General features: G+C 70.6%; 87 protein-coding genes, 7 pseudogenes and 1 riboswitch (2 of these 95 only partly in view). Of the genes and pseudogenes, 41 read left to right on the top strand and 53 right to left on the bottom strand.

The features are described 5' to 3' along the window. On the top strand, positions 1-737 hold the 3' portion of the coding sequence (locus ACIBKX_RS14350; RefSeq protein WP_363272090.1) for a cobalt-precorrin-6A reductase. 37 nt of this gene lie to the left of the window's left edge; the window shows 737 of its 774 coding nt (coding positions 38-774); its start codon lies beyond the left edge, outside the window; it ends in the stop codon at positions 735-737. A gap of 183 nt (positions 738-920) precedes the next feature. On the opposite strand, the gene ACIBKX_RS14345 is transcribed toward ACIBKX_RS14350, so the two are convergent. From ACIBKX_RS14345 to ACIBKX_RS14335, 3 genes are read right to left on the bottom strand one after another with little or no spacing between them, the layout of a single operon-like run. Continuing rightward, complete coding sequence (locus ACIBKX_RS14345; RefSeq protein WP_363272089.1) at positions 921-2411, bottom strand: precorrin-2 C(20)-methyltransferase; 1491 nt, start codon at positions 2409-2411, stop codon at positions 921-923. Then, complete coding sequence (locus ACIBKX_RS14340) at positions 2408-3049, bottom strand: precorrin-8X methylmutase (RefSeq protein ID WP_363272087.1); 642 nt, start codon at positions 3047-3049, stop codon at positions 2408-2410. Before ACIBKX_RS14340 ends, ACIBKX_RS14345 begins: the two co-directional genes overlap by 4 nt. Then, on the bottom strand, positions 3046-4335 hold the full coding sequence (locus ACIBKX_RS14335; protein WP_363272086.1) for a hypothetical protein: 1290 nt from the start codon (positions 4333-4335) through the stop codon (positions 3046-3048). The genes ACIBKX_RS14340 and ACIBKX_RS14335 overlap by 4 nt, the downstream gene beginning before the upstream one ends. Positions 4336-4448: 113 nt before the next feature. Then, positions 4449-4539: riboswitch (cobalamin riboswitch) on the top strand. Between the two features lie 90 nt (positions 4540-4629). On the opposite strand from ACIBKX_RS14335, the gene cobN reads away from it, so the two are divergent. Continuing rightward, a complete protein-coding gene (gene cobN, locus ACIBKX_RS14330; protein ID WP_363272085.1) occupies positions 4630-8220 on the top strand; it encodes a cobaltochelatase subunit CobN in 3591 nt (1196 codons plus the stop codon). Positions 8221-8245: 25 nt separating this feature from the next. Here cobN and ACIBKX_RS14325 read toward each other — a convergent pair whose 3' ends face one another. Then, positions 8246-8698: a TIGR03618 family F420-dependent PPOX class oxidoreductase gene (locus ACIBKX_RS14325; protein ID WP_363272084.1), complete on the bottom strand. Its 453-nt coding sequence runs from the start codon at positions 8696-8698 to the stop codon at positions 8246-8248. 116 nt (positions 8699-8814) lie between these two features. Between ACIBKX_RS14325 and ACIBKX_RS14320 the strand changes: the two genes are divergently transcribed. From ACIBKX_RS14320 to ACIBKX_RS14305, 4 genes are all read left to right on the top strand, one after another. Continuing rightward, positions 8815-9873, top strand: a complete 1059-nt coding sequence (locus tag ACIBKX_RS14320) for a vWA domain-containing protein (protein WP_363272083.1) — start codon at positions 8815-8817, stop codon at positions 9871-9873. 159 nt (positions 9874-10032) lie between these two features. Continuing rightward, the gene (locus ACIBKX_RS14315) at positions 10033-10284 is read left to right on the top strand and encodes a hypothetical protein (RefSeq protein ID WP_363272082.1); all 252 of its coding nucleotides are present in this window, start codon (positions 10033-10035) and stop codon (positions 10282-10284) included. Beyond that, on the top strand, positions 10281-12413 hold the full coding sequence (locus ACIBKX_RS14310) for a bifunctional polysaccharide deacetylase/glycosyltransferase family 2 protein (protein WP_363272081.1): 2133 nt from the start codon (positions 10281-10283) through the stop codon (positions 12411-12413). Before ACIBKX_RS14315 ends, ACIBKX_RS14310 begins: the two co-directional genes overlap by 4 nt. Further along, a complete protein-coding gene (locus tag ACIBKX_RS14305; RefSeq protein WP_363272080.1) occupies positions 12410-13540 on the top strand; it encodes an LCP family protein in 1131 nt (376 codons plus the stop codon). The genes ACIBKX_RS14310 and ACIBKX_RS14305 overlap by 4 nt, the downstream gene beginning before the upstream one ends. A gap of 1 nt (position 13541) precedes the next feature. Here the strand turns inward: ACIBKX_RS14305 and ACIBKX_RS14300 are convergent, their stop codons facing one another. The 3 genes from ACIBKX_RS14300 to ACIBKX_RS14290 all read right to left on the bottom strand — a co-directional run bounded on the left by ACIBKX_RS14300 (position 13542) and on the right by ACIBKX_RS14290 (position 17551). Beyond that, on the bottom strand, positions 13542-14900 hold the full coding sequence (locus ACIBKX_RS14300) for a phosphatase PAP2 family protein (protein WP_363272079.1): 1359 nt from the start codon (positions 14898-14900) through the stop codon (positions 13542-13544). 103 nt (positions 14901-15003) lie between these two features. Next, a complete protein-coding gene (locus ACIBKX_RS14295) occupies positions 15004-16674 on the bottom strand; it encodes an amidohydrolase (protein ID WP_363272078.1) in 1671 nt (556 codons plus the stop codon). 34 nt (positions 16675-16708) lie between these two features. Next, complete coding sequence (locus ACIBKX_RS14290; RefSeq protein WP_363272077.1) at positions 16709-17551, bottom strand: mycofactocin-coupled SDR family oxidoreductase; 843 nt, start codon at positions 17549-17551, stop codon at positions 16709-16711. Between the two features lie 268 nt (positions 17552-17819). Here ACIBKX_RS14290 and ACIBKX_RS14285 point away from each other — a divergent pair, with 268 nt between their 5' ends. Then, positions 17820-18071: a hypothetical protein gene (locus ACIBKX_RS14285; protein WP_363272076.1), complete on the top strand. Its 252-nt coding sequence runs from the start codon at positions 17820-17822 to the stop codon at positions 18069-18071. Positions 18072-18176: 105 nt separating this feature from the next. Continuing rightward, entirely contained in the window at positions 18177-18635 is a 459-nt protein-coding gene (locus ACIBKX_RS14280) for a GreA/GreB family elongation factor (RefSeq protein WP_363272075.1), read from the top strand. A 1-nt stretch (position 18636) separates the two neighbouring features. On the opposite strand, the gene ACIBKX_RS14275 is transcribed toward ACIBKX_RS14280, so the two are convergent. The 6 genes and pseudogenes from ACIBKX_RS14275 to ACIBKX_RS14250 all read right to left on the bottom strand — a co-directional run bounded on the left by ACIBKX_RS14275 (position 18637) and on the right by ACIBKX_RS14250 (position 27003). Continuing rightward, positions 18637-19560, bottom strand: coding sequence for a LysR family transcriptional regulator (locus ACIBKX_RS14275; RefSeq protein WP_363272074.1), 924 nt, complete (start codon positions 19558-19560; stop codon positions 18637-18639). Between the two features lie 55 nt (positions 19561-19615). Then, positions 19616-20455 carry a formate dehydrogenase accessory sulfurtransferase FdhD gene (gene fdhD / locus ACIBKX_RS14270; protein WP_363272073.1) on the bottom strand — a complete coding sequence of 280 codons (840 nt, stop codon included), beginning with the start codon at positions 20453-20455 and terminating at the stop codon, positions 19616-19618. Further along, positions 20443-21762, bottom strand: a complete 1320-nt coding sequence (locus tag ACIBKX_RS14265; protein ID WP_363272072.1) for an MFS transporter — start codon at positions 21760-21762, stop codon at positions 20443-20445. The genes fdhD and ACIBKX_RS14265 overlap by 13 nt, the downstream gene beginning before the upstream one ends. Positions 21763-21808: 46 nt before the next feature. Further along, complete coding sequence (locus ACIBKX_RS14260) at positions 21809-24103, bottom strand: FdhF/YdeP family oxidoreductase (protein ID WP_363272071.1); 2295 nt, start codon at positions 24101-24103, stop codon at positions 21809-21811. A 319-nt stretch (positions 24104-24422) separates the two neighbouring features. Beyond that, positions 24423-25998, bottom strand: a pseudogene (locus tag ACIBKX_RS14255) (molybdopterin dinucleotide binding domain-containing protein). A gap of 257 nt (positions 25999-26255) precedes the next feature. After that, positions 26256-27003 (bottom strand): annotated as a pseudogene (locus ACIBKX_RS14250) (SAM-dependent methyltransferase). 277 nt (positions 27004-27280) lie between these two features. On the opposite strand from ACIBKX_RS14250, the gene ACIBKX_RS14245 reads away from it, so the two are divergent. Next, positions 27281-27844: a dihydrofolate reductase family protein gene (locus ACIBKX_RS14245; protein WP_363272070.1), complete on the top strand. Its 564-nt coding sequence runs from the start codon at positions 27281-27283 to the stop codon at positions 27842-27844. Between the two features lie 46 nt (positions 27845-27890). Here ACIBKX_RS14245 and ACIBKX_RS14240 read toward each other — a convergent pair whose 3' ends face one another. Next, positions 27891-28547, bottom strand: coding sequence for a TetR/AcrR family transcriptional regulator (locus tag ACIBKX_RS14240; protein ID WP_363272069.1), 657 nt, complete (start codon positions 28545-28547; stop codon positions 27891-27893). A gap of 127 nt (positions 28548-28674) precedes the next feature. On the opposite strand from ACIBKX_RS14240, the gene ACIBKX_RS14235 reads away from it, so the two are divergent. Continuing rightward, complete coding sequence (locus ACIBKX_RS14235) at positions 28675-30249, top strand: serine hydrolase domain-containing protein (RefSeq protein WP_363272068.1); 1575 nt, start codon at positions 28675-28677, stop codon at positions 30247-30249. Positions 30250-30305: 56 nt separating this feature from the next. Here ACIBKX_RS14235 and ACIBKX_RS14230 read toward each other — a convergent pair whose 3' ends face one another. The 8 genes from ACIBKX_RS14230 to ACIBKX_RS14195 all read right to left on the bottom strand — a co-directional run bounded on the left by ACIBKX_RS14230 (position 30306) and on the right by ACIBKX_RS14195 (position 42972). Next, entirely contained in the window at positions 30306-32861 is a 2556-nt protein-coding gene (locus ACIBKX_RS14230; RefSeq protein WP_363272067.1) for a sensor histidine kinase KdpD, read from the bottom strand. 2 nt (positions 32862-32863) lie between these two features. Beyond that, a complete protein-coding gene (locus tag ACIBKX_RS14225; RefSeq protein ID WP_363272066.1) occupies positions 32864-33556 on the bottom strand; it encodes a response regulator transcription factor in 693 nt (230 codons plus the stop codon). A gap of 114 nt (positions 33557-33670) precedes the next feature. Then, positions 33671-34321, bottom strand: coding sequence for a potassium-transporting ATPase subunit C (locus ACIBKX_RS14220; protein ID WP_399375763.1), 651 nt, complete (start codon positions 34319-34321; stop codon positions 33671-33673). Between the two features lie 5 nt (positions 34322-34326). After that, the gene (gene kdpB / locus ACIBKX_RS14215; protein WP_399375762.1) at positions 34327-36486 is read right to left on the bottom strand and encodes a potassium-transporting ATPase subunit KdpB; all 2160 of its coding nucleotides are present in this window, start codon (positions 36484-36486) and stop codon (positions 34327-34329) included. Beyond that, positions 36487-38148, bottom strand: coding sequence for a potassium-transporting ATPase subunit KdpA (gene kdpA / locus ACIBKX_RS14210; RefSeq protein WP_363275737.1), 1662 nt, complete (start codon positions 38146-38148; stop codon positions 36487-36489). A gap of 8 nt (positions 38149-38156) precedes the next feature. Then, on the bottom strand, positions 38157-38246 hold the full coding sequence (gene kdpF, locus ACIBKX_RS14205; protein ID WP_175264873.1) for a K(+)-transporting ATPase subunit F: 90 nt from the start codon (positions 38244-38246) through the stop codon (positions 38157-38159). 270 nt (positions 38247-38516) lie between these two features. Beyond that, complete coding sequence (locus ACIBKX_RS14200) at positions 38517-40406, bottom strand: NAD-binding protein (RefSeq protein WP_363275738.1); 1890 nt, start codon at positions 40404-40406, stop codon at positions 38517-38519. 52 nt (positions 40407-40458) lie between these two features. Continuing rightward, a complete protein-coding gene (locus tag ACIBKX_RS14195; RefSeq protein WP_363275739.1) occupies positions 40459-42972 on the bottom strand; it encodes an ATP-binding protein in 2514 nt (837 codons plus the stop codon). A 268-nt stretch (positions 42973-43240) separates the two neighbouring features. Between ACIBKX_RS14195 and ACIBKX_RS14190 the strand changes: the two genes are divergently transcribed. After that, positions 43241-44815 (top strand): Na+/H+ antiporter, encoded by a 1575-nt coding sequence (locus ACIBKX_RS14190; protein ID WP_363275740.1) that lies wholly within the window; start codon positions 43241-43243, stop codon positions 44813-44815. 44 nt (positions 44816-44859) lie between these two features. Here ACIBKX_RS14190 and ACIBKX_RS14185 read toward each other — a convergent pair whose 3' ends face one another. After that, complete coding sequence (locus ACIBKX_RS14185; protein ID WP_363275741.1) at positions 44860-45966, bottom strand: hypothetical protein; 1107 nt, start codon at positions 45964-45966, stop codon at positions 44860-44862. Positions 45967-47312: 1346 nt separating this feature from the next. On the opposite strand from ACIBKX_RS14185, the gene ACIBKX_RS14180 reads away from it, so the two are divergent. From ACIBKX_RS14180 to ACIBKX_RS14150, 7 genes are all read left to right on the top strand, one after another. Continuing rightward, positions 47313-48125, top strand: a complete 813-nt coding sequence (locus tag ACIBKX_RS14180; RefSeq protein ID WP_363275742.1) for an SDR family NAD(P)-dependent oxidoreductase — start codon at positions 47313-47315, stop codon at positions 48123-48125. Between the two features lie 241 nt (positions 48126-48366). Further along, on the top strand, positions 48367-49143 hold the full coding sequence (locus ACIBKX_RS14175; protein ID WP_363275743.1) for a GNAT family N-acetyltransferase: 777 nt from the start codon (positions 48367-48369) through the stop codon (positions 49141-49143). A 57-nt stretch (positions 49144-49200) separates the two neighbouring features. Then, a complete protein-coding gene (locus tag ACIBKX_RS14170; RefSeq protein WP_363275744.1) occupies positions 49201-49536 on the top strand; it encodes a metalloregulator ArsR/SmtB family transcription factor in 336 nt (111 codons plus the stop codon). After that, complete coding sequence (locus ACIBKX_RS14165) at positions 49537-50238, top strand: cation transporter (protein WP_363275745.1); 702 nt, start codon at positions 49537-49539, stop codon at positions 50236-50238. A 681-nt stretch (positions 50239-50919) separates the two neighbouring features. Next, entirely contained in the window at positions 50920-51888 is a 969-nt protein-coding gene (locus ACIBKX_RS14160) for a hypothetical protein (protein WP_363275746.1), read from the top strand. Between the two features lie 112 nt (positions 51889-52000). After that, complete coding sequence (locus tag ACIBKX_RS14155) at positions 52001-53530, top strand: amino acid permease (RefSeq protein WP_363275747.1); 1530 nt, start codon at positions 52001-52003, stop codon at positions 53528-53530. Positions 53531-53573: 43 nt separating this feature from the next. After that, on the top strand, positions 53574-54374 hold the full coding sequence (locus tag ACIBKX_RS14150) for a GNAT family N-acetyltransferase (protein ID WP_363275748.1): 801 nt from the start codon (positions 53574-53576) through the stop codon (positions 54372-54374). A 111-nt stretch (positions 54375-54485) separates the two neighbouring features. Here ACIBKX_RS14150 and ACIBKX_RS14145 read toward each other — a convergent pair whose 3' ends face one another. After that, a complete protein-coding gene (locus ACIBKX_RS14145; protein ID WP_363275749.1) occupies positions 54486-55388 on the bottom strand; it encodes a LysR family transcriptional regulator in 903 nt (300 codons plus the stop codon). A 197-nt stretch (positions 55389-55585) separates the two neighbouring features. On the opposite strand from ACIBKX_RS14145, the gene ACIBKX_RS14140 reads away from it, so the two are divergent. The 4 genes from ACIBKX_RS14140 to ACIBKX_RS14125 all read left to right on the top strand — a co-directional run bounded on the left by ACIBKX_RS14140 (position 55586) and on the right by ACIBKX_RS14125 (position 59166). After that, positions 55586-55894 (top strand): EthD family reductase, encoded by a 309-nt coding sequence (locus ACIBKX_RS14140; protein WP_363275750.1) that lies wholly within the window; start codon positions 55586-55588, stop codon positions 55892-55894. Positions 55895-56003: 109 nt separating this feature from the next. Next, positions 56004-57437, top strand: a complete 1434-nt coding sequence (locus tag ACIBKX_RS14135; protein WP_363275751.1) for an amidase — start codon at positions 56004-56006, stop codon at positions 57435-57437. Then, entirely contained in the window at positions 57434-57658 is a 225-nt protein-coding gene (locus tag ACIBKX_RS14130) for a hypothetical protein (RefSeq protein WP_363275752.1), read from the top strand. The genes ACIBKX_RS14135 and ACIBKX_RS14130 overlap by 4 nt, the downstream gene beginning before the upstream one ends. 14 nt (positions 57659-57672) lie before the next feature. After that, entirely contained in the window at positions 57673-59166 is a 1494-nt protein-coding gene (locus tag ACIBKX_RS14125) for a DHA2 family efflux MFS transporter permease subunit (RefSeq protein WP_363275753.1), read from the top strand. Here ACIBKX_RS14125 and ACIBKX_RS14120 read toward each other — a convergent pair. Then, a complete protein-coding gene (locus ACIBKX_RS14120) occupies positions 59081-59503 on the bottom strand; it encodes a MerR family transcriptional regulator (protein WP_363275754.1) in 423 nt (140 codons plus the stop codon). The genes ACIBKX_RS14125 and ACIBKX_RS14120 overlap by 86 nt on opposite strands. Positions 59504-59527: 24 nt before the next feature. Then, a pseudogene (locus ACIBKX_RS14115) lies at positions 59528-59713 on the bottom strand (CorA family divalent cation transporter); the annotation flags it as partial. Between the two features lie 346 nt (positions 59714-60059). On the opposite strand from ACIBKX_RS14115, the gene ACIBKX_RS14110 reads away from it, so the two are divergent. The 3 genes from ACIBKX_RS14110 (at position 60060) to ACIBKX_RS14100 (ending at position 66265) form a co-directional block, all read left to right on the top strand. Next, positions 60060-63467 (top strand): CHAT domain-containing protein, encoded by a 3408-nt coding sequence (locus ACIBKX_RS14110; protein ID WP_363275755.1) that lies wholly within the window; start codon positions 60060-60062, stop codon positions 63465-63467. After that, positions 63464-64132, top strand: coding sequence for a hypothetical protein (locus ACIBKX_RS14105; RefSeq protein ID WP_363275756.1), 669 nt, complete (start codon positions 63464-63466; stop codon positions 64130-64132). Before ACIBKX_RS14110 ends, ACIBKX_RS14105 begins: the two co-directional genes overlap by 4 nt. 705 nt (positions 64133-64837) lie before the next feature. Next, the gene (locus ACIBKX_RS14100; RefSeq protein ID WP_363275757.1) at positions 64838-66265 is read left to right on the top strand and encodes a HEPN domain-containing protein; all 1428 of its coding nucleotides are present in this window, start codon (positions 64838-64840) and stop codon (positions 66263-66265) included. A 1224-nt stretch (positions 66266-67489) separates the two neighbouring features. On the opposite strand, the gene ACIBKX_RS14095 is transcribed toward ACIBKX_RS14100, so the two are convergent. Then, the gene (locus ACIBKX_RS14095; protein WP_363275758.1) at positions 67490-68356 is read right to left on the bottom strand and encodes a hypothetical protein; all 867 of its coding nucleotides are present in this window, start codon (positions 68354-68356) and stop codon (positions 67490-67492) included. A gap of 26 nt (positions 68357-68382) precedes the next feature. Continuing rightward, entirely contained in the window at positions 68383-72945 is a 4563-nt protein-coding gene (locus ACIBKX_RS14090) for an AAA domain-containing protein (protein ID WP_363275759.1), read from the bottom strand. A gap of 1413 nt (positions 72946-74358) precedes the next feature. Between ACIBKX_RS14090 and ACIBKX_RS14085 the strand changes: the two are divergent. Next, positions 74359-74648, top strand: a pseudogene (locus ACIBKX_RS14085) (cation transporter); the annotation flags it as partial. A 51-nt stretch (positions 74649-74699) separates the two neighbouring features. On the opposite strand, the pseudogene ACIBKX_RS14080 reads toward ACIBKX_RS14085, so the two are convergent. Further along, a pseudogene (locus ACIBKX_RS14080) lies at positions 74700-74925 on the bottom strand (serine hydrolase); the annotation flags it as partial. Here ACIBKX_RS14080 and ACIBKX_RS14075 point away from each other — a divergent pair. Beyond that, positions 74874-75647 (top strand): annotated as a pseudogene (locus ACIBKX_RS14075) (transcriptional regulator); the annotation flags it as partial. The pseudogenes ACIBKX_RS14080 and ACIBKX_RS14075 overlap by 52 nt on opposite strands. 115 nt (positions 75648-75762) lie before the next feature. Here the strand turns inward: ACIBKX_RS14075 and ACIBKX_RS14070 are convergent. After that, entirely contained in the window at positions 75763-77391 is a 1629-nt protein-coding gene (locus ACIBKX_RS14070; RefSeq protein ID WP_363275760.1) for an ISL3 family transposase, read from the bottom strand. 154 nt (positions 77392-77545) lie between these two features. Here ACIBKX_RS14070 and ACIBKX_RS14065 point away from each other — a divergent pair, with 154 nt between their 5' ends. Beyond that, positions 77546-77728: a hypothetical protein gene (locus tag ACIBKX_RS14065; RefSeq protein WP_399375760.1), complete on the top strand. Its 183-nt coding sequence runs from the start codon at positions 77546-77548 to the stop codon at positions 77726-77728. Between the two features lie 251 nt (positions 77729-77979). Here ACIBKX_RS14065 and ACIBKX_RS14060 read toward each other — a convergent pair whose 3' ends face one another. From ACIBKX_RS14060 to ACIBKX_RS14050, 3 genes are all read right to left on the bottom strand, one after another. Continuing rightward, entirely contained in the window at positions 77980-78612 is a 633-nt protein-coding gene (locus tag ACIBKX_RS14060) for a DUF2461 family protein (RefSeq protein WP_363275762.1), read from the bottom strand. A 367-nt stretch (positions 78613-78979) separates the two neighbouring features. Then, positions 78980-81394 carry an RNA polymerase sigma factor gene (locus ACIBKX_RS14055; RefSeq protein WP_363275763.1) on the bottom strand — a complete coding sequence of 805 codons (2415 nt, stop codon included), beginning with the start codon at positions 81392-81394 and terminating at the stop codon, positions 78980-78982. Next, positions 81369-81626 carry a hypothetical protein gene (locus ACIBKX_RS14050; protein ID WP_363275764.1) on the bottom strand — a complete coding sequence of 86 codons (258 nt, stop codon included), beginning with the start codon at positions 81624-81626 and terminating at the stop codon, positions 81369-81371. The genes ACIBKX_RS14055 and ACIBKX_RS14050 overlap by 26 nt, the downstream gene beginning before the upstream one ends. 973 nt (positions 81627-82599) lie before the next feature. Here ACIBKX_RS14050 and ACIBKX_RS14045 point away from each other — a divergent pair. Next, positions 82600-82974 carry a DUF317 domain-containing protein gene (locus tag ACIBKX_RS14045; RefSeq protein WP_363275765.1) on the top strand — a complete coding sequence of 125 codons (375 nt, stop codon included), beginning with the start codon at positions 82600-82602 and terminating at the stop codon, positions 82972-82974. Positions 82975-83382: 408 nt separating this feature from the next. Here the strand turns inward: ACIBKX_RS14045 and ACIBKX_RS14040 are convergent, their stop codons facing one another. Beyond that, entirely contained in the window at positions 83383-83802 is a 420-nt protein-coding gene (locus ACIBKX_RS14040; protein WP_363275766.1) for a hypothetical protein, read from the bottom strand. Positions 83803-84116: 314 nt separating this feature from the next. After that, positions 84117-85283 carry a magnesium and cobalt transport protein CorA gene (locus ACIBKX_RS14035; protein WP_363275767.1) on the bottom strand — a complete coding sequence of 389 codons (1167 nt, stop codon included), beginning with the start codon at positions 85281-85283 and terminating at the stop codon, positions 84117-84119. Positions 85284-85429: 146 nt separating this feature from the next. Here ACIBKX_RS14035 and ACIBKX_RS14030 point away from each other — a divergent pair, with 146 nt between their 5' ends. Then, positions 85430-86611, top strand: coding sequence for a winged helix DNA-binding domain-containing protein (locus ACIBKX_RS14030; protein WP_363275768.1), 1182 nt, complete (start codon positions 85430-85432; stop codon positions 86609-86611). Positions 86612-86810: 199 nt separating this feature from the next. On the opposite strand, the gene ACIBKX_RS14025 is transcribed toward ACIBKX_RS14030, so the two are convergent. Then, positions 86811-87662, bottom strand: a complete 852-nt coding sequence (locus tag ACIBKX_RS14025) for a LuxR C-terminal-related transcriptional regulator (RefSeq protein ID WP_363275769.1) — start codon at positions 87660-87662, stop codon at positions 86811-86813. Positions 87663-87859: 197 nt separating this feature from the next. Here ACIBKX_RS14025 and ACIBKX_RS14020 point away from each other — a divergent pair, with 197 nt between their 5' ends. After that, on the top strand, positions 87860-89548 hold the full coding sequence (locus ACIBKX_RS14020) for an AMP-binding protein (protein WP_363275770.1): 1689 nt from the start codon (positions 87860-87862) through the stop codon (positions 89546-89548). A 202-nt stretch (positions 89549-89750) separates the two neighbouring features. Continuing rightward, positions 89751-90746, top strand: coding sequence for an agmatine/peptidylarginine deiminase (locus tag ACIBKX_RS14015; RefSeq protein ID WP_399375759.1), 996 nt, complete (start codon positions 89751-89753; stop codon positions 90744-90746). Between the two features lie 120 nt (positions 90747-90866). On the opposite strand, the gene ACIBKX_RS14010 is transcribed toward ACIBKX_RS14015, so the two are convergent. Next, on the bottom strand, positions 90867-92015 hold the full coding sequence (locus ACIBKX_RS14010) for an agmatine deiminase family protein (RefSeq protein WP_363275771.1): 1149 nt from the start codon (positions 92013-92015) through the stop codon (positions 90867-90869). Positions 92016-92179: 164 nt separating this feature from the next. Then, positions 92180-92338, bottom strand: a pseudogene (locus ACIBKX_RS14005) (type I phosphomannose isomerase catalytic subunit); the annotation flags it as partial. 172 nt (positions 92339-92510) lie between these two features. Between ACIBKX_RS14005 and ACIBKX_RS14000 the strand changes: the two are divergent. Next, positions 92511-93449 carry an ROK family protein gene (locus ACIBKX_RS14000; RefSeq protein WP_363275772.1) on the top strand — a complete coding sequence of 313 codons (939 nt, stop codon included), beginning with the start codon at positions 92511-92513 and terminating at the stop codon, positions 93447-93449. 63 nt (positions 93450-93512) lie between these two features. On the opposite strand, the gene ACIBKX_RS13995 is transcribed toward ACIBKX_RS14000, so the two are convergent. The 3 genes from ACIBKX_RS13995 to sigK (ACIBKX_RS13985) all read right to left on the bottom strand — a co-directional run bounded on the left by ACIBKX_RS13995 (position 93513) and on the right by sigK (ACIBKX_RS13985) (position 95217). Next, complete coding sequence (locus ACIBKX_RS13995) at positions 93513-93725, bottom strand: deoxyribodipyrimidine photo-lyase (protein ID WP_399375758.1); 213 nt, start codon at positions 93723-93725, stop codon at positions 93513-93515. A 146-nt stretch (positions 93726-93871) separates the two neighbouring features. Continuing rightward, positions 93872-94627 (bottom strand): anti-sigma factor, encoded by a 756-nt coding sequence (locus ACIBKX_RS13990; protein WP_363275773.1) that lies wholly within the window; start codon positions 94625-94627, stop codon positions 93872-93874. Then, positions 94624-95217: an ECF RNA polymerase sigma factor SigK gene (gene sigK, locus ACIBKX_RS13985; protein WP_363275774.1), complete on the bottom strand. Its 594-nt coding sequence runs from the start codon at positions 95215-95217 to the stop codon at positions 94624-94626. Before sigK (ACIBKX_RS13985) ends, ACIBKX_RS13990 begins: the two co-directional genes overlap by 4 nt. Positions 95218-95405: 188 nt before the next feature. Here sigK (ACIBKX_RS13985) and ACIBKX_RS13980 point away from each other — a divergent pair, with 188 nt between their 5' ends. Beyond that, complete coding sequence (locus ACIBKX_RS13980; RefSeq protein ID WP_363275775.1) at positions 95406-95987, top strand: fasciclin domain-containing protein; 582 nt, start codon at positions 95406-95408, stop codon at positions 95985-95987. Between the two features lie 83 nt (positions 95988-96070). Here the strand turns inward: ACIBKX_RS13980 and ACIBKX_RS13975 are convergent, their stop codons facing one another. The 5 genes from ACIBKX_RS13975 to sigJ all read right to left on the bottom strand — a co-directional run bounded on the left by ACIBKX_RS13975 (position 96071) and on the right by sigJ (position 100376). Beyond that, complete coding sequence (locus tag ACIBKX_RS13975; RefSeq protein ID WP_363275776.1) at positions 96071-96823, bottom strand: anti-sigma factor; 753 nt, start codon at positions 96821-96823, stop codon at positions 96071-96073. Continuing rightward, positions 96820-97407 carry an ECF RNA polymerase sigma factor SigK gene (gene sigK / locus ACIBKX_RS13970; RefSeq protein WP_363275777.1) on the bottom strand — a complete coding sequence of 196 codons (588 nt, stop codon included), beginning with the start codon at positions 97405-97407 and terminating at the stop codon, positions 96820-96822. The genes ACIBKX_RS13975 and sigK (ACIBKX_RS13970) overlap by 4 nt, the downstream gene beginning before the upstream one ends. A gap of 10 nt (positions 97408-97417) precedes the next feature. After that, the gene (locus tag ACIBKX_RS13965) at positions 97418-98983 is read right to left on the bottom strand and encodes a sulfite oxidase (RefSeq protein WP_363275778.1); all 1566 of its coding nucleotides are present in this window, start codon (positions 98981-98983) and stop codon (positions 97418-97420) included. Between the two features lie 129 nt (positions 98984-99112). Beyond that, positions 99113-99442 carry a hypothetical protein gene (locus ACIBKX_RS13960; RefSeq protein ID WP_363275779.1) on the bottom strand — a complete coding sequence of 110 codons (330 nt, stop codon included), beginning with the start codon at positions 99440-99442 and terminating at the stop codon, positions 99113-99115. 13 nt (positions 99443-99455) lie between these two features. Next, a complete protein-coding gene (gene sigJ / locus ACIBKX_RS13955) occupies positions 99456-100376 on the bottom strand; it encodes an RNA polymerase sigma factor SigJ (RefSeq protein WP_363275780.1) in 921 nt (306 codons plus the stop codon). A 98-nt stretch (positions 100377-100474) separates the two neighbouring features. Here sigJ and ACIBKX_RS13950 point away from each other — a divergent pair, with 98 nt between their 5' ends. Next, positions 100475-100909 carry a hypothetical protein gene (locus tag ACIBKX_RS13950; protein ID WP_363275781.1) on the top strand — a complete coding sequence of 145 codons (435 nt, stop codon included), beginning with the start codon at positions 100475-100477 and terminating at the stop codon, positions 100907-100909. A 166-nt stretch (positions 100910-101075) separates the two neighbouring features. Continuing rightward, positions 101076-102224 carry a PQQ-dependent sugar dehydrogenase gene (locus ACIBKX_RS13945; RefSeq protein WP_363275782.1) on the top strand — a complete coding sequence of 383 codons (1149 nt, stop codon included), beginning with the start codon at positions 101076-101078 and terminating at the stop codon, positions 102222-102224. Positions 102225-102340: 116 nt separating this feature from the next. Here ACIBKX_RS13945 and ACIBKX_RS13940 read toward each other — a convergent pair whose 3' ends face one another. From ACIBKX_RS13940 to ACIBKX_RS13930, 3 genes are all read right to left on the bottom strand, one after another. Continuing rightward, positions 102341-102748 carry a RidA family protein gene (locus tag ACIBKX_RS13940; RefSeq protein WP_363275783.1) on the bottom strand — a complete coding sequence of 136 codons (408 nt, stop codon included), beginning with the start codon at positions 102746-102748 and terminating at the stop codon, positions 102341-102343. A gap of 29 nt (positions 102749-102777) precedes the next feature. Continuing rightward, positions 102778-103959: an alanine--tRNA ligase-related protein gene (locus tag ACIBKX_RS13935; RefSeq protein ID WP_363275784.1), complete on the bottom strand. Its 1182-nt coding sequence runs from the start codon at positions 103957-103959 to the stop codon at positions 102778-102780. Between the two features lie 377 nt (positions 103960-104336). Then, positions 104337-105095: a DeoR/GlpR family DNA-binding transcription regulator gene (locus ACIBKX_RS13930; RefSeq protein ID WP_363275785.1), complete on the bottom strand. Its 759-nt coding sequence runs from the start codon at positions 105093-105095 to the stop codon at positions 104337-104339. Positions 105096-105144: 49 nt separating this feature from the next. Here ACIBKX_RS13930 and ACIBKX_RS13925 point away from each other — a divergent pair, with 49 nt between their 5' ends. The 3 genes from ACIBKX_RS13925 to ACIBKX_RS13915 are packed head-to-tail and all read left to right on the top strand — an operon-like array spanning position 105145 to position 107815. Then, positions 105145-105402, top strand: a complete 258-nt coding sequence (locus ACIBKX_RS13925) for a hypothetical protein (RefSeq protein WP_363275786.1) — start codon at positions 105145-105147, stop codon at positions 105400-105402. Then, positions 105399-106148: an NUDIX domain-containing protein gene (locus tag ACIBKX_RS13920; protein ID WP_363275787.1), complete on the top strand. Its 750-nt coding sequence runs from the start codon at positions 105399-105401 to the stop codon at positions 106146-106148. Before ACIBKX_RS13925 ends, ACIBKX_RS13920 begins: the two co-directional genes overlap by 4 nt. Before the next feature lie 59 nt (positions 106149-106207). Continuing rightward, positions 106208-107815: an AMP-binding protein gene (locus ACIBKX_RS13915; RefSeq protein ID WP_363275788.1), complete on the top strand. Its 1608-nt coding sequence runs from the start codon at positions 106208-106210 to the stop codon at positions 107813-107815. A gap of 4 nt (positions 107816-107819) precedes the next feature. On the opposite strand, the gene ACIBKX_RS13910 is transcribed toward ACIBKX_RS13915, so the two are convergent. The 4 genes from ACIBKX_RS13910 to ACIBKX_RS13895 all read right to left on the bottom strand — a co-directional run bounded on the left by ACIBKX_RS13910 (position 107820) and on the right by ACIBKX_RS13895 (position 113197). After that, on the bottom strand, positions 107820-108530 hold the full coding sequence (locus ACIBKX_RS13910; protein ID WP_363275789.1) for a hypothetical protein: 711 nt from the start codon (positions 108528-108530) through the stop codon (positions 107820-107822). Between the two features lie 85 nt (positions 108531-108615). After that, on the bottom strand, positions 108616-109992 hold the full coding sequence (locus ACIBKX_RS13905) for a PQQ-binding-like beta-propeller repeat protein (protein WP_399375754.1): 1377 nt from the start codon (positions 109990-109992) through the stop codon (positions 108616-108618). Continuing rightward, the gene (locus tag ACIBKX_RS13900) at positions 109926-110969 is read right to left on the bottom strand and encodes a serine/threonine-protein kinase (RefSeq protein WP_363275791.1); all 1044 of its coding nucleotides are present in this window, start codon (positions 110967-110969) and stop codon (positions 109926-109928) included. Before ACIBKX_RS13900 ends, ACIBKX_RS13905 begins: the two co-directional genes overlap by 67 nt. Next, on the bottom strand, positions 110966-113197 hold the full coding sequence (locus tag ACIBKX_RS13895) for a protein kinase (protein WP_363275792.1): 2232 nt from the start codon (positions 113195-113197) through the stop codon (positions 110966-110968). The genes ACIBKX_RS13900 and ACIBKX_RS13895 overlap by 4 nt, the downstream gene beginning before the upstream one ends. Before the next feature lie 242 nt (positions 113198-113439). Here ACIBKX_RS13895 and gcl point away from each other — a divergent pair, with 242 nt between their 5' ends. Together gcl and ACIBKX_RS13885 are read left to right on the top strand one after the other, a co-directional pair. Then, a complete protein-coding gene (gcl, locus tag ACIBKX_RS13890; protein ID WP_363275793.1) occupies positions 113440-115227 on the top strand; it encodes a glyoxylate carboligase in 1788 nt (595 codons plus the stop codon). A gap of 81 nt (positions 115228-115308) precedes the next feature. Continuing rightward, positions 115309-115343, top strand: partial view of a YdeI/OmpD-associated family protein gene (locus ACIBKX_RS13885; RefSeq protein WP_363275794.1) — the beginning only. The gene runs 544 nt beyond the window's last position; the window shows 35 of its 579 coding nt (coding positions 1-35); its start codon is at positions 115309-115311; its stop codon lies beyond the right edge, outside the window.

Raw genomic sequence — 115343 nt, 5'->3', positions numbered from 1 at the left:
GCCGCCTGGCGGAGCTGCTGCACGGCACGCCAGGACTGCGCCTGACGAGCTCCCTCGCCGGACGGGTCGCGAGCCCCCGGCTGCCTCCGGGAGAGGTGCGCGTCGGCGGCTTCGGCGGGACCGAGGGGATGGCCCGGTGGCTGCGCGAGCACGAGGTGGACGCGCTCATCGATGCCACCCACCCCTTCGCCGGGACGATCAGTTTCCACGCGGCGCGGGCCGCCGCCGCCACCCATGTTCCCCTGCTCGCGCTGCGCCGCCCCGGCTGGGTCCCCGGCGCGGGCGACCGGTGGCACGAGGCCGGCTCCCTGGAGGAGGCCGCCGCGCTGCTGCCCGCGCTGGGACGGCGGGTGTTCCTCACCACCGGACGGATGGGCCTCGCCGCGTTCGCCGGTCCCGCCACGGACGACCTGTGGTTCCTCGTACGGTCCGTCGACGCACCCGAGGCCCCGCACCCGGCCCGGATGGAGGTACTGCTCGACCGCGGTCCCTTCACCCTCGACGCGGAGCGCGAACTGCTGCGCGGGCACCGCATCGACGTCGTGGTGACGAAGGACAGCGGGGGAGCGGCCACCGCACCGAAGCTGACGGCGGCCCGCGAGGCCGGTCTCCCGGTGGTCGTGGTCCGCAGACCGCCCGCCCCCGAGGGCGTCCCGGTCGTGGCCGGGCCCGAGGAGGCGGCGCGGTGGATCACGGAGCGCCGCACGGCGCCGCCCGAGGAAGGCGCCGCGAGCTGACGCGGATGCGCGGGGACATGCGGCGCGCAGACGACCGTGGACCGCCGCGTCCGCCGACGGCCGAGGCAGCCGGCGTCCGCTCGCCCCTCTGCGGCAGTCGCGCGGGGCCGACCGCGTCCGCTGTCCCCTCCGCGCACCCGCACGCCGCCGACCGCCCCGATCACCCCTCCGCGGCAGCGCCCCTCACGCCTCCGGATACCGCCGGGGCGTCCAGACGATCTCCTCGCCGTCCCCGCGCCGCACGACCTGCGTCTGCGACGAGCCGACGAGCAGCAGCGTCCGCATGTCGACCTCGGCCGGGTCCAGGTCCGCGAGGCGCACGATGCGGACCCGCTCGCCGGAACCGCCCACGTCCCGCGCGACCACGACCGGCGTGTCCGGCGCCCGGTGCTCCAGGAGCAGCTCCCGCGCCTTGCCCACCTGCCAGGTCCGGCTCTTCGAACCGGGGTTGTACAGGGCGAGCACCAGGTCCGCCGACGCCGCGGCACGCAGCCGCTCGGCGATGACCTCCCACGGCTTGAGCCGGTCGGAGAGGGAGAGGGTGGCGTAGTCGTGCCCGAGCGGCGCGCCCGCGCGCGCGGCGGCCGCGTTGGCGGCGGTCACGCCCGGCAGCACCCGCACCGGCACGTCCTGGTACTCCGGCTGTGCGGCGACCTCCAGGACGGCGGTGGCCATCGCGAAGACGCCCGGATCCCCTCCGGAGACGACGGCGACGCGGCGCCCGCGCCGGGCCAGGTCGAGGGCGAACTCGGCGCGCTCCGACTCCACCCGGTTGTCCGAGCCGTGCCGGACCTGGCCGGGCCGCTGCGGCACCCGGTCCACATAGGTGGTGTAGCCGACGAGGTCGTCGGCGGCGGCGAGCGCGCCCCGCGTCTCGGGCGTCAGCCACAGCGGTCCGGCCGGACCGGTGCCGACCACCACGACCTCGCCGCGCTCCCGCGCGGCCGGCCGCTCCACGTCGACCCGGCTCGGCAGCACGCCCACCGAGAAGTACGGCACCGTCTCCGGGTCCACGTCCGCGAGCGCGTCGACCCGCTCGCCCTCCATGGTGGCCCGCTCGACATAGCGGGCCTCGTCGAGGCGCCCCGAACCGTCCAGCGCACGGCGCACCTTGGTGAACGTACGCCCCAGCTTCATCACCACGGCCGTGTCCGTGGCGGCGAGGCGCGCGGTCAGCTCCTCCTCGGGCAGGGTGCCCGGCAGGATCGTCAGGACCTCCTCGCCCTCGACCAGCGGCGTGCCGAGGCGGGCCGCCGCCGCGGAGACGGAGGTCACGCCGGGGATCACCTCGGTGTCGTACCGGTCGGCGAGCCGCTTGTGCATGTGCATGTACGAGCCGTAGAAGAGCGGATCGCCCTCCGCGAGCACCGCGACCGTCCGGCCCGCGTCGAGATGCGCGGCGAGCCGGGCCGCCGACTCCTCGTAGAACTCCTCCATGGCGCCCTTGTAGCCGCCGGGGTGGTCCGTGGTCTCCACCGTCAACGGGTAGACCAGCTTCTCCTCGATCTGCTCGGCGCGCAGATGCTTCGCCGCGATCGAGCGGGCGATGGACCGGCCGTGGCGGGCGCTGTGATAAGCGATCACATCCGCCTGAGAGATGACCTCGACCGCTCGCACGGTCATCAGCGAGGGGTCGCCGGGTCCGAGCCCGACGCCGTACAGCTTGCCGTTCACTCTGCCTCACTCGCGATCGCGTTGAGCGCGGCGGCGGCGATGGCGCTGCCGCCGCGACGGCCGCGCACGACCAGGTGTTCGAGGCCGGACGGGTGCGCGGCCAGGGCGTCCTTGGACTCGGCGGCGCCGATGAAACCGACCGGGACGCCGATGACGGCGGCTGGACGGGGCGCCCCCTCCTCGATCATCTCCAGGAGCCGGAAGAGCGAGGTGGGCGCATTGCCGACGGCGACCACGGACCCTTCGAGGCGGTCGCGCCACAGTTCCATCGCGGCGGCGCTGCGCGTCGTCCCCATCTTCTCGGCGAGCGCCGGGACGGACGGGTCGGAGAGGGTGCACAGCACTTCGTTGTCGGCGGGCAGCCGCTTGCGTGTGACGCCGCTCGCCACCATGGAGACATCGCACAGGATGGGCGCGCCGGCGCGCAGGGCCTCGCGCGCCGAGGCCACCACACCCGGCGTGTACGCCAGGTCCCGGACGAGGTCGACCATCCCGCAGGCGTGGATCATCCGGACCGCGACCTGGCTGACGTCGGCGGGCAGCGCCGCGAGGTCCGCCTCCGCGCGGATGGTGGCAAAGGACTGGCGGTAGATGGCCGCGCCGTCCTTCTCATAGTCGAACACTGTGCTCTCGCTCATCCGTTGACATTCGTGGTGCGTGCCGCCGCCACGGCGGCGGCGAGCTCTGAGGGGTGGTGCCCTGGGGCGGGCGTGGCCGGCCGTCCGTCGCGTACGACGGTGACCTGATAGCCGTCGGGACACGCGACCACGTCCACGTGGTCGCCGCGCGGCCGGCCGCAGCGGCGCTCGCAGCCCGACCAGTAGACGGGCAGCAGGCCGGGGCCGGTGCTCTCGCCGCGATCGGTGCCTTCGCCGGCCAGGCAGTCCGCCGCGTCCGCGCGGACGTCCGCCAGGGACTTGGCGCAGCCGGGCCGGCCCACGCAGGCGCCCACGCCGAGCCAGCGGGACGCCGGTCCCGTGACCAGGCCCAGGGCCTGAAGCGCGGGCAGTTCGCGGGCGGGGACGCGGGGCAGGACGACGCCTCGCCAAGGAGTCAGCCGCAGTTCGTCGCCGAGTCCGGCGAGGGTCCGCCACTGCTCGGCGGTGAGGGTGCCCAGCGGGGCCAGGACGGAGAGGGACTCGCCGCCGGGGCCGGTGACGATGCCGGGTGCGGGACCCGGAGCGCGCGGAGCGGGAGGTGCCTGCGCGGCGCGTGTGGCCGACGGCAGCCGGCGTACGACCTCCCGCGCCAACCTCTCGGTACCGCCGGGCAGTTCCGACATCCGCCAGGCGCTGCCCGCACTGGCCGCGACGAACGCCTCGGCGGCCAGCAGCGCGGCCCGGGGAGCGTCCCCGGTGGCGACGGCGAGTGTCTGAGGGCCGATCGAGACCCAGGCGCGATCACCCTGTGCGGCGCGCAACGTGATGTCGGCGCCCAGGGCCGCCACATCCCCGCGCCCGTCGTCGAGAGCGAACAGGAACCGGCCGGACAAGGCGGTCGATTCTTCGCTTCCGCACAGCATTTCGTCCAGCTCGCGCAGCCAGCCCCGCACGTCGTGGAGCCCGCGCCCGTCGAGTCCGGAGAGCGGCGAGGCGACGATGTTGCGGACCCGCTCGTGCGCGGCGGACGGCAGTAGCCCCGCCGAGCCAAGCAGCCGCGCCAGTTCCGTACCGCTGCCGCTGTCGAGGCCGCGCAGCTGTACGTTGCCGCGCGAGGTGAGGTGTATGTCACCGTCCCCCAGGCGCCCGGAGGCCTCCCCGAGGGCGATCGCCTGCGCGGCCGTGAGGACACCGCCGGGTATCCGGATCCGGGCGAGCGCCCCGTCGTCCGCGCTGTGCAGCCGCAACGCACCGGGGCAGGCGTCGCCCCGCTGCCGTGAACGCGATGCGTCAGGGCGCGGCGAACCTGCGGGGGCGGTGGGCATGGCGGCGAGCATACCGACCATCACACCAATCGCATGACCTGCGCCGACTCCGGGACGCTTACTATGCTCATCGGCGGATCAACTGATCCGCCAACGCCACCACGGCGACAGGGGAGGAAGCCCGGTGTGAATCCGGCGCGGTCCCGCCACTGTGAGCCCGGCCTCGGTGCCCCCACGGGCCTGGTCCGGGTGAGCCAGGAACTCCCTTCCCCGCCGCTCGACCCGTTCGAGCAGGGGAGACCCCTTTCCGACACAACCCCGGGGCGCGGACACCCCGAGGAAGGCCGACGCCGCATGCTCCTGCTCCTGTCGACGTCCGACACCGACCTGCTCAGCGCCCGTGCCGCGAACGGCCCGGTGGCCTACCGGTTCGCCAACCCCGCCCGGCTCCCCCTCGAGGAACTCCCGGCCCTGCTCGACGGCGTCGACCTGGTCGTCGTACGCCTCCTGGGAGGTGTCCGCGCCTGGCAGGAAGGCCTCGACCAGCTCACCGCGAGCGGCCTGCCCGTCGTCGTCCTGACCGGTGAACAGGCCCCCGACGCCCAGCTGATGGCCGCGTCGACGGTGCCCATCGGCATCGCGGCCGAGTCGCACGCCTACCTCGCGCACGGCGGCCCCGGCAACCTCGACCAGCTCGCCCGGTTCCTCTCCGACACCGTGCTCCTCACCGGCCACGGCTTCGAGCCGCCGGCGCCCGCACCCACCTGGGGTCCGCTGCCGCGCGAGGCGAAGGACACCGACGGCCCGACCGTCGCCGTGCTCTACTACCGCGCCCACCACATGAGCGGCAACACCGCGTTCGTCGGCTCGCTCTGCGACGCGATCGAGGAGGCGGGCGGCCGGGCGCTTCCGCTGTACGTCGCGTCGCTGCGCGCCCCCGAGCCGGAGCTGATCGACGAACTGCGGGCCGCCGACGCCATCGTGACCACCGTCCTCGCGGCGGGCGGCACCAAGCCCGCCGAGGCATCGGCCGGCGGCGACGACGAGTCCTGGGACGCGGGCGCCCTCACCGGCCTCGACGTGCCGATCCTGCAGGCCCTGTGCCTGACCGGTTCGCGGTCCGCCTGGGAGGAGAGCGACGAGGGCGTCTCGCCGCTGGACGCCGCGAGCCAGATCGCCGTCCCCGAATTCGACGGCCGCCTCATCACCGTTCCCTTCTCCTTCAAGGAGATCGACGAGGACGGACTTCCGGTGTACGTCGCCGACGCCGAGCGCGCGGCCCGCGTCGCCGGAATCGCCGTACGCCACGCGCGTCTCAAGCACATCCCGGCCGCCGACAAGCGCCTGGCCCTCGTGCTCTCCGCGTACCCGACCAAGCACTCCCGGATCGGCAACGCGGTCGGCCTCGACACCCCCGCGAGCGCGGTGGCACTCCTGCGCCGACTCCTCGACGAGGGCTACGACTTCGGGCCCGCCGCGGACATTCCGGGCCTGGAGTCCGGCGACGGCGACGAGCTGATCCGGGCGCTCATCGAGGCCGGCGGCCACGACCAGGACTGGCTCACCGAGGAACAGCTCGCCGCCAACCCGGTCCGCATCCCGGCGGCCGACTACCGCCGCTGGTACGCCACGCTGCCGCAGGAGCTGCGCACCGCCGTCGAGGAGCACTGGGGTCCGGCGCCCGGCGAGATGTTCCTGGACCGCAGCCGCAACCCGGAGGGCGACATCGTCCTCGCGGCGCTGCGCCGCGGCAACCTCCTCATCCTCATCCAGCCGCCGCGCGGCTTCGGCGAGAACCCCATCGCCATCTACCACGACCCCGATCTGCCGCCCTCGCACCACTACTTGGCGGCCTACCGATGGATCGCCGCCGCGAGCGACGACGGCGGCTTCGGCGCCGATGCGATGATCCACCTCGGCAAGCACGGCAACCTGGAGTGGCTGCCCGGCAAGAACTCCGGCCTGTCCGCCGCCTGCGGCCCCGACGCCGCCCTCGGCGACCTGCCGCTGGTCTACCCCTTCCTGGTCAACGACCCCGGAGAGGGCACCCAGGCCAAGCGCCGCGTGCACGCGACCCTCGTCGACCACCTCGTGCCGCCGATGGCCCGCGCCGACTCCTACGGAGACATCGCGCGCCTGGAGCAACTCCTCGACGAATACGCCCAGATCAGCTCGATGGACCCGGCGAAGCTCCCGGCCATCCGCGCACAGATCTGGACCCTGATCCAGGCCGCCAAGCTCGACCACGACCTGGGGATGGCGGACCGCCCCGACGACGACGGCTTCGACGACTTCCTGCTGCACGTCGACGGCTGGCTGTGCGAGGTCAAGGACGCCCAGATCCGCGACGGACTGCACGTCCTCGGCAACGCGCCGACCGGCGCCGACCGGGTCAACCTGGTCCTCGCGATCCTCCGCGCCCGCCAGATCTGGGGCGGCACCTCGGCCCTGCCCGGTCTGCGCGAGGCCCTCGGCCTCGACGAGTCGGCGCCCGGCCGGACCGCGGCCGACGCCGCCGAAGAACAGGCCCGCGCCCTGGTCCAGGCGATGGACGACGCGGACTGGGACCTCGCGGCCCTCCCCACGGACGTGAACGAACAGGTCACCGCCATCCTGGAGTTCGCCGCCCGCGAGGTCGTCCCGCGCCTTGCGGCGACCACCGCCGAACTCGACCACACCGTGCACGCACTGAACGGCGGCTTCGTCCCCGCGGGCCCCTCAGGATCCCCGCTGCGAGGCCTGGTCAACGTCCTGCCGACCGGCCGCAACTTCTACTCCGTCGACCCGAAGGCCGTCCCGAGCCGCCTCGCCTGGGAGACCGGGCAGGCCCTCGCGGACTCCCTCCTGGAGCGCTACCGCACGGACAACGGCGAGTGGCCCACCTCGGTCGGCCTCTCCCTGTGGGGCACGAGCGCGATGCGCACGGCGGGCGACGACGTGGCCGAGGCGCTGGCCCTGCTCGGCGTCCGCCCCGTATGGGACGACGCCTCGCGCCGCGTCACGGGCCTGGAGCCCGTTCCGTACGAGGAACTGGGCCGCCCCCGCGTCGACGTGACCCTGCGCATCTCGGGCTTCTTCCGCGACGCCTTCCCGCACACCATCGGCCTCCTCGACGACGCGGTGCGCCTCGCGGCCTCGCTCGACGAGCCGGCCGACGTCAACTTCGTCCGCGCCCACACCCAGGCCGACCTCGCGGAGCACGGCGACGAACGCCGGGCGACCACCCGCATCTTCGGCTCCCGGCCCGGCACGTACGGCGCCGGCCTGCTCCAGCTCATCGACTCCCGCGACTGGCGCACGGACGCGGACCTCGCCGAGGTCTACACGGTGTGGGGCGGCTACGCCTACGGCCGCGAACTGGACGGCCGCCCGGCGCGCGACGAGATGGAGACGGCGTACAAGCGGATCGCGGTGGCCGCGAAGAACACGGACACCCGCGAGCACGACATCGCCGACTCCGACGACTACTTCCAGTACCACGGCGGCATGGTGGCCACCGTCCGCGCACTGCGCGGCACGGCACCCGAGGCGTACATCGGCGACTCGACCCGCCCGGAGACGGTCCGCACCCGCACCCTGGTCGAGGAGACCTCCCGCGTCTTTCGCGCGCGCGTGGTGAACCCCAAGTGGATCGAGGCGATGCGCCGCCACGGCTACAAGGGCGCCTTCGAACTCGCTGCCACGGTGGACTACTTGTTCGGGTACGACGCCACGACGGGCGTGGTCGCCGACTGGATGTACGACAAGCTCACCGAGGCGTACGTACTCGACCAGGAGAACCGCGAGTTCCTCCAGCAGGCCAACCCCTGGGCGCTGCACGGCATCGCTGAGCGCCTCCTGGAGGCCGAGTCGCGCGGCATGTGGGCCAAGCCCGACCCGGCCGTCCTGGAAGAGCTGCGCCGGATCTACCTGGAGACCGAGGGGAACCTCGAAGGCGAGGACTGACAGGACGTCCAGGCGAAGCCCCCCGTCACCAGCCGGGGGGCTTCGCCGTACCCATGGCACGCGTGACGGTGATCTCGATGACGACGCGCTCGGGGTTCACCCGCGGCGGCTTGTACCGCTCGGCGTAGCGCTGTTCGGCGTCGGCGACGGACTCCGCGTCGTCCTTCACGACCGCCGTGCCCTCCAGGGTGCACCAGCGGCGCCCCTCCACCTGGCTGACCGCCACCGGGGCGTCAGGACCGGCGGCGCGGACGTTGCGCACCTTCTTGCTGCCGCCGCTGCTGATCACGCGGGCGATGCGGGTCCGGGGGTCGTAGGTGACGCCGACGGGCACCAGGTGCGGTGTGCCGTCGGGGCGTCGCGTGGTGAGGAAACAGACCCTCCGCTCCTGCCAGAAGGAGTCGTCCGGAGAGGCGGTGGGGGAGGCGGCAGGGGAAGTGGCGGGGGAGGGTGCCGATGCGGCTGGTTCGCTGGTCACGGGCCGAGTCTAGTTCGCCCTCGGTTGCTCCTCGACGGCGTCCGAACGCCGTTGTCAGTGCCTCCTCCTAGAGTGAGATCACTTGGTTCGGCAGGCCTCGCAGAGGGAGTAAAACCATGTCCAGCAACAGGATCCAGCACAAGGTGAATCACGTCGCGCTGGTGGTGGACTGTTCCGGTTCCATGCGACCCCATCAGGGCCAGCTCATTCGTGTCGTGGACGAATTCGTGGCGGGCCTCAAGGCCGAATCGGACAGCCTCGGCCATGAGACGCGGATCAGCCTCTACTCCTTCGACCACAGGGTCGAGAATCTGGTCTGGGACATGGACGTGAAGCATTTGCCGTCCATGCAGGGCCTTTACCGGGTGAACAACGGAGCGACGGCCCTCATCGAGGCCTCCCTGAAATCCCTCGACGACCTGGGACACATATGGGAGGGGTACGGCGAGCACAGCTTCCTCCAGATCGTGGTGACGGACGGCGAGGAGAACGCCTCGGGCGGCGACCGGCGGCACGACGGCGACATGGCCATCCTCGGCCCCTGGCTCGACAAGATCACGGCGAAGATGGGCGGGCTTCCCGGCCACTGGACGTCCGCGATCCTCGTGCCGAACTCGCTGGCCAAGCGCACCGCGCAGAACTACGGCTTCCCGGCGGGCAACATCGCCATCTGGGACGCGGACTCCCATGAGGGCGTCGAGGAGGCGATCGGCACCGTGCGCGCCGCCGCCACCAGCTTCCTGCGGGCGCGCGAGCAGGGCGTGCGCGGAACGAAGAATCTGTTCGCCGTCGGACAGGACGTCTCCCTCGACGAGGTGCGGGCGAATCTCGAACCGATTCCGGCGAACAAGTACCGGCTTCTGAAGGTCGACAAGGAAGCCGAGATCCGGCCCTTCGTCGAATCGTATCCGGGCGTGACGTACGAACGCGGTGCCTGCTACTACCAATTGGGCGCCCGAGTCCAGGTCCAGCCCGACAAGGAAGTCATCGTCGTCGAGAAGGACACCGACCGCGCCTATACGGGCGACGCGGCGCGCAGTCTTCTCTTCGGTTCCGGAATCCACGGGACCGTATCCGTGAAGGCGGGAAACAATCCCCAGTTGGAGGTCTATGTGCAGAGCCGTTCGGTGAACAGGAAGCTCAAGCCGAAGACCCGCCTCCTCATCATGCTCTGAGTGTTCGAGTAGGGTCGGGGGCTGCGTTACGGCGGACCCACGGGTCCGTACCCCCCACACAAAGAGCCGCGCGTGCGCGGCCGCATCTCAGGAGCACCAGTGCAGGGCATCCCCCACATAGCCGGCACACCGCACGACGGGCGATCGTCGCCCGCAGGCATGCCGTACCCCCGGGCCGCCGACCCCGGACTCCCCGTGTTCATCGACGAGCCGGGCTGGCGCCGACGCGCGCTGAAGGGCATGGCGCTGGTCGTCAGTTGTGCCTGCCTCGGCTATCTGCTGTTCGTCGGCATGGTGGTCAGCGGCCTCTGGCAGCCGGTCGGCGACCAGCCGCCGAGCACGGCGAGCACGGACGGACAGGTGCCCGCCGGCAGATCCGTCCCGCCCCCGGCCGGAGGCCAGAGGCAGTGAGGCGGCGTACCGCAGGCGGCCGACCGCCGCGCGGACACTGGCTCGTGCTCTTCCTGGTGCTCCTGGTGGTCGGCGTCGCCCTCCTCTTCGAGGGATGGACGACCCACCAGGTCGACGCGGCACGCACCAAACCACCCTGCACCCGGCCGATCCCGCGCGAAGCCGACGACGGGAAGCCGCTGCTGCGGTTCGGCCCGCAGGGCGTGAGCACGGCGGGTATGCCGCGCGGGACCGTCGCCCTCACCTTCGACGGCGGCTTCGACCCCAAGTGGACGCCCCGCCTGCTCGACCTGCTGCGCCGACACCACGCGCAGGCGACCTTCTTCGTGTACGGGAAGGACGTCGCCCGGCATCCGAAGCTGATCCGGCGCATCCTGTACGAGGGCCACGAGATCGGCTCGTACACCTACAGCGGCGGCGACCTCGGCGTCGCCTCACCGCTGCGGGCCCGGCTCGAACTGGCCCTCACCCAGACCGCTCTCGCAGGCGCGGCCGGCGTCAACACCACCCTGCTGCGGCTGCCGCACACCACGGCGTCGGACACGCTCTGCGGCCCCCAGTGGCCGGCCGCCGAGCGCGCGGCGGAGCAGGGATATCTGGTGGTGGCGTCGGACCACAAGGACCGCAAGCCGTGGCGCGGCCTGGTCACCCAGCACAGCCAGACCGACCTCGGCTACCACGAGGCGCAGGATCTGCTGCGGGACCGCGGCGTGCAGCGGTTCACCACCGTCAGCGGCGGTCTCGGCAGGACCTCCTTCGTCGCATCGGTCCCGGTCGCCCAGGAGATCAAGGGCGAGGGACTGATCTGGTCGCAGCGGCTCGGGAAGGCCCTGCTGAGCGTGATGGTGTGGACGCTGACCCTGACGGGCGCCCTCGGCGTCCTGCGGATGCTCCTCTTCGCGCTGTTCGCCCGGCTCCACGTGCGCAGACTGCACCGGTACCGGCCCGGCGCGCCGAGGCTGCGGGAGGTGCGGGACCCGGTGACGGTGCTCGTGCCGGCGTACAACGAGGAGGCCGGTATCGCCTCCACCGTGTACTCGCTGCTCGCCTCCACCCATCCGCACTTCCAGATCATCGTCATCGACGACGGTTCGACCGACGCCACGGCGGACATCGCCGAGGACATCGACGATCCGCGCGTGACGGTGATCCGGCAGCCCAACGGCGGCAAGCCGAGCGCCCTCAACACCGGTCTGGCGCACGCCCGGCACGACATCGTCGTGATGGTCGACGCCGACACCATCTTCGAACCGGAGGCGCTCGCCCGGCTCGTCCAGCCGCTCGCCCATCCGGCGGTCGGCGCGGTCAGCGGCAACACGAAGGTCGGCAACCGGCGCCATCTGCTCGGCAAGTGGCAGCACCTGGAGTACGTACTCGGATTCAACCTGGACCGGCGGATGTTCGAGGTCCTGGAGTGCATGCCGACGGTGCCGGGGGCGATCGGCGCGTTCCGCAGGGACGCGCTGATGGGCGTCGGCGGTGTCAGCGACGAGACCCTCGCCGAGGACACCGACCTCACGATGGCGCTCTGGCGGGCCGGCTGGCGCGTCGTCTACGAACAGTCGGCGGTCGCCTGGACCGAGGTCCCGTGCACCGTGCGGCAGTTGTGGCGCCAGCGCTACCGCTGGTGCTACGGCACGCTGCAGGCGATGTGGAAGCACCGGCACGCGGCGGTGGAGGTCGGCCCCGCGGGGCGCTTCGGCCGGCGCGTCATGCTCTACGTCACGCTGTTCCAGATCGTCCTTCCGCTGTGCGCGCCCGTCGTGGACATGTTCGCCCTGTTCGGGGCGGTGTTCCGGGACCCGGTGGAGGCGGCCCTCGTCTGGTTCGGGTTCCTCTCCGTCCAGCTGGTCACCGCCGCGTACGCGCTGCGGCTCGACCGGGAGCGGCTGCGGGTGCTGTGGGCGCTGCCGCTCCAGCAGTTCATCTACCGGCAGTTGATGTACCTGGTGGTCATCCACTCCGTGACGACGGCGCTGCTCGGCACCCGACTGAAGTGGCACAGCATGAAGCGCACCGGAACCGCCGACCCGTTCCTGCTGGAAGCGCCGCAGGGGGAACCGGAAGGCGGCCGTGCGAGTCGGAACTGGGAGTTGACCAAGGGGATCGACCAGGGGAGTCGGCCATGAGAGACCCGCTTGACCAGCGGGCCGGAGCACACACCATGCCCACGGGGGAGACCTTGTCCGTGGCGGAGTACGACGACTCCGCCGCGCGGGAGCGGTTCGCGGAGCGGCCCAGCTCCCGCTACGGGCCCCGGCGCGCCCACGCCCGGCAGCCGAAGAAGAAGCGCAGGAGGCTGCGCCGGGCGGTGCTCGTCCTGCTGGCCGTGGTGACCGTCGCGGCGGGCGGCACGTACGGCTGGGCCGAGACCCGGCTTCAGCGTGACGTCGACCTCGGCGCGTACGGGGACCGGCCACCGCCCGGCGAGGGCACCAACTACCTGATCGTGGGCTCGGACAGCCGCGAGGGGCTCTCCGACGACGACGTGAAGGACCTGCACGCGGGCGGCGGCGGGGGCAGGCGCACCGACTCGATGATGCTGCTGCACACCGGCGCCCACGGCACCAGCATGGTCAGCCTGCCGCGCGACTCCTGGGTCACGCTGCCGGGCCGCCTCGACACCACGACGGGCAAGACCAAGCGGCCCGAGGGCGACAAGCTGAACGCCGCCTTCTCGTACGGCGGTCCCGAGCTGCTCGTGCACACCGTCGAGCAGAACACCGGACTGCGCATCGACCACTACGCGGAGATCGGCTTCGCCGGGTTCGTGAACATCGTCGATGCCATCGGCGGCGTACGGATCTGCCTGGACCGGGACATCAAGGACGAGAAGTCGGGCGCCGATCTGCGCAAGGGCTGCCACAGCCTGAGCGGCAAGGAGTCGCTCGCCTTCGTCCGGCAGCGGCACCAGGAGAAGGAGGGCGACCTGGGCCGGTCGAAGAACCAGCAGAAGTTCCTGTCGGCGCTCGCCGCCCAGGCAGCCCGGCCCGGCACCCTCTTCGACCCCACCGAGATCGGCCCGGCCATGCAGGCCGGTCTTGACACGCTCATCGTCGACGAGGACATGAGCCTGCGCGATCTCAGCAGGATGTTCCGCGCCGCGCAGAACGTCACCAGCGGAGGCGGCAAGCAGATCAACGTCCCCGTGTCCGGGATCGGGGTCCCCACCCCCAAGGGCAACGTACTGAAGTGGGACCCCGAGAAATCGGCCCGGCTCTTCGACGATCTGCGGCACGACCGCCCGCTGGGCTGAGTCAGACCGGTTCGGGCTGCGGCTGCGGCGACCGGAGCGTGGGCGCGGGCTTCCGCTCCCACGCCCCGGTGGTCCGCACATAGCCGTAGATCACGGAGACCATCGACAGCAGGACCAGCGGGCCGAACACCCACGGGTGTCCGGCCATCTCCATCGGCAGGAAGCGGTACGACACCAGGAGCGCCGCGAAGACCACGGTGCCGTAGCCGACCAGCACGAGCCCCGAGCGGTCCCAGCCGCGGTCGAACGTGCGCAGGCCCGCCTCGACGGTGAGCGCGAAGACGATGCCGGCGACGAGGTCCACGCCGTAGTGGTAGCCGAAGCCCAGCGTCGCGCTGAGCGTGGCGACCAGCCAGAACGTGCCCGCGTAGCGCAGCAGCCGCGGCCCCTTGCGGGTATGCACGAAGATCGCCGTGGCCCAGGCCGTGTGCAGGCTCGGCATGCAGTTGCGCGGGGTGATGCCGTCGTACGGCACCGGGTGCGGGGCGGTGATCGACGGCAGCGTGTGCGGCCACAGGTCGGCCACCGCCCACTCCACGCCGCCGGTGCCGGAGGTGCCCGGACCGTAGGCGAAGATCGGGCCGACCACCGGGAAGATCATGTAGAACGCGGGGCCGATGAGCCCGATGAGCAGGAAGGTGCGTACGAGGTGGTGGCGCGGGAAGCGGCGCTCGGCCGCCACGTTCCGCAGCTGGTACAGCGCGGCGACGATCGCGGCCACCGCGAGCTGCGCGTACACCAGGTCGAGCACATGGGAGCCGACCGGACCGATCGCCTCAAGGGCCCGGCCCGCGAGCCACGACGGGTTGCCCAGGGCGTGATCGGCGGCCGCGACATACGGGTCGAGCACGGTCGGGCGGGTCTTCGACGTGATGAGCAGCCAGGTGTCACCGGTCTTGCGGCCCGCCACCAGGAGCAGCCCGAGCCCGACGCCCTTCAGGAGCAGGACCCGTTCGGCCCCGGTTCGGCGCGTGATCGCGACGACCGCGACGCCCAGCATCGCCCACAGCGCGCCGTTCCCGAAGAACTGCCCTTCGGGTACGTCGGCGTCGACCGCCCACCGCACAAGAACGAAGACGACGTCGATGCCGACCGCGGCACCGGCGGCGATCAGCCGCTCCCGCCGGCTGAGCACGACCATCGTCAGCGCCAGACCGCCGTACAGCGGCCCCGGCTTGGGCGGGAAGATCACCTCGCGCGCCTGGTTGGTGATCGGCCCCGGCACTCCGCCGTAGCGCCGCGCGGCGATCTCCAGGGCGATCAGGAACCCGAGGGCCACGAGGCCTGCCGCGGCCCAGATGAGCACACGCGGCTGACGCCAGACGGCGGGGTTGGCTCTGCTGTTGTCCCGCGGAAGCATCCGCGAACCTATGGGTATCAATTGTCGGCCGATTTGTTGGGTGGGCACGCGTCGAGAGGCCGATCATCCCATCGGGCCGGTCCGGGCGGTGCCGCGGGCTCCGTCAAGCCCGTGACGGGGCCTGTGCCCCGGCGTCGTAGACCTGCTCGCCCTCGACGAAGGTCCGCCTGACCCTGGTGCCGTGCACCTCGGTGATCGGCACCTCGAAGGGGTTCCGGTCGACGACCACGACATCGGCGAGCATGCCGGGCTCGATGCGCCCGACGCGGTGCGCCATGCCCTCCTGGCGCGCGGAGTTGACCGTGAACAGATCGAAGGCCTGCGCCAGCGTGATCGCCTCGGACCCGCCGAAGCGGTCGGTGCCGCCGCCGGGCTCCTGCCGGGTGACGAGCGTCTCGATGGCCGACCACGGGTTCACCGACGGTACGACGCACCAGTCCGACCCCGGCACCACCAGCGCGCCGGACTCGAGCATCTCGCGCACCGGCCACGCGCGTTCGACCGCGTCCCGGCCGACGGCGGCCGCGATGTCGGAGCAGATCGGGGAGGGCCGCCACAGATAGGGGGAGACCTCGAAGGTCGCGCCGATCCGCGCCGCGCGCGCGAGGTCGGCCTTCGCCACGAACGTGCAGTGACCCACGTTGTGCATGCAGGGGCCGGGCCCGTTGGCCGCGCGGGCGGCCTCGATCGCGTCAAGGGCCGCCCTGACCGCCGCGTCGCCGGCAGCGTGGAACTTGACCGTGATGCCCATCCGGTCGAAGCGCGTCACCGCGTGGTCGAGCACCGCCGGTTCGATCGCGAGCATCCCGTGCCGGCCGGCCTCGTCGCCCCGTCCGCCCGCCGTGTCCTGGTACGGCTCGATCATGGCCGCCGTGTGGCTGTCGGTCGGCACCCCGTCGAGGAAGATCTTCACGCAGTCGGGCGTGATGTGAGGGCTCGCGCACAGGTTCCGGTTCGCGATCACCTCCTCGCACAGCGGGTCGTGCGGAGACCACACCAGGCTCAGGCGCACCCGCTGCCTGACGGCTCCGCGCGCGGCGAGACGGGTATAGGCGCGTAACTCGGAGTGCGGCCCCGCGGTGAACCCGACCGCGGCTTCCGTGAACGACGTGATCCCGTGGGAGAGCATCTCGCCGAGGGACCACTCCAGGGCCGCCTCGACCTCGTCGTCGCCGGGCCTGGGCGCCGACGCGGCGAGCAGATCGGCGGCCGTCTCGCGCTGGATGCCGCTCGGCCTGCCCGCGGCGTCCCGCTCGAAGAAGCCGCCCAGCGGGTCCGGTGTGCCGGGGCCGATGCCGCCGGCCGCGAGGGCGGCACTGTTCGCCCACGAGCTGTGGCCGCTGGTGTCCTCCAGGATCACCGGATGGTCGGGGGCGACCGTGTCGAGCATGGTCCGGTTCGGGGTGCCGCCGAGCGCGGAGGCGTCCCACTGCCCGCCGAGGACCCACGATCCGGGCGCGGCCCGCGCCACGTGCTCGGCCACGACGCGCAGGGTGTCGGCCAGGCTCGAACCCTGCGGGATCTTGCAGCGGCGCTCACGGACCCCGGCGTAGATCGGATGCACGTGCAGGTCGTGCAGGCCGGGCAGGACGGTGTCACCGGCCAGGTCCACCACCCGGGTGCCGGGGCCGCGCCGCCGCAGCACTTCCGCGCCCCCGCCGACCGCGTCGATGACACCGGCGCGTACGGAGAGGGCCTCGGCCCAGCCGGATTCCGTCCGGACGTACCCGCCCAGCAGAATCGTGTCCGCGGTGTCGGCGTATCGGTCGTTCATGACGCTCCACCTCCGGCAGGGGCCGGTTCAGCGCTCAGCGGCGGTTGATGAATCCGGCGTCCACGGGCAGCGTGACGCCGGTGACGTAGCGGGCCTCGTCAGAGGCCAGCCACAGGACGGCATGGGACACGTCGACCGGCTCGACCGTCTCCACCGGCAGGGCGTTGGGTGCCGTCTCGGAGAGGATCGGGTCCTGGGCGACGAAGTCGACCACGGCGGGGTCGGTGACCATGCGGGTGGCCACTCCCGTGGGGTGCACGGAGTTCACCCTGATGCTGTGCGGGGCGAGGTTGTTGGCGTACGTACGCATCAGACCGACCATGCCGTGCTTGGAGGCGGCGTAGCCGAGGCCGCCGTTGCTGGCCCCGCCGATGCCGACCAGGCCCGCGGTGGAGCTGACGAGCACGATCGAGCCGCCCCGCTCGGCGGCGATCATCGACGGTATGGCCACCTCGACGGTGTGGAAGGTGCCGGTGAGGTTCACGTCGATGGCGTCGTGCCACGCCTCCAGCCGGTCCTCCACGAGGAGCGGCGCGATCCCGGCGTTGGCGACGACGACGTCGATCCGCCCGAACTCGTCGAGCCCCGCGTCGTACGCCTCCTGGAGGGCGGCCCGGTCGCGTACGTCGGTCTGCCGGGCCACGACGCGGCGGCCCAGGTCCCGCACCTCATCGACCGCTTCCGACAGCTCCTCCGGGGTCGACAGCGGGTAGGGCACGGTGTCCACCGACCGGCACAGGTCCACGATCACGAGGTCGGCACCCTCCTCGGCGAGGCGCCGGACATGGCTGCGGCCGAGTCCGCCCGCGGCACCCGTCACGAACGCCACTTTGCCGTCAAGGCGCCCCTGCCCGCTCCGAGTTCCCTCGTCCCGCATCTCGGGGCTCCTCGCTGTGTGGACCGCCGGTTCTGCCCTTTCTGCCCTGGATAGCAGCGGTGGAGCCAGGGCGGCAATGCCCGCCGACGGGTTGTCCCGGAACCGCCGCTCGCACCGGCCACCGGCCATTCCGGCTCCGCTTGCAGAGGCGGGCACATCGCGATTCAGTGGGACAGATCCCCTCAATACCTCTCAATGCCCCTCAATACCGCCCATCAGTGAGCACGCCTGGGCGCACCGGCGCCGGGTGTTCCACCAAGGAGGACACATGGCGGGTCACCACAAGTCCAACCGGAAAGTCGAAGGCAACCCGGACACGGACCACAGCCGGGGAATGCCCCGGCGGCCCGACGAGGAGGAACTGGAGCGTCGTACACGCGAGGACGAGCGCGAAGCCGGCATTCCGGTGACGAAGCGGCAGAGCGGCGAGGAGCAGTACGAGGCGGCGCAGGCCGAGGTGGACCGCGAGGCCGGCCTGGGCGAGATCCGGACGGGCAAGAGGAAGCCCGACGCGACGTGATCCGTGGGCGGCGGCCGGCCCGCACACCTCTCGCGGACCGGACCGGACCGGACCGCCGCCCAGCCACAGCACAGCACACAGGACAGGACCGCCCCAGGAGCAGTGATGACCGCAGAGCCCCAGCCGATCAGTGCCACCGCACGGCGCGCACTCGAGAAGGAGCTCGCCGATCTGCGTACCGAACGGAACGCGGACGCCGCGACGCTCCAGGACAACCCCGAGACGGGGGACCGCGCCGACCAGGCCGACGAACTGCGGCGGCTGGCGGTGATCGGGCGGCTCGACGACCGCATCACCGAGATCACCCTGCGGCTGCGCCAGGCCGACGACGCGGGACCGCCCTCGACCGACGAGGTCGGTATGGGCAGCACGGTCACCCTGCGCTTCCCGGACGGATCGCTGCAGACCGTGGAGATCGGCGAGGTCGCGGAGCCGCTCGACCCGACGATGGTCACCTACGACAGTCCCATCGGCCGCGCGCTGATGGGCCACCGCGCGGGCGACAGCGTCAGCTATGTAGCGCCCGGCGGGGCGGCGGCCGTGACGATCGTGTCGCTCGGCTGACTCAGGGCGGATCCCCCGGCAGGCGTTCCAGGGCGGCCGCGACGTCGGTCTGCCGTGCGGTCGCCGTGAGCGCGCGGGCCATGACCGACTCCGGCTCCCGCGCGGCGACCACGAGGCCCACCGGCACCGTCCGCTCGGGCTCGACCATCGGCACCGCCCGCATGCCGTGCGGGACGCCGAAGACATGCAGCCACGTGTGCGGCACGATGCTCGCCCAGTGGCCCGTGCGGACATGGGCGAACAGCGCGGCCACCGAATCGGTCTCGACCCGCGGCGCGGGCCGCAGGCCCGCCTCGGCGAACAGCTCGTCGAGCACCTGACGCCCCTGCATCGCCCCGATCAGCAGACACAGCGGCAGCTGGGACGCCTCCGCCCAGGTCGCCGACTGCCGCTGTGCGAGGCCGTCGGCGACGTCGGTCAGCAGGACGTACCGCTCCTGGTACAGCGGCACCGACCGGAAACCGTCGCCGAGGTCCTTGCGCAGATAGGTGATTCCGGCGTCGATCTCGAAATCCCGCAGCTGGCGGAGGATGTCCTCGGACCTCAGGTCCGCTATCACTTCCACGGTGACCAGCGGATGCGCCGCGCAGAACGGCGCGGTCAACAGCGACACGGCACCGGACGCGGTCGGCACCGAGCCGATCCGCAGCCTGCCGCTCAGACCGGTGCGCAACGCGCCGACCTCGTCCTTCAGCGCGTCCCGGTCGGCCAGGATCCGCTGCGCCCGCATCACGATCCGCTCGCCCTCGGGCGTGAGCCCCTCGTACTTCCGGCCGCGCCGGACCAGCGGCACGTCCAGCTCCTCCTCCAGTTTCCGGATCGCCTCTGACAGGGCGGGCTGGGAGACGTAACAGGCCTGCGCGGCACGGGCGAAATGACGCTCCCTGGAGAGGGCCACGAGGTATTCGAGTTGGCGAAAGAGCACGTCAAGGGTCTACCGGAACGCGCGGGGCAATGCCAGTTTCCCGGGAACGCCCGTTTCACGCCGTGCCGGGCAGCGGCCCTACGCGCTCGAACCCGGCGTACACGTTCATCGACGTACCGCGAAGGAAACCGACCAGCGTCAGCCCGTTGTCCGCGGCCAGGTCCACGGCGAGCGAGGACGGCGCGGAGACGGCCGCCAGCATCGGGATTCCGGCCATCAGCGCCTTCTGCACCAGCTCGAAGGAGGCCCGGCCGCTCACCATCAGGACCGTCCCGCGCAGCGGAAGGAGTCCCGACCGCAGGGCGTGGCCGATCACCTTGTCCACGGCGTTGTGCCGGCCGACGTCCTCGCGCAGGCACAGCAGCTCGCCGTCCGCGGTGAACAGCCCCGCGGCATGCAGCCCTCCAGTGCTGTCGAACACCCGCTGGGCGGCCCGCAGTTGATCCGGGATGTCCGTCAGCGTCGCCGGGCGGACGCGCAGCGGGTCATCGGCCACGGACCACGCCGCCGAGGTGCGTACGGCGTCCAGGCTCGCCTTGCCGCACAGCCCGCACGATGACGTGGTGTAGAAGTTCCGCTCCAGCGACGCGTCGGGAGCGGCCACGCCGGGGGCCAGGGCGACGTCCACCACGTTGTAGGTGTTGCCGCCGTCGGCCGTGGCGCCCGCGCAGTAGCGGATGCCCGCGATCTCGTCGGCGGCGTGCAACACCCCCTCGCTCACCAGGAATCCGGCCGCCAGGTCGAAGTCGTCGCCCGGCGTGCGCATGGTCACCGTGAGCGCACGCCCGCCGACCCTGATCTCCATCGGCTCCTCGGCGGCCAGGGTGTCCGGCCGCGGCGAGGCGACTCCGTCGCGGATGCGCAGCACCCGGCGCCGGGCGGTCACGCGTCCCATGACGCTTCTCCTCTCCTCGTAGCTCTCCTCGTAGCTCTTCTCGTAGCTCTTCTCGTAGCTCTTCGCGTGGTTCTCCTCATAGTTCTTCTCGGGGCCGTGCTCCGGCGGCTGTGGCGTGCGGTGACGACCAGGCAGAGCAGGCCGACGGCCGCCATGCCTGCCAGCAGGTGGTGGTAGGGAGCGGCCCCGGCTCCGGCGGCGAGGGCCAGCAGGAGCGGCGCGAGAAAGCCGCTGTGGGTGGCGCCCTGATAGACGAACGCCGTGGAGGGGCAGGCCTTGGGCCGCGCGAGCCGCTCCATCTCCATCAGCCCCGAGGCCAGCGCGAGCCCGTACCCGGCGCCGAGCAGCACGGCCGCGGCGAGCACGAGCCCCGCGGAGTCCCGCTGGACGGCGAACGCGCCGAGCGCGAGTCCGCCGATGACGGTGGCCATCGCCGCCAGGGTGGCCCGCGCGCTGTGCGCATGGTCGAGCCAGGCGGCCAGGGGCTGCACCGCGATGCCCGTCGCGAGGGTCAGCGCGGCCACCAGACCGCTGAAGACCGGTGCGAATCCGGGCACTTGGTCCGCCACCAGCGGCGGCAGCACGACGTACGCGACGGTCGCGGCACCGAAGACCGCGGGGGTGGCGGGCAGCACCACCCAGCGGAAGCGGGGGCTTCGGAAGGGGGCGTGGTGCGGGGCGGGCCGGGGTGGGGTCGTTGGGGCGGCGGGTGAGGTCTCCGGCGCCGGAGTTTCCGGTGTCGTCTCCGTCGCCAGGGTGGTCGCGCCGAGCGCCAGCAGGGCCAGTGCGCAGTGGATGAGGCAGGGCAGCACCATCGGCCGCGGCAGCCACTCGGCGGCGGCGCCCGCCACCAGCGCGCCGGTGGCGAATCCGCCGCCGGTCGCGTACGTCGCACGCCGCTCGCCCACGTCCGGGCGCCCGGCCCCGGCGGACAGCTCCCGAAGCCACCGGGTCCCCGCGGTCAGGATGACGCCCGCCGCGACTCCGGTGGCGAGGCGGCTGACGTACACGAGGCTCTGGGAGACGGGAGCCGCGGCGAGCAGGGCGCTGGCGGCGGCGGACAGGGCGAGCGCGGGCCGGACCACGCGCCGCCTGCCGAAGCGGTCCGCGGCCATGCCGCCGAGCAGCAGACCGGGCAGCAGTCCGATGACGTACATCGTGAACATGGCGGCGACGGGAAGCGCGGCCCAGTGCTCCTGGGTGCGGTACACCACCGAGAGCGGGGTGAACTGGTTCGCGCCCCAGGCGGCGGCGAACACCGCGGCAGCAGCCGGGAGCCGGCCGCGAGGGGCGCGAGACGCGGGCATGCGGGACAGCACCTTTCTGGAGGTGGAGTTTCTTGGGGGAGGGGGCTCAGCGCGGCGGGGTCTGGGCGGGGTCCAGACGCACCACGACCGCCTTGGAGGTGGGGCAGTTGCTGATGTCGGCGACGCTGTCCAGCGGGACCAGGACGTTGGTCTCGGGGTAATAGGCCGCTGCGGAACCGCGACTGGCGGGATAGGCGACGGCCCGGAACCCCTCCGCGCGGCGTTCCCTCCCGTCGTGCCAGACGCTGACGAGATCCACCAAGTCCCCGTCCTCGATGCCCAGTTCGGCCAGGTCGGCCGGGTTGACGAGCACGACGCGGCGGGCGTTGTGGATGCCGCGGTAGCGGTCGTCGGGGGCGTACCAGACGGTGTTCCACTGGTCGTGCGAGCGCAGCGTCTGCAGCAGCAGATGCCCCTTGGGCACGTCCGGCATCGTGAAGTCGTTGCAGGTGAAGACGGCCTTGCCGCTGGGGGTCCGGTAGACGCCCGCGTTCACCGGATTGGCCAGATGAAAGCCGCCCGGCTCGGCCACGCGCGCGTTGAAGTCCTCGAAGCCAGGTATGACACGGGAGATCCGGTCCCGGATGGTCCCGTAGTCCGCCTCGAACTCCTCCCAGGGGATGGCGGGTTCGTCGCCCAGCGTCGCGCGCGCCATCCGCGCGATGATCGCGACCTCGCTCAGCAGATGGGGCGACGCGGGCGGCAACTTCCCCCGGGACGCGTGCACATCGCTCATCGAGTCCTCGACGGTGATGAACTGCTCGACGCCGTTCTGTACGTCCCTGTCGCTGCGGCCCAGCGTCGGCAGGATCAGGGCGGTGTCGCCGCACACCGTATGGGACCGGTTGAGCTTGGTGGAGATGTGCGCGGTGAGCCGGCAGCCGCGCATGGCCTCCTCGGTGACCGCGCTGTCGGGGCTCGCGCGGACGAAGTTGCCCGCGACGCCGAGGAAGAACCTGGCGCGCCCCTCGTACATGGCCCGGATGCCGTTCACGGCGTCGAGCCCGTGACGGGCGGGCGGAGTGAACCCGAACTCGCTCCCCAGGGCGTCCAGGAACGGCTGGGGCATCCGCTCCCAGACGCCCATGGTGCGGTCGCCCTGCACATTGCTGTGGCCGCGCACCGGGCACACGCCCGCGCCGGGTCTGCCGATATTGCCGCGCAGCATCAGGAAGTTGATGACTTCGCGGATGGAGGGAACGCCGTGCTTCTGCTGGGTGAGGCCCATCGCCCAGCACACGATGATCTTCTTGGCGCCGAGCACCCGGTCGAAGAGCTGGTCGATCTCCTCGCGGGACAGTCCGGTCGCCTCGTGGACGTGGTCCCAGGAGACCTTGCGGGTGTGCTCGGCGAACTCCTCGAAGCCGGTGGAGTACGTGTCGATGTACCGGTGGTCGAGGACCGTGCCCGGCGCCGCGTCCTCGGCCTCCAGGAGCATCAGGTTCAGGGCCTGGAACAGGGCCAGGTCGCCACCGGCCCGGATGTGCAGGAACTGGTCGGCGATGGCCGTGCCCTTGCCGATGACGCCGCGCGGCACCTGCGGGTTCTTGAAGCGCATGAGCCCGGCCTCGGGCAGCGTGTTGACCGCGACGACCTGCCCGCCGTTGCGCTTGGTCTGTTCGAGCGCCGACAGCATGCGGGGGTGATTGGTGCCGGGGTTCTGTCCCACGACGAAGATCAGGTCGGAGTCGTGGATGTCGTCCAGCGTGACACTGCCCTTGCCGGTGCCGAGCGTCTCGTTCATCGCGCAGCCGCTGGACTCGTGGCACATGTTGGAGCAGTCGGGCAGATTGTTGGTGCCGTAGGCGCGGGCGAAGAGCTGGAGCAGGAAGGCGGCCTCGTTGTTCAGCCGCCCGGAGACGTAGAAGAGGGCCTCGTCGGGGGAGGCCAGCGCCTTGAGCTCCCGCGCGAGCAGCCCGAACGCCTCGTCCCAGCCGATCGGTTCGTAGTGTGTCGCACCGGGCCGCTTGACCATCGGCTCGGTCAGCCGGCCCTGCTGGTTGAGCCAGTAGTCGGACTTGCCGTCGAGCTCGGCTATGGAGTGCTCGCGGAAGAAGTCGCGGGTGACGCGGCGTGAGGTGGCCTCGTCGTTGATGTGCTTGGCGCCGTTCTCGCAGTACTCGTTCCTGTGCCGCTTGCCCGGCGCGGGCTCGGGCCAGGCACAGCCGGGGCAGTCGATGCCCTCGGCCTGGTTGATGTTGAGCAGGGTCAGCGCGGTGCGCCGTACCGATGTCTGCTCCAGGGAGTACCGCAGCGCGTGCGTGACGGCGGGGACGCCGGCGGCCCAGGTCTTGGGCGGGGTGACGGACAGCTCGTCGCTGGGGTCCTCGATGGTGGTCATGGTGTGCGCTGCCTCTTTCTTCTTTTCCGCTGTCCCGTGAAATGTCCGGTGCCCGCTGCTTGAGCAGCTTCCGCCGGGTGCGCGGTCCACGTCAAAGCGGCGTTTTCGATGACGTGATAGGCACGGCTTATTGCCGCAACGTCCCTGCTCACGGGAGTGATGATGACCGGATAGCCCCCGCCGATCACGAGATCGGAAACCCCTCTTTGATTTCCCCGGGGAATCCCCGAAAACTGATGCGAGGGAAATGGAACCGATCTGCATGAAACGGATGGACGAGAAATGTCCGTGTGACGCCGTACGAAGAGGCGTGTGCCGCTCAGCCAGTGGGGCTCGGGCTGATGGTGACCTTGACGTGCTTCATGATCGGCTGGTCGCTCTGGGTGCTGTGGTCGATCAGCGCGCACAGGACGTTCATCTCGGGCATGTACCCGGCCGCGCAGCCGCGCGGGATGTCGTACGGGATGGCGAGATAGCCGTCGAGCCTGCGCCGGCTGCCGTCCTTGGCGGTGCTGGTGATGTCGACCGGGTCGAACTCGTCGATGCCGCGCTCGCGCATGTCGTCCTGGTTCATGAAGACGAGGGTGCGCAGGTTCTTGATGCCGCGGTAGCGGTCGTTGTCGGAGTAGATGGTGGTGTTCCACTGGTCGTGGGAGCGCATCGTGCCGAGCGCGAGGGTGCCGGGGTCGGGCACGACGTCCGGCAGCGGGGCCGAGGAGAACTCGGCGGCGCCGGACGGGGTGAGGAAGACCAGCTCGCGGGCCGGCTGCTTGATGCGGAAGCCGAGCGGAAGGCGTACCCGGCGGTTGAAGTCCTCGAAGCCGTCGAGGGCCTGGGCCATGGTGTCGCGGATGCGGTCGTAGTCCTCGACGTACCACTGCCAGGGGGTCTCGCTGTCGGGCAGCGCGGCGCGGGCCATGCCGGCGACGATCGCGGGCTCCGAGAGCAGCTGCGGGGAGGCGGGGCGCTTCATGCCGACCGACAGATGCACCATGCTCATGGAGTCCTCGACGGACGTGGACTGCAGGCCGCCGCGCTGATGGTCCTTCTCCGTACGGCCGAGGCAGGGCAGGATGAGCGCCTGCCGCCCGTGGACGAGGTGACTGCGGTTCAGCTTGGTGCTCACCTGCACCGTCAACTCGCAGTTGCGCAGGGCCTCATAGGTGTACGGGGTGTCGGGCGCCGCGAGGGCGAAGTTGCCGCCCATGCCAACGAACACCTTCACGTCGCCGCGCTTCATCGCCCGGATGGTGGCGACGGTGTCCAGGCCGTGCGCGCGGGGCGGGTCGATCTTGCAGACCTCGGCGAGCCGGTCCAGGAACTCGGGGGAGGGGCGGTGGTCGATGCCGCAGGTCCGGTTGCCCTGCACATTGCTGTGCCCGCGCACCGGGGAGGGCCCGGCACCCTCGCGCCCCAGATTGCCGCGGAGCAGCAGCAGATTGACGATCTCGCGTACGGTGTCGACGCCGTGCTCGTGCTGGGTGACCCCGAGGCACCAGCTGACGATGCTGCGGTCGGCCTCGCCGTAGACGCGGGCCATCTTGAGGATGACGTCGCGGCCGACGCCGGACTGCCGCTCGATCTCCTCCCAGGAGGTGGCGGCACACGTACCGCATCGGCTCGGTCAGCCGCCCCTGGTCCTCCAGCGCGAAGTCGCTCCACTGGGACAACTCACTCACGGAGTGCTCGGCGAAGAACTCCCGCCCGACCCGCTTCCCGGTCATCTCCCACGTGACGTGTTTGATCCCGTTCTCGCAGATGTCGAGCTTCAGCCCCTTGGTGTCATCGGGCCAAGCACATCCGGGACAGTCGAAGCCACCGTTCTCGTGGTTCATCTTCATGATGGCCCGGGGCCCGTCGACCAGCTCCCGCTCCCGCACCAGAAAGCGGGTCACACTCTTGGCGGCGCCCCATCCGGCGGCAGGATGGTGATAGGGCCGAAACTCCGGCTCGCCCGCAGGCACGGGCCCGACCCTGCCCTCCGGCTGTCCCTGATCCTCGCTGGAGGGGCACACGACTGACACCTTTCGCCACGGGGGCGCGCGCTGAGTACGACGTACGACGCCTTTGATCAGGCTAGAGCGGGGGGTGGGGGGCTGCCAGCCGAGCCGGGCAGCCCCGGCGGGTGGCGCCGGGGCTACCTGGAGTGGTGTCAGCGGTCCATCAGTACGAACACACCCCACCCGAGGTACTCGCGCTGGTACCTGGCGTGCCGGACTGGTGCCGTGGTGAGTTCCGCGCGCAGTTCGGCGGCGAGCTCGTCGTCGGGGTTGGCGTCGAGCCAGCGGCGGATGTTGAGCCACTGTGCCGCGGCGTAACGGTCCCAGCTGTCCTGGTCGGCGAGGACCATCTCGACGACGTCACAGCCCAGGGTCCCGAACTGTTCGAGCAGTTCCGGCAGCGGGAGCAGGTCGTCCTTGCGGGCCATGTGGCAGCCCTCGACGGTGGCCTGGTCCGCGGGCTCGCGGCGCCAGTACGGTTCGCCGATCAGCATCATGCCGCCGGGGAACGAGACTGCGCCGCAGGAGTTCGACGGTGCCCGCCACGCCTGAGCCGATCCAGGTGGCGCCGACGCAGGCGGCGATGTCGACGGGATCCTCGGCGATGTGGCCCGAGGCGTCCGCGTGCACGAAGCCGACCCGGTCGGCGACGCCCAGCTCCGCTGCCCGCGTACGGGCGGCGTCGAGGAAGACGGTGCTGATGTCGACCCCGGTGCCAAAGACACCGTGGTCCCGGGCCCAGGTGCACAGCAACTCGCCCTTGCCACAGGCGAGGTCGAGCACGCGGGTGCCCGGCGACGGGCTGATGGCCTGCCCCAGGATGGCCAGCTTCTCGCTGGTGAACGGGTTGCAGAGGCGATGACTGCTGTCGCGGATGGTGAAGCTACGTGGCAGATCCACTACAGGGGTTCCTTCGGTCCGTGGAAGTGAGAACGGCTGGGCCATGCGGCCGACGGGAGTTGGCCGCGAGAACCTGGACCGTCATCAAATGCACCTCTTCGGACGTGTGAAGGCTGGGACCGGCCGAGGGTACGGCCGCCGAGATCGCCGTGTCCATCGCATTTCAGCGGCGGTGGACCTCATGACCAGGCTCGATGTCATTTCCTCGACGGAACGATGACTTTCCCGCGCCGCGTCGGTCTGTACGCGTGAGACCGACTCGCGGGAGGCTGGCGCCATGCGGAAACTCATCTACGCCATGAACCTGTCCCTGGACGGCTATATCGCCGCGCCCGGCGACGACATCGGCTGGAGCGTGCCGAGCGACGAGCTGTTCCAGTTCTGGTCCGACCAGCTGGAGGCGACCGGCATCTCGCTGTACGGGCGCAAGCTGTGGCTGACGATGAGCTCCTACTGGCCGACCGGCGACCAGCAGCCGGGCGCCACCCCGGCCGAGATCGAGTTCGCGCACCGTTGGCGGGACATGTCGAAGGTGGTGTTCTCCTCGACGATCGACAAGGTCGACTGGAACACCCGCCTGGTCACCGGCGACGCGGTCGCTGAGATCACCCGGCTCAAGGCCGAGGACGGCGGCCCGATGGTCATCGGCGGCGCGACGCTCGCCGGGGCGGCCATGCGGGCCGGGCTGGTCGACGAGTACGTGCTGGCCACCGCGCCGGTCCTGGTGGGCGGCGGCACCCCGTTCTTCGCCGGGCTGGACAGCTGGGTGAACCTGAACCTGGTGGAAACGCGGACGTTTCCCTGCGGCGTGCTCCTGACCAGGTACGAGACGAGGCGCTGAGCGTCTGAGCAGCTGAGCGTCTGAGCGCCGCTGGACATGGGTCGGGCTAGCGGCGGCCCTTTCCGGCGTCGTACTGCCCGCACTGCCCCGTGAACACCGCTCCGAGTTCGGCGTCGAGGATCGATGCCGCGAGCTCCTTCGCGGGGGTTCCCTGCACGCCGTCCGGGTCGCGGTACACCTGGAGGGCCAGTCCGTCGGTGACCGCGGCGAGGCGCACCGCCGCGGGCCACGGGTCCAGGCCGGGCTCGACCTCGCCGCACTCCTTGCCGTTGCGCACGGCCTGGGCGACATCGGCGCGCAGCGCCCTCGCGGTCTCGATGTCGACCTCGGCGAGCGCGGGCGCGTCCAGGGCGCGCCCCGCGAACGCGCGCGTCACGCGGAACTCGGTGCGCCGGGTCGCGTCGAGCGGCAGGAGTTCGGTCATCCCCTCCGCCAACACCTCGGCGATGGGGCGACGGTGCTCGATGCCGGCCTGGATGCGTTCGTCGATCCGGCGCCGGACCTGGGCGCTCACATGCCGGAAGGCGTGCAGCAGCATCTCGTCCTTGGTGCGGAAGTAGTGCTGCACCAGGCCCACTGAGATGCCCGCGGCAGCGGCCGTGCGGGCGACGGTCACCGAGTCGAAGCCGTCCCCGGAGATGAGTTCGCACACCGCCACGGCGATCTGACGTCGCCGTTCTTCATGATCCGCTGTCCTCGCCACTTGATAACCGTATCAGGGTACGGTAAAAACCATATGGCTATACGGTATAGCCGTACGGTTATTGCGAGGAGCTGCCGTGTTTCCGTCCAGGTCCGGTCCTGAGTCCATACGTCTGCGCGGAGGGGCGGTGGGCGTCGTTCTGCTCCTGCTGGCACTGGTGGTCGGCGACCCGGCGTCGGCGTCGGCTCAGCCCGCCCGTCCCGGCGCGCCTGTCCCGCACGCCACGTACGACAGGCTCGACGACTTCGTGCGCGATCGCATGGCGGCCACCGGCACACCGGGACTCTCCTACGCCGTCGTGGGGCCCGACGGGCCGCTTCACCAGCGGTCTTGGGGCACCGACGGAAACGGTGGACGCGTCACGGAGAAGACTCCGTTCCTGTGGGGGTCGGTCGCCAAGCCCGTCACGGCCAGCGCCGTCATGACCCTCGTCCAGTCGGGCCGGCTCGGTCTCGACGACCGGGTCGTCGACCACGTTCCGAGCTTCCGCTTCGGCGGAACGGCGCACGCGTCGCGGGTCACCGTGCGGCACCTGCTGAGCCAGACCGCGGGACTCCCGGAGACGGAGACCTCCAAGGTCGCCGACTGCCTGGACGCCGACTGCCCCGACCCGGCGCGACGCCTGTCCGAACTGGAGGGCATCGAGCCGCTCGGCCCGCCCGGCTCGCGCTACCAGTACGCGAGCGCCAACTACCTCGCCCTGACCGCGGTCGTCGAAGCGGTCACGAAGCGCCCGTACGCCGAATACCTGCGCAGCGCCGTGCTCGACCCGGCCGGCATGAAGGGCGCGATCGCCGACGCGGCCTCGGCCCGTGAGCGCGCGCTGGCTCCCGGACACCAACTCCTGTGGGGCGTACCGTCCGCGATCGCGGACGGGGTCGACGACGACGGCGCCGGCTACGGCTATCTCGGCGGCGACCTGCGCGACTTGGCGGCCTTCGCGTCCTTCCAGCTCCGCGCGGGCAAGACCGCTGACGGCAGGACTGTCCTCACCCCCGAGTCCGTACGCCTCATGCGCGAGGAGGGCAGGCTGCGGCCGAGCGGCGACGGCACGGGATACGGCCTCGGCTGGCGCGTCGGGGGTCTGGACGCTCCCCTCGACAAGGCCGTCTGGCACACGGGCGCGACGCCCGGCTATGCGGCGATGCTCTTCCTCCTGCCCGAGCAGGGCACCGCCGTCGTCGTCCAGCAGAACCTGCACGGGCTCCTGCACGACGGGGCGGTCATGGAGGTCGGCTTCGGAGCCGCACGCATCCTCGCGGGCGGCGAACCTGCCGAAGCCGCCTCGGAGTTCACCTATCACGCCGCAGTCTGGACCACCACGGCCCTGGCCCTGCTGCTGCTCGCGGCCGCGATCCGCTCCGTCGTCCTGCTGCGGCGCAGGCGCGTGTACGCATCCGGGAAGCGTCTCGCCGTCGTGACCACGGCCTGGTGCGCGGTCGGCGCGCTGCCGGGCGTCGCGCTGCTCGCCCTGGTCCACCGGATGGAAGCGCGCCAACTCCTGAACTGGGTGCCCGATTCCTTCGTCGCCCTGTGCGTCGCGGCCGGTGCCGGTGCCGTGACGGTCGCATTGCGAGTCGTTCTCGCGCTGCGGGACATTGCTCGCGGGCGCGCGGGGGCGGAACCTTTCGAGGCGGCCGGGCGACTGGACGACCGGGCGACTGGACGACTGGACGACGGCAAGGCGACCGTCAGCGGGTGAGGTCCCGTGACGCCTGCGACGCCCCCCCGCGATTCCATCAGCTCCGCGAGGTCCCCCTATGACGTCGCGCTCGCCGGCAGATCCGCTGCCCGTTCCGGCCTGTCCGCCGCCGCTCGCAGCGTCAGGACCATCGTGAGGCCGCCGCCCGGGGTGTCCTCGGCGGTCAGCGTGGAGCCCATCGCCTCCGCGAAGCCGCGGGCGACGGCGAGGCCCAGGCCGACCCCGGCGCCGCGCGGGGCGTCGCCGTAGCGCTGGAACGGGGCGAAAATACGGTCCTTGGCCTCGTCCGGGACACCGGGGCCGCGGTCCACCACCCGCACCTCGACCCGGTCCGCCATCGCGCTGGCCGAGACGAGGACGGGGCGGTCGTCGGGGGTGTACTTGACGGCGTTCTCGACGACGTTCGCCACGGTCCGCTCCAGCAGGCCGGGGTCCACGACCACCATCGGGAGCGTCTCGGGGATGTCGAGTTCCACCAGATGCAGGCTGTCGTCCGGTACGCCTCCCAGGGCCATCGGGACGACCTCGTCGAGGTCGATCTCCCGGACGAGCGGGGTGACGGTGCCGGTCTGGAGACGCGACATGTCGAGAAGGTTCCCCACGAGGTGGTCGAGGCGGTCCGCGCCCTGCTCTATCGCCTCCAGGAGGTCGGCCTGGTCCTGCTCGGACCACTCGATGTCGTCCGAACGCAGCGACGACACCGACGCCTTGATGCCCGCCAGCGGGGTGCGCAGGTCGTGGCTGACGGCGGCGAGCAGCGCGGTGCGGGTGCGGTTTCCCTCGGCGAGGGTGCGGGCCTGGTCCGCCTCGGACCGCAGGCGCTGCCGTTCGATGACCACCACGGCCTGGGCGGCGAAGGCGGCGAGGACCCGGCGGTCCTCCGCCGGCAGGACGCGGCCCGAGAGCACCAGTGCCATGTCGTCGCCGACCGGCATGTCGACGTCCGCGTCCTCCGGGCGGTCGGTGACCGGGTGAGGTCCGACGCTGCCCACGCAGGTCCAGGGTGCGGTCTCGCTCTCCCGCTCCAGGAGGGCGACGGACTCCATCGCGAATGTCTCCCGTACGCGTTCCAGCAGGGCGTCGAGAGTCGTCTCGCCGCGCAGCACGCTGCCCGCGAGGAACGAGAGCACCTCGGACTCGGCGCGCAGCCGGGCCGCCTGGTGGGTGCGGCGGGCCGCCAGGTCGACGACGGAGGCCACGGACACCGCGACCCCTACGAAGATCGCGAGAGCGACGATGTTCTTCGGGTCGGAGATGGTGAGCTTGTGGACCGGCGGCGTGTAGAACCAGTTGAGCAGCAGGGAGCCGACCGCCGCCGAGGCGAGCGCGGGGAGGAGCCCGCCGAGCAGCGCCGTCGCCACGGTCACCGTGAGGAAGAGCAGCATGTCGTTGGCGAGGCCGAGACCGGGCGCGAGGCCGCTCAGGAACAGGGTGAGCAGGGCGGGGCCCAGGGTGCCGGTCAGCCAGCCCCACAGCTTGCGCGATCGGCCGAGGCCGGCGTGTGCGGACGGCACGAGCCCGCGCCCCGCGCCGATCTCGTCGTGGGTGACCAGGTGGACGTCGAGGTCCGGGCCGGACTCGCGGGCGACGGTCGCGCTGACGCCCGGCCCGAAGACGTACTGCCAGGACTTTCGCCGCGAGACGCCGAGGACGATCTGGGTCGCGTTCACGCCGCGCGCGAAATCGAGCAGCGAGGTGGAGATGTCCTCGCCGACGACGTGGTGGAAGGTGCCGCCCAGGTCCTCCACCAGCGTGCGCTGCACGGCGAGTTCCTTGGGCGAGGCGGCGGTGAGGCCGTCGCTGCGGGCGATGTAGACCGCGAGCACCTCGCCGCCCGCTCCCTTCTCCGCGAGCCGTGCCGCACGCCTGATGAGCGTGCGGCCCTCGGGGCCGCCGGTGAGACCGACGACGATGCGCTCGCGCGAGCCCCAGATCTTGGAGACGCGGTGTTCGCTGCGGTACTCCTGCAGATACTCGTCGACCCGGTCGGCGACCCACAGCAGGGCCAACTCCCGCAGTGCGGTGAGGTTTCCGGGCCGGAAGTAGTTCGAGAGCGCCGCGTCGACCTTGTCGGACTTGTAGATGTTGCCGTGGGCCATACGCCGGCGCAGCGCCTGCGGGGACATGTCGACCAGCTCGATCTGGTCGGCGCGGCGCACGACCTCGTCGGGGACGGTCTCCTTCTGCCGTACGCCGGTGATCGACTCGACGACGTCACCGAGAGACTCCAGGTGCTGGATGTTGACCGTCGACACCACATCGATGCCGGCCGCCAGAAGCTCCTCGATGTCCTGCCAGCGCTTGGTGTTGCGGGAGCCGGGCACGTTCGTGTGCGGCAGTTCGTCGACCATCGCGACCGCGGGGCCGCGCGCCAGCACGGCGTCGACGTCCATCTCGGTGAAAACGGTGTCCCGGTACTCCAGTTGCTTGCGCGGCACCTGTTCCAGGCCGTGCAGCATGACCTCGGTGCGTGGCCGGTCGTGGTGCTCGACGAAGGCGACGACGCAGTCGGTGCCGCGCTCGACGCGGCGATGCGCCTCGGAGAGCATCGCGTACGTCTTGCCGACGCCGGGCGCCGCGCCCAGGTAGATGCGGAGCTTGCCGCGGGCCATGGTCAGTCGCCGTCCCGGTTCTCGAAGCGGTAGCCCATGCCGGGCTCGGTGAGCAGGTAGTGGGGGTGCGACGGGTCGGGTTCGAGCTTGCGTCGCAGCTGCGCCATGTAGACGCGCAGGTAGTTGGTCTTGTTGGCGGTGGTGCCCCAGACCTCTTTCAGCAGGTCGCGCTGGCTGATCAGGTGCCCGGGACGGGAGACGAGGATCTCCAGCAGATGCCACTCCGTGGGCGTGAGCCGGACGTCCCGGCCCTGACGCGTCGCCTTCTTCGCGAAGAGGTTCAGCGTGAAGTCCGGCGTCCTGATGACCGCGGTCTCGGCGGGTGGCGGCCCGGCCTCCGTCCGGCGCGCCGCCGCGCGCACCCGGGCGAGGAGTTCGTCCATGCTGAACGGCTTGGTCACGTAGTCGTCGGCGCCCGCGTCGAGCGCGGCGACCTTCTCGTTCGAGGACGTACGTGCCGAGAGGACCAGTATCGGTGTCCTGCTCCAGGCCCGCAGTGCCTTGATCACGTCGACGCCGTCCATATCGGGCAGACCCAGGTCGAGCACGACGAGGTCGGGCTGCCGCAGGGCGGCGAGGCGGAGCGCGGTGGTGCCGTCGGGTGCGGCGTCCACGTCGTACTTCCGTGCCTGCATGTTGATCACGAGGGCTCGGGCGAGCTGGGCGTCGTCCTCCACCACCAGTACCCGCGTCATCGGTGTGCGCCTTTCATTGCGTATTCCTGTCATGGCTACGGGAGCCGGCGGTCCCGGAACGGATCCGGGGCCGCCGACTCCCGTGCGGTTCGCCTAAGCCCATGGGTTCCACGGTCAGTTCTTCGCCGCGAGGTCCTTGAGGGCGATGTTGAGTTCGAGGACGTTCACGCGGGGCTCCCCCATGAAGCCCAGGATCCGCCCGTCGACGTGGTCGGCGACCAGCTTGTCGACCTGCTGCACGTCCAGGTGGTTCTTCTCGGCGACGCGGTGTGCCTGGAGTTCGGCGTACGCGGGCGAGATGTGCGGGTCGAGGCCCGAGCCCGAGGAAGTGACGGCCTCGGCCGGCACGTCGGAGGGCTTGACCTTGAAGTCGGCCGTGGAGTTGTCCTTGACGACGGCCGCCTTGGCGTCCTTGACCTGCTTGATCAGGTCCTTGTTGTCGCCGGCCAGGTTGGTGGCGCCGGAGAGGATCAGCTGGTACTGGGTGTTGACGCTGTTCTCGCCGAGCCCGTTGGACGGGCGGGGCTGGAACCACTTCAGGTCGGGCTTGCCGTCCTTGGTGAGATAGGTCTGCCCGATGAGCGACGAACCGACCACCTTGCCGCCGGACTTGATCTCCGAGCCGTTGGCCTTGTCGTTGAAGGCGACCTGGGCGATCCCGGTGACGGCGAGCGGGTAGATGACGCCGCAGATCACGGTGAGCACGATCAGGGCGCGCAGGCCCGCCGACAGCAACCGGCCGGTGTTTCGTACGGAGTTGTTCATGGCCGTCAGCCGATCCCGGGGATGAGAGAGATGAGTACGTCGATGATCTTGATGCCGATGAACGGGGCGATGAGCCCGCCGAGCCCGTAGATCCCGAGGTTGCGGCGGAGCAGCTTGTCGGCGCTCACCGGCCGGTACTGGACGCCCTTCAGGGCGAGCGGCACCAGCGCGATGATGATGATCGCGTTGAAGATGACCGCGGACAGGATCGCGGAGTCGGGGCTGGACAGGTTCATGATGTTGAGCTTGTCCAGGCCCGGGTAGACCGCGGCGAACAGCGCCGGGATGATCGCGAAGTACTTCGCGACGTCGTTGGCGATCGAGAAGGTCGTCAACGCGCCCCGTGTGATGAGGAGTTGCTTGCCGATCTCGACGATCTCGATCAACTTGGTGGGGTTGGAGTCGAGGTCGACCATGTTGCCGGCCTCCTTGGCGGCCGACGTACCCGTGTTCATCGCCACGCCCACGTCCGCCTGGGCCAGGGCGGGCGCGTCGTTGGTGCCGTCGCCGGTCATCGCGACGAGCTTGCCGCCGGCCTGCTCGCGCTTGATCAGCGCCATCTTGTCCTCGGGCGTGGCCTCGGCGAGGAAGTCGTCCACGCCCGCCTCGTCCGCGATGGCCTTGGCGGTCAGCGGGTTGTCGCCCGTGATCATCACCGTCTTGATGCCCATCCGGCGCAGCTCGACGAAGCGCTCCCGCATGCCGTCCTTGACGACGTCCTTGAGGTGGATGACCCCCAGAACGCGGGCGCCCTTGCCGTCCTCGATCGCGACGAGCAGCGGCGTACCGCCCGCCTCGGAGATCTCGTTCGACAGCCGGTCGGCCTCCTCGGAGACCTGGCCGCCCTGCTCCTTGACCCAGGTGATGACCGAGCCCGTGGCGCCCTTGCGGATCTTGCGCCCGTCGACGTCCACCCCGGACATCCGGGTCTGCGCCGTGAACTCGATCCAGGTGGCACCGGTCAGCTCGCCCTGGTGGCGCTCGCGCAGGCCGTACTTCTCCTTCGCGAGTACGACGACGGAGCGGCCCTCGGGCGTCTCGTCGGCCAGCGACGACAGCTGGGCGGCGTCCGCCAGTTCGGCGGCGGTGGTGCCGCGCACTGGCACGAACTCGGCGGCCTGCCGGTTGCCGAGCGTGATCGTGCCGGTCTTGTCGAGCAGCAGCGTCGACACGTCACCGGCGGCCTCGACGGCCCGCCCCGACATGGCGAGGACGTTCCGCTGCACCAGCCGGTCCATGCCCGCGATGCCGATCGCCGACAGCAGCGCACCAATGGTGGTCGGGATCAGGCAGACCAGCAGGGCCACCAGGACGACCATGCTGAGGTGCTTGCCCGCGTAGTCGGCGAGCGGCGGCAGTGTGGCCACGGCGAGCAGGAAGACGATGGTGAGCGACGCGAGCAGGATGTTCAGCGCGATCTCGTTGGGCGTCTTCTGCCGGGCCGCGCCCTCGACCAGGTTGATCATGCGGTCGATGAACGTCTCGCCGGGCTTCGTCGTGATCTTGATGACGATCCGGTCGGAGAGCACCTTCGTGCCACCGGTCACCGCGGACCGGTCACCGCCCGACTCCCGGATGACCGGGGCCGATTCACCGGTGATCGCCGACTCGTCGACGGACGCGACACCCTCGACGACGTCACCGTCGCCGGGGATCACGTCGCCCGCCTCGCAGACGACCAGATCACCGATGCGCAGCTCGGTGCCCGGCACCGACTCTTCGGTGCCGCCGTTGAGGCGGCGCGCCACGGTGTCGGTCTTGGCCTTGCGCAGGGTGTCCGCCTGCGCCTTGCCGCGGCCCTCGGCCACCGCCTCCGCCAGGTTGGCGAAGATCACCGTCAGCCACAGCCAGGCGCTGATCGCCCAGCCGAACCAGTCGGACGGGTCCTTGAAGGAGAACACGGTCGTCAGGACCGAGCCGACCAGGACCACGAACATGACCGGCGACTTGACCATCACGCGCGGGTCAAGCTTGCGGCAGGCGTCCGGCAGCGACTTGACCAGCTGCTTCGGGTCGAAGAGGCCCGCGCCGACCTTGCCTTCCTCCGGCTTGTGGCCGGTCGGCACGTCCTGGTGCGGCGCCCGCGTGGGTGTGACTGTGGACATCGCGTCCTCTGGATTCTCCGAACTCGGCGAGTTCTTGGTCTTCTTGGTGTCGGTGCCCATCTACGCCAGCCCCTCGGCGAGCGGCCCGAGCGCGAGCGCCGGGAAGTAGGTGAGTCCGGTGATGATCAGGATCGTGCCGACCAGGAGGCCCGTGAACAGCGGCTTCTCGGTACGCAGGGTGCCCTCGGTCTCCGGGACCGGCTTCTGCTCGGCCAGCGAACCGGCGAGCGCGAGCACGAAGACCATCGGCAGGAAACGGCCGAGCAGCATCGCGATGCCGATCGTGGTGTTGAACCAGTTCGTGTCCGCGCTCAGCCCCGCGAAGGCCGAACCGTTGTTGTTGGCCCCGGAAGTGAAGGCGTACAGAATCTCGGAGAATCCGTGCGCGCCGCCGTTCAGCATGGAGTCCTTCGGCGTCGACAGGGCCATCGAGAGCGCCGTGAAGGTCAGGACGAGCGCCGGCGTGATGAGGATGTAGCAGGCCGCGAACTTGATCTCGCGCGTGCCGATCTTCTTGCCCAGGTACTCCGGCGTACGGCCGACCATCAGCCCCGCGATGAACACCGCGATGATCGCCATGATCAGCATGCCGTAGAGGCCCGAGCCCACGCCGCCGGGCGCGATCTCGCCGAGCTGCATTCCCAGCATGGTGATGCCGCCGCCGAGACCGGTGTAGGAGGAGTGGAAGGAGTCCACCGCGCCGGTCGAGGTGAGCGTCGTGGAGACCGCGAAGATCGACGAGCCGCCGATGCCGAAGCGGGTCTCCTTGCCCTCCATCGCGCCGCCGGCCAGGTCGAAGGCGGGGCCGTGGTGGGAGAACTCGGTCCACATCATCAGTGCGACGAAGCCGACCCAGATCGTCGCCATGGTGGCGAGGATCGCGTAACCCTGCTTGATCGAACCGACCATCTTGCCGAAGGTGCGGGTCAGCGAGAACGGGATGAGCAGGATCAGGAAGATCTCGAAGAGGTTGGAGAACGCGTTGGGGTTCTCGAAGGGGTGGGCCGAGTTGGCGTTGAAGTAACCGCCGCCGTTGGTGCCGAGCTCCTTGATGACCTCCTGGGAAGCGACGGCACCGCCGTTCCACTCCTGCGTGCCGCCCATGAACTGGCCGACCTCGTGGATGCCGGAGAAGTTCTGGATGGCGCCGCAGGCGACCAGGACGATCGCGCCGATCACCGAGATCGGTACGAGGATGCGGACGACGCCGCGCACCAGGTCGGCCCAGAAGTTGCCCAGCTCACCGGTACGCGAACGGGCGAAGCCGCGCACGAGCGCGACGGCGACCGCGATGCCCACGGCGGCCGAGACGAAGTTCTGCACCGCGAGACCGGCGGTCTGCACGACGTGGCCCATGGCCTGTTCGCCGTAGTACGACTGCCAGTTGGTGTTGGAGACGAAGGACGCGGCGGTGTTGAACGCCTGGTCCGGGTCGATCGCCTTGAAGCCGAGCGAGCCGGGCAGCGACCCCTGCAGCCGCTGCAGCAGATAGAGGAACAGGACGCTCACCGCGGAGAACGCGAGGACGCCGCGCAGGTACGCGGTCCAGCGCATCTCGGCGTTGGGGTTGGCGCCGATGCCCTTGTAGATCCACTTCTCCACCCGGAGGTGCTTCTCGGAGGAGTAGACCCGGGCCATGTAGTCGCCGAGGGGACGGTACGCCAGTGCCAGCGCCGCGATGAGCGCGAGCAGCTGGAGCACACCGGCAAGAACGGGGCTCATATCTGTGCTCAGAACCTCTCCGGGTAGACGAGGGCGAGGACGAGATAGCCCAGCAGGGCGACGGCCACGACGAGGCCGACGATGTTCTCGGCGGTCACAGCTTCGTCACCCCCTTGGCGACGAGTGCCACCAGCGCGAAGACCGCGATCGTGGTGACGACGAAGGCCACGTCGGCCATCGTGAGCTCCCGGAGATGAGGTTCGGAACGGAATGGACGTCTAGAGGAAACTCCCAGAAATGGCCGGTTCCGATCCCTATTGACGTGTCCCTTACGGCGCACTGCACACCTTTGACAGAGTCCATACGCGTCGCGTGGTGCGCCGCACGCCGGACCCGTCGATTCAGGACTGCCGGGAGGGTGATCCCGGTCAGGGCCGCCGGTCCGTCGGATGCGGCTGTACGCCCGTCATCAGCACATCGAGGCCCCGCCGCGTCGTCGCGAGGATCACCCGGTCGTCGGCCCGCAGCACGCGTCCGTGCGGTGGCCGCCAGTCGAACCCCGGCCCGCCCCGGTCGAGGCGGATCCCGGCGAGGGTGTCCGTCTCCGCGGCGGCGGACTCCACCGGCGATCCGGCCGGTCCGGCCGGTCCGACCGCGAGGACCCGCCACGCGTTGGCACGGAACGCTGCGTGCACCGACCGGCCCTCCAGCTCGGGGTGCCCGGCCACGTCGACGACGGTGAACAACAGCGAGCCGCGCTCGACCGGCATCACGCCCAGCACGTGCCGGCCCATCATCGCCGCCGCGAACGACGGCGCGGCCAGCGCGGAGACACTGCGGCTGCGGGTCGGGGCATCCGGGTAGGAGGCGCGCAGGGTGCGCTGCACGGTGGCGGCGAAATCGTCGTCGTACAGACGCATCACGACCCGGACGGCCGGGTTCGCCTCGCGTGCCGCCATCACGATCTCCAGGTTCTCCCCGTCGTCGCGGGTGAGGACGAGCAGGGACCGGCTGCGCCGGATGCCCGCCTGGTCGAGAACCTCGGCCGCGCCCGCGTCACCCAGCACGAGGGGTACGCCGAGCTCCCGGGCCAGGGCGGCACCACGGGCCTGCGGGTCACGCTCGACGACGACCACCTGGTGCTCGGTGGTGTGCAGCTGGGCCAGGACACGGGTGCCCACCTTGCCGAGGCCCACCAGGACGATGTGGTCGGTGGTGGCCCGGGCGGGCGGGTGGTTCGCCGATGCCGTACGGAACGCCTCGGTGGCGTTCATGGCCGCCGCCACGACGAGCGGCAGCACCGCCAGCCCGGTGAAACCGGCGATGAGCTGGAGCCAGCGCCGCACCGCGCCGTCCCCGGTGGCCGGGTCGCCCATGGTGAAGATGTCGAGCAGCGGGAGATAGACGTTCTTCCACCAGGGGGCCTCGTGCGCGAAGAGGGCGGTCGCGGCGGAGAGGGCGACGACGATGACCGCCAACGCCCCGAAGACCGCGATGACTTCGCGCGCGAGGAAGACCTTCCACGGCAGATGCGCGAGCCGGCCGCGCAGCCAGCCGCCCGCCCGCTGGGGCGGCGGTGCCGGATGGGGGCGGTGCTGGGTGACGGTGACCTCCTCCAGCATCAGACGGCCGTGCGTGAACTGTCTGCGGTCCGCGGTGCGGGTGTCCGGCAGCAGCTGCGTGCCCTCCTCGCCCGGGGTCTCCGGGCTGTCCTCGCTGGCCGGGTCGTGTTCGTCGGTGCCGGACAGGACCGCCAGCGTCGCGAGGTCGGAGGAGCGCGGTGAGGCACCGGCGGGCCGCACGACGCCGCGGAACACCTTGCCTTCGACGAGCAGGGTGTGACCATGACCGAGCGCGGCTGCCGCGACGAGTTCGGGCACGGCGGTGTCGGCGTCGGACAGGACGGTGGTGGACATGTCGAGCAGCGGGTCCTCCGCACCGCCCGACACGGCGGCCGTCCGGTCGAGCAGCCGCTCCAGATGGCGGCCGCGGCCCCGGTTGAACATACGGACCACCAGGCGGATGGACGGATTGAGGCCACGGGCGAGGAGCGCGGCCGTCAGGTTCACCTGGTCGTCCCGGTAGGTCAGGGCCAGCGCGGCGGCCCGGTCCACCCCGGCGGCGCGCAGGGTCTGCTCGTCGGGGCGGGCGGCCACGAGGAGCTCGACCGGTGAGTGCGGATCGCGGTGCAGGGCGGCGATCTCCGCGCCGTGCTCGTCGCGCCGGGTCGGCAGCACCACCGTGACGGCCTCACCGCACACGGCGTCCAGCTCGACGGCGAGCCGGTGCGCCAGGCCGTCGTCACCACAGATGACCATGTGCTGGGACCGTTGACCGGATGCCGTACGTATATGGAGTGTTGACGTCACGTCAGTCGACCAGGGCCGTCCGGGCGCCGACCCCGGCCCCTGCTCCGTCCGCGAAGGGCATCGACAGGACCATCGTGAGGCCGCCACCCGGGGTGTCCTCCGGTGTGAGGGTCCCGTCCATGGCCTCGGTCAGACCGCGGGACAGCGCGAGGCCGAGACCGAGCCCCGTCGTGTTGTCGGTGTCACCGAGCCGCTGGAACGGCTCGAAGAGCCGGTCGCGCCCGTCCGGTGGCAGGCCGGGTCCCTGGTCGACGACCCGCAGTTCCACCCGCCCCGCGTGCGCGCTCGCGGAGAGCAGGACGGTGCGGCCGGGCGGTGTGTGGCGTGCGGCGTTGGAGACGAGGTTGGCGACGACGCGTTCGAGCAGCGGTGGGTCGGCGAGCACGTCGGGGATCTCCGCCAGGTCCCGTACGTCGACGGGCGGTGCGTCCGCGGGCAGTGAGTCGAGGGCGGTCGGCAGGACTTCCTCCAGTGCGGTGGCACGCAGATCGAGGGTGAGGGCACCGGCCTGGAGGCGGCTGAGGTCCAGGAGGTTCTCGACGAGGTGGCTGAGCCTGGCCATGGACTCGTCGGCGGTGGCGAGCAGTTCGGCCCGGTCCTCGACCGAGAACTCCACGTCGGAGCTGCGCAGCGAGGTGACGGCGGCCCACCCGGCGGCCAGCGGGGTGCGCAGGTCGTGGCCGACCGCCCGCAGCAGCGCCGTACGCATCCGGTCCGCGGCCTTGACGGGTTCCACCTCGGCGGCCACCTCTGCCAGCCGGCCCCGCTCCACCGCCGCGCCGACATGCGCGGCGAACGCGGCGAGCACCCGGCGCTCGGACGACGGCAGGGAACGGCCCCGCAGGACGAGATGCGTGCCAGGGCCCGCGGGCACGGCGGTCACCGCACCGTCGGTATCGGGAGGCTGCTCCACGAGGTCGGCGGACTCGACGCCGAAGGTCTCCCGGGCGCGTTCGAGCAGGGCCGGGATGGTGGCCCCGCCCCGCACGATCGTGCCCGCGAGCGACGACATGGTCTCCGCCTCCGCCGTGGCCCTGGCCGACCTGCGTGCCAGGCGCAGCGAGCGGTCCACGACACCGGCCACCGTCGCGGCGACGACCGCGAAGACGGCGACGGCGATCACCGCGTTGGCGTCGGCGAACGAGAAGTGGCCGATCGGCGGGATGAACCAGTAGTTGAGCAGCAGCGACGCGGTGACCGACGCGACAACCGCCGAGAGGACGCCCCCTATGCAGGCCACCCCGACCACGGACAGCAGGAACAGCAGTGCCTCGCTGGTCAGATCGAGGCGGTCGCGGGCCGCGTCCAGATCGAGCAGCCACGTCAGCGCCATCGGAAGCAGCAGCCCCACGACCGGTCCGGCCACCCGGCGTGGCCCCGACAACGTACGCCGACGAGAGGGCAACAGCGTTCCCCGGCCCGCGCGTTCATGGGTGACGGTGTGGACGTCGATGTCACCGGACAGGGCGACGACCGTCTCGCCCGTGCCACGGCCCCCGAGGAAGCGTTCCAGGCGGCCACGCCTGCTGGTGCCGAGGACGAGTTGCGTGGCGTTCTCCGCGCGGGCGAACTCCACCAGGGCGCCGGCCACGTCGTCGCCGACGACCGAGTGGTAGCTGCCGCCGAGGTCCTCGACGAGGCGCCGCTGCCGGGCGAGTGAGGCGTGCGAGGCGCCGGCGGCGAGGCCGTCGCTGCGGGTGACGTGGACGGCGAGCAGGTCACCGCCCGCGGCCCGGTCGGCGATCCGGGCCGCCCTGCGGATCAGGGTGTCGCCCTCGGCGCCGCCGGTCAGGGCGACGACGACGCGCTCCCGGGTCTCCCAGACGCCGCCGATGCCGTGCTCGAAGCGGTAGCTCTGCAGCGACTCGTCGACCCGGTCGGCGACCCAGAGCAGCGCCAACTGCCGCAGGGCGGTGAGGTTTCCGGTGCGGAAGTAGTTCGCGAGCGCGGCGTCGACCTTCTCCGGGCGGTAGATGTCGCCGTGTGCCATACGCCGTCGCAGACCCTCGGGCTCCATGTCGACGAGTTCGATCTGGCCGGCGCGGCGGACCACGTCGTCGGGGACCGTCTCCGCCTGCGGCACCCTGGTGATCTTCTCGACGACGTCGCTCAGGGACTCCAGATGGTGGATGTTGAGCGCCGTGATGACGTCGATCCCGGCGGTCAGGAGCCGGTCGACGTCCTGCCAGCGTTTGGGGTTGCGGCCGGCGCCGGGGACGTTGGAGTGCGCGTACTCGTCGACGACGGCCACCTCGGGGCGCCGGGCGAGCAGGGCGTCGAGGTCCAGCTCGGTGAACTCGCCGCCGTGGTAGGCGCAGTGGGTGCGGGGGAGGAGTTCCAGACCTTCCAGCATGCGTTCGGTGCCCGCCCGCCCGTGGCACTCCACCAGGCCCACGACCACATCGGCGCCGCGCGCCGCCCTGCGCCGGGCCTCGTCGAGCATGCGGTAGGTCTTGCCGACCCCCGGGGCGGCCCCGAGGTAGACCTTCAGCCGGCCGCGGCGTACGTCGCTCATCGCAGAGTGGACTCTCCGTTCACGGGCACTCAACTCCCCTGTGTCTCCAGTCGTGTACGGCCCACTGAAGCCGCTCCCACGGATGAGGGTCACGGATCTTGGCGCAACCCTGGCGTCGGCCACCAGGACCTTGACACGCCCCTGACGGGCATGCGGGCCGATAGGGTGAAGGCGGTGCGCCGGGAAGTCTGGTCGGCCGGAACCCGCGAGGGCTCCGTGGGGAGTCGCGGTCATCGGCTTCCTTTCGGCTTCGGCTCAAGGGGCGGGCATGCGCAGCGTGGGAACGGTCCTCGCACTGGTGGTACTGGCCACGATGGTGGCGACCTTCGCCCGCCGATGGCGCGTCCCCGCCCCCTCGCTCCTTGTGGTCGCGGGTCTTGCCGTGGCGCTGCTGCCCGGCGCCCCGCAGATCGAGATCAGCCCCGAGATCATCGGCCTGGTGGTCCTGCCGCCGCTCCTCTACGCGAGCGCCGAGGAACTGTCCTGGCGTGAGCTGCGCCTGGTGTGGAAGCCGGTCGGCGTGCTCGCGGTGGGCCTGGTCCTCGCCTCCGCCGCGGCGGTCGGGGCGGTCGCGGCTCTGCTGACACCGCTGTCGTGGCCGATGGCACTGGTCCTGGGCGCCGTGCTCGCCAGCACCGACCCCGTCGCCGTCACGGCACTGGGCCGACGGCTCTCGCTGCCGCCCAAGGTGCAGGTCCTGGTGCAGGCAGAGAGCCTCTTCAACGACGCCACGTCCCTCGTCCTGTTCCGGGTCGCAGTGGGCGTGACAGTGGCCTCCGCGGCCGCCAACTGGCAGGCGGCGGCAGGGGAGTTCGCGCTCCTCGCGGGCGGCGGCAGCCTGGTGGGCGCCGCCCTGGCGTGGGTGGTCACGCTGATACGGCAACGTACCGAGGACCCCGTCCTGGAGACGGTCACGGCGCTCGTCACCCCCTACGCCGCGTACGTCCTCGCGGAGACGGCCCACACCTCGGGCGTCACGTCGGTCGTGGTGGCCGGAGTCATCCTCGGCGGCCGCGGCGACCGGCTCACCACCGCGCCGATACGCCTCCAACTGCACGCCGTCTACGGCACGTTGATATTCCTCCTGGAGAGCGTCGTCTTCAGCCTGATCGGTCTCGCGCTGCCCGCGCAGGTGAAGTCCCTCACCGCCGACGACCGGGCCTGGCCGCTGTACGCGCTCGCCGTCGCCGCCACGCTCGTCGCCGTACGACTGCTGTGGCTGGCCCCGCTGTCGGCGGTCGTGCAGCGCAAGGGCGGCGTCGGCAGGCTGAACTGGCAGGTGCCGGTGGTGCTCACCTGGGCGGGCACCAGAGGCGTGGTGCCGCTGGCCGCCGCCCTGTCGATCCCGGTCGTGGCCGATGACGGCACGCCGCTCACCGAGCGCCCGCTGGTGCTCGTACTGACCACGTCGGTGGTGGTGGTCACCCTCGTCGTGCAGGGCTTCACGCTCGCGCCGGTCGTCCGCAGATCGGGCATCGCCCTGGAGCCCGAGCACACCGAGCGCGAGGAGGCCGCGGCGCGCAGCAGTCTTGCGGGCGCGGGCCTGCGGCGCCTTGAGGAGATGGCCGATCTGGAGGCGGTACCCGAGGTCGTGCTCGACCGGCTGCGCAGAGGTCTCGCGGCCCGCCTCGAAGCGGCCCAGGACCGGCTCGCCGACACGGACGGCGACGGACGCGGCCAGGAGTCGGCGGACCGCGTCTACCGACAGCTGCGGCGGGACCTGATCGCGGTCGAGGCGGGTGAGCTGCGGCGCCTCTACGAGGAGCACAGCATCAGCGACACGACACGGCGGAAGCTGCAGCGGTCGCTCGACCTGGAGGAGGCGCGGCTCGCGGGGGCGTGAGCGACATGTCTCGTCTCGGCTCGCCCGGAACCGCTCAGCGGAATTCAGCGGAACTCGGCGAGCCGGGGCCGCAGTCCGAGAGAGGTGAACACCGCCACCCCGAGCAGTGCCCCGCCCGACCAGGGCAACAGCCCCGTCAGGTCGGCCCGCCCGGCGGTCACGGACGCCGCGTAGTACCGCTTGTTGATGTCCGTGACGTGATCGAGCGCCTTCATCCACGTGCCGAAGTGGTCGTTGGACGTGCCGGGCTCCCAGCCCATGCAGAACTCGGCGGCCTCGTGCTCCCTGCCCTGGGCCACCAGGCGGCGGATCTTCACGTCGTCGTGCTGGTAGACGGCGTACGCCTCGACGGTGCGCTCGGCGGCGGCACGCTCGCCGGGGAAGGTGATGTTGTCCAGCTCGCGCCGGAACTCCCCGGTGAACCGCAGATCGTGGTGGTCGGCACGGTAGGCACGCCAGGTCGCGTCGATCCGCTCGGCGTACGAGGGCAGGCCGGCGCCCGGAATGCCGTACAGCTTCCGGGACTTGGCGTAGAAGGACGCCTCGTAGCGGTCGCGCAGAGCGGGATCGAGCAGATAGCGGCTCTCGTCGGCGTTGGCGTCGTAGGCGATGGCGCGCGCCCGCGAGAGCGCGACGACCGAGTCGAACGCGTCACGGCGGGCGACCCGCAGGTGCTCGCGCTCGCCGACGAGGGTCTGGGAGCCCAGCACGATCGCGAGCAGCGCGCACAGCGTCGCGGCGAGGACGCCGGGATTGAGGACGCGGCGGAACCGGCGTGCCAGCCACCACTGCAGGGCGGCCAGGACGGCGAGCAGCGCGGCGCCGCACGCCGCGAGCGCGATGAGCTGTCCGGTGAGGGCCGAGCGCGCCGCGCTGTACTCGGCCTCGAAGTTGCCGTTGTTGGTCTCGACCAACTCCTGGGCCCTCGGCGCGAGTTCATCGCTCAGCAGGCGGGTCGCGGTGCGGTAGTCGGCGCGGGCCGCCGCCTTGCCGCCGGGGCGTTCGTCGTTCTCCAGGGCCCGCCCGACCAGCTCTTCGTAGCGTGCGTAGGAGTCGGTGAGGGAGTCCACCGTTCGCTCGGCGGACCGGTCCCCGTCCGCGGCCACCGCGAGGGCGGTACGGCACGTCGAGCCGCCCCTTGCCCGCGTCACCGCCGGCGAGAAGCATGTTGGCGACCTGTGCGTCCATGTCGTTGAGCGCGAGGTCGAGCCCGGCGGAGCTGGTGGTGCGCGGCGCGTGCCGTTTCTCCACGGCGTCCCAGGCGCCCGAGGCGGCGAGCCCCGACAGGGCGAGGAGCAGGAGCAGCGCGGCGGACAGCAGCACGATCAGTGCGCGCACGGCCTTGAGGCGGGCGGGCAGGGTCGACGGGCTCAGGCGGCGCAAGACGTCCCGGCGGCGGCCGCGCCGCGTCCCCACCGGGCCACCGGTCCGCGGCCCCCCTCGTGGCTGCGGACCGGGAGGCCCGGCGGGCGGCGGGGCGACCGTTCCGTGAGGTGTCTGCGCGCCGGTCCTGGCCCCCGCTTCAGGACTGCGCGTCGTACCGGCGGTGACAGCCACACGCCCTCCAACGTCACGCCACGGACGGTCGCCCGTCCCCCGTGGCGGAAAGTCTGCGCCGGGAATCGGCCGGGCGTGCGATCCGTTGACGGTGCCTTGACGAGGGTCCGATGTCCCTTGACGGTGCCTTGACGAGCTTCCCGGGAACACCGCTAGAGGGGCGCAAATACCGGTCTGTGCAGGGCCTTTCGAGCCGACCTCCGGGATACATTCCTCTTCGGCCGCCGGACAGGCAGCGGACGTCAGTGGCATGACCGACCAGGACGACGCGCTTTCGGCCTTCCTCCGGCAAGTCGTCGTCCGAATGTCTCCCGGGCGGCCGAGCACGCGCCGGCGCCACGTCATCCCAGCCGCCGACGCCCGTGTGCAGCCTTGAGGTGCCGGGGCCCCGGCACCTCAAGGCCCGGCGGCCACCACACCCGCGTCCCTGCCCGGCCGATTCCCTGCCCGGCCGCGTCCCCGCCCGGCCGCGTTCCGCGCCGGGCCTCTGACACGAAGTCTCCGAAGGCTCCCATGCGCCCCGCCGCTCCACCGCAGACCCCGCCCACCCGGCCGCGCCCCGCGCCCTCCCGGCCGCGCTGCGCTGCCTTGCTCCGCCCTGCGCAAGGCTCGTACAGACACTCGGCCGGACACTCGACCGACCCGATATCAGGGCCCCGTCAGGAAACCCCCGACAGCCTTGCCCGCCCCTGACCCACCGGCTTCGATGAGTGACGTGAACAGCGAGTGGCTCCTTCTCGACCGGCCGCCTCATCAGGCGCCCCGTCGCGAGCCCCGCTGCCCGGAGAATCCCGCGTCCGCCACGCGCTGACGCGTTCACCTCCCGCACCCAGGGGCGCCGAGACTCGGTCCGGCGCCCCTTTCCGTGCCCGTCCGCGCGCCACGTCTCACGGCCCCGGACGCGCACGCCTCACTCCACCTGACAACTCCTGGATGGATCATGTCTTCCGCAACCCTCACCTCCCGTACGGTCCTGGTCACCGGAGCCACCTCCGGCATCGGCCTGGAGACGGCCCGGCAGCTCGCCGCGCGCGGAGCCGTCGTCCTCGTGCACGGCCGCACCGCCGAAGAGGCACGCGCCGCCATGGACCGCGTCATCGCCACGACCGAGGCCGATGCCGCCCAACTCTGCGCGTTCTCCGCCGACTTCAGCCGTCTCGACGAGGTGGAGGAGATGGCCCGCAAGATCGCGGCCGAACACCCGCACCTGGACGTCCTCGTCAACAACGCCGGCATGGCCGCGCCCGAGCGCCACACCATCACCGCCGACGGCAACGAGATCGCCTTCCAGGTCAACTTCCTGGCCCACTACCTGCTGACCTGCCTCCTGGAACCGGCGCTTGTCAGCTCACCCGGCGGACGTGTCGTCAACGTCTCCTCCTCACTGCACCGCACGGCCGCGATCCAGTGGAACGACCCCAACCGTGCCCGCCGTTACGCCCGTCTGGCCGCCTATGCCCAGTCGCAGCTGGCCCTGACCGTGTTCGCCGCCGACCCTCGCGTCACCGCGGTCTCCGTCCACCCGGGTGTCTGCGCCACGGATCTGCTCCCGCTGTACGCGCAGGAGGGGGTGCCCGCGGCCGAGGGCGCCGCGCACGTGGTCCGGCTCTGTGACCCGGCGACCGAGATCGTCAACGGCGCCTACTACGACCGTGCCGAGCGCGTCGACCCGGCGCCGGCGGCCACCGAGGAGCGCACCGTCAAGCGACTCAACAAGCTCGCCGACCTGCTCGTCGGCCGCAGCGCCACCTGAAAAGCCCATCCCCGAACAGGAGTTACGCCATGTCCAAACGAGCCCGCAAGAAGAAGGCCCGCCGCAAGAAGAGCGCCAACCACGGCAGCAAGGCCGGCCAGAGCTGAGCCGGTGATCCGGGGTGCGGGGCACGGTACGTCCCGCACCCCGGAAGCCCCGCACCCCGGAAGCCCCGCACCCCGGAAGCCCCGCACCCCGGAAGCCCCGCACCCCTGACCCCGAACACGAAGGGAACTCACCCGTGATCGAGCTCCAGCCCCGTGAACTCCCCGCTCTGGCATGGCAGTTCCCTGCCGACGTACCCGGTCCGGCCGCCGTCGGCGAGCATGCCCTGCGCACGGGCAAGGGCCGCTGGTGGGCCGACCGAGTGGAGCAGCCCCGCACCCTCGCCGTCTCCTGCGCCGGCCACGTCCTGCTTCGCGGTGCCACGGACGGCCTGACCCCTGAGGACCTGGCCCCCTTCGCCGACTCGCACATCGACGCCCCCGACCGCTTCCTCCCGCTCCTCGGTGCGGCCTTCACGCGCCTCACCCCAACGGAGCGCATGGTGTGGACACTGCAGTCACCGCCGACGCCCGGCACACCCCCGCGCGGCGTGCGCGTGCGCCGCATCGAGCCCGCGGACACGGACGCACTCCAGGCTCTGGGGCCGGACTCCGCCTGGATCACGACCAGTTGGGGCGGCCCGGCGGGCCTTGCGGCATCGGGGCACGGCTGGATCGCCACCGACCGCACCGGCACCGTCCTGGCCATCGCCTGCACGTACTTCCGCGGCTCCCGCCATGAGGACGTGGCTGTCCTCACTCACCCGGACCACCGCCGCCACCGCCTCGCTCTCGCCTGTGTCACCGCCCTGTGCGCCGACATCACGGCGCGCGGCCACACCCCGAGCTGGAACTGCGCCACCCTGAACCGCGCCAGTCGGCTCCTCGCCTGGACGGCGGGATTCCGCCTCGTGCGCGAGTACGTCCAGTACGCGGTGGGCAGCCCGGCGCGCCGGGAGCTGATCACCGCATAGGGGTTCTGCGATGATTCAATGATTCCTGAATTCAGGAATTCGTGTACTGTCATTGGTGTGCTGACACTCGCCGCTGACATCGACGTCCTTGCGCGGTTCGGCCGCGCCCTCGCCGACCCCATCCGCTGCCGCATCCTGCTCGCCCTGCGCCAGGCCCCGGCCTACCCGGCCGACCTCGCGGACGCGCTGGAGATCTCCCGCACCCGTCTGTCGAACCACCTGGCGTGCCTGCGCGACTGCGGCCTGGTCGTCACCGTGCCCGACGGCCGCCGTACCCGGTACGAACTCGCCGACGAACGCCTCGGCCATGCCCTGGACGACCTGCGCGCCGCCGTCGTGGCCGTCGAGGCGGACCGCACCTGCCCGGACGCCGCCGAGAAGGGCTGCTGCTGAATGACGGCGATATCCCTCGGCCCCAGCTCCGTGCGCCGCGATGTCCTGACCCGCCGCATACGCCTGCTGGTCGCCGCGACGATCACGTACAACGTCATCGAGGCCGTCGTCGCCGTCACGGCCGGGACCCTCGCGTCATCCACCGCGCTGATCGGCTTCGGACTCGACTCCGTCATCGAGGTCTCCTCGGCGGCCGCGGTCGCCTGGCAGTTCTCCGCCCGCGATCACGCGGTGCGCGAGGCCAGGGAGAAAGCCACGCTGCGAATCATCGCGGTGTCCTTCTTCGTGCTCGCCGCCTACGTCACCGCCGACGCCATCCGTGCCCTGACCGGAGCGGGGGAGGCGGAGTCGTCCTTGCCCGGCATCGTCCTGGCCGCGCTCTCCCTGGCGATCATGCCGTTCCTCTCCGCCGCCCAGCGCCGCGCGGGCCGCGAACTCGGCTCCGCCTCCGCGGTCGCAGACTCCCGGCAGACCCTGCTGTGCACCTATCTCTCCGCGGTCCTGCTCGTCGGCCTGGTTCTCAACGCCGCGTTCGGCTGGTCATGGGCCGACCCGATCGCCGCCCTGATCATCGCCGTCGTAGCCGTGAAGGAGGGGCGCGACGCGTGGCGCGGAGACGCCTGCTGCGGCCCGATGCCGACCGCGCCCTCCGGCGTAACCGTCGATGCCTGTGGGTGCCGTACCGGCTGCGACTGCTGCTGAGCCGACCGTGCCGACCGAGCCACCGAGCCACCGAGCCCAGTCGTATCAAGTTTCTCGGCCCGTCGGCGCCTGATCACAGTCAGTAACCATAGTACCGAACTGGCCGAATGCTCCCGCGGCTGGGAGACCGCCCGCCGGGCAGCGGCGGCCCCGGCGGGACGGGCGGGAGGGCGGACGCCGTCCGGCCGGGCACCGGGAGTCCGCCGGCTTCCGCTCGGGGCGGCGGCCCTGTCCCACGTGCCCGTGAGCACGTGGCCGTGAGCCTCCGTGCACCGGCGCCGCACCGTCTGAGTGCGGCGATGGACGGGTCCGGTCACGGATCGCGACGCTCGCCTTCCGCATGGCCGAAACCTACGTCTGGGCAACCGAACAATCTTGGGATTCCCTGGTCATACGCCTCTCCAGGCACTTAAGTACCAGTCGGGCGCACCACCCCGTGCCACCCCGTGCCACCTCGTGCCACCTCGTCCCGACTGCCCCGAGAGTCCTTCTGCCTATGGCCGCCAGTGCACACCGTTCGGTGTCGTGCTCACACCACTCGGCGAGCCGCAGGTCCCTGCATCGCCGTCAGAACCGGCCGGTCGCCGGGTGACAGCGCCCAGACCGTCGAACCCGGCAGGACGATCGAACCCGGCAGGACGATCGAACCCGGCCGGTCGAGACACCGACCTCTACGCGGCCGTGCAGGACATCCAGGCGGGCTACTGGATGCAGATGCGGCAGGTCCTCGCCCGCACGGGCAACTGGCCGCAGTGGACATCCCGTACGCAGGTCCTGGGCGTCGTCGCGGCCCAGGCAAACGTTGTCGAGCTGTGGCTGAAGGAGGAACCGGAGAGCCTCGCCGCCCGCGTGATGTACGCCAGAGTCGCCGCCGAACGAGTGCTGCAGGCCCACCGCAGGAACTGGGCGCGTGACTACCGGCGGGCGGACGACCTGGAGAAACTGGTGGCGCGGGCCCGGGAAGCGTGCGCCAAGGCGGGTGAGGGCAATCCCCACGACTCGGTGCCCTGGATCTGCCGACTGGCCCTGGCCGAATCGGACGTGACCGGACGATACCCGGAGCATCACGTGGCTCCGCCGCCCCATGAGTACCTGCTGCCCGGCGGACCCTGGGGCCTGCTGGGAGAGGTGCACCGGCGGGACCCGTTCAACCGCGAGGCATGGCACCGCATGTCCCAGGCGCTCCAGGCCCGCCCGGGTCCCGCGGGCCGCCAGGCCGTCGCGACGGACTTCGCCCGCTGGACGGTCTCCTTCGCGCCGTCCGAGTCGCCCCTGCTTCTGCTGCCCCTCTACGCCCGTGTGCAGGAGCTCCGGGAGCGACGGGACAACGGCGCCGAGGGCATGCTGAACCTGCTGTGGACCAGGGAGGACACCACCCGGGCCGTCACGCGGGCCTTCGAGGGCTGGTTCCGGAAGTGCGACCCGGCCACCAGTTCCCAGATGGATCTGAACTACCTCGCCTACGCCTTGGCGAGGGGCGGCTTCGCGCACTGGGCGACCGAAGTGTTCGACGCCATCGGCGACTTCGCCACGCCCGCCCCGTGGCAGTACGACCCCCGGCACCCCAAGGACCAGTGGCGGAAGGCATTCGAGGAGGACCGCGACGCCTGCCGGAGATCCCACCCGCGGCACCTGGGAGGCCCCACATGACCGCCGACCAGGCAGCCCCATGGGCGGGCGCCGCCACGTCCCGCGTCCCGCCGGTGGCCCGGCAGCCGTCCCGCCTGCACCCCCCACTTCAGCTTCCCCGTGCGGAGAACCCATGACTTCGATACGAGCACCGCGCCAGCAGCCGACGACCCCGGCCGACGACGACGGGGAGGACGCACGCATCCTCCAGTCGCTGGGCTACACCCAGCAACTGCACCGCCGGATGGGGGCCTTCGGCAACTTCTCGGCCTCCCTGTCGGTCATCTCGATCATGTCGGGGACCTTGCTCCTGTTCGGCTACGGCCTGAACTCGGGAGGCCCCGCGGTGATCACGTGGGGGTGGCTCGCCGTCGGACCGCTGGTGCTCTGCCTGGCCGCGGCCCTGGCGGAGATCACCTCCCGCTACCCCACCAGCGGCGGCCTGTACTACATGGCCCGCCAGCTCGGCGGCGAGCGGTGGAGCTGGTACACCGGCTGGCTCAACCTCCTGGGCCTGCTCGGCGGAATCGCCGCCCAGGACTACGGCATCGCGACGTTCACCGCCGCGTGGATGAACCTGCAGTTCGGCTACACGCCGACGCCGGGCTCCCTGCTCGCCCTGTACGCGGTCATCCTCGCGCTGCACGCGGTCCTGAACCTCTTCGGCACCCGGCTGATGAACATCCTGACGTCGCTGAGCGCGTGGTGGCACCTGGCGGGGGCCGTCGTCATCATCGGCTCCCTGACGCTCGTACCCTCCCACCACCAGTCGGCCGGCTTCGTCTTCTCCGAGTTCACCAACAACACCGGCTGGAGTGCCCCGGTGTACGTGATCCTGCTGGGCATGCTCCTTCCGGTGTTCGCCCTGGCCGGCTACGACACCTCGGCCCACCTGAGCGAGGAGACCAACCACGCCTCCGTCGCCGCGGCCCGCGGGATCTTCCGCTCGGTGGCGGTGTCCTGGATCGCCGGCGGCATCCTGCTGACCACTCTCCTCTTCGCCATCCAGGACTACGCCGCGACCCTGGCGGGACCGACCGGCGTACCGGTGGCGCAGATCCTGCTGGACGCGCTGGGCATGGCGGCGGCCAAGGCCCTGCTGCTCGTGATCATCGTGGCCCAGTTCCTGTGCGGCTACACCGTGACCGCCAGCGCCAGCCGGATGATCTATGCCTTCGCCCGGGACGGCGCCCTGCCCGGATCGGGGCTCTGGAAGAAGATCAGCCGCCGCAGCGCCATCCCCGCCAACGCGGTCTGGCTCGCGGTCGCCGTGGCGTTCGTGCTCGCGCTGCCGTCCCTGTACTCCCCGACGGCGTTCTCGGCGGTGACCGCCATCTCGGTCGTGGGATTCACCTCGGCGTACGCCATCCCGGTGCTGCTGCGACTCCTCCACCGCGACCGATTCACCCCGGGGCCCTGGAACTTGGGCCGCTGGAGCCGGCCGATCGGCTGGGTGGCGGTGGTGTGGGCGGCCGCGGTCACGGTGCTGTTCCTGCTGCCGCAGAGCAGCCCGATCACCGCGACGACCTTCAACTACACCCCCGTGGCCGTAGTGGTGGCCTTCCTCATCGCCGCCCTGTGGCGGCGGTTCGGACGCGATTCCTACCACGTGCCCCGCTCCAATTCGCCGACCGAGGACAAACAGTTCGAAGGCATCATCTGATGGCAGCAACACCTCAGCGACCTCAACGACCCATGGGAGTACGGTGACTGGCGTCACGGAATCCATCGAATCGGCACAGCAGCTCACCGTGGCCTGGCGGGCCCTGGTGCTCGACCGCGACGCGGACGCGGATGTGCGGGACCTCCCCGGCATCGCCGTCCGCTGGGCCGACTGCCGGTTCTCGTTCTACAACTGCCTCACGCTGACCGACCAGGAAGCAGGGGCCGATCTCGTCGCGCAACGCCTGGGCGAGGCGGCGGACATCATGCGCGCGAAGAAGCACCCGGGCTTCCTGTGGCTCTTCGAGGACCTCCTCGACGACGAGGCCCGCGCCGCGCTGGCCACGGCGGCCGAGCAGGCCGGCCTGGAGTACGCCTTCCCCGGCACAGGCATGGCCGGAGACCTGCTGCCCGTCCCCGACCCGGTCCACCCCGACCTGACCTTCGTGCGGGTGAGCACCGACGAGCACCTGCGGGCCTACGCGGACCTCCAGTCCCACGCCTACGGCTTCCCCTTGGAGGAAGGCCGCGACGGCCTGGTCGGATCCGCGCACTGGAAGAGCGGGATGTACGCCTACCTGGCCATGCGGGGCGACGTTCCGGTGGCGAGCGCCGCGACGGTGGAGGCGGAGGGCCGCCTCTTCGTCGCCTTCGTCGCCACCCACCCGCAGTGGCAGCGCAGGGGCTACGGCGAGGCGGTCACACGCAAGGCGCTGTACGAGGGCGCACTGGCCACCGGGCTCACCCGCGCCACGTTGCACGCGACCGTCGCCGGGGCCCCCGTATACCCCCGGATCGGCTTCTCGCCGAACACGCCCATCCACTTCTACGGCCTGAAGGAGTGAGCCGACGAGGCCGGCCGGCCCAGGGGGAAGTTCGCCGCGCATGACCTGCTGCCCGTCTGCCCGTCAGCCCGTCAGCCCGTCAGTCCGTCAGCCCGTCTGCCCGTCTGCCCGTCAGTCGGGCAGCCAGTGCAGCTCGTGCGCGAGGGTTTTGGCGACGGCTCGGGCGCGGCGGTGCAGTGGCGACTGTTCGCGCGGAAGGACCAGGTGGATCGTCAAGCCGGGTGCGCCGTGCAGGGGTCGCCAGGTGATGCCGGGCGATGGTGCCGTGGCGGCGGCCTCGCCGGCCGGGGCGAGGGTGAGCCCGTCGCGCAGATCGCGCTGTGACATGTCGAAAGAGACCGTGGGCGTGTGGAATCGGGGCTGTGGCCGGGTGTCTTGGAACAGTGCGGCCAGCTGGTCGTGGATCACGGGGTTGGCCGCACGGTCGGGGAGCCGCAGTGGATACGCGGCCGCGGCGGCGATCTCGATCTCCGGGTGTTCGGCCAGCGGATGGTGCTGCGCCAATTGGACGCCGATCCGCTGACGCCGCAGCAGGTACCGGCGCACGCCACGGCCCGGCTGTTCACCGCGGGTGATCCCCGCGTCGATGCGGCCGTCGGCGACCGCGGGGGAGATCTCTGGCGTCGCCATCGGGACCGCGCCGACTTGGAGTCCGCTGTTGTCGCGCATCAGCCTGTCCACCAGGGCTGGTACCGTCTCGGCCCCGGTGCTGAGGCTGTATCCGATGCGCAGCGTGCCCAGTTCACCGGCCGCCGCGCTGCGGGCGGTGTCCCATGCCCGGTCCAGCGCCGCCAGTGCGGGCGGCGCGGACTCCGCCAACGCCGCACCGGCCGTGGTCAATACGACGCTACGCGTGTTGCGGACCAGCAGGGCCGTTCCGAGTTCCGTTTCCAGTCGGCGCATCCGGGCGCTGAGTGCGGGCTGCGCGATACCGATCCGGGCGGCCGCGCGGGTGAAGTTCAACTCCTGTGCCAGCACCAGGAAATACCGCAGGCTGACCGTATCCGGTGCCATGGGCCCTCCCTGCCGATTGATAACTATCCGTTCTGAGCCTATCCCGAATTGATCTTTCCCCTGACCCCAAGTCAGGCCCTAGCCTGCGCATATGGCGATTCAGACGATCCAACTGATGACCGCGGTCCCGGACATCGCACTCACCCGGCCCGCCGACACCGATCTGCACGGAGGCCGTCATGCATAGGCTTGTTGTCTTGTATTCCAAGCCCGCCGACCCCGACCATTTCCGCGACTACTACCTGACCAACCACATTCCGCTGGTCAAGAATTGGCCCGGACCGCTTGCGTGGCGCTACAGCTTCGACGTGGGGGCGATCGAGGGAGCGTCGACCGAGGCGGAAGCGCCGTACTTCGCGGTCTTCGAAGCCGACTTCGCCGACGCCGCCGCCATGAACGCGGCGCAGGCGACGCCGCACGGCAAGCGGCTGGCCGCCGATGTCGCCAACTACGCCACCGGCGGTGTGGTCATCATCCACTATCCCGTGCAGGACGGCACCGGCTGAGCCAGCCCGATACGCCACGGGACGCGTTCCGTCGCCCCGAGGTTGCGTTCAACTCGGGTTGAGTCGGCAGGGTTGCGGACCACCGGCCGCCGGACGACGGCGGCGACGCATGCGGAGGTGGAACGTGATCGAGGCGCTCACCGTGACCGAGGCCGCGCAGGCACTTCGGGACGGGACCGTGACCAGCGTGGGGCTCGCCGAGGCGGCCGCCGCGGCCGCCGAGCGGCTGGACCGGTCGCTCGGGGTGTATGTGACGCGATTCGACGAGCAGGCGCTCGCGGCGGCGCGGCGCGCGGACGAGGAACTGGCGCGGGGGACGGACCGCGGGCCGCTGCACGGGATCCCGCTCGGGGTGAAGGACACCATCGCGGTGGCGGAGGGTCCGACCACCGCCCAGAGCCTGGTCCTCGACCGCGACTGGTGGGCCGGGCGGGACGCCCCGGTGGTGGCCCGGCTGCGGGCCGCCGGGGCGGTCGTCACCGGGAAGACGACCGCGATGGAGTTCGGCTGCGGGCTTCCACAGGAGGACAAGCCGTTCCCGTTCCCGCGCAACCCCTGGCGGACCAAGTCCTGGGCCGGGGGCTCGAGTTCGGGCTCCGCGAGCGGCGTGGCGACGGGGATGTTCCTCGCGGGCATCGGCAGTGACACCGGCGGCAGTATCCGTATGCCCGCCGCGTTCTGCGGGGTCAGCGGATTGATGCCGACGTATCGCCGCGTCCCCGCGGACGGCTGTGTACCGCTGGGCTACAGCCTCGACCGCGTCGGTCCGCTGGCCCGCACGGCCAGGGACTGCTCCGCGCTCCTGCACGTGATGGCGGGAAGCGCGGATCCCGGGTCAGACCTGCCCGAGTTCACCGAGCCCCGGTTCGGCGGCGACCTGGCCGGGGTCCGGGTCGGTGTCGTCCGTGAGCACCACTTCCCGGCGGACGGCGACGCGGCGGTGCCCGGGGCGTTCGACAAGGCCGTGTCGGTACTCACCGGGCTCGGCGCCTCGGCGGCGGAGATCCGGCTGCCGTACTGGCCGGAGCTGATCACCACGGTGTTCGTGACCGCCGCCAGTGAGGGCCTCGCCTACCACCGCGGCGACCTGTCCAGGCGCTGGGCCGACTACTGCGTGGCAGCACGCGGCCTCCTCGCGACGGGAGCCCTCGTGTCCGGCGCGGACTACGTCCAGGCGCAGCGCGTGCGGACGGTGGCGCAGCAGGCGCTGGACGAGCTGCTCGACCGGGTGGACGTGATCGTGTGCCCGACCGCGTCGATCGGGGCGCCGCCGTTCGACGCCCTGGCCGACGAGGCGGGCCATCAGGACCACGCGGGCGTGTTCGGGATGATCCACACCCCGTACTGGAATGCGCTGGCCAACCCCGTACTGGCGGTGCCGATGGGCTGCACTGCGGCGGGTCTCCCCCTGTCGATGCAGATCGCGGGTCCGGTGGCGGGCGAGACGGCGATCCTGCGGGTCGGCGACGCGTACCAGCGGCACACCGACTGGCATCTGCGCACCCCTGATCCGGTGGGCACGGCAACGGAGTTGAGCGCATGACCGGGCCGCGGGACGAGTCCAGGGTCCGGCATCTGCTGGCCGCCGCCGGCCTTCCCGCGGAACGGGCGGACGACGGGGAGGTCGCCGGATTCGTGACGGCGTACGTCGTGCAACGCCCGGCCGTGGACGCCCTCTTCGAGGTGTCGGCGGCGCGCTACGCCAGGCCCGTACTCGGCATGGAAGCCACCGTCAGAAGGGACGAGGGGGGTGAGCCCGCATGAGCCGGGAGGCCCGCATGAGCCGGGAGCGCCTGGTGATGGCGCTGGCCTGCGCCGGGTCGTTCGTGGTCATCCTGGACGCCACCATTGTGTCGGTGGCGCTTCCCGACATCCGGGCCGCGCTCGGCTTCTCGTCGGCCACGCTGCCCTGGGTGGTCAACGCGTACACGCTCGCCTTCGCGGGGTTCCTGTTGCTCGGCGGCCAGTGTGCGGACGTGTTCGGTCACCGGGTGACGCTGCTGACCGGCATGTCGCTGTTCACGGCGGCCCGGGTGATCGGCGGCCTGGCCGGCACACCGGAGACGCTCCTTGCCGCGCGGGCGGCGCAAGGGCTCGGCGGGGCGCTGCTGATGCCGGTGACGCTGTCGCTGCTGACCATGACCTTCCCCGAACCGGCAAGGCGGGCCCGGGTGTTGGGCACCTGGAGTGCGGTCGGTTCGGTCGGTGCCGCGGCGGGACCGGTGATCGGCGGCGTCCTCGCCCAGTTCGCCGGGTGGCGGTGGGTGTTCTTCGTGACGGTGCCGATCGGGGCGCTGGTCATCGCCGGTGCCGCGCGCGGGTTGCCACGGCACGACCTCACAGGACGCCCCCGCCTCGACGTGGTGGGCGCCGCGCTGGCCACCGCAGGTCTCACCGGCCTGGTGTACGCCGTGATGCGGGCGCCCGTCACGGGCTTGACGAGCCCTCAGGTCGCGGGACCCCTCATCGGCGGGGCCGCACTGATGGCGTTCTTCCCCCTCCACCAAGCCCGATGGGCCGCACAGCCGTTGCTGCCGCTCACCCTCTTCAGACTGCGAGCGGTGAGCAGCGGCAACGCGGTGATGTTCCTGCTGGGCCTCGGCTTCTTCGCCAGCCCGATCCTGCTCTCGCTGTACCTCCAGGACGTACACGGCTGGACGCCGCTGCGTGCCGGGCTCGGCTATCTGCCGGTCGGCGTCGCCATGTTCGCCGGTGCCCGGGCGGCCGGGCCGCTGACGGTACGGCTCGGGCCACGCCGCGCCTGTGTGCTGTGCTGCCTGGTGGGCGCGGCCGGGTTCGCCGGTGTCGCGGCCTGCCTGGGCAGGGACAGCTCGTACGCGCTCACCGTGGTGGTGTCCGGCGGGGTGTTCGGCTTCGGGACCGCCGCCGCGTTCACCCCGATCACGGTGGTGGCGACCAGCGGCGTCCCCGCGGAGCGCAGCGGTCTCGCCGCGGGCGTCCTGAACACCGTCCGGCAGACCAGTGGAGCGGTCGGTCTAGCCGTGGTCAGCGCGGTGTCGGCGTCCGCCGCGGCAGCTTGGGCCGCCGCCCACCGAGGGCGCCCCGGCGGCACCGGGGCGGCAGCACTGGCCCATGGCCACACCGTCGCCTTCCTCGTCTGCGCCGCGTGTGTCGCGGCTGCGGCGGGTGTGGCGTTCCTGACCATGCCGCGCGCCGATCAGCCCATCAGGCGGGGGAGCCGGGGACGGTCGCCCGCAAGGCCGGGCACTCTTCGAGGCCGTCGCCGTGAGCGCAGCCGAGGAGCCGGGTGAGATAGGAGCGGGCGGCGTCGAGGCGGGCGATGTGTGCTTCCAGCTCCGCGATACGGCGACGCACGGTCTTCTGCCAGTCGGCCCCGGACTCGTCGCCGCCGGACCTGTCGGCTCGATGGCCCCGGCGGAGCAGGGCGTCGATCTCCTCGATGGACATCTGCCCTGTCTCCCGCCACAGCTTGATGAGAGCCACGCGGTACAGCTGCTCGGAGTCGAAGTACCGCTGCCTGGACCGCCGGTGCGGCTCGACAAGCCCGCGTCGCTCCCAGTAGTGCAGCGTCGAGAGCGGCAGCCCGAACCGGTCCGCCACCTCCCGTATCGGCGTCAGTTCCTCCATGCCCCCAGTCTCCCGCACCAGTTCCTACAACCAGTCCCGCCGCTTGAAGATGAAGTACAGACTCACGCACACCACGGCCATCAGCAGAATCGCGAACGGATACCCGGCCGCCCACTTCAGCTCGGGCATCGTGTCGAAGTTCATGCCGTAGATCGTGCCGACCAGTGTGGGGGCGAAGAGAATCGCCGCCCACGACGAGATCTTCTTGAAGTCGTCGCCCTCGCTGCGTTGGCCTGCAGGAATCGCGATCTGGGGCGTGTTGACCTGCAGGGATGAGTGTTTCCGGAGCTTTCACCGTGACGTCGATTTGCAGGGTTGATTCTCCCCAGGCGCTCCCCGGGGCGGCTTCATTCTCCCCAGATTCTCCCCAGCTGCGGCTGCTGGGACGCGTGGGTCGTTGCTGGCCAGGAGGCCGATCCAGGTGTCGGGACGGCTACGCAGCCTCTGCCCGGTTCCGTTGAGATCACCATCCCTTCCCCGGGAAGCGGGTTGTTCCGGCCGTTGTCTGTGTCACCGTTGCACCTGTCGATGATCGGCGGTGCGAAGGGGGGATGGCGTGCGACTGTCCCGGGAGGTCACGGGGTGGGCGTTCATCGCCGATGTGGAGGGGGTTCGGCATGCCGGTCTGGCCGTTGGGCTGGCCAGCATCAGCCCGTTCACCACTGGAGGTGGGGCGGGAGGCAGCCTGTTTACCCGTGCGTACGCGCGGGGCCTCCAAGCTCTCCTCTCACTGGACGAATTGCCGTTCAGTCACCCTGTCGCCCCCCTGTGGTCTGTCACGCAGGACGCAGGAGATGTGCTGTCTATTCTGGGCCCCGACGGCACGACCTTCGTGCATGACCTCGACGTGGAGGTACCGCCAGGATGGCGGGAGGCGGCGGACGCCTCGGGCTCGGTCTTGCTGGTCGTGTCCCACGTGCTGCCTGCCACAGACGATCCGCTCGGCGCGTTGGCCTTCGAAACGCAGCGAGGGATGGTGTGCGCCGGCGTCGTGCGCTTCGGTGAGCTTGTTTATGAGGAGGACGGCCACCCCACAGCCAAGTTCGTCATAGACCCCGTCGGGGTGCTCATGGAGCTGGCGAACTACGTGTGCGACCGGGTCATGTCGTTGGACGAGGCGAAGCGACGGGCACGCGAAATAGAGCTGACGCAGCAGGCCCTGGCGGAGCACCACGCGATGTCCGCCGACGCGGTGGTGGGTCCTCTGTTTCGGGGCGAATTCCTCGACCACCGCGGCTTGGTGGAGTTCATGTACGTCTACTGGCGACTAGTCGTTGAGGTCGCCGATGCCTGCGCGCTGGAGGCTGCCTGGCGGGTCGCGGCCTTTCAGGCCATCGAATTGGGTGTCCAGCTGGTGGCGGACGGGTCCGACCGCGCGGTGTTCGAGGAGTCCGAAGCGCTGTCGGCGCGTTTGATCGACGGGTTGAGGGATCCCGCCGACCTGGAAGCCGCGCTGCTGGCTGCCGCTCGGTTGCGGCTGGCCATCCGAGGGCCGGAGGACTTGGCCGCCGACGACTACGCTCGAGACCTGCTGACTACCTGGTCCGCTCGGCTGATCGCGGACCTGTATCGCACGTGGTTCACCGAAGAGGAGCCCTTCCAGGCGGAGTCTCACCGGCTGGTGGTGGAAGCGGGACATCTGGTGGTACAGGCGCTGGAGTTGGACGGTGGGTCGAGGAGGCCCCGGCTGTGGGCGGTACTGGCGCAGATTCTCGCCGACGAGGAGGGACTTCACCATGGTGCTGCAGGCGCTGCTCTGTCGGCATGGCGCGACTCGTCCGCCGCCGACGAACCGGACCTAGCGCTGTTCCTCCTCAGGACGGTGGGGTTTTCCCCGGAGTTGGCCGACGGGCTGCTTACGGTGGTGTTCGGGACGGTACCGGCTGACTTCGTTGCCGCCCACGACAGCGTAGTGACCGCAAAGGTGATCAGCCAAGGCATCAACCTGGCCCGGGAACGCGACGACCGGCCATTGCTGCGCACCGTGTTGGATTGGGCGGGGCAGCTCGATATCCGGTGGGCCACCGCCCACCGCAGGCAACTGATCGAGGCGCGACTTCATGTGCTGCCCGACGACCCGAGCGAGTGTCTGGATCCCAATCAGGCGCTCTCGGTGTCGTTCCCGGAGTCCTGGACACCAGCGCAACGGTCTGCGGCTCTGCTGCATGCCGCCGCACATGCTCGCGACCGGCGGCAGCCAGCGTTGGGGCTCACCCTCCTGCGGCAGGCGGGCGCCGGTCAAGACGAGGAAGTCCGACTACTCACGGCGGATCTGTACTACCAGTCGGCGGATACAGGCGAGCCGGTCCCGAGCCCTGTCCCGTTCCCATGGGGCTTCTACATGTACGCGGCGCTCGCCTACGCCTCGCTCGACTTCGAGGAATTGGCGCAGGCGAGCCTGGTGCCATTCGTGCAGCAACTGGGCAACCTCCACGGCGACGAACTCAGGGACGCGCTGTACGCGATCATCGTGGACGCGCCGAACTTCGACACGAGCGGTGCACCCGAACTCGGCGGGATGCTGCGCGATCTCGTCCACTCCGCGGTCTGGCAGCTCGCCGCGGAAAGCGAGAGGCTGCCGATGGGGCTGATGCTCGGCCTGCATCAGGCGGGCAAGGGATCGCAGCTGGGCGCGTGGTGGCGCATCGAAGGCCCTCTCGGCCTGCCGGCCCACATCCAGCATTTCATCGGCAAGCTGCGCGACCTGGAGGAGACCTACGCCTCCGGCGGTGCCTTGCCGAACCTGCTCAATGACTTGGACGCCGACCATCGACCTGGAGGCCACGACAACGCGCAGATTGCCCGGAATCTCCGGTGGCGCATCTCGTCGTTCATCGACGACGAGCTGCGCCACCGCTCGGCACCGCTCATCGACGACCAGCACATATGGGCCAAGGTGCATGAACTGCTGGACGATCGAACGGTGTTGTTGACGTGGATCCTGCCCGCGGCGGTGAACGGCGCAGCCGTGCTGTTGGCGGTCACCAGACAGGGCCGGGAGCTCGTGGTGTACCTCGGCGAGGGCGGGGACGAGAACAACGATCGCCACCCGGACGCGGACCGGGTCGAGGAGATCCGGACGGAGATCGAACGCGACCCGCTGTTCGCCGCCGTGACGCCGGAGGGCAGTCGGCTGCTGGAGTCGGCCGGGCTGCCTCTCGGCAGCGGCGAACTGTGGGACAAGTGGCGCGCCCAGGGCAAAGACCGAATCCTGGCCTGGCCGCACGGCGCTCTGCACTACCTTCCCGTACCGCTGTGCCGTACGGGAGGCCGCCTGATCGCCGACGACTGGACTGTCACCACGATTGCCGGCCTCGAAGCCCTGGCACCCGTCGAAGTTGCCGCGCGTGAGCCCCGCACCGTCGTACTCGCCTCCGCTGCCGGGGGCATTCCCTTCGGTCTGCACGCCGAACCAGCGCTGGAAGAGCACGCGCGCAAGGTCGCCGACGCGGTAGGTGCGGATGCCCTCACCGGTCTCGCGGCCAATCGCGACAGGCTGCTCACAGAGATGTCCACAGCGGACGTCGTCCACATCGCCGTACACGGGACACTGGATGAGGCCGCACCCTGGATGCACTGCCTCTACCTCACGCCGGACGGCGATGATGACGGCCGCGTATTCGCCTACGACTTCCTGAGTGTCGACCTGCGCGGCGTTCGCCTGGTCACACTCGCCGCCTGCGAGTCAGCGCTCGGCCGATTCGACCGCGGGGACAACATCCGCGGCATCCCTTCAGCACTGATCACCGCCGGAGTGCAGGCCGTCGTCGGGTGCCTGTGGCCCGTGCGCCCGGAGCCAGCCACGTACTTCTACCATCACCTGCACCACTCAGTCGCACGCGGTGTGGAGCCGGAGCAAGCCTTCCGCGGCGCCCAACTCGCCACGCGTGCCACGTATCCCCACTACCGTGACTGGGGAGCGTTCACCTACGTGCACGGAAGGACTAAGGGAGCCGCCGCATGACCGAGATTCGGCTGCACGGCGTCGAACTCGTGCCGGAACGTACGCTCGGATGTCCGGCGGATGACAGACCGCTGCACGGCAGGCTCACTTTCGGCTGGGACCTGCTGCCAGCTGATCACGAGGGCGCGCCAGCGGGCTGGCCGTCATACCTCAGGGCCACACCCGACCGGCAGTTCCGGCAACTGCTGATGGTGTGCTCGTTTCGCCCCGAGACATCGGAGAACAAGGGCGTGTTCCGCCATGCTTCCCTGGGCGTCGCCTTGTCCACGCCGCAGCGTGACGTATCGCCGATCGCGCGCCTGATCGACCCCGGCGAACGCACCCGCCCAGTCGCCAGCCTTGGGACAGGTGTGAGCTTCACGGTCACGACCGGCGTCCTGGATGTAGGGGTGGACAAGCCGCCCGGAGCCGGACCGGCGAGGGAGGAGTGGATCGCCCGGGGCCACGGCGCTTCCCAGCCGAACCCACAGTGGGAGTTCCGCCGAGTCAAGGGTTGCCCGCTGGTCGGCGATCACCCGGTGGCCGCGCTGGTGGAGCTCGTGCCCGACCGCATGAACATGGCCGAGGTGCTGGTTGCGGCGGAGTTGGAGCACCGTAGTTGGGGCGTCCGCCGTTACCGCGCACAGCTCGCCCCGACACCGCACACCATCGTGCTGGCGGGGTGATCGCCCAACGGAGCCGAACCACCGCGAACATCGGCACCGCGTGTGGTGGGTCGTCGACCTTGGCCCACGTGCCGCGCAAGCCACCGCCCTTGCGCTGAACGAACTGGATGGCCATCCCGGCTCCCGCCTGGACTCCGGCCAGGCGGGTCAGGGCCGCGGTAGCCCTGATCGGCCCACAGGGGCCGAAGCCGCGGAGACTCCCCGGCACGTCGAACCAGCAGGACGTCAGCACCATCGCGGTCGCTGACGTTGGTGGGGTTGGTCCTGGCGCTTTGCGGAGGCTACCTCGGTACGGACACAGCGTTCGGTCATCTCCCCGACCAGGGACGTAGTCAGAAGTCGACCATTGCTTCGACCGCATTCGAGGGTGCGCTGCGCCTGGCAGCGCGGGGCATGGCGATCGGCGGCACCAGCGGCGCGTGAGCGACACCGCTAGTGCCCAGCAGGCACTACGACTCATTGACCCGCACACCGGCAGCACGCTGAATCACTCCGCCGAACCGGCAAGCATCTGGAAGCGGATCGAGCTGAGCCGGGAATGGCAACGGGAAATTGCCGAAGCCCTAAGGGCTGTCCCATGACTCCGGTCGAGATCCTCCGTGGCTGCCGCCTCAGGGACGACGGAGTCTGCCACGCCACGCTCGACGTGCCCGAGGGGGTACCTGTACGCCTACAAGATCTTCGGTAGCCTTCTACGCTTGGCAGATGGCAATGCGGGAACAGCGGACGACGTACGTGGGCGAGTGGTGGCTGCCTGAGCGGCCAGATCACGTAATGAACGGCACCCTGACGATCGGTCCGCGCTACCCGGAGCTGGAGCTGTACGACCGTTCGACGCCGCACTCGGACTTGGCCGAGCTGCAACCCGTGATCCACGGCCGCAGCATGGGCACGAGTCTGACCCTCCTTTCGAACGTGCAGGCTGATGGCTCGTCAGCTGGCTTGGGTGCTCGCCGCGTGGTCCATCGGAGCTTGGTCGTGGGTACGGTCTTGATTGGCGAGTCCCACCTGCGAGAGCAGGACACCCGTTTCAGCCGGGCCTCGCTGCGCCTGGCCCATCTGGATGAATGGGTCAACCGGTCTCCGTACAGCTGGGAGGCGGGACCGCCCGAATCGCTGCAGGCGGTCGACGATCTGCCGGTCCTGACCGCCTCGGTCCCTGGTTGCGAGATTTCCCTGGGCAGGAGTCAGAACACGTGCTTCAGCCGGCTGACGGACGCAGGGTTCAGCAGCCATGAAGTGATTGAGCTTCGGCTCAACGAACGGGTGCCGCTAAATGAGCTGGAGTACCAGTTCGTCCGTCCGCTTGAGCAACTGCTGGCCTTGGCCACCGGCTTTCACAGCAAGGCACTTGATCTTCTGGTGGGCAACGACAAGAGCAACGACCTGCCCTGGCAGGTGACTGCGCACTCCGTCCGGCGTCGGAGTTCCAATCAGGATGAGACCGAGCGGCGGGTGGTCCGCCCGCACATGCGGTTCGGAATGAATAGCAATGGCTACCCGCCGGACATCGAATTCGGGGACTTGCTGCCCCGGTGGTTTGACCTGCAGACACGCTTGTCGGATGTCTGTGATCTAGTCTTCTCTCTCCGCTCCGACGCAAGCGGATACCTGCAACAACGGCTGTTCACGATCGCCTCGGCAATCGAAGGACTGCATCGCGGACTCAACCCAGACCTGGAGAAGAAGACCGCCGACGAGCAAGCCCGGAACGCCGCAATCCTTGCGGCTGTGCAGGAGAAACACCCAGAGCACCGGAAGTGGCTGGCGGACGCCATCGGGCACGCACACCGCAAGAGCTACGCTTTCCGGATTCAGGAGCTGCTGCAGGAGACCGGCGAGGTAATGGCCGGCGTCGTTGGAAACCAGGAGAAGTGGTTCCGGAAGCTGCGCGACGTCCGCAACGAGCTCGGCCATGTGCTGGACTCGAAGACAACCGTGGACCAGATGGTCGGGATGCTCTCCTCAGCCCTTCTCCTTGCTGAGGCCGTTCTGCTGCGGCGGCTCGGGTTCAGCGATGCCGTGTGCCGCCGGTCGCTGGACTACCACTGGGAACGGAAGCAGGTGCGCGCCTTGGTGATGAAGGGATTCCCGGAGTGGTTCGCGGACTCCGGGGAGACACCGGGTGGGTAAGTGCTGGCGTGCGGCAGTTACGGAGGATCTCGACCAGAGCAGGCCCACGTCAAGAAGGTAGGACAGCCCTTAGTCGACGGCTGTGTATCCGGTGAAGTCCCTGACTGGGACCAGCCGCAGCCCAAGCAGTTTCCGATGGTGTCCTATCCGATCCAATTCGACGACTGACTTCGGACGGCAGAAGGCCCGTCAGTAGACGACGGGGCCTTCTTAGCGCACGACGGGGGCTACCTGTGGGACGGTGCTGATGCGGACGATTGCGACGGCGTTGTGCGCGTCGGTGTCTTGCTGCTGTCGCCGGGGCCGCTGGCCAGTGTCAGCAGAAGAAGGATCAGCAGGATGAGCCCGCCTCCGGCGCCCGCCACCACAGCGACGGTGCGGGGGCTGATGGCGCGGCGGTGGCCGCGTACGCGGGTGCCGTCTGCCCGGTAGTAGGTGCGGACGTAGGTCGTGGGTCCGTTGTGGACTAGACGGGGCCGCGGTACGGCAGTGCCGTACGGGGCCGTGCGGCGGGGCGCCGTTCGCGTCTTGGCGGTGCGGGGGCGCTGGCGGCGGTAGTGGCCTTTGACGGGGGTTCCGTCGCGGCGGGTGTGGGGGCGTACGTAGGTCACAGAACCTCGCTGGTGAAGGAGGGGAGCGGATGACACCCCCCAGGGCGGGGCCGGGTGTTCCTCGGCACAACAATCGACAGTAGCGGCGCCAACTGACAATCCATGACGGTCAACACCTTGACGATGTGGGGGAGTTGGAGTCGGTGGCGTCTTTCGGCCTGGTGGTCGCGATGTGAAGGCGGCGGTAGCGCCGGGTGATGTCGTGAAGCCTGGCGCGGAACCGCGAGCATGAGGGAGCAGCGTCTGGGAACGGGGAAATGGACCTGGCCGGACATGACGCCGTCGGCCTCGGCTCCTAGGCGCCCCTGAGCGTCAGGCTGAGCACCGGCCAGGCGTGAGGCGTCCTCACCAATCGACCGGTTCCCTCTACGCCGCCAACGACCGTCTGATCCGTCAGCTTTCCTGCCCCTCCGCCGCCACGGAGGGGCGCAGTCACTCGCGTTCCGCGGAGGCACGGCTTCCTGACTCCGGCCAGGCCGAGCCCACGCGCGATCATGCTCCACCTTGAACCGGGCGTTGACGCTCTCAGCGAGCGGGTAGACCACTTCGACCCGGGCCCCGCGGCGACCTGAGCGAAGACTTCGAGGAGTCCTTGGGGTTGTCTCGCCGCGAACTACGGCGCGCTTGCGGCGAGATCGTTGAGCGTGGCGTTGACCACGGGCCAGCACATGTCCACCGTGTCCTTGTTGGGACGGTGGCCAGTTCGCTTCTCCAGATGGGGATGGACTGAGTTGCGGTAGTGGCGAACAAGGTCGAAGGCCATCTTCGCGTCGGGCTCGATCCAGCCGTTGGTATGCGCAAACTGCACAAGATCCTGTAGCCCCATGTTCTTGACCGGTTTCGGCAAGGGGCTCTGAGCGGTGCGGGATGTGGCGGCGTGCAGCAGCACTCCTTCGAGTAGGCTGCCCAGCATGATCACGGCAGAGACGTAGGCGCCGTGTTCGTAGCAAACGCGTGCCTCGTTGAGCCGGGTCTGCACCGAGTCGGCCAACGCCGGATCGTCTACCACGTCCTTGATCGATACCTGCAACTCGACCTGGGGCAGTCGTCGTGCGGCGTCGCCGTCGGGCTCCAGCTCGGTGAGGACGGGCCTGTTGCTGATCAGCTCGACCTGCAGTCCTTCTAGGAGTAGCAGCTCGTTGAGGCGTTCCAGGGTGGCTTCGAACTCGCGCTTCTGCCCGTGAAACTCGAGGGGGTCAGCCAGGCGGAGGACGGCACGCTCGATGTCCTCGGGGCTGTCCTCGCGGCGGTCGAGCATGAGCTGGGAGGTCCACGGGTGACGTGGACTGCCGTCGTGATCGGGGACGTGCTGCCACCCCGCGCGGCGGAAGAACCCTGGCAGCTCCCAGCCGCGCAGGTAACGCACAGGGCCGTCGTCGCCGCAGATCAGCCGGGCGATCTCGATCAGTGTGTTCTCGTCAAGCGGACCGGCCATGTCAGGCTCCTGCTTCTTGGGCGATGCTGCTGGTTGTGTCGTCATCTGCGTCTGCGTAGGGCCCTTGTGCCCTAACGGCCGTCGTCCTGGTCCGAGTCGGGTTGATCCGCGTACTCCTCACTGTCCGGTGCATTTTCGTCGAGTTCGATGGGGGCCCAGGTTTCCGATGTTTCGCCGCCCACGATCTCCTCCGCGACCCCTGGCTGGATGCCCATGAGCTCCAGGCGCTCCCATAGCGGGGCCAGTGACCCTTCCGGGTCCAGAGCGAACGTGCTGCTGCGTACACGCCAGAAGTTCCAGCCCGCCCGGCGTAGTTCGCGCTCGCGCTCGTAATCCTCTTGGATCTGCTGGGAGGTCCAGTGGTACGGGCTGCCGTCACATTCGACGGCAAGGCGGGCGTGCTCGCCTGTGACCACCAGGTCGATGCGCTTTTCACCCACTTGCCATTGGGGTACGACGTGGTATCCGTGCTCTCTGATCTTCCGGAAGACACGTTGCTCGAACAGTGAGCCGAAGGGGGCACGCTGCTCGCTGTCGGGTACGGCCTCCAGGTCCGGCGGTGGTTGATGGGTGAGTGCGGGGGACCGCATGTGGGTGATGAGCGTGTGGCGCAGGTCGTCGCTGGGCAGTTGGTCGGTGGTGACCGAGGTGAACAGCCACATCTGGTCGCGTGCACGGCTTGCGGCGACATTGAACCGGCGGCCGTCGGGAAGGCTGCGGATCTTGCGGATGTGGTTGCCATCGATCACCGTCGACAGCAACATCACATCTCTTTCGTCGCCTTGGAAGTCTGTGGCGACGCCGACCCGAATGCGGTGCCGTTCGCGGACGTCAGGTTCGATCTCGTTGTCGATGAGGTCGTCGATGAGCCGTGCTGAGGCTCCGGAGCGCATTGGGATGACGCCGAATGTCCGCTCCGCGTAGGCGGGATCCTGCGTCAACTCCTTGAGCTTGGCGACGAGTCGCTCTGCCTCCGGCCGGTTGACAAGACGGTCTCCGAACCCTTCGCAGTGGCCTTCGGGAACGTGTACGACCTGAAGGGGACGTAGACGGTCGGCGCCGTATTGGCGCAGCGGTACCAGGTCCTTGTCGTAGAACTGGTGCGAGGACCACTGGATAATCTCAGGCATGCAGCGGAAGTGCTCCGTCAGCATGATCACTTCGGTGTACCGGGACCGCAGCAAGGCGTAGAGGTTCGAGCCGGAGGGATCCAGGGCGTCACGTTGCCAGTCGAGCAGGTCGGGCAGTAGATCGTCGAGGCGGCGTCGTAGACGTTCGTGGTTGCTCGGCAGGAACGCCGGTACACACTGCCGGTCGTCGCCGACGATGATGACGCGCGGGGCCAGCCACAGCAGCATCAGGCCGTCGAGACCGACCTGGCTGGCCTCGTCGACGATCACTACGTCGAAGGAGTCCGGCTCCGGCGGGAGGGTGGCAGCAGCCTGCTTCACAGGCATGACCCAGGCAGGTACCGCGCCCATGGCGTCCCGCATCGCCGAGCGAGCGTTGCGCAGATGGCGCCGGGCTGACGGCGAGGTGCGGGACCCGGCGCGGGCCATTGCGTCGGCGTAGGAGCTGAGGGCCTGCTTCTGGCGGATCGTCAGCCGGTCCAGGCAGTGCCACAGGGCTCGGGTGGCCGCCAGCTGCTCCACGGTTTCGCGAAGGCGGCCCTCCACGTCGGCCAATTCCCCGTCGAGATGGCCCTCCCTGTCTTGGTCGAGCATGCGCTCGGTGAAGGCGTGGGACCGCCGCCAAGACCAAGCGCCGGCGAGTGCAGGCAGACGGGCGCTCCAGTGCGGCGCGGTTGGGGTGGACGTCAGCATGCGGGCAAGTTCCGCGTGGCCTTGGGCGAGACGACCGAGCAGCTTGCGGGCCTCCCGGCGGTCGGCCTCTCGAAGGTACGCCGCGTCGAGCGCCGCTAGGGCCTCCTCGTACGCCGCCACGTCGCGGGCGGCCATCGCCAGGTGCGCTTCTGCCAGCTCGGGACCACCGCGCGGACCCGGCTGCGGAAGAGCGTCTGCCAGGCCCTGGAGCGTACGTTCCGCCGCGGCAGCGGTGAGCACCCGTTCAGCGCGGGTGACCGCGAGGCGCAGGGCCTCCCAGCCATCGGGGGTGTGCACCGTCGCGTGCACCCCGGCCAGGAGCAGCTCGTCGTGGGCCGCCCGGCCTGCCACGGAGAATGTGTCCACGGCAGCCAAGTCCCGTACGCGGTCCAGGAGCTCGGCCAGAGCGACCCGAGCGGAGCCACTTACTCTGGGGGCGCCGACGTCTTGCCAGCGGTTGTTCAGCTCCGTCACGATATGCTCGGCGCGCAGTTGCGTGAGGACCGCTGCGAGGTCCTTCGCGCTGTCCGGCCGATGCCCATCGACTCGGCACTCCTCCAGCAGCTTCCGCGCCGGACGCCGGGTCCGCCAAGCCCAGATACTGCGGAGCTTCCCGCCGTCGTGCACGAACGACCACAGCGTCTGGCCTGTCGCGATCATGGCAGCGCGTTCCTCTGTGGTGAGGGACGGTACCTCGACGTGTCGGTGGCTCAGGGCGACGAGCGAGCTCTGCACTTCCTCGGCCTCGGCGCTGGCATTCCGCACCAGATCCCACAAGCCCCGCCTCTGGTCGGCAAGTCCATGCCGCAGCGCTTTGGTACGCCATTCGTCGGGATCCCAGTGCGCGAGGTCCTGGTTGAGTCCTGCGCGCTGCAAGGCGGCGGACGCCTTGTGCAAGTGCTTGTGCAGGGCCGCGACGAGTTCGGGTCCATGAGCAGCGAGAGTGTCGGCGAGCGGGTCGAGGGCATCGTCGAGGCGGGCCCGCTCGGCCGCGGCCAGGGTGTGCACGGCACTCGCGAGCTGTGCGGTGGAGGGTAGTTGCGCGGGGTCGGGGCAGAGGGTGCCGTGTTCGTCTAGGACCACTGGACCGTGGCGTTCGATCAGCGCCACGAGTCGGCGGGCCTCATCGGCGTCGATCGGGGGGACGTCGGCGGCGTCATCGGGCAGGGCAGGAAGCCAGTCGTATTGGACCTGACCTGCCGACACGGCTTCGACGATTTGGAAGAGCTGTCCCTGGTATCCCTCCGGAAGCTGGGTGTACTCACGCCACTCGACTTCTCGTAGATCGCGGAGTTCATTTCGCAGCAGGGCTCGACGCTCACCGAGCTCCGTGCGTTGAGCGTCCAGTTCCTCGGCTCGCTCGGCAAGCCGCTCCGTTGTGGTGGTCGCGTGTAGTCGGGACAGGGCGCGGATCGATTTGTCCAGTTCCTCGGTACCTCCGCGTCGCGGGTCGCCCTGCAGTACGCACAGGCCCCGCAGCGCGGGCGGGAGCTTGTCCCTGAGTACCCGCAGGGCCTGGTCCTTCTCGCTGGTCACCAGGACGCGTTTGCCGTCTGCGAGGAGTGCGCACGTCAGGTTGGCGATGGTGTGCGTCTTGCCTGTACCTGGCGGGCCCTGAACGACGACGCCGGTGTCGCGCTGCAGGCGGGCGAGCACGTCGCGCTGCGCGGCGTTCGTCGCCAACGGGAACAGTGGATCTGGCCCGAGTGCGGGAGCCGAGGCATGGCCGTACGTGGCGCTCCAGCCGGTGCTCTCCTGTACCTCCGGCGACACGATGAGCCGTGCGAGCCCCAGCGGGGCCTTCGCCCCGGTTTTGGCGAGCCGTTCGGCGATCTTTTCGTAGAAGCCGACGAGTGCACTGCGTCCTCGCTCGCGCAGCATCACGGCAGGTGCGGGCCGCAGAGCGAAGCCGGTCCCTTCGCGAGCTTCCGGCGGCGCCCACTCGGGATCGAAGCGGACTGCGGCATGCTCGCCCAGCGCCTGTTCAGCCCAGTCGACGAGCAGTTGATCCACCTCACCGGAAAGGGGATGGGGCACCTCTTCGGACTCAAGGCGCTCCCGAAGGCCCGACAGCATTTCAGTGCTGTAGCCGTCGCTCTCTTCCAGGAATTCTGTGTCCTCAAGACGCAGTCCGGCGCCAGCTGCCAGGGAGATGGTGATCTCGTTGTTCCGGTCATCGATCGCGATGGACAGCGGAGCGGTGAACAGGTGTCGGCGCACCAATTCTTGGACCTTGCCATCTTCACGCGTCAGCAGGCCGACGCCCAGCACCAGCTCATATGCGTCCCCCTCCTCGCGCAGCTGGCGGTCTATGCGGCGGAGTCGGCGATGTAGCTTGCGATACGGCTCGGCGGCGAGCTCGGCACTGGCCCACCGGCGCCAGGCTGCCAGCCATCGGCGGTACGAGTGCCGAACGTGCGGCGCATCCTCGACGGCGATCTCGGTGATCTCCACCGGATCGCCGTTCTCGTCTTCCGCCCAACCGCTGCCGGGACCGACGGCCGCCAGTGGCGGGTCCTGCCGTGACGCCTGCGCTGAGACGTCGGGCGAGACCCACCCCACCAATTCTTCAGGGATCGTTGGGGCGGCAGTCTTGCGCAGGTGCTGCACCTTGAGCAGTGTGCTGCTGCGGGTATGCCGGGCTGGTGTGACGCCAGCCGGGAGCGAGGACAGCCACAGCCTGTCCTGGTACTGCCCGCAATCGCGGACCGGCCGGTGGGTCGCCCGCACGATCTCCCGTACGTACTCGATGAGGTTGCGGGTCTGCCGGACGGTGGCTGCATCGCCCGCGCTGGGCGCGTGCTGCGCCATGATTCCCCCATGATCCTTTGGCGGTGGTGAACGGATCAGGATGAGGGTGTGGGAGCTGTCCAGCAAGGGAGAAAGCAGCAGATTGGCGTGAATATGCTCGAAGGTGTAGATGCTTCCTGGCCCGCAATATGCCATTCACGCAGCTGATTCCTCGGCTAGCCCTCCTTGAGAAGGGCGAGTTGAAGGCATGAGTGTGGGATTGCGATTGATCTCTGGCTAGAGGGAGGTCACGTAGCCGCGCGCGACATTGCTACCCCAGACGACTGGAAATCGACGACTCTTGGGCCATGGGGTGCCATGGCGGTCTCGGCTGCTTCGCAGCGATGTGGGCTTGCAGAGCCTTGTCTTCGTCTGCCGAGCCCAGAACTCGCCACAGAGAGTCGGGGAGACTTTCCGAGGTTCCGGGAAGCCGTGGTCGGTCCCGGCCGCAGCGGTCGCGAAGTCGCTTGACGCCAACACGCGCCGGGCGTGGTGCGCGGCAACCTCACTCTCCTCCAGGCCGCCGCCGTCACCGACCGCTGGGGCGCAACCACTACGGCCGCCTCGCCGGGCCGGTCGCCGTCGCCGCGGCTCTGGCCCTGTTCGCTGGCGCGGCCCTGGCCGGGCCCTTCGGCGGCTACTCGGGTCTGTTCTCGCGCTCGCACTTGTCTCACGAGCAGCAGTCGTCGTTGCGCTGGGAGGAGCGTCCAGAGATCAGATGACCTGCAGAACGAAGGGAGACGCAGACCGGGAGGCCTCCGATCGTGGCTGCCGGGATCCACAAGGGCGACACCTCCGCGTCGGGCGGCCCTGGCCAATGCGCCGTCAGATGGCAGGTACGCCATCAGACTTGGTTCATGGACCTTGACCGTGCGGATGCCGCTCTCTTGGTTTCCGTTGGCGCTGCTGTAGGCGCACTATGCAACATGGGCATCGCGGCCCTGACCTGCGTGCGGGTGAAACCCAATGTTCGCGTCACCGTTGAGCACCACGGGATGAGCCCGGTAGCCTCCCAACCACGGCAAGAGCGTAAGTACCGTTTCCGAATCCGGCTGAAGAACCGTGGCGTCATCGCCATCGGGGTCGAGCGTATCGAGGTCATCCCTATCCACGGTCCGTGGTCGCGACGGTGGGACGGGGAGAAGAAGCGAGTGAGTGGCCGATGGCTCCCGGACCCCAGGGCGATCGAACCTCTCAGTGGCTTGAAGCATTACGAGGAGGTCCGCCCCAGTGCTCTGCGGCACAGCGGGAAGAACCCCCGACGCGTGTACATCAAGGCGTGACTCACCAGCGGCTCGAAGGTACGGAGCGCTCCAGTCAAGGATCTGTCGGGCTTGGTGGTGGACATCGGGCCAGACGTCCCCGAGCCGGAGCTTGAGCCGCCCGTCCGCGGGTGGCGCCGGTGGCTTGGACGCACTGGCCCCTAGGCCCAGGGCCCAGCGCCGCGTGGGCTGCGAACTCGGCTCCGCCTCCGCGGTCGCCGACTCCAAACAGACCCTGCTGTGCACGTACCTGTCCGCCGTCCTCCTGGCCGACCTGGTCCTCAGCGCTACCTCGGCTGCTCCTGGGCCGATCCGATCGCTGCTCTGCCCATCGCCGTCAAGGAAGGCCGCGACGCCTGGCAGGGCAAGGGCTGCTGCGCGGCCCTGGCAGCTGCGGTCCCGGCTCAACGGCAGGAGACGGACGTCTGCGGCTGCCGCACTGGCTGTGACTGCTGCAACTGACCGGCCCCTGCAGGCGAGGTCGGGAACAAGGGCGAGGCTGACCATGTCGCTCTAGACGAAGGCCAGCGCGCGGAAGGCGTTGCGGACGTCAGTCAAGGGTTGGCGGTCGCGGGTGGTGTAGAGCTTGTTGGTCATTAGTACCGCCCACCGCCCTTGCTTGGGTGAGATCCACATGCCGGTCGGTGAAGCCGTATTGGACCCAGATGTCGTCGGCGAGGGAGGTGCCTGGGGCGGGGTGCCAGAAGAGGCCGCGTGCAGGGGCCAGAGTGCCGGTCTGGTCACCAGTCCAAGGTGAGTCGCCTGGAGAACGGCAGGGGCACGGAAGACGTCCGCATCCTGCGCGAGGTCGCGCAGGTGCTGGCGATTCTGCCGCAGCACCTCGGCCTCGCCGCCGCTTCGGACCCCAGCCCCGCCGACCCCGAGACAGAGGACATGGGCCGCCGGACCGTTCTCGCCGCAGGCATTGCCGCGCTCGCGGCCCCAGCCATCCCGAGCGCCGCTCATCGGGACCTGGTGCAGGCTCTCTTGCCCGGTGCGGCCCGCGTGACTGCCGAACCGGTGCCGGACCTCCAGAAGCTGCGGGACCAAGTCGCCGGCGTACGCCGCCTCTTCTACACCTGCGACTACACGAAGCTGGAGGGCGCGCTGCCCGGCTTGATCGGGCAGCTGCGGCAGGCCATCAGCGACACCCCCGGATCGAGCGACGTATCCAGCCTCCTCGCCACGGCGTACCAGACTTCGGCGAGCCTGCTGCTCAAACAGAGCGACCAGGGCAATGCCTGGCTCGCGGTCGGTCGTGCCATGGCCGAGGCCGAACGCTCCGGTGCCCCCGCCGTCCTCGCCTCCAGCGTCCGTGTCCACGCCTACGCCCTGACCCGCGACAGCCGCTACGTCACGCTCGACGGCCCAGACGCCTGGGCCAACTTCAGCCCGACCAACGTGGCCCTACTTGGCCTCAGCGCGGCCGTAGCCTTCGGTGACGCGGGCGTCGCCTTGGAACCGCCCCCGCGGTCGAAGAGCTGCTGGCTCAGTTCATCCGTCAGGTGCGCGAACACCCCGATGAGGGGGGTGATAGGGCTCGTTGAATCTGGGTGTGACCGCGCTTCCGTGACGGCTACGGCCGGATGAGGATTCTGGCCCGTAGCAAAGGGAACGATGCCCGCCCGTACATCTGCCGCTTGATCGTCTTGATGCGGTTGACGTGGCCTTCGACGACGCCGGAGCTGTAGGCGAGGGTCATGCCGGCGGTGACGGCGTCGAGGTCCTGGCGGAGGAATCCGGCGAAGCCCCGGATGGGTTTGGGGCCGTCCTGCTCAGCCTGTCTGATCCAGTCCAGCAGGAGGTGGCCGCGCCGGTTGCGGACGAGTTCGGCGAAGACGCGGGCGAAGTCGCAGGCCGCAGCGATGTCGGGGCATGCGAGCCGGACTCGATCGAGTCGGGCGGCGTCCTTGTCCTGCAGGGTCTCGCGAGATCGCATAATCCATGAGGTGATCTTGCGGGGACTGGGGATCGGCGCGGGGGCGGGGACGGCGGTGCCGTCCTTGATGCTGGCCACATAGCGGCAGACGACATGGCGGCTGCCGCCGTAGCCGCGTTCGCGGACTTCGCGAAACAGCCGCATTGGGCTGGTGCAGCCGGCCGCGAACCGGGCCTGCAGATAAGCGGTGAACGGATCGATCAGGCCGGGGCGGCGGTCGCGGGCTGATGTGATCAGCACGTCCAGGTCCGTCTCCTTGAACCGTCGCACCGTCTTGCGGTCCAGGCGGAGACGGCGGGCGATCGCGCTGATCGTCCATCCCTGGTCGAGCAACTCGTGCACGTCCTGGTGGCGTTGGCGGGTGCGGGCCACGATCGCGGTTCGGGGCAGGGCGACCGTCTGCGGGGCGATGTTCGGCTCCGGTGCCTTGGCGCGAGGGCCGTTGTGCCGGTCGGCGTGTTTGCGCAGGCAGTCGCGGTGCTGGTGGCAGGTCTTCTCCACGGCGGCGGACAGGTTCGCGAGCAGGTGCCAGCGATCAGCCACCTCGACCGCGGCCGGAGCGGCCTGCTGGATGGCCCGGGTGAACGACGTGGCCCGGTCCCGGCAGACGATCTCCGCACCCGGATGAGCTCGCAGCCAGGCCGTGAGTGTCGCGGTCTCTCGGTCTGGCAGTACGTCGACGGGCAGCGAGCCCTCCACATCGACCAGGAGGGTTCCGTAGGTGCGGCCCTTGCGGAAGGCGAACTCGTCCACGCCGAGCACGCGTGGTGCTCTGGCCGGCACGGGTGGCGCCTCCAGCAGCCCGAGCAGCAGGCTCCGGCGCCCAGCCAACAGGAGCTTGTGGCACAGGCGTTGGCCGGGGCGGCCGCCCAGCTCGACCGCGATGGCCCGCAGCAGATCGCGCATGGGGAGTGTCGAGCGCTTGCGGCGCTCGCTCAGTCCCCAGACCTGCTCTACGAACGTCCGCCTCGGGCAAAGCGGCTGGTCACAGCGGAACCGTCGCACGAGAAGCCGGATCACCATCTGCCGACCGCCCGCCGGCCGGTCCGAGAGGTGGCGCCAGTAACGGCTGTGAACCCGCGCAGCACGAACGCCGCAGTCCGGACACCGGCCCGGTCGACCGCAGCCGACCGCGTCCACCATGAGCACCGTCCCCACGACGCACAACTGCCGAATCCGAACCGCCAACCCCGGAAACAGCACATCCTCAAAGGCGTTTACCACCATGAACTGGACGTGCCCAGGAGGAACGATCCAGAAGTCCACCGCCGACCGTAGCCGTCACGGAAGCGCGGTCACACCCAAAATCGCGGATCCTCATCAGCGTCTGGGCAAAGCTGTTTCGGACGGGGGTGAACGGCCGTTGGCGAGGTTCGTGAAACCCCCAGTCGGCCTCTGCCGTGCGCAGCAGGATGTGTGCATGCCGTCCAGGATCAAGTTCAGCGGCGCCGAGAAGGACATGACTCTAGAGCAGCTCGAGGACGCCATCCAGCATGCGCGCAACGCCGGGGCCAAAGGTGACCGCTATGTGTACGCGGTCCTCAGCACCAGCGGGAAGATCAAAGAGGTGGGCGTGGACATCGGTGACAGCGCCGACTATTAGCCGACCCTGACATCACGCTACTTGGGGGCATCGCCCCGGTCCGCGCGTACACTCCCAAAGTCCTGCCGGATGTGCTCTGCGGGGTCCTCGATCCGGGGCCAGCCTTCGACCGTGCCGTGCCCTGGCCGAGGTGCCGAACGGCTATTGGGTGATGGACGATCGGTCGACGCTGATGGTGCGCATCACCTTCTGAGCGCGAGGTCAACGGCACGGGTTTGGTTCCTCCCGTGCGGTGCGGCGTCCTCGTGGTGTCAGGTGGCGCGCTTCACGTGGCGGACCAGCCACATCAGCAGGGCGTCCAGGTCGGCGGCGGCCGAGAGGACCCGGTCGACCGCCTCGGGGGTGTGCAGCCACTGATCGCAGCCGAGGGGGCGGGCGGCGATCAGGGATCGGTGGCGCAGCAGGTCCGTACGGGAGTGGTCCGTCGGATAGCCGCGCGGGGGGCGTTTCATCACGTCCCCGGAGATCTCGTAGCCCTTCTTGCGTACGTCCTCGACGATGGCGGACAGTTCGCGGCCGCTCGCCTCGGCGGCCACGGCTTTGCGGAACATGTCCACCTGGCCGGGATCGGGGTACCACCAGGCGCCCTGGATCCGCAGGCCGTCCAGGGAGAACCGGAGACTGATCTCGATCTTGCGGCCGAGCCGAATCACGGCGCTCTGGTGCTGCCACCACCAGGAGTCGGTGCGGTAGTGCCAGACGGAGAAGTCCTCGTACCGGGGGTCGCTGTCCGCGACTTCGTTGAGCAGGGCGATCATCGGCTGGCGGACCAGGCGTTCGCGGTCCGCGCGGCAGCGCTCTCGTGTCGCGTGGGTCGGCTCGCCCTGAAGCTGCCACAAGACGTCCATGGCCTGCTCCGGCCAGCCGGTGAACTGTCCGTGCATGCACGGAGGTTAGCTCACTCATGAACCGTTGGAGCGGAGAGTGAGACGGGCAGGGAGGCGTAGCCCTCAGACAACGATATGAAGCGATCGGTGAGATTGTGCAGCCGGACGTGAGATCCCACATCAAAGAGGACACCAATGTCCTTCGACAGCGAAGTTAGTCGCGTGTAGCGCGCTGACCTGGGGCGAATGGGTTGGATGTCAACGCTGTTCGGGATGCCCACGGACAGCGGACGACGTCCGAGCGAGGAGCTGGCCGAGGTCTCGCTGCGCTGAAGGCTCATCTGGGTATCGCAAGAAGATCTCGCGATACCCAGCTCATGTGGCCGCTCACCCGGACGGCCCGCTGTCCGTCGATGTCGTCCAGCTACGACAGCTCTGGTGGGCTGATCGCAGCCTGCTTGATCAGCTGCCAGAGCTCGTACGGGGTGGCCTCCTCGGCATCAAAGGTCTCGGTGTAGCCACCCTGGGGCATATCTTGCTGGGCGACATGCGCTGGAAGGCCGAGTTCGTCGCGCAGGTGACGTAGTACGGCCTGCTCGATGCGGAATGCCATCTCGCCGCTGGTTACCTCAAGTCGTCGGAAGACCTTCCAGTCCTGCTTGATGTGGCGCTGGATCCGGTCGACCTTGGCGCTCTGACCAGTGATGCCAATCTTTACTGCACGGAATTCGCAGTGTGTAATCAGGTACACGACTGCTGGTTGGTCGTAGCTGATGCCTCGCGGGCAGCACTTGCGGCAGCCATAGCCAGAGCGGGCGTTGCTGTAGGTGGGGTGCACAATATTCCCGCAATAGGTGCAGCGGCACTTCCAGTGGGTCGAGGCGCCGGGGTACGGCTCCAATGGCTCGTAGCCTTGCTCGCGCATGAGGTCTTCGGCCTCCTCGCGGTCCACGATCCGGCCGGAGCAGTGAGCGCATCCGTAGTTCTGCCGAACGCCGCCCATCGTCGGAGTGCCCTCCTTTCCGCAGACGGTGCACCGGCACGGCCAGGGGACTTTGCTGCCCGGGTACGGCGCGAGCGGTTCAAAGCCAGCGTCCCGCATCTCGCTCGCGGCAACGTCCGCGTCAATGCGGCGGGTGGCAGCGCGGCGCTGGATTCCGCACCAGCGACAGCCGGCGTCGGAGGCGGTCACCGCGTGGTAGGACACGGCGACTATCTCGCCACAGTTCGTGCATCGGCAGGTCCACGGCACAATCGACCCTTGGTAGATACTTTGAGGCTCCAACCCGTGCTCGCGCATGACCTTCAGGGCCCGTTGCGGGTCGATGCTGCGGCGCTGGCAGTAGCGGCAGCGTGTGTTCTTGCTATTCACGGAGTGGTAGCTGGGGCTGCTCTCCAGCCCACAGACCAAGCACTCACACCGCCACGGTGTGGCGGAGGACGTAAACGGCTCCAACGGCCGGAACCGGGCTGCAACCATGACCTGGACAGCCGACTCAGGGTTGATTCGTTGTGAGTTGATCGCCGCCCACGGTGCCTTCCCGCGCTGTGACTCGGCCCTTCTGCCGTGGGCACAGATGCCGCAGCGGTTGCCGGCCATCACGTTGTCGTACGTGGGCATCGCCTCCGTCCCGCAGGTCGTGCACTGGCAGCGCCATGGTGCCCCGGAGCCCGGGTAGTCCTCCAATGGCTCATATCCGGCCTTCTGCATCACTGCGGACGCTGCACTGGGGCTGAGACGCTGCGCGGCCGCCGCGCGATGTCGGCCACACCTGATGCAGCCGCTGCCTTGGGACTTCACCGAGTGATAGGTTGTGACGCCCTCGTGACCGCAGACCGTGCAGGTGTAGGCCCACTTCTTGGTCGCGCCCGGGTAGGCACCGATGGGTTCCAGGCCGCGCTCTCGCATGAGAGCTGCGGCGGCCTGGGGGCGCACCACCTGCCCGGCACAGAACCGGCACCCGTGTCCCTTCTTTGCTGTCCCGTATCGCGGGAAGACCTCGTTGCCGCAGGATATGCACCGGCACCGCCACTTTGTGTTTGCTCCCGGATAGGGCTCCAGCGGCTCGAACCCGGCCTCCCGCATCAGGGCCGTTGCTTCTTTGGGAGAAGCACCGGGGCGACCCCTGCGCTTGGGTGCCGTTGCGCCTTCGGCGGCCGTGGGGGCGGCGATGCTGAGCCGTTCCGGCACGCCCGGGGGTGTTGCTGCCGGCTCGGGCGTTGGCTCGACTTTTCGGAGCCGCCGTGCATGACCGTCCCTGATATACGCGGTGAGTGATTCCCTCAGCTCCTTGATGGCTCTGCTGCGTTGTACGTGAACGTGATTCGTGGTGATTCCCAAAGCGGTGGCGATGGCAGTATCGGATGCCCCTGCTGCCTGCAAGCTGACGAGCTGGCGCAGCTTCTCTCGGTTCGTGTCATCGGCTGCTTCACGAACGAGGTCCCAGACTTCCGAGTCAGGTGTGGCAGCGGAGACTTGATGATGGGCAACCTGGTCAAGCAAGGCCGCGAGATTTGACTCTTCGGTGGGGGCCACGCGTCGCTGACTCCGCACTATGTCAATCGCCTTGTGGTGCGCTGCTCGGACCAAGTACCCGGTTAGGTTGTCCAGTTCTGCGACGCGTTCCCATTCGCGGTACGCGTAGAGGAACGCCTCGGCGACGGCATCTTCGGCGTCGGGCCAGCTGAGTGTAGGGAATCGTGCACGCAGGTGAGCGGCAAGCTTCGGGTGAAGCGTGCGGAAGACCTCTTCGAAGCGTGCCGGGGAGGCCGACGTGGCGTTGCCGTCGTCGGCCTCCCCGGTGGTCCTGCCCCTAGGCGGCACCAGCATCGGTGCCATCAACTGTGCCGCCCTCGTTGAGGTCGTCCGCCATCCGCATCGCCCGGCGTAACCGACGAGTGACGTTGACCAAACGGTCTACGCCATAGGCGACTACGTGCAGGGTGGCAGCGATGGTCACACCTGTCTGTGTCCAGCTCGCAGCTGTATCCCAGCGGTCGCCGCTGATCTCGACAATCCTGCTGGTTGCGAGCAGGGTTACGCCGACCGCGTACCCGACGGGCACTTTCATAGCCTCGATCTCCTCAAACTGCTATCCGCGTCTGCCTGAAAAACGTGACCGGGACTCCCCGCGCAAGGGGTACTGGCCGTCCGGAGGGTCACGCAGCACAGTGGATCGGATGCGGCGTGTCGAGGGCAAGGAGGATGCACACCTGCGAGTGACTTGTAGGCATGCCGGTGGCGCCCACCGCAGATTCACGGTAGACGCCCTCGTTTCAGTTGTTGCGGTCCGGCTGACTGCTGACCCGTTGCGCCGGGGAGGCCGACAGCCGGACCTTGTGACAGACGCGGATAGAGCCCGTCGAGTATCTAGCGTGTTGAGACCCCCGGTTCTTACAACCCTCGGTTCTTACAAACCTTGGTTCTTGCTCGGAAGCATGGTTCTTAGGGGGGCGGGGCTCTCTCGCCCCACGATGTCTGTCGATCCTCACGCGGTCAGTCACGCGTCACCTGAGACATCGCCGAGGTGCTGCGAAAGTCGGTGCGATCGCGGTAGGCGCCACTCGCTACCGCTACCGGGCATGGCGATTCCCACTCCCTGGGACACCACGGGACGAGGACAACCACCAGGAAGCCCCCGGGGCTTGTGGAGAGCCGGGCGCGGTGCCAAGTGCGTGCACGGTTCGGGAAGCGGCTCCGGGGAAACGGGCCGGTCGAAAGACCAGCACCGCGCCCCGGACCGACTTCACCAAACTAAGTTCGCCGCGGGCAGACAAGGAAGGAGCCCAGAAAGACTGGTGCCCTTCGGCAAGGCATGTCAACGTACAACGCCCTGCCGAATGATCGACCCCCGAGTCCGTGGAGGCGCCCCTGCACCCGCACTATTCCAGTGCTCCCTCCCGGCCTGCCTTGCCAGACCCGGTGTACTGGGTCACTCCACGCCACCTGCTGGTGACGAGGCAGCTCTCGCTGAGCGGATCGGCGACAGGCTGGTCGGCCTCGGCTGGCGCACGTGGCCGACCTCACGTAACACCCTTCTCTATGTGAGCCTGGACGAACTGCGCGGTGCCGAGTGGGTCCACGCAAGCTCCCCCTTCGAGTTGGGCGGACGGCCCGTCGCCTGGCAGCTGAGCTTTCGGTCCGACGCCGACTCCGCGCTGACGGAGTGGAACGTGTACTTCACCACCGGAGTCCCTCCCGAGGCGCTCATCGATCTCCTCATGGAGATCGACGCCCGCGAGGCACCTGACGTCGGATTCGAGGGGCCGAGACAGTCCTCACCGCACTCGTCGCACGGGCCCGGATCCGCGACATCGACCGGCCCCGCACCACCGCCTCTGACCCTGGGTTCGCCTCCAGCGTCTCTCTGGAGGTGCTGCCGCCGCTTGTCCAGGACGCTGCCCCGCGTCTCGATCTGATGGGCTGGCAGGCGTGGGCGGAACCCCTTCTCGGGGCCGCATCTGTGGTGTGCCCGCTTCAGCGCCAACGTCCCCACGACCTCGTCCGCATGCGCCTCTTCGCTCGCCTCGCCGGTCCCGGTACCCCGCCGCACGCTGCCCAAGAGCACGGAGGGCGACTCAGCGTCGTCCGTCGCAGCTGACCACCCGTGGCCCGAAGTGGCCCGTTGCGCTGTGTGCGTCAGTCGGCTGCCCATGCCGCCCGGAGGCCGGTGGGCAGGGGCGAGCGGCCGTCGACGCGCTGCTTGGTGCAGTTCCCGAGTACGTCCCCGACAACCTCGCCAGCGCGTGAGGGGACAGATGAACGGGTCGTACAGCACACGCTGTGCCACCCGTTTCGCTGCGCGGACTCGGGAATGGTCCGCTGTGTCAGCCTGAGAGGCTCTTGCGGCGAACGCGCAGTGAGTACGTCCTCTTTCCCCCGGGTCGGCCACTGCCGCCCCAGCCGCCGCTCGTCGCTACATTCCACCCTTGCTGGTGCTTCATCTGAGCGGCGAAGGTCCGCAGATCGTGAATCTCGCAGCCGCACTCCAGCGTGACGCTGACGCTGATGTAAGGACTGCGAGGGCTGTCCTTGGCGTAGGGGTTCGGCTCCCATCGCACGTCGTGAACGTGACCCTTGAGACCAGTGCGCTCCTCGTCGCGCTTGATCCCGTGAGCCTTCGCGTATTCGTCCAGGTCGTCGATCACGAACAAGTGGCTCGACCACTCGCCGGGCCAGACCGCGAACAGGCGGGACCTGCCGGCCACGGCCCGCTCGTACGCGGCATGGTCGTCCCCGTGCGTCACTGTTCCGTCCTCGTGGACCTCGACATAACACGTCGTACGAGTGGTGTAGGGGAAGTCCTTCTCTACCGCCGCGGCACTCCTCGGTTCCAACCAGTCCTCCCGGTGTGCGCAGCTCCTTGAGAGCGCCCAGTCAACACTCAACGTGACGGCTTATGTAGGGAGGTCGGCGGAAGTTGGCTGGGTGAGGCTTGCGGAATGGCTGGTGATGCGGATGGTGCCCTGCTCCTCAGCGCCGCCCATTCTCCCCAGAGGGCTCGACAGAGTCCTCTGAACCATTCGCGTAAGCGAAGTTGATTAGCTTTCTCGGCTCCCCGCTACAACCAGTCCCGCCGCTTGAAGATGAAGTACAGACTCACGCACACCACGGCCATCAGCAGAATCGCGAACGGATACCCGGCCGCCCACTTCAGCTCGGGCATCGTGTCGAAGTTCATGCCGTAGATCGTCCCCACCAAGGTGGGTGCAAACAGAATGGCCGCCCACGACGAGATCTTCTTGATCTCCTCGTTCTGCTCGAACCCCGCCTCCGCCAGCGCCCGCATCTCCGCGTTCTGCTGCTGCGTCACCAGCGTCGCGTTCACCGTGAGGATGTCCGCGAGGGCCTGGCGGAAGCCGTCGACGCGTTCGCTGGTGTGGGTGACGTGGTCGGCCACGTCGCGGAGGTAGCGCTGGAGTTCCTCGTCCGTGCCGTACTTCGCGAACCCTGCCATCAGGGCGTGCAGCATGGAGACCAGGGGGCGGGTCGCGCGCTGGAACTCGACCATTTCCCGGGAGAGTTCGTAGATGCGGCGGGAGACCTCGGGGTCGCCCCTGAAGACCTCTGTCTCGATCTCGTCGATGTCGTTCTGGACTCCCGCCACGACCGGGGCGTAGCCGTCGACCACCGCGTCCAGGATGGCGTAGAGGACCGCCTCGGGGCCGAGCTTGAGGAGTTCGGGGGTCTCCTCCATGCGGCGGCGGACCGCCGAGAGGTCGGGGGCCGCGCCGTGGCGGACCGTGATGACGAAGTCCGGGCCGACGAAGACGTGCAGTTCGCCGAAGTCGACCTCTTCGGGGGCGTCCAGGTAGCGGGCCGCGCGCAGGACCACGAAGAGTGTGCTGCCGTAGCGCTCCAGCTTCGGGCGCTGGTGGGCCTCCATCGCGTCCTCGACCGCGAGTTCGTGCAGGTCGAACTCGGCGGCCAGGGAGAGGAGTTCGGCCTCGGTCGGGCGGGCGAGGCCGATCCAGGCCATGCCGTCCTGCTGCTCGCGCAGGGCACGGAAGGTCTCGGCGAGCGTCGCGGGCGTGGCGACGCGGACGCCGTCCCGGTACAGCGCCGCCTGCACCACGCTCAGGGCGTCCGGCGGCGTGGCGGCCGAGGAGGCCGTGGGCTCCGGTATGGGGTTGCCCGTGCCCGCCGGCGGTGCCTCGTCGGCCTGGGAAGCGCGTCGCCAACCGTGCTTCCTGGTGGTCGCTGCGGGCCGGGCGCGACGCTCCGCCATGCTGGGTGCCTCCATGTCGAACGTATGTCTAGATGGCCACGGAGCAGGATATACGTCCCAAAAGGCGCGGGCGTGGCGACGATGCGACGCGGCGGTGGCCTCCCTTGAGGACAGCAGGTGTCCGCAAGGGGCGTTAGCGTGCGGGCATGACGAAGACGACACGGGGTCCGGTGGCGAAGGGGCGGGGCGCGCGGGCAGAGGGCGGTGCCCCTGTACTGGGGACGCGCGCCCTCAACCGCGCCACCCTCGACCGGCAGCTCCTCCTGCGCCGCTCGCGCGACCACTCCGCCGAGGACGCCGTCTCCCACCTCCTCGGACTTCAGGCGCAGAACGTCAAGCCGCCCTACTACGCCCTCGCCGCCCGCCTCGCGGACTTCGACCCGCTCGAACTCTCCGCCCTCATCGAGGCGAGGGCCCTCGTCCGCATCGTCACCATGCGCTCCACCATCCATCTGCACACCGCAGAGGACGCCATCGCGCTGCGGCCCATGATGCAGCCCGCCCTCCAGCGTGAGATGGCGACGGTGTTCGGCAAGGGGCTCACCGGCGTCGACCTGGGCGAGCTCACCGCGCTGGCCCGCGAGGCCGTCGAGGACGAACCCCGCACGATGAAGCAGCTGCGCGAGGTGCTGCACGTCCGGTGGCCCGAGGCCGACCCGCAGTCCCTCGCCGTCGCCGCCCGATGCCTGCTGCCGCTCGTCCAGGTCACCCCGCGCGGGCTGTGGCGCCGCAGCGGGCAGGTCGCGCTCACCACCGTCGAGCACTGGCTCGGCGCCGACGCGGAACCCCCGGAGGCGGACCCCATGCCCGACGCCGCCGTCCTGCGCTATCTCGCCGCCTTCGGGCCCGCCTCCGTCAAGGACATGCAGACCTGGGCCCGGCTCACCCGGCTGCGTGACGTCTTCGAGCGGCTCCGCCCCCAGCTGCGTACCTTCCGGGACGAGAACGGCACCGAACTCTTCGACCTGCCCGATGCGCCACGCCCCGACCCGGACACCCCGGCACCGCCACGCTTCCTGCCCGAGTACGACAACCTCCTCCTCTCGCACGCGGACCGCACCCGCGTCGTCCCCGCCGAGTACAAGGGCCGCACATGGAAGGGGAACTTCGCCTACTGCGTCTTCCTCCTCGACGGATTCCTCGCCGGCGTGTGGCGCCTGACGGAGGACGCGAAGAGCGGGACCGCCGTGCTCACCATCGAGCCGTTCGGAAAGCCGGGGCGCGCCCAGCGGGACGAACTGACGGGGGAGGCCGAGCGGATGCTGTCCCGGATCGCCGAGACGTCTTCCTCGTACGACATCCGGTTCGGGGCGGTCATCGACGCCTGACCGGGCGAGAGCGGGGCCGGGCGGCTGCATAGGCTCGTGCACGTCTGGATCCACGAAACCCCGGCGGACAGCTGGGGCGTCGCGGGCAAGCTGACCGCGGACAAGTAGCGGGGGCGGGAGCGCGGCGGGCGGAGGGGGCGGGGGTCACGGGGGCGACTCCGCGTGAAGGGGGCTACAGGGGTGCCCCCGCCGCAGGGTCCTACGGCAACAACCCCGCCCGCCGCGCCGCCACCACCGCCTCGAGCCGCGTATGCGCCCCCAGCTTCCGCATCGCCGAGCGCAAGTAGCCCTTGACGGTCTCGGGCCGCAGGCCCAGCCGTTCCCCCGCCACCGCGTTCGTCGCCCCGCCGGCCACACACGTCAGGACGTCCACCTCGCGCGGCGACAGGGACACATCGCGTTCACGGTGACCGCGGGGGAGCGGCGTCGCCGCCGTCGCCAACTGGCCGCACACCGCGAGGAGTTCCGCACGAAGCTCCGGATCCACGACCCGCGGGGCCAGCGCACGCAACGCGCCGTGCGCCTCGCGGACCTGCTCCCAGGCACCAGGCCCGGACCCCGGCCCCGTCACCGGCTCCCGCGCCGCCGACAGCAGCGCGCGCACTTCATCGCGTACGACAAGAGCCTGCTCGACGTCACGTGCCGCCTCCAGCGCGGCCGAGACCACCCGGTCGCCGAGCGGCTGGGCCGTGCGCAGGGCGCCGTACACGACACCGCGCACCCGCCGCCGCACCACCAGCGGCACCGCGATGACCGAGCGCAGACCCTCGGCGGCGACGGCACCGTCGTACTCATGGCTGATGTGCCGCGAACCGTGGTAATCCGTCACCGCGCACGGCCGAGAGAGCGCGACCGCCTTGCCGCCCAGACCGTTGCCGGACGACACCGCGAGCCCGCTCAGCGCACGCGTTCCCGTGCCGCTCAGCTCGCCGATCCGTACCTGACGCCGCCCCTCGACGAGCCCGCCGAAGGCCACCGGCAGGCCCGTGCTCCGCCGCAGCCGCAGCAACGCCGACCGCAGCTCCACCGCCTCGCCGCCGTCAGCCGTCACGCGCCCTGCTCCTTCACCGCACGGACACCCCCGTCCGGGGGTAGTGAGACCCGCATCACGAATTACACGATGTCGCGTAGCGTCCGGCAAGGAGCCCGGCAGCGCGTACGGCGCCCGTACGGGCATCCAACGGCGAACGCACCGGGCATCGGACCGGCGAACGTACCGGCATCGGACCGGCGACGAGGGAGAACGCAATGACGACGACGGGTACGAGCGGCACGGAACAGTTCCGCACCGCGCGGGACTTCCTGCTGCGGCACCGTGCGGACTACGCCGCCGCCTACGAGGGCTTCGCCTGGCCGCGGCCCGAGCGGTTCAACTGGGCGCTCGACTGGTTCGACGTCATCGCCCGCGGCAACGAGCGGACCGCGCTGCACATCGTCGAGGAGGACGGCGCCGAGACCCGCGTCTCCTTCGCGGACATGGCGGCCCGCTCCGACCGCGTCGCCAACTGGCTGCGCGCGCAGGGCGTCCGCGCAGGCCACCGCGTGATCGTGATGCTCGGCAACCAGGTCGAGCTGTGGGAGATCGCCCTGGCCGCGATGAAGCTCCGCGCGGTCGTCATCCCGGCGACCCCGCTGCTCGGCCCCGTCGACCTGCGGGACCGCATCGACCGCGGCCGCGCCCGCCATGTCGTCGTACGCCCCGAGGACACGGCCAAGTTCGCCGACGTACCCGGCGACTACACACGCATCGTGGTGGGCGCCGACGCCGCCACGGGCTGGATCTCGTACGCGGGTGCCGACGACGCGCCCGAGGCCTTCGAGCCCGACGGCATCACGCACGCGGACGACCCCCTGATGCTCTACTTCACCTCGGGCACCACGGCCCGCCCCAAGCTGGTGGAACACACCCATGTGTCGTACCCGGTGGGCCACTTGGCGACGATGTACTGGATCGGCCTGAAGCCCGGCGACGTCCATCTGAACATCTCGTCCCCCGGCTGGGCCAAGCACGCCTGGTCGAACCTGTTCGCCCCCTGGAACGCGGAGGCGACGGTCTTCATCCACAACTACACGCGCTTCGACGCGGGCCGGCTGATGACGGAGATGGACCGCGCCGGAGTGACCTCCTTCTGCGCACCGCCCACGGTCTGGCGCATGCTGATCCAGGCGGACCTGACCCAACTGCGCACCGTGCCGCGCGAGGTCGTCGCGGCGGGCGAGCCGCTCAACCCCGAGGTCATCGAGCAGGTGCGGCGGGACTGGGGCGTCACGATCCGGGACGGCTTCGGCCAGACCGAGACGGCCGTCCAGGTCGCCAACTCGCCCGGCCAGAAACTGAAGCCGGGCTCCATGGGCCGCCCCACCCCCGGCTTCACCGTCGAACTCCTCGACCCCGTGACCGGAAAGCCGGGCGCCCCGGAGGGCGAGATCTCCCTCGACCTCGCCACGAACCCGGTCGGCCTGATGACCGGCTACAACGGCGACCCCGAGCGCACCGCCGAGGTCATGGCGGGCGGCTACTACCGCACCGGCGACATCGGTTCGCGCGACGAGGACGGCTACATCACGTACGTCGGTCGCGCGGACGACGTCTTCAAGGCCTCGGACTACAAGATCTCCCCGTTCGAGCTGGAAAGCGCCCTCCTCGAACACGAGGCGGTGGCGGAGGCAGCGGTGGTCCCTGCCCCGGATGAACTACGCCTCGCCGTCCCCAAGGCGTACGTGGTCCTGGCGGAGGGCTGGCAGCCGGGCGAGTCCACGGCGGACGCGATCTTCGCGTACACGCGCTCGGTACTGGCCCCCTACAAGCGCCTCCGCCGCATCGAGTTCACGCAGGAACTGCCGAAGACGATCTCCGGGAAGATCCGGCGGGTGGATCTGCGGGAGCGGACGGCGGCGGGGTCTGCGGATGAGTGGACGGAGCGGGGCAAGCGCTGAGTTCGTACGAGAGCGGGGCGAGGCCGCGGCGCCGACGCGGAACGCCGACCAGGGCGGCGCCGTGACGTCACGCCGAGCGGAGTGCCTCCGTGGGGGACGCTCGCGCCGCCCAGGAGCAGTCCGCCCATCCCGCCGATGAATCCCGGCCCACGCCGCGTCCTGGCGCGTACCGGGGGAAGAGACGTCGCACGAGCGGACCTGGATGGCCTGGCCGTCCAGGTCCGTGATCCGGGGCAGCGCGCTGTCGAAGATCCAGGCGGACATCGCCAGGCTCGCCAAGGAGGTCGCCAAGTACGAGCCGGTGACCATGTGGGCCGACGGTTCTTCGGCCGCCGCGCAGGCCAGGAGCGCGTGCGGGTCCACCGGCACGGTGATCGGCTCCATTCCGGTCTCGGACCGCTGGATGCGGGACACCGGCCCGCTGTTCCGGGTCGACGGGGCGGGCGGTCTGGACGCCTTCGGCCTGAACTTCAACGCCTGGGGCGAGAACGCCACGAGCTTCTACGGCATCCCCGCCTCCGCCTACGACAAGGACCGCATGGTCGCGGGGAGGGTCGCCGCCGCCGCGGGCGTCCCGTTCGCGAAGGCGGCGGTGGTCGGCGAGGGCGGCGGCGTGGAGTACGACGGCGACGGCACCCTGATGGCGACCGCGAGCTGCTGGGTGAACAGCGACCGCAACCCCGGCAAGCCACGCAGCCAGATAGAGGCGGAGCTGCTGTCCCGCTTCGGAGCGTCGAAGATGATCTGGCTGCCCGGAGTCACCGGGCACGACGTCACCGACGGCCACATCGACGGAACCGCCCGCTACATCAAACCCGGTGTGGCGATGGTGCAGTTGGCCGGCGCCGTATGGCCGGACGTCTGGACCGAAAACGCCCGGGCCATCCACGACGTACTGGTCAACGCTACCGACGCCAGGGGACGCCGACTGCAGGTCCTCACCATCGAAGGCCCCGGCACGCTGCCCCGGATCCCGGCCGGCAAGGAGAAGGACTTCCTCAGCTCCTACATGAACTGGACGGTGACCAACCAGGCGGTGGTCACCACCCAGTTCGGCGACACCGCCAAGGACGCGTCGGCCAAGTCCGCGATCGCGGCCGCGTACGGCCGACCCGTCGTCCAGCTCAACTTCGACAACCTCTACGGGAACGGGGGCGGCGGCGCCCACTGCGTCACCATGCGGGAGCCCAACCGCTGAGCCGCCCGGAGTCCGTCGTCGACTACGGGCAGCGTGCGCGGGAGGTGGTCCGGGAGATCTCCGCGCACGTGCGGGAGGTCTGAGGCGGCGGGCGCCGACGGACGGCGCCCGCCCGCTGCGTCAGGAGGCCGGCTCGCCCGGCTGGTCGTGGGTGGCGCAGTGGATGCCGCCGCCTCCGGAGGCGATCGTGTCGATCTGCAGCTGGACGATCTCCCGCTTGGGGAAGTGCTCCTGGAGGATGTCCTTCGCCCGCGCGTCCGCCTTGCGGTCGCCGAACTTCGGGATGAAGACCGAGTCGTTGGCGACGTAGAAGTTGGCGTACGTCGACACGAAGTCGTCGCCCTCGCCGGTGATCTCGTCGAGGTCGGGCTGCGGCAGGTCGACGATCTCGAAGCGCTTGCCGCGCGCGTCGGTCGCCTTCTCGAGCACCGAACGGGCCTGGTCGGCCGAGCGGGACCAGGAGTCCGGGGGCGTACCGGGGAATGCCTGGTCGAGCAGGACCACGCCGGGTGCGGTGAAGCGGACGAGGCTGTCGACGTGCGCGTCGGTGATGTCCTCGCCGCGGACGCCCGCCAGCCAGATCACCTTCTCCACGCCGAGCGTCTCGATGAGCTCGTCCTCGATCTGGTCCCGGCTCTTCCCGCGGTTGCGGTTGTCGTTGACGATCGAGCTCTCGGTGATGAGGAGCGTGCCCTCGCCGTCCGTCTCGAAGGAGCCGCCCTCGGCGACCAGCGGCGCCTTCTCGCGGGGGATGTCGTACCGGGCGAGCAGCTTGCGGCCGACCTGGGCGTCGTTGGTGTGCTCCTGCTTGTCGCCCCAGCCGTTGAAGTTGAAGTCGACCCCGACGAGCTCGCCGTCGTCCTCGATGAAGACCGGGACGGTGTCGCGGGCCCACAGGTCGTCGACCTCGAGCGCAATGACCTCGACCTGCGATCCGCAGGCCCGCTGGGCCGCCTCCTGCTGGTCCGGCCGGGCCATCATCACGACTTCCTCGTACTCCGCGACGGCCCGTGCGATGCGGGCGATGTCCTCTCGTACGTAGGGCAGGTCGTCCTCCCAGACGGAGGCGAGTGCCGGCCAGGACATGAACGTACGGGTGTGGCTGTCCCATTCGGCGCCGAAGCGGCGCTCGCCGTCGGCGGGTGCGGTGGTCGCCCCGCCGCGTACGGACTCCTGCGGACCGCAGGCGGCGGCACCGAGGGCGAGGACCCCGCCGATTCCGGCGAAGGTGCGCAGGGCGGTGCGGCGGGTGGGGGGAAGCTGGGTCACGGTGTGCTCCGAGATCGTGGGCTGGCGAGGATATTCCGCGGCCGCGGGCGGATGGGGGTGACGCACGCGGCCACGGAGAACGCCGCCTTGGGCTTCACGCGGGTGGCGGTGGCGGATACGGCCGAGTAGCGGCAGCAGCGGCCCGCGGTGTCCTACCGCTCACCCGGACCGCTGCCGCGGTCCACGTGTGACGGGGCGCCGGGATGTGCGCCCGTCCACGGCTCGGCCTGTGGTTCACCGGTCGGCTTGGTGCCGAGGAGCGCCGGGACGGCGGTGGTGGAGCTCCAGGCGTAGGGGCGCACGGTGTTGGTGAGGCGGTCCATGGGGCGTTCGTGGCTGTAGGGCTGTTAGGGGCTGTGCGGATCGGGAGTGGCTGGTGGGGTTCCGTGCCGCAGGGGTCAGTTCCCCGGTGGAACACTGGAAGGAGTGGGCGCGGCCTTCGCTCCCGCCGCAGCACCCGGGCCCCGACGAAGCCGTACGCCAGGGGAGATTCGCATGCTGAGCGCGTCCGTACCCGTACTGGAGGTCGGCGGCACCCATGTGACCGCGGCGCTCGTCGACCTCGACCGCAGGGAGTTGGTGGGCGACGCGGTGCGCGCCCAACTGCCCACCATGGGCACGGCCGAGGAGATCCTCGACGGCATCGCCGGGGCGGCCGCCCGGATCGAGGCCCCGCCGGAGGCGGTCTGGGGCATCGCGATGCCGGGGCCCTTCGACTACGCGGCGGGCGTCGCGCTCTTCCGGGACGTCGGCAAGTTCGACGCGCTGTACGGCGTGGATGTCGGCGCCGAGCTGAAGCGGCGACTGCGGCCGGCGCCGGCCGCGCTCCACTTCCTCAACGACGCGGACGCCTTCGGCATCGGGGAGTCCGTCGCCGGGGCGGCCGTCGGCCATGAACGTGCCGTCTGCATCACGCTCGGCAGCGGTGTCGGCTCGGCCTTCCTCGACCACGGGCAGCCGGTCAACGACGGCCCGCTGGTGCCGCCGGACGGCAGCGTCCATCTGCTGTCGCACGCCGGGCGGCCGCTGGAGGACACCGTCTCGCGGCGCGGTATCCGCGCCGCCTACGCCCGCGCGGCGCTCGACGACCCGGACGTGGTCCCCGATGTGCGGACCATCTCCGAACTCGCCCGCGGCGGCGACCGGCACGCGTGCGCCGTGGTGGACCAGGCCTTCCGGGCGCTCGGGGCGGCCCTCGCGCCGTGGCTCGCGCCGTTCGGGGCGACGGCGCTGGTCGTCGGCGGCTCGATCGCGGGCTCCTGGGACCTGATCGAGGAGCCGCTGCGGGCCGGGGTGGCCGCTGGTCAGGGCGCCGGGCCCGCAGGGGAGTTCGTCTTCCGCACCGCCGAACGCGCCCACGACGCACCGCTGCTGGGGGCCGCCCAGTGGGCGGTGCGGCAGCAGCCGGCGGCACCCGCGGCGGGGGCCCGCTAGCGGGCGCGTGGGATTCCCGGGCAATCCGCCCTCCCTGTTCACCGGGGCCGAGCGCTTCCGCGGCTACTGGGCCGCGCACGAGGAGGCCGGGCTCACGCCGCGCGAGGAGTGGGCGCGCCGGGGTCCGCACGACATCCCCACGGCGGCGGCTGCGGCCATGGAGCGGTCCCTGACGAACAGCGGGACGATTTCGTCCGAGCCGTCGAGCGCGGCGCGCAGGGGCGGATGCTCGTGCGCCCGCAGCTCCGATGTGAACAGGACGATCGAGATGCTCATGGCGCCAATCCCCGCACGGGGCGGGATGTTTGGCCGCCATTCGGCGGGCGGTGCGTCGCCGATCCGGGGACCTCGCGCGTCGCCGATCCGGGACCTCGCGCGTCGCAGACCGGCAGCCCCCCCCAGACCCGTTGGCCTCGTGTGCCTCAACCGGGAAAGTCCAGCAGCGCCACCGGTTTCGCGGTCGGCTCGGTCGAACCCCCGGCGGGTTCCAGCGTGATGCCCATGCCGGTGGCCCGGTCGACGGGGCCGTCCAGGAGCAGTGCCTCGGTGGTCCTGGCCGGGTCCATGAGGCCCGCCGGGCGCATCGATCCGTCGTCGCTGAACCACAGTTGGTAGACCTTGCCCGCCGGGGGCCTTGGCAGGTTCGTGGCGAGGAAGGCGGCCCGGTTGCCTTCGGCGGAGACGACGACGGTTCCGGCGGCCCCCGCGGAGAGCCGGGCGGTGCTCGACCGGGCGTCCGGAGCGGCGAGCACCGCGGCGAGTTCCGCCGCGCGTTCGTCGGCCTGGCGGGCCTGCTCGCGGGCGTCCCCGGCCTGTTGGTGCTGCCAGACCGCGGTACCGCCGAGGGCGGCGGCGACGGCGAGGCAGGCGGCCAGTGCCCACCGGGAGAGGCGCCGCCCGTGACTGGGGTGTGCTCCGGCGGCGCTGTGCTCCTCCCGCCCCCGGGTGTCCTGGCGGACGGCGGCGATACGTCGGAGCACCTCCTCCCGCATGGTCCGGGGCGGTGCGGTCGCGGCGGCCAGACCCAGCCGTGCCGCCGTCTCGGCCAGTTCGCGTACTTCCTGGTCGCATGCGGGGCAGGACGCCAGGTGCGCCTCGGCCCTCGCCGGCTCGTCGCCGTCCAGCGCGTGGAGGGCGTAGGCGCCGGTGAGGGTGTGCGGGTCGTCGTGGGAGGTCATGTGGTCACCCCCAGGCAGTCGCGGAGCCGGATGAGGCCGTCGCGCAGTCGGGTCTTGACGGTGCCCAGCGGCAGCGAGAGCAGTTCGGCGACCTGGCGGTAGGTCAGGCCCCGGTAGTAGGCCAGGGTGACGGACTGGCGCTGCACCTCGGTGAGGGCGCGCAGGCAGCGGCGTACCTGCTCGTGCTCCAGACTGGTCTCCACCTGCTCGCTGACCTCGTCGAACTCGGGGGTACGGGCAAGGGCCGCGGCCCTGCGCTCACGGGCGGCGGAGGCCTCGACCGAGCGGACCCGGTCCACCGCGCGCCGGTGGGCGAGGGTGAGGATCCAGTTCCTCGCCGTCCCGAGCTCCGGGCGGTAGCGGGGCGCGGTGCGCCACACCTCGACGAGCACCTCCTGGGCGACTTCCTCGGACTGGGCGTGGTCGCGCAGAACTCCGCGTACGACGCCGAAGACGGGCCCGGCCACGACGTCGTACACCCCGGAGAAGGCGTCCTGGTCGCCACGGGCGACCTGTGCCACCAGTTCCTGGAGATCGGGCCCCACAGCCGTCCGCGACCCGATCCGCACGACGTCCGCTCTTCTCTCCATGGGAGTGCCCCTTCCGTCATGGGTGATCCGTGGCCGGTCGGCGGACGGATTGGTCGCGTCGCGCGGTCCGGAGGGCTCGGCGGTACGTGCGTAAAAGTGGCGAATCCGACCAATCCGGCAGGCGGGGAGCGACGGACCACTTATGTGGGGCGCGAAAGGGGCGCTCCGGCCGAGAAGGAGAGCTGATCATGACTGTTCATCGCGCAGGCACCCGCATGATGGTCGGAGCGGCGGTGCTGGCTCTGCCGTTCTCCCTGGCCGCACTCGCACCGGCGGCCTCGGCCGGGGACATGGACGGCCCCTTCGGGCCGGCCTGTTCGTCCGTGCCCGAGGACGGCGCCGGCTCCTTCGACGGGATGGCCGAGGACCCCGTCGCGACCGCCGCGTCCAACAACCCGGCCCTGTCCACCCTCGTCACCGCGGTGGAGAAGGCCGGCCTCGTGGACACGCTGAACAACGCGGAGGACGTCACGGTCTTCGCGCCGACCAACGACGCCTTCGAGAAGATCCCGAAGGCCGATCTGGACAAGGTCCTCAACGACAAGGAGCAGCTGACGAAGATCCTCACCTACCACGTGGTGGGTGAGCGACTCTCGCCCGACGACCTGGAGAAGGGCTCCTTCGAGACGCTGGAGGGCAGCAGCCTGACCACGTCCGGCTCGGACGAGACGTACAAGGTGAACGACTCGGCCAAGGTGGTCTGCGGCAACGTGAAGACCGCGAACGCCGACGTCTACATCATCGACACGGTCCTCATGCCGAAGGGCTGAGATCGAAGGGCTGAGATCGAAGGGCTGAGATAGGGGCTGCGGGGCGAAGGGCTGCGGGGCGAAAGGCTGACGTCGAAGGGCTCTCAGGCAGGCAGTTCCACGAGCGCGAGCGGCTTCGACGTCGGCTGCTTCGAGCCGCCCGCGGGTTCGACCGTGATGCCCATGCCGGACGCGTCCCCGACGGCGCCCGTCAGCAGGACGGTCTGGTCGGTACGGGACGGATCCATCAGGCCCGCGGAGCGCATACGGCCGTCGGCGGCGAACCAGAGCTGGTACACCTTGCCGCCGGGCGGTCGTGCCATGCCGGAAGCGGTGAACACGGCGCGGTCGACGTCGTGCGAGACGATCACCGAGCCGCGCGCCCCGCCGGCCAGCTCCGCCGGGGACACCGTGGCGTCCGGCGCCGCGAGCACCCGGGTGATCCGGTCCGCCTGCCGCTGCGCGGCTCGGGCCTCCTGCCGTGCCTGGTCGGCCCGTTCGTGCTGCCACCAGGCCGTGGCGCCGAGTCCGACGGCGGCGGCGAGGCACGCGGCGAGGGCCCATTGAGGGGCGCGCCGACGACGGACGGCGACGGTCGGGGGCGCCGCGTCCGGTCCGGTCCGCGGCGGCTCCTGCGGCATGCCCGTGATCTCCCGCATCACCCGCTGCTTCAGGTGCGGGGGCGGCGGTGCCGCGACCGCGCGTCCCAGGATTTCCGCCGTGGCGGCCAGCCCTCGCACCTCTTCGGCGCATGACTCACAGGTCCGCAGATGCCGCTCGAACGCGGCGCGCTCTTCGTCGTCCAGTGCGTCGAGGGCGTAGGCCCCGGTCAGGGAGTGCGGGTCGGTGCCGGTCATGTGCTGCTCACCCCCAGGCAGTCGCGGAGCCGGATGAGTCCGTCGCGCAGCCGCGTCTTGACCGTGCCCAGCGGCACGGACAGGGACTCGGCGACTTCTTTGTACGTCAGGCCGCCGTAGTAGGCCAGGGACACCGACTGACGCTGAAGGTCCGTCAGGGTCCGCAGGCAGCGGCGTACCCGCTCGCGCTCGGTACGCGCCTCGACCTCCGCCACGACTTCGTCGAACTCCGGTGTGCGGTCGAGCAGCGCCGCGCGGTGTTCGCGCGCCGCTGCCGCCTCGGCGGAGCGGACCCGGTCGACGGCGCGCCGGTGGGCGAGGGTGAGGACCCAGTTGAGGACCGTGCCGCGCTCGGCGCGGTAGCGGGCCGCGGTGCGCCAGAGTTCCACGAAGACCTCCTGCGTGACCTCCTCGGACTGGGCGTGGTTGCGCACCACGTGCCGGACGACGCCGAACACGGCCCCCGCCGTCGCGTCGTACACGGCGGAGAACGCGTCGTCGTCGCCCTGGGCCGCTTTCGCGACGAGGTCTCGCAGGTCGGGCGGCTCCGGCCGACCGCTCCCGAGATGGGCGGCTTCCTTCATGCGGGACCTCTCATCCGACGGTGACCACCACGGAGTGCCGCCCCGACGCGCCGTCGGGAATGGGGCTGGTGCGCTCGGCGGTCTGGGTCTCGCCGGTGCCGTCGGTGGCCCGGACGGTCAGCGTGTGGCCGCCTTTGGTGGCCTTCCAGGAGTACGACCACTGGCGCCAGGTGTCGCGGGTGTCCTCGGCGGCGAGGCGGGCCTCTTCCCACGGTCCGTCGTCGACCCGGACCTCGACCTTGTCGATGCCGCGGTGCTGCGCCCAGGCGACCCCGGCGACGACGACCGTACCGGCCTTGGGGCGGGCGAACGGCTTCGGCGTATCGATGCGGGACTGGGTCTTGATGGGGGCGCGTCGTGCCCAGTCGCGCTTGACCCAGTAGGAGTCGTACGCGTCGAACGTGGTGAGCTCGATGTCCCTGATCCATTTGCAGGCGGAGACATATCCGTACAGGCCGGGGACGAGCATCCGTACGGGGAAGCCGTGCTCGAAGGGGAGCGGCCGGCCGTTCATGCCCAGGGCGAGCATCGCGTCGCGTCCGTCCAGCACGTCCTCGACGGGGCTGCCGATGGTCATGCCGTCCACGGACCGGGCGACGAGCTGGTCGGCGGGGCCGCCCTCGGAGGGTGGCCGTACGCCGCACCGCTCGAGCAGGTCGGCGAGGCGGACGCCGATCCAGCGTGCGTTGCCCACGTAGGGGCCGCCGACCTCGTTGGAGACGCAGGCCAGCGTGATGTCCCGCTCGATGAGCGGCATCTTCAGCAAGTCGTCGAAGGAGACCGTCAGTTCGCGTTCCACGCCCTTGCCGTGGATGCGCAGCCGCCAAGTGGTGGCGTCGACCTTGGGCACGACCAGCGCGGTGTCGACGCGGTAGAAGTCCGCGTTCGGCGTCACGAACGGGCTGATCCCGTCGATCCGCAACGCCGCCCCGCGGGGAATGGGCGCGGCCTTCGACGCCGGCGCGGGGAGTGCGACGCCCTTGCGGGAGGCGACGGCGTCCTGCCCCTGCGAGTCGTTCAACGCCCGCCCGACGAGCCCGGCGCCGGTCGACGCGGCAGCCGCAGCGGAGGCGGCGAGGATGAACCCCCGCCGGTCCCAGCCCACTTCGGCCGCCGAGTCCCCGGACACCGGCCCGCCGTCCGGTCCCAGCCGTCCGACGAGCCAGTACAGCAGCCCGGCCCCGACGACCGCGCCGACGACGGAGGGCAGCGTGTCGGCGATGCCGGTCGAGTCGGGGCGGCCGACCGCGGCCAGGGCGCCGACGACCCCGAAGGCCAGCACGCCCGCCGCCCCGACCAGCCGCCGCCGGGTGGCCAGCACGCCGAGGACGACGGCGAGCACGGCCAGCACGGCGAGGATGCCGAGCTGGAGGACGAGCTTGTCGCTCGTGCCGAACTCCCTGATCGCCCAGTCCTTCACCCCCGACGGGGTGCGGTCGATCGCCGCGCCGCCGACCGCGATCACGGGCCCGGACTCGGGCCGCACCGCCGCGGAGACCAGCTCGGCGACCGCGATCGCCGCGTATCCCGCGAGCAGTCCGCTCAGCCCGCCGAGCAACAGCCGTCTCGAGTTCACACTCCAGGGGTATCCCGGGCAGCCGTCGCTGTCCCGGCACCGCACGGGGATACGCCGGATGACCCCGCTGGTGGAGCAGCGCCCCAGTCAGTGCGTACCCGTCAGTGCGTACCCGGCAGTCCGTCCCCGTCAGTCCGTACCCGTCAATGCGTACCCGGCAGTCCGTACCCGGCAGTCCGGCCCCATCCGCCAGAGCAGCAGCGCCGCCGCTGCACAGCGGATGGGGCCGAGCGTCGTGCGCGGGTCGTGGCCGATCCCGCGGGTCAGCGCCTCGTGACGGGGCGCGCTCCGCCGCTTCACCCTGCGGGCGCCGCGGATGGCCGGGAAACCGCCGTTCGTCGCGGATCGGCGGCGAATCGCCTGCCGTTCGTGCGGTGCCGGGGCGAATCCCGCGCCGCCCGTGCGGTGCCGGGGCGAATCCCGCGCCGCCCGTGCCGTGCCGGGACGGCCGGGGCTCACCGCCGGACCGGCCCTAGCCCTCCCGCGCCCACGGCCGCAGCTTCTCCGGATTGCGGGTCACCCAGATCCGCTCGACGCGCCCGTCGGACACGTCGAACGCCGCCACCGTCACGACGACACCGTCCCGCTGGGCCACCAGACCCGGCACGCCGTTGACCGTCCGCTCCAGCAGTTCGAGCCCGGGCGCCTTGTCGGCGATGGCGACCATGTACTGGGCGATCCGCGCGCCGCCCTCGACCGGGTGCAGGACGGTGCCGACCATGCCGCCGCCGTCGGCGGTCATGACGGCCGCCGGGTCGAGGAGCGCCACGAGGGAGGCGATGTCCTTGGTCTCCCACGCCTCCTTGACGTGCCGCACCACATCGCCCCGGCCGTTCGCGGGCACCGGAGCGTGCGCGACGCCGACCCGCCGCCGGGCGGACGCCGCCAGCTGCTTGCAGGCCGCGGAGGTCCGGCCGAGCACCTCGGCGATCTCGGCGAAGGGGTAGCGGAAGACGTCGTGCAGGACGAACGCGACCCGCTCGGCGGGCGTCATCGACTCCAGGACGACGAGGAAGGCCATGGTCACCGACTCGTCCTGGACGATCTGGTCGGCGGGGTCCGCGGGCCCGGCGGCGTCGGCGCCGCCCAGGTGGTCCCATTCGGTGCGGTCGGGCAGCGGCTCGGGCAGCCAGGCGCCGACATAGCGTTCGCGGCGGGCCCGTGCGGAGCCCAGCAGGTCCAGGCAGATGCGGCCGGTCACCGTCGTCAGCCAGGCGCCGGGGGACCGGATCTCCTCCTGCCGGCTCCGCGGCAGCCCGTACCAGCGTGCGTACGCGTCTTGTACGGCGTCCTCGGCCTCGGTCACCGAACCGAGCAACCGGTAGGCGACATTGATCAGTTGGCGCCGCTCGCCCGCTGCCTCGTCCGTGCTGGCCCCGACCGTCGTCCCCATGCTTCAGGCCCCCGCCTTACCTTTTGCCGGCCCGCGTCGTCGGGCTGGTGAGAGACCTTATCGAGCTGCTGCCCGAGGGCGGAAAAGGGGACCGGGACATGGCTGACACGACGGCTGCTCAGACGACTGCTCAGGCGACGGCGACGGCGACGGGGGCGGGGACGGCGACGGTGGCCCTGAGCGCGAGCGCACGGCGCGCCGGTGCCTTCCTGCGGATCGCCGTCGCCTTGCAGACCCTGACCATCTTCTTGCAGGCCGCCTCCTCCGGGCTGCTGCTGACCTCGTCCTACGGAGAGGTGCTGCACAGCGTCGGGGCGCGGGTGATGTACGGGGCGTCGATGCTGTACGTGCTCGCGGCGGTCCTCGCGTGGAAGCCGGGCGGCGGCTCGCCGCGGCCCATCTGGCACGCGGTCGGGTTCCTGGTGCTCGCGTCGGTGCAGGTCGTGCTCGGCATCGCGCACGTCCCGTCGGTCCATCTCCCGCTGGGTGTGCTGATGTTCGGGCTGAGCGTGCTGGCACTGGCCCGGCGCTGAGCCGGCCCGCGGATTCCCCTCTCGCCATCGGTGTTCTGGTCTATACCAGGAATCCCTGCCCCAGTATCCTCATCCGGAGCACATCGCACATCGCACATCGCACACAGCACACCGCACACCGCACACCATCCCCCCCCCACCCCCGGTTGCGTGCTGGAGGATCACGGTGAAACTGCGCACCAGAAGTACAGCGATCATCGGCGGCGTCTCGCTCCTGGCTTCCCTCTTGGCCTCCCTCGCCCTGACCACGGCGTCCGCCGACGAGCCCGCCGCGCCACGGCCGGCGGCGACGGTCGCGCTCACCAAGGTGGCCACGGCCCAGAATCCGTCCGCCGGTGCCGCGGGGCCCGGCGGCACGGTGTGGATCGCCGAACGGGCGGGCAAGGTAAGGGTCTTGGACGGAGCGGGGCTGGGCGCCCCGGTCCTCGACATCTCCGCCGAGACCACCACTGACGGCGAACGCGGGCTGCTGGGCATCGCCTTCGACCCCGACTTCGCGCACTTCTACATCTCGTACACGAACCTCGAAGGCACCAGCACCGTCGATGAGTTCGCCGTACGGAAGGGCAAGATCAGGCCCGAGACCCGGCGCACCGTCCTCACCCAGACCCAGCCGTACGCCAACCACAACGGCGGCGACATCAAGTTCGGCCCCGACGGCTATCTCTACGTCGCGTTCGGCGACGGCGGCTCGGGCGGCGACCCGCACGGCAACGGACAGAACCTCGACACGCTGCTCGGCAAACTCCTGCGGATCGACCCCAGGGGCGGCACGCCGTACGCGATCCCGCCGGACAACCCCTTCGTGGACGACCCGAAGGCGAAGGACGAGATCTGGGCGTACGGACTGCGCAACCCCTGGCGGTTCTCCTTCGACTCCGGCACGGGGGACCTGCTGATCGGCGACGTCGGCCAGAGCGCCTGGGAGGAGATCGACTGGGCGCCGGCCGACAGCAAGGGCGGCGAGAACTACGGCTGGAACCAGATGGAGGGCAACCATCCGTTCCGCGACGGCACCGAGCCCGCGAACCACGTCCCGCCGGTCCACGAGTACGACCGCACGGGCCTCGGCTGCTCGGTGACCGGCGGCTTCGTCTACCGAGGCAAGGCGATCCCGGCGCTCAAGGGCCAGTACGTGTTCAGCGACTACTGCGACGGCACACTGCGCGCACTGCGCATGACCGACGGCGAGGTGACCGGCGTGACCGACCTGGGGGTCAACGGCGGCGAGGTCGTCTCGTTCGCCCAGGGCGGCCGAGGCGAGCTGTACGTGCTGGACATCGGCGGCACGGTCTCCCGCGTCGACCCGGCGTGACGTCCCCGCACGAAGGCGCGGCGTGACGTCCCCGCACGAAGGCCCGGCGTAACGTCCCCTCCGCACGACGGCCCGGCCCGGAGCAACTCCCTCCGGGCCGGGCCGCGTTCGGTCCGTTACGGCCGCACCGCCACCGCGTCCACTTCGAACAGCATCCCCGGCAGGGCGAGCGAGGCCACACCGCTGAGCGTCTGCGCCGGCAGCCGGTCGCCGAAGCGGGCGTGCAGGGACTTGCCGAGGGTCTCCAGCTTCTCCATGTCGTGGTCGACGATGTAGGTGCCGAGCCTGACCACGTGCTCATAACCGAGCCCCACCGCCTCCAGCGCCGACCGCAGCCGGTCCAGGGCCAGTTCGACCTGGTCGGCGAAGGGGCCGGGCACCGGGCTTCCGCCGGCGTCGGAGGCGTACTGGCCGGCAATGAAGACGAGTTCACCGGGGGCCGACACGGCGTGGCTGTAGGCGAGCGGCGTCGGGTCGTGCAGGGCCGGCGGGTTGGTGATCGTGCGCTGATCGGCTGTCGTCATGCCCTGTCCAACGGTCCGCGCGGGCCCGTTCATTCCTGGCGCAGGCTCACCACCAGTTCCCGTGGCAGACCGTGTGTGTCGTGGAGGTAGTGGAAGTCCTCGTCGGTCAGGGGGCCTTGGAAGCGGGGGCGGGTCAGGAGGGTGCGGCCGCGGTCGAGGAGGGCGCGGAAGCGGAGTTCCTCCTCGTGCAGGACGCGGCGTACGTCGTCGGGGTGCGTCCCCTGGCGGAAGTGGTCGCCGGTGTGCCGGAACAGCTCGTCCGGCAGGTCGCCGAGGCCGCGTGACGGGTCGTCGCGCCACAGGGTGGTGAGGGCGCGGCGGACCAGTCGGCGCAGGACGTAGCCGCGGCCCGTGTTGGACGGGCGTACCCCGTCGCCGATCACCACCATGGCCGAGCGCAGGTGGTCGCAGACCAGGCGCAGCGAGGGTTCGTCCAGGGGCCACAGGGACGGGACGAGGCGGCGCCAGGGGGTGAAGACGTCGCACTCGAAGACCGAGCGCCTGCCCTGGAGGAGCGAGGCGAGGCGTTCCAGGCCGAGGCCGGTGTCGACGTTGCGCTGCGGCAGCGGGACGAGGGAGCCGTCGTCGAGTCTGCGATGGCTCATCGTCACGTGGTTCCACACCTCCACCCAGCGCTCGTCGCGGGTCGGCGTCGAGCGCGGCGGGCCCTCCCCGGTCCACAGGAAGAACTCCGAGTCAGGGCCGCAGGGGCCGGTCGGACCGTTGGACCACCAGTTGTCCTCGACGGTGAACTCCACCGGGACGCCCCGCCGTTGCCACACGTCGAGGGAGGCCGTGTCGGGTCCGATGTGTTCGTCGCCGCCGAAGACCGTGGCGTGCAGCAGGCCCGGATCGACGCCGAAGCCCTCGGTGAGCAGCTCGTACCCCCAGTCGAGGCTCTGCGGTCCCTCGTAGTCGCCGAGGGACCAGGTGCCGAGCATCTCGAAGACCGTCAGATGGGTGGGGTCGCCGACCTCCTCCAGGTCGGTCGTGCGCAGACAGCGCTGTACGTTGACGAGGCGGCGGCCGAGGGGATGCGGGCGCCCCTCCAGGTACGGCGTGAGGGGATGCATGCCCGAGGTCGTGAACAGCACGGGGTCACCGGGCGGCGGCAGCAGCGTGGCGCCGGTCGTGCGGCGGTGTCCGCGCTCCTCGAAGAACTCGACGAACGTACGGACGACGTCCTCGGTGGTCCTGCTCTGGCTACTCACGGTGTGGCTACTGACGGTGTGGCTACTGACGGTGTGGCTTCTCATGGTGGGGCTCCTTCGCGGTCGGGCAAGGGAGGCACCGGACAACGGGTCCGCACGATCACCGGAGTCGGGGGAGAACCACGAGTCGTTCCGTCGGCGGGCCGTTTCCGGTCGCCGAGGGGAGGAAGAGACGTCAGGCGGCGGCAACCGGCGAGCTGGTCGCTCGCGCGGTCGCGGTGTCGGTGGTGCGTGGGCCGATGACGTTCATGCCGCCGACGGTAACGCGCCGGGTCCGGTCGGGTCACCCGAATTAACGCCCGCTCCGGATCAACGCCCCTCCGCCCGAGCCCGAGCCCGAGCCCGGCGCCCTGCCGCCCCGTCCCGCCGCCCCACCGTCACCCGGCCGCCAGCACCTCCACCCCCCGAGCCGTGAGCTGCTCGACGACCGTGTGGTGGGGATCGGCGTCGGTGATCAGGCCGTCGATCTCCTCCCAGGGCAGGACCCGGAAGCGCGAGGCCGCGCCGATCTTCTCGGACGAGGCGAGGATGTACGTGTCCGCCGCCCGCGAGGCCAGCGCGCGCTTCATCGCGGCCTCCTCGGCGTCCCCGGTGGTCAGCCCCGCCTCCGGGTGGACGCCGGTGACGCCGAGCAGACAGAGGTCGGCCGAGACGTTCTGCGCGGCCTCCACCGCTGCGGCACCGCAGGCGACCGCCGAGTGCTTGAAGATGCGGCCGCCGAGCAGGAAGACCTCGATGTGCGGCGGGTCGAGCAGGGCCGCCGCGATGGTCGGGCTGTGGGTGATCACGGTGCAGGCCAGCTCGCGGGGGAGCAGTTGGGCGACGGCGAGCGCGGTGGTACCGCCGTCCAGGATCACGGCGCCGCCCGGCCGCACCAGCGCGGCGGCGGTCGCGGCGACCTTCCGCTTGCCGTCGGGGGTGACGGCCTTGCGGGCGGAGTAGTCCGCGACGGCGGGGGAGACGGGCAGTGCTCCGCCGTAGACCCGGTGGCAGAGCCCCTCGGCGGCGAGATCGCGCAGGTCGCGACGGACGCTGTCCTCGGAAATGCCCAGGTCGGCGGCGACATCCTTGGCGACGATCTTGCCCTCGCGGGCGAGCAGACCAAGCAGATGTGCACGCCGTTCAGCAGCCAGCATTCGTACTCTCTCCTGTTCTTGCACGTTTCTGCATGTACTGTAGCGCGTCATGACCGACAAGCCGATGCTGATCCTCATCGCCGGGCCGTACCGCTCGGGTACCGACAACGACCCGCGGGCGATGGCCGCGAACCTCGCCCGCCCGGAAGCCGCGGCGTGGCCGGTCTTCACCGCCGGGCATCTGCCCGGTGACTCCCGCGGGGCCCGCGGGGCCGACCAGGACGTCGCCACCGCGCGCCGCTGCGGCCTGCCCGTCTGTCACGACGTGGCCGACATCCCCCGCCGTACCGCGCGGAAGACCGCATGACCGGCCGGACGGGCGGCCGGACGGGCGATCGCCCCGGCCTCGACACCCCCGACCACCGCGACCGCCCCGGCCTCGACACCCCCGACCACCGCGACCGCACCGGCCTCGACCGTGCCGGGCGCGACCTCGACCGCAACCCCGACGTCGTGGTCCGCGACGTGGAGCTCACCTCGCGGGGCTGGCACGTCCTGCGCCGCACCACCTTCGACTACCGTCGCCGCGACGGCCGTTGGGAGACCCAGCAGCGCGAGACGTACGACCGCGGCAACGGCGCGGTCGTCCTGCCGTACGACGCCGAACGCGGACGCGTGCTGCTCACCCGGCAGTTCCGCTATCCCGCGTACGTCAACGACCACCCGGACGGCATGCTCGTCGAGGCCGCCGCCGGGCTGCTCGACGGCGAAGACCCCCTCACCGCGATCCGCCGCGAGAGCGCCGAGGAACTCGGCGTCACCCTGGGCCCGCTCGTCCACGTACTCGACGCCTATATGAGCCCCGGCTCGGTCACCGAGCGCCTGCACTTCTACGCCGCGCCCTACTCCCCGGCCGACCGCACCGGAACCGGCGGTGGCCTGGAGGAGGACGGCGAGGACATCGAAGTACTCGAACTGCCCTTCACCGAAGCCCTCGCGATGACCCGCGACGGCCGCATCGCGGACGGCAAGACCGTCCTGCTGCTGCAATGGGCCGCCCTGGACGGCCCCTTCGCGCCCCCGGAATCCCCCGTCGATCTTCACCGCGCGTAGGGCTAGGCGCCCCCCGGCGCGTCAGGGCATGCTGGTCGCGATGTCGAGGAGGACACGCGGTGAGTGAGCTTTCGTATGCGCAGGGCGTGAGCACGACGCCGCTGCTCGGGGACACGATCGGGCGCAATCTGGACCGCGCCGTCGCGGCCTGGCCGGAGCGCGACGCGCTGGTGGACGTGGCGGCCGGGACACGCTGGACGTACGCCGAGTTCGGTGCCGCGGTCGAGCGGTTGGCGCGCGGCTTCCTGGGCAGCGGCGTCGCCAAGGGCGACCGGGTCGGCATCTGGGCGGTGAACTGCGCCGAGTGGGTCCTCGTGCAGTACGCCACCGCGCGGATCGGCGCGATCATGGTGAACATCAACCCGGCTTACCGGGCCCATGAGTTGGAGTACGTCCTCAAGCAGGCCGGCATCACGCTCCTGGTCGCCTCGCAGTCCCACAAGTCGAGCGACTACCGCGCGCTCGTCGACCAGGTCCGCCCCGACTGCCCCGAACTGCGGGCCGTCCACTACATCGGGGACGGGTCGTGGGACGCGCTGCTGGATGCCGCCGCCACCGTCACCGGTGACGAACTCGCCGCCCGTGAGGACGAGTTGAGCTGCGACGATCCCGTCAACATCCAGTACACCTCCGGCACCACCGGCTTCCCCAAGGGAGCCACCCTCTCCCACCACAACATCCTCAACAACGGCTACTGGGTGGGCCGGACGATCGGCTACACCGAGCAGGACCGCGTCTGTCTGCCCGTGCCCTTCTACCACTGCTTCGGCATGGTGATGGGCAATCTCGGCGCCACGTCGCACGGCTCCTGCATCGTCATTCCGGCGCCGTCCTTCGATCCCGCGGCCACGCTGCACGCCGTCGAGCGCGAGCGCTGCACCTCGCTGTACGGCGTACCCACGATGTTCATCGCGGAGCTCAACCTCCCCGACTTCGCGGCGTACGACCTGAGTTCGCTGCGCACCGGCATCATGGCGGGCTCGCCCTGCCCGGTCGAGGTGATGAAGCGGGTCGTCGCCGAGATGCACATGGAGGAGGTCTCCATCTGTTACGGCATGACGGAGACGTCCCCCGTCTCCACGCAGACCCGCCGCGCGGACGACCTGGAGCGGCGGACCGGCACGGTGGGCCGGGTCCTGCCGCACATCGAGGTCAAGGTGGTCGACCCGGTCAGCGGTGTGACCCTGCCGCGCGGCACGTCCGGCGAGCTGTGCACGCGCGGCTACAGCGTGATGCTCGGCTACTGGGACGAGCCCGAGCGGACCGCCGAGGTCATCGACGCCGGGCGGTGGATGCACACGGGGGACCTGGCGGTGCTGCGCGAGGACGGCTACGTCCAGATCGTCGGCCGCATCAAGGACATGATCATCCGGGGCGGAGAGAACATCTACCCGCGCGAGATCGAGGAGTTCCTGTACGGCCACCCGAAGATCGCGGACGTTCAGGTGGTGGGTATTCCCGACGAGCGGTACGGAGAGATCCCGCTCGCCTGCGTCATCCTGCGCGACGCGGCCGACCCGCTGACCCTGGAGGAGCTGCGGGCCTACTGCGAGGGGCAGTTGGCGCACTACAAGGTTCCGGCCGGGCTGCGGATCCTGGAGGAGTTCCCCATGACGGTGTCCGGGAAGGTGCGGAAGATCGAGCTAAGGGAGCGGTTCGGGGCATAGGGAGCTACACCCCCGTCGCCATCAGCTCGTCCGCCGGTGAGTTCACCGGTTGCGGCGTGCCCGTGAGGTCGACGAGGAACAGTGGGACCGCCAGGGTGTCCGCGCGGGCGTGCGCCGCATCCTCGTATCCGGCGAGCGAGAAGCAGAGGCAGCTCGTCGACTCCGCCATGGCAGTCAGCCACAGGCACTCCACGTCGCGCACGGTGAGCGGGCGCACCGACGGCTCCACCAGGGCGATCACCCCCTCCGCGGTGATCCGCACGCCGGACGGCGCCCGCTCCACCGCCCTGCCGATGCCCCGGTAGCCGAGCCAGCGCAGATACAGCGCCGCAGCCGTCGCCACGTCCTGCGCCGTACGGATGGTGATCGGGTGGAACGCCGGGCGCGGCGCGGGGGCCGTGCGGGGGAGCGGGATGTGGGCCGGGCCCGACGGCGGTGCGGCGGCCGTCGGCGTATGCACCGGTATGCGCAGCACCGCACCGCATCCGCACCCCAGCTCCGGCTGCGGCCAATCGGCCCCGCGCCCGCACGCCGGGCACGTCACCGTCACCCAACTGTCCTGCCAGGTCTGGTCCGTGACCGGCGAAACCGCGGCGCCGCGGGCCAGCGGCGGGACCACCGGGGCGCCGCACGCGCAGGGGAACGACGGCGGGTCGTACATATGCTCCCGGGCGCAGACGGGGCACCGCACCGGTATGCCGCTCTGTGCCGTCATCGCCCGCGCCCCCAACGACCGCCGCTTCCGGATGAGACTCCATCGTCCATCAACAGGCGGCGTCACACAGTAAGTTGACGTGACATCAGCCGAAACCCACTGCCCCGATCGGCGACTTGGAGCTGGACGCGAAGACGACCACCTGGCGGCCGCTCGCCACGGCCACGTTCCCGATGCCGTCCACGGACGCCACGTACGGCAGGGTGCCGTCCCCGTCCGTCGCCCCTTCGGCCAGGTCGAAGCGGACGATCCGGACGGGTTCGTCGGGGTACGTGTAGTCCGCCATGCCGGTCACCTTGCCGTCGCCCAGCGACAGCAGGTCCATGCTGCCGAACGGCAGCGGCCGGTGGAAGCGGACCTCGCCGGAGTCCGTGTCGATCGCGACGAGTTCGGCCTGCTCCCCGCCGAACCCCTTCGTCTGGGCGATCACCACGTCGCCCTCGGAGAGCATCCTGCCGCGCTCCTCGCTGCGGACCAGATCGAGTTCGCCGTACGGACCCTTCACCGGGATCTCGTGGTGCGCGCGCCCCTTCAGGTCGAGGACGAGCAGCGCGTCCTTGCTGCCGTCGCCGCCCCGGCCCAGCGACACGGCGACCGGCTCCGTGGTGAGCACGCGTGGCTCGGTGACATTGCCGGGCAGCGCGTACGTCCAGCGCACCTTTCCGGTGCCGGCGTCCAGCTCCCGCACCGTGTTGGCGCTCGCGGCGCCGGCGTCCGCGTGGAAGCAGGTCTGGAGCAGCACGACCGTGCGCGGCCCGACGGTCCTGATGAAGGGCGCGCAGTTGTCGACCCCGTCGGTGTAGTGCCACAGCTCCTCGCCGGTGGTGCGGTCCAGGGCGACGGTCCCGCGCTCGCCCGACGCGACGAGCGCCTTGCCGGTCATGCCCAGCGTGATCCCGGCGCCGTTCGACTCGCCGATGTCCTTGTGCCACAGGAGCTTCCCGCTGCCGGTGTCGACGGCGCCGACCCGTGTGCAGCCGCGCTGCCGGTCCGGGTCCTTGCCGAAGGTGAGCGCGCCGATGCCGCCGGACGTCGCGCTCGGGCCGGTCGACGCCGCGCAGGTCCGCAGCCCCTTGGGAGGTTTGACGGTCCACAGCTCGTCGCCGGTCGCGGCGTCGTAGCCGCGCGCGCCGAGCCGGTCGACGCGTACGGCGGTTCCGCCGTGCAGCCAGCCGCCGAGCAGGAAACGCTCGTCGTCGCCGCCCGGCACGTCGGCCGTCCACTTCTTCTCGCGGGCGCCTTCCGCCCGCGCCGCCGTGCGTACGTCGCTGCCGGGGCCGGAGGGCGCGGTGCGTGCGCTCTGGTTCGGCGGGGCGGACGATGCGGCGGGCGGCGAACTGCTCGACGTGCCGTCGCTGGGCCGCTTGCCCTGGGGTTGGCGGCCTCCGTCACCGATCAGCCGCGGCACGAGGACCGCCGCGAGCGCGGCGAGCACGGGACGGCCGCCACGGCCGCGGGCCACCAGGGGCGGCGACGCCGCGGCAGGGCGACGGGCGGCGGGGGAGCGGGGCGTGGCGGCGGCGGGGCCAGGCGGTAGGAGGTCGGCTCGGCAGGGGCGTCCTGCGGGACGGCGGCCGACTGCGCCGCGCGCGCCGCCGCGATCACCTCGCGGGGCGTGGGCCGGTCCGCCGGATCCTTCGCCAGACACGCCTGTACGAGGGTGAGGAGGGGCCCGGTGACCCCGGCCGTGTCGGCCTCCTCGTGCACGGTCCGGTACGCGATCGTGGCGCCGGGACCCTCCCCGAACGGATGCCGTCCGGTCGCCGCGAACAGCAGCACCGCGCCGAGCGAGAAGACGTCGGACGCCTCCAACACCTCGGCGGAGCCGGTGAGCTGCTCGGGCGACGCGTAACCGAACGTGCCGATCATCATCCCCGTACCGGTCAGCGCGGTGGCGTCGGCGGCGCGGGCGATGCCGAAGTCGATGACGCGCGGGCCGTCGTCCGCGAGCAGCACGTTGGACGGCTTGAGGTCGCGGTGCACGATGCCCGCGCCATGGACGACGACGAGCGCCTCGCCGAGCGCGGCGGCAAGCGAGCAGAGCCGGTCGTACGGCAGCGGCCCGCCCTGCGCCACGGCCGCCGCGAGCGAGGGCCCGGGAACGTAACTCGTGGCGAGCCACGGCGGATCGCCCTCCGGGTCGGCGCCCACCACCGGCACCGTGAAGAAGCTCAACACCCGCTCGGCGGCGGCGACTTCCTGCCGGAAGCGGGCCCGGAACTCGGGGTCGTCGGCCAGCTCGGCGTGCACCAGCTTGACGGCGGCCTGCCGTCCCTCGCGGTCCCGCCCCAGATACACCTCGCCCATGCCGCCCGACCCGAGCCGCCGCGTCAGCTGATAGCCGCCGACCCAACGCCCGCCCACCCAACTCCCGCCGCCCTGACGCCCGCCGCCCCGACGCCCGCCGCCCCGCGGGCCGTCGGCCGCGGACCCGGTCATGGCGCCCCGCCCGGATTGCCGAGCACGATCGGACCCTCGTCCTCGTCGAGGATGCTGAAGACGACGGCCCGCCCGTCACGGACGAAGACCGTCGCCCCGCTGCCGAAGTCGCGGGTGTCCCCGATGGCGCCCCCGGACGACACGTCCCCGTCGTCGAGATCGAGCCGTTTGAGCCGCACCGTGCGGCCGTACCCGTCGTCCCCCTCGGCCACGAGCACCCCCCGGTCGTCCGCGCCGAGCACCATGGAGCTGGTCGTGTCGGCGTACGGATGGCGCCAGCGCACCTTGCCGGTGGCCGCGTCCACGGCGAGCACCCCGAACCCCCGCTTGTTGTAGTACTCGGTGACGACGAGATCGCGCCAGCCCTTCGGCCCGTCGTACGCGGAACCGAAACCGCTGGTCGTGACGGTCCCGAAGGGCTGCTTGTCGGAGAGCGGCTTCCCCGGCCGGCCCTCGGCGTCGAAGGTCTGCAGCGGCAGATCCTTGGAGTCCTCGACGAAGAGCATCGCCGACACCGGCTCCGCCGTGGCCGGCGTTATCCCGGTCACGTCCTTGGGCAGCTCGGTGACCCAGCGCACCGAACCGTCCCTCGCGTCGATCTCCCGTACCCGCTCGCGGCGCTCCTTGCCCTCGCCGCACGTGGCCGACTCGACGACGGTCTCCCGGCCCACCAGGCCGGTCTGCAGCACACAGCCCCCGGCGAAGTAGGGCCGCCGCCACCGCCGCTCACCGTCGTCGACCGCGTACGCCGCCTCGTCGGCGGCGGTCAGGACCACCACGTTCCCGCCCGCGATCCCGACCCGGGTCCAGGCCCTGGGCGCCGGCGGATTCCGCACCGTCAGCGACTTCGTCCATGTGGTCCGGCCGCTGCCCAGGTCGAGCACGGCCAGCTGGTCGCAGCCCCTCTTGAAGTCGGGATCGGGGCCGAACACGACCGCACCCCGCCGCCCCTCCTCGTCGGCCGTCCGCGCCATCGCGCAGGGCTTGAGCCCCGGCTTCGGCGGCTTCGCGGTCCACAGCACGTCGCCGGTGGCCGGATCGAAGGCGCGTACGGCGTCCTCGTTGGCACGGATCAGCGCCTGGTCCGTGAGCCAGACGCCGATCAGCTGCTGCCGGTCCTTCGGCCTGTTGCTGCCCTCTCCGGCGGCCGGCTCCTTGGGACGCCGCGCCCACTCCTCGGACCAGTCGCCTTCCATGGGTACGTTCCCCAGCGGGCTGGCGGGGTCGCCGAGGTCCCGCATCTCGCGCGCCCCGAGCCGCTCGGTCACCTTGCCCGGCCGCTGAGGGACCTCGTCGCCCTCGGGCAGCCCGCCGCCGGACGAGCCCGTGGCGTCCGCTGTGCCGCCCTCCCCGCCCGGCACGAGCAGCAGCCCGGTGATCAGCCCCGCCACGGCGAGCAGCGTCCCCGCCACGGTGAACGCCCGCCGCCTGCTGCCCGGCAGCGGAAGCCCCGCCATCCGGGCCACCGTGCGCGGCGCGGGCCGGGCCGCCGGGTTCTTGGCGAGGCAGGCGGTGATCAGCGGCAACAGCTCTTCCGGTACGCCGACGAGATCCGGCTCGGCGTGCACCGTGCGGTACCCGACGGCGTCGGCGGCGCCACCGCCGAACGGGGCGCGCCCGGTCGCGGCGAAGGCGAGCACCGCGCCGAGCGAGAAGACGTCGGCGGCGGGCGTGGAGACCCCCTGGGTGAGGTGTTCCGGGGCCGCGTACCCCGCCGTGCCGGGCGCGGCGCCGCTCGCGGTGAGCCCGGTGCCGTCGGCCGCCCGCGCGATGCCGAAGTCGATGACGCGGGGTCCGGCGGGGGACAGCAGCACGTTCGACGGTTTCAGGTCACGGTGCACGAGCCCGGCCCGGTGGATGCTGCTGAGCGCGCCCGCGAGGGCCCCGGCGAGGGCGCGTAACTCTGCCACCGGGAGCGGGCCGTCGTCCCGTACCCGTGCGGCGAGGGTGGGCCCCGGAACGTACTCGGTGGCGAGCCAGGGGAGCGCCGCCGCGGGGTCGGCGTCGACGAGCGCCGCCGTCCAGGGGCCGCGGACCGCGCCGAGCGCGGCGGTCTCGCGGGCGAAGCGGGCCCGGAACTCCTCGTCCCCGGCGAGAAAGCGGTGCACGACCTTGAGGGCGACCGTGCGTCCCGCCCCGTCGTGCGCGACATGGACTCTGCCCATGGCGCCCTGCCCCAGGAGCGGTCCGGTCGTCCAGCAGCCAAAGCGTTCCGGTGATGCGGCCACGCTCAACCCCCCGATGGAGTGGCCCGAATCCACCGACTGTGACGCGGCCTCGGGCGGCCCGGTTCCCGGACGTCTCTTGACGGTCTCCGCCGAACCCCCCTACATTGCTTCCATATAGCAGAACATCGTTTCCACATTGCGGAAAATGAAGCTCACCGCGGGGCGCGACGGGAGCCGAATCCAATCCGCCGGCCGAATCCGGCAGCCGCAAGCTGCCGAAGCTGTCGAAGCAGGAGAACCCCATGGCTCGTATGACCGCTGTCCGCGCGGCAGTCGAAATCCTCAAGCGCGAGGGCGTCAGCAACGCGTTCGGCGTGCCCGGCGCCGCGATCAACCCCTTCTACAAGGCGCTCAAGGAGGGCGGTGGCATCGACCACACGCTCGCCCGCCACGTCGAGGGTGCCTCGCACATGGCCGAGGGTTACACCCGTGCCAACCCGGGCAACATCGGCGTCTGCATCGGTACGTCCGGCCCGGCCGGCACCGACATGATCACCGGCCTGTACTCGGCGACCGGCGACTCCATCCCGATCCTCTGCATCACGGGCCAGGCGCCGACGCACCTCCTGCACAAGGAGGACTTCCAGGCGGTCGACATCGCCACGATCGCCAAGCCGGTCACGAAGATGGCCGTCACGGTCTTGGAGGCCGCGCAGGTTCCCGGCATCTTCCAGCAGGCCTTCCACCTGATGCGCTCCGGCCGTCCGGGCCCGGTCCTGATCGACCTGCCCATCGACGTCCAGCAGACGGAGATCGAGTTCGACCCCGACACGTACGAGCCGCTGCCGGTCTACAAGCCGTCCGCGACCCGTGCGCAGATCGAGAAGGCGATCGGCTTCCTCCTGGAGTCCGAGCGCCCGCTGATCGTCGCCGGTGGCGGCATCATCAACGCGGACGCGAGCGACCTGCTCGTCGAGTTCGCCGAGATCACCGACACCCCCGTCGTTCCCACCCTGATGGGCTGGGGCACGATTCCGGACGACCACGACCTGAACGCAGGCATGGTCGGCCAGCAGACCGGCCACCGCTACGGCAACGCCACGTTCCTGGAGTCGGACTTCGTCCTCGGCATCGGCAACCGCTGGGCCAACCGTCACACCGGCTACGCGCTGGACGTGTACACCAAGGACCGCAAGTTCGTGCACGTCGACATCGAGCCGACCCAGATCGGCAAGATCTTCGCGCCGGACTACGGCATCGCGTCGGACGCGAAGGCCGCCCTGGAGCTGTTCGTCGAGGTGGCCAAGGAGCTGAAGGCCGCGGGCAAGCTCCCGGACCGCTCGGCGTGGGTCGCCTCCCACCTGGAGCGCAAGGAGACCCTCCAGCGCCGTACGCACTTCGACGACATCCCCATGAAGCCGCAGCGCGTCTACGAGGAGATGAACAAGGCGTTCGGCAAGGACACGCGCTACGTCACCACCATCGGTCTCTCGCAGATCGCCGGCGCCCAGATGCTGCACGTCTACAAGCCGCGGCACTGGATCAACTGCGGCCAGGCGGGCCCGCTCGGCTGGACGATCCCGGCCGCGCTCGGCGTCTCCAAGGCCGACCCGGACACCCAGGTCGTCGCGCTCTCCGGTGACTACGACTTCCAGTTCATGATCGAGGAGCTGGCGGTCGGTGCGCAGCACCGCATCCCGTACGTCCACGTCCTGGTCAACAACGCCTACCTGGGCCTGATCCGCCAGGCCCAGATCGGCCTGGACATCAACTTCCAGGTCAACCTGGAGTTCGAGAACCAGAACAGCCCCGAGCTTGGCGTCTACGGCGTCGACCACGTCAAGGTCGCCGAGGGCCTGGGCTGCAAGGCGATCCGCGTGACCGACCCCAACGAGCTGGGCGCGGCCTTCGAGCAGGCCAAGAAGCTGGCCCAGGAGTACCGGGTCCCGGTCGTCGTCGAGGCGATCCTGGAGCGCATCACGAACATCGCGATGAGCCCCACGGCCGACATCAGCGCGGTCAAGGAGTTCGAGGAGCTGGCCACGGAGCCGGGCCACGCGCCGACGGCCATCCGTCCGCTGAAGGTCTGATGTGACGCCGCGCTGAGCGGCGACAGGGGCGGTCCACCCGATCGGGGTGGACCGCCCCTTTGTGTTGTCTATCTTGTCCGGATGGAATCGCTCGCTGATCTGAAGGTCATGACCTG

Origin of the sequence: Streptomyces sp. NPDC050658 (assembly GCF_044457025.1) — a bacterium.
GTDB lineage: Bacteria > Actinomycetota > Actinomycetes > Streptomycetales > Streptomycetaceae > Streptomyces.
The sequence above is the reverse complement of the archived record's forward strand: the minus strand, read 5'-3'. Positions and strand labels throughout refer to the sequence as shown.

Coding starts and splice junctions, on each gene's coding strand:
- ACIBKX_RS14340 (WP_363272087.1), bottom strand. CDS start 3,049: ATGAGCGAGAGCACAGTGTTCGACTATGAGAAGGACGGCGCGGCCATC.
- ACIBKX_RS14335 (WP_363272086.1), bottom strand. CDS start 4,335: ATGCCCACCGCCCCCGCAGGTTCGCCGCGCCCTGACGCATCGCGTTCA.
- cobN (WP_363272085.1), top strand. CDS start 4,630: ATGCTCCTGCTCCTGTCGACGTCCGACACCGACCTGCTCAGCGCCCGT.
- ACIBKX_RS14320 (WP_363272083.1), top strand. CDS start 8,815: ATGTCCAGCAACAGGATCCAGCACAAGGTGAATCACGTCGCGCTGGTG.
- ACIBKX_RS14315 (WP_363272082.1), top strand. CDS start 10,033: ATGCCGTACCCCCGGGCCGCCGACCCCGGACTCCCCGTGTTCATCGAC.
- ACIBKX_RS14305 (WP_363272080.1), top strand. CDS start 12,410: ATGAGAGACCCGCTTGACCAGCGGGCCGGAGCACACACCATGCCCACG.
- ACIBKX_RS14300 (WP_363272079.1), bottom strand. CDS start 14,900: ATGCTTCCGCGGGACAACAGCAGAGCCAACCCCGCCGTCTGGCGTCAG.
- ACIBKX_RS14295 (WP_363272078.1), bottom strand. CDS start 16,674: ATGAACGACCGATACGCCGACACCGCGGACACGATTCTGCTGGGCGGG.
- ACIBKX_RS14290 (WP_363272077.1), bottom strand. CDS start 17,551: ATGCGGGACGAGGGAACTCGGAGCGGGCAGGGGCGCCTTGACGGCAAA.
- ACIBKX_RS14285 (WP_363272076.1), top strand. CDS start 17,820: ATGGCGGGTCACCACAAGTCCAACCGGAAAGTCGAAGGCAACCCGGAC.
- ACIBKX_RS14280 (WP_363272075.1), top strand. CDS start 18,177: ATGACCGCAGAGCCCCAGCCGATCAGTGCCACCGCACGGCGCGCACTC.
- fdhD (WP_363272073.1), bottom strand. CDS start 20,455: ATGGGACGCGTGACCGCCCGGCGCCGGGTGCTGCGCATCCGCGACGGA.
- ACIBKX_RS14265 (WP_363272072.1), bottom strand. CDS start 21,762: ATGCCCGCGTCTCGCGCCCCTCGCGGCCGGCTCCCGGCTGCTGCCGCG.
- ACIBKX_RS14260 (WP_363272071.1), bottom strand. CDS start 24,103: ATGACCACCATCGAGGACCCCAGCGACGAGCTGTCCGTCACCCCGCCC.
- ACIBKX_RS14245 (WP_363272070.1), top strand. CDS start 27,281: ATGCGGAAACTCATCTACGCCATGAACCTGTCCCTGGACGGCTATATC.
- ACIBKX_RS14230 (WP_363272067.1), bottom strand. CDS start 32,861: ATGGCCCGCGGCAAGCTCCGCATCTACCTGGGCGCGGCGCCCGGCGTC.
- ACIBKX_RS14225 (WP_363272066.1), bottom strand. CDS start 33,556: ATGACGCGGGTACTGGTGGTGGAGGACGACGCCCAGCTCGCCCGAGCC.
- ACIBKX_RS14220 (WP_399375763.1), bottom strand. CDS start 34,321: ATGAACAACTCCGTACGAAACACCGGCCGGTTGCTGTCGGCGGGCCTG.
- kdpB (WP_399375762.1), bottom strand. CDS start 36,486: ATGGGCACCGACACCAAGAAGACCAAGAACTCGCCGAGTTCGGAGAAT.
- kdpA (WP_363275737.1), bottom strand. CDS start 38,148: ATGAGCCCCGTTCTTGCCGGTGTGCTCCAGCTGCTCGCGCTCATCGCG.
- ACIBKX_RS14200 (WP_363275738.1), bottom strand. CDS start 40,406: ATGGTCATCTGTGGTGACGACGGCCTGGCGCACCGGCTCGCCGTCGAG.
- ACIBKX_RS14195 (WP_363275739.1), bottom strand. CDS start 42,972: ATGAGCGACGTACGCCGCGGCCGGCTGAAGGTCTACCTCGGGGCCGCC.
- ACIBKX_RS14190 (WP_363275740.1), top strand. CDS start 43,241: ATGCGCAGCGTGGGAACGGTCCTCGCACTGGTGGTACTGGCCACGATG.
- ACIBKX_RS14180 (WP_363275742.1), top strand. CDS start 47,313: ATGTCTTCCGCAACCCTCACCTCCCGTACGGTCCTGGTCACCGGAGCC.
- ACIBKX_RS14165 (WP_363275745.1), top strand. CDS start 49,537: ATGACGGCGATATCCCTCGGCCCCAGCTCCGTGCGCCGCGATGTCCTG.
- ACIBKX_RS14155 (WP_363275747.1), top strand. CDS start 52,001: ATGACTTCGATACGAGCACCGCGCCAGCAGCCGACGACCCCGGCCGAC.
- ACIBKX_RS14145 (WP_363275749.1), bottom strand. CDS start 55,388: ATGGCACCGGATACGGTCAGCCTGCGGTATTTCCTGGTGCTGGCACAG.
- ACIBKX_RS14135 (WP_363275751.1), top strand. CDS start 56,004: ATGCGGAGGTGGAACGTGATCGAGGCGCTCACCGTGACCGAGGCCGCG.
- ACIBKX_RS14130 (WP_363275752.1), top strand. CDS start 57,434: ATGACCGGGCCGCGGGACGAGTCCAGGGTCCGGCATCTGCTGGCCGCC.
- ACIBKX_RS14125 (WP_363275753.1), top strand. CDS start 57,673: ATGAGCCGGGAGCGCCTGGTGATGGCGCTGGCCTGCGCCGGGTCGTTC.
- ACIBKX_RS14120 (WP_363275754.1), bottom strand. CDS start 59,503: ATGGAGGAACTGACGCCGATACGGGAGGTGGCGGACCGGTTCGGGCTG.
- ACIBKX_RS14105 (WP_363275756.1), top strand. CDS start 63,464: ATGACCGAGATTCGGCTGCACGGCGTCGAACTCGTGCCGGAACGTACG.
- ACIBKX_RS14100 (WP_363275757.1), top strand. CDS start 64,838: ATGGCAATGCGGGAACAGCGGACGACGTACGTGGGCGAGTGGTGGCTG.
- ACIBKX_RS14095 (WP_363275758.1), bottom strand. CDS start 68,356: ATGACGACACAACCAGCAGCATCGCCCAAGAAGCAGGAGCCTGACATG.
- ACIBKX_RS14090 (WP_363275759.1), bottom strand. CDS start 72,945: ATGGCGCAGCACGCGCCCAGCGCGGGCGATGCAGCCACCGTCCGGCAG.
- ACIBKX_RS14065 (WP_399375760.1), top strand. CDS start 77,546: ATGCCGTCCAGGATCAAGTTCAGCGGCGCCGAGAAGGACATGACTCTA.
- ACIBKX_RS14060 (WP_363275762.1), bottom strand. CDS start 78,612: ATGCACGGACAGTTCACCGGCTGGCCGGAGCAGGCCATGGACGTCTTG.
- ACIBKX_RS14055 (WP_363275763.1), bottom strand. CDS start 81,394: ATGGCACCGATGCTGGTGCCGCCTAGGGGCAGGACCACCGGGGAGGCC.
- ACIBKX_RS14050 (WP_363275764.1), bottom strand. CDS start 81,626: ATGAAAGTGCCCGTCGGGTACGCGGTCGGCGTAACCCTGCTCGCAACC.
- ACIBKX_RS14035 (WP_363275767.1), bottom strand. CDS start 85,283: ATGGCGGAGCGTCGCGCCCGGCCCGCAGCGACCACCAGGAAGCACGGT.
- ACIBKX_RS14030 (WP_363275768.1), top strand. CDS start 85,430: ATGACGAAGACGACACGGGGTCCGGTGGCGAAGGGGCGGGGCGCGCGG.
- ACIBKX_RS14020 (WP_363275770.1), top strand. CDS start 87,860: ATGACGACGACGGGTACGAGCGGCACGGAACAGTTCCGCACCGCGCGG.
- ACIBKX_RS14015 (WP_399375759.1), top strand. CDS start 89,751: ATGGCCTGGCCGTCCAGGTCCGTGATCCGGGGCAGCGCGCTGTCGAAG.
- ACIBKX_RS14000 (WP_363275772.1), top strand. CDS start 92,511: ATGCTGAGCGCGTCCGTACCCGTACTGGAGGTCGGCGGCACCCATGTG.
- ACIBKX_RS13995 (WP_399375758.1), bottom strand. CDS start 93,725: ATGAGCATCTCGATCGTCCTGTTCACATCGGAGCTGCGGGCGCACGAG.
- ACIBKX_RS13990 (WP_363275773.1), bottom strand. CDS start 94,627: ATGACCTCCCACGACGACCCGCACACCCTCACCGGCGCCTACGCCCTC.
- sigK (WP_363275774.1), bottom strand. CDS start 95,217: ATGGAGAGAAGAGCGGACGTCGTGCGGATCGGGTCGCGGACGGCTGTG.
- ACIBKX_RS13980 (WP_363275775.1), top strand. CDS start 95,406: ATGACTGTTCATCGCGCAGGCACCCGCATGATGGTCGGAGCGGCGGTG.
- ACIBKX_RS13975 (WP_363275776.1), bottom strand. CDS start 96,823: ATGACCGGCACCGACCCGCACTCCCTGACCGGGGCCTACGCCCTCGAC.
- sigK (WP_363275777.1), bottom strand. CDS start 97,407: ATGAAGGAAGCCGCCCATCTCGGGAGCGGTCGGCCGGAGCCGCCCGAC.
- sigJ (WP_363275780.1), bottom strand. CDS start 100,376: ATGGGGACGACGGTCGGGGCCAGCACGGACGAGGCAGCGGGCGAGCGG.
- ACIBKX_RS13950 (WP_363275781.1), top strand. CDS start 100,475: ATGGCTGACACGACGGCTGCTCAGACGACTGCTCAGGCGACGGCGACG.
- ACIBKX_RS13940 (WP_363275783.1), bottom strand. CDS start 102,748: ATGACGACAGCCGATCAGCGCACGATCACCAACCCGCCGGCCCTGCAC.
- ACIBKX_RS13930 (WP_363275785.1), bottom strand. CDS start 105,095: ATGCTGGCTGCTGAACGGCGTGCACATCTGCTTGGTCTGCTCGCCCGC.
- ACIBKX_RS13925 (WP_363275786.1), top strand. CDS start 105,145: ATGACCGACAAGCCGATGCTGATCCTCATCGCCGGGCCGTACCGCTCG.
- ACIBKX_RS13920 (WP_363275787.1), top strand. CDS start 105,399: ATGACCGGCCGGACGGGCGGCCGGACGGGCGATCGCCCCGGCCTCGAC.
- ACIBKX_RS13910 (WP_363275789.1), bottom strand. CDS start 108,530: ATGACGGCACAGAGCGGCATACCGGTGCGGTGCCCCGTCTGCGCCCGG.
- ACIBKX_RS13900 (WP_363275791.1), bottom strand. CDS start 110,969: ATGACCGGGTCCGCGGCCGACGGCCCGCGGGGCGGCGGGCGTCGGGGC.
- gcl (WP_363275793.1), top strand. CDS start 113,440: ATGGCTCGTATGACCGCTGTCCGCGCGGCAGTCGAAATCCTCAAGCGC.